The 115,343-nt window shown below is 66.9% G+C and carries 85 protein-coding genes and 3 rRNA genes (1 of these 88 running past the window's edge); 51 read left to right on the top strand and 37 right to left on the bottom strand.

The window, feature by feature from the left end; all coding sequences use genetic code 11:
- Window positions 1–918 carry the 3' portion of a heparinase II/III family protein gene (locus tag OG474_RS00440; RefSeq protein WP_405060132.1) on the top strand. 903 nt of this gene lie to the left of the window's left edge, so only the last 918 of its 1,821 coding nucleotides appear in the window; its start codon lies off the left edge, out of view; its stop codon occupies window positions 916–918.
- Window positions 918–2,810, top strand: a complete 1,893-nt coding sequence (locus tag OG474_RS00435; protein WP_405060131.1) for a DUF2264 domain-containing protein — start codon at window positions 918–920, stop codon at window positions 2,808–2,810. Before OG474_RS00440 ends, OG474_RS00435 begins: the two co-directional genes overlap by 1 nt.
- Here the strand turns inward: OG474_RS00435 and OG474_RS00430 are convergent.
- The gene (locus OG474_RS00430; RefSeq protein WP_405060130.1) at window positions 2,782–3,870 is read right to left on the bottom strand and encodes a substrate-binding domain-containing protein; all 1,089 of its coding nucleotides are present in this window, start codon (window positions 3,868–3,870) and stop codon (window positions 2,782–2,784) included. The two genes, OG474_RS00435 and OG474_RS00430, sit on opposite strands and share 29 nt — an antisense overlap.
- Window positions 3,871–3,961: 91 nt before the next feature.
- Here OG474_RS00430 and OG474_RS00425 point away from each other — a divergent pair, with 91 nt between their 5' ends.
- From OG474_RS00425 to OG474_RS00380, 10 genes are all read left to right on the top strand, one after another.
- Window positions 3,962–4,990 (top strand): hydroxyacid dehydrogenase, encoded by a 1,029-nt coding sequence (locus OG474_RS00425; protein WP_405060129.1) that lies wholly within the window; start codon window positions 3,962–3,964, stop codon window positions 4,988–4,990.
- Between the two features lie 62 nt (window positions 4,991–5,052).
- The gene (locus OG474_RS00420; protein WP_405060128.1) at window positions 5,053–6,318 is read left to right on the top strand and encodes an ABC transporter substrate-binding protein; all 1,266 of its coding nucleotides are present in this window, start codon (window positions 5,053–5,055) and stop codon (window positions 6,316–6,318) included.
- A 3-nt stretch (window positions 6,319–6,321) separates the two neighbouring features.
- Window positions 6,322–7,236 carry a carbohydrate ABC transporter permease gene (locus tag OG474_RS00415; RefSeq protein WP_405060127.1) on the top strand — a complete coding sequence of 305 codons (915 nt, stop codon included), beginning with the start codon at window positions 6,322–6,324 and terminating at the stop codon, window positions 7,234–7,236.
- On the top strand, window positions 7,233–8,051 hold the full coding sequence (locus tag OG474_RS00410; RefSeq protein ID WP_405060126.1) for a carbohydrate ABC transporter permease: 819 nt from the start codon (window positions 7,233–7,235) through the stop codon (window positions 8,049–8,051). Before OG474_RS00415 ends, OG474_RS00410 begins: the two co-directional genes overlap by 4 nt.
- Window positions 8,051–8,692: a hypothetical protein gene (locus OG474_RS00405; RefSeq protein ID WP_405060125.1), complete on the top strand. Its 642-nt coding sequence runs from the start codon at window positions 8,051–8,053 to the stop codon at window positions 8,690–8,692. The genes OG474_RS00410 and OG474_RS00405 overlap by 1 nt, the downstream gene beginning before the upstream one ends.
- Window positions 8,689–10,620 carry a glycoside hydrolase family 43 protein gene (locus tag OG474_RS00400; RefSeq protein WP_405060124.1) on the top strand — a complete coding sequence of 644 codons (1,932 nt, stop codon included), beginning with the start codon at window positions 8,689–8,691 and terminating at the stop codon, window positions 10,618–10,620. Before OG474_RS00405 ends, OG474_RS00400 begins: the two co-directional genes overlap by 4 nt.
- A 116-nt stretch (window positions 10,621–10,736) precedes the next feature.
- On the top strand, window positions 10,737–11,612 hold the full coding sequence (locus OG474_RS00395; RefSeq protein WP_405060123.1) for a carbohydrate ABC transporter permease: 876 nt from the start codon (window positions 10,737–10,739) through the stop codon (window positions 11,610–11,612).
- Window positions 11,602–12,438 carry a carbohydrate ABC transporter permease gene (locus OG474_RS00390; protein WP_405060122.1) on the top strand — a complete coding sequence of 279 codons (837 nt, stop codon included), beginning with the start codon at window positions 11,602–11,604 and terminating at the stop codon, window positions 12,436–12,438. Before OG474_RS00395 ends, OG474_RS00390 begins: the two co-directional genes overlap by 11 nt.
- Window positions 12,439–12,452: 14 nt before the next feature.
- Window positions 12,453–13,745, top strand: coding sequence for an ABC transporter substrate-binding protein (locus OG474_RS00385; protein ID WP_405060121.1), 1,293 nt, complete (start codon window positions 12,453–12,455; stop codon window positions 13,743–13,745).
- Window positions 13,746–13,756: 11 nt separating this feature from the next.
- A complete protein-coding gene (locus OG474_RS00380; RefSeq protein WP_405060120.1) occupies window positions 13,757–14,824 on the top strand; it encodes a Gfo/Idh/MocA family protein in 1,068 nt (355 codons plus the stop codon).
- Window positions 14,825–14,878: 54 nt separating this feature from the next.
- On the opposite strand, the gene OG474_RS00375 is transcribed toward OG474_RS00380, so the two are convergent.
- The 6 genes from OG474_RS00375 to OG474_RS00350 form a co-directional block, all read right to left on the bottom strand.
- A complete protein-coding gene (locus OG474_RS00375; RefSeq protein ID WP_405060119.1) occupies window positions 14,879–15,844 on the bottom strand; it encodes a polysaccharide lyase family 1 protein in 966 nt (321 codons plus the stop codon).
- 130 nt (window positions 15,845–15,974) lie between these two features.
- On the bottom strand, window positions 15,975–17,195 hold the full coding sequence (locus OG474_RS00370; protein WP_405060118.1) for an ROK family protein: 1,221 nt from the start codon (window positions 17,193–17,195) through the stop codon (window positions 15,975–15,977).
- A gap of 11 nt (window positions 17,196–17,206) precedes the next feature.
- Window positions 17,207–19,738: a beta-galactosidase gene (locus OG474_RS00365; RefSeq protein WP_405060117.1), complete on the bottom strand. Its 2,532-nt coding sequence runs from the start codon at window positions 19,736–19,738 to the stop codon at window positions 17,207–17,209.
- Window positions 19,735–20,601 carry a carbohydrate ABC transporter permease gene (locus OG474_RS00360; RefSeq protein ID WP_405060116.1) on the bottom strand — a complete coding sequence of 289 codons (867 nt, stop codon included), beginning with the start codon at window positions 20,599–20,601 and terminating at the stop codon, window positions 19,735–19,737. Before OG474_RS00360 ends, OG474_RS00365 begins: the two co-directional genes overlap by 4 nt.
- Window positions 20,602–21,489, bottom strand: coding sequence for a carbohydrate ABC transporter permease (locus tag OG474_RS00355; RefSeq protein ID WP_405060115.1), 888 nt, complete (start codon window positions 21,487–21,489; stop codon window positions 20,602–20,604).
- A gap of 7 nt (window positions 21,490–21,496) precedes the next feature.
- Window positions 21,497–22,807, bottom strand: coding sequence for an ABC transporter substrate-binding protein (locus tag OG474_RS00350; RefSeq protein WP_405060114.1), 1,311 nt, complete (start codon window positions 22,805–22,807; stop codon window positions 21,497–21,499).
- 145 nt (window positions 22,808–22,952) lie between these two features.
- On the opposite strand from OG474_RS00350, the gene OG474_RS00345 reads away from it, so the two are divergent.
- From OG474_RS00345 to OG474_RS00325, 5 genes are all read left to right on the top strand, one after another.
- A complete protein-coding gene (locus tag OG474_RS00345) occupies window positions 22,953–25,034 on the top strand; it encodes a glycoside hydrolase family 36 protein (protein ID WP_405060113.1) in 2,082 nt (693 codons plus the stop codon).
- Between the two features lie 85 nt (window positions 25,035–25,119).
- Window positions 25,120–26,259 (top strand): multiple monosaccharide ABC transporter substrate-binding protein, encoded by a 1,140-nt coding sequence (chvE, locus tag OG474_RS00340; protein WP_405060112.1) that lies wholly within the window; start codon window positions 25,120–25,122, stop codon window positions 26,257–26,259.
- Window positions 26,256–27,794, top strand: a complete 1,539-nt coding sequence (mmsA, locus tag OG474_RS00335; RefSeq protein WP_405060111.1) for a multiple monosaccharide ABC transporter ATP-binding protein — start codon at window positions 26,256–26,258, stop codon at window positions 27,792–27,794. Before chvE ends, mmsA begins: the two co-directional genes overlap by 4 nt.
- Window positions 27,787–28,935 carry a multiple monosaccharide ABC transporter permease gene (gene mmsB / locus OG474_RS00330; protein ID WP_405060110.1) on the top strand — a complete coding sequence of 383 codons (1,149 nt, stop codon included), beginning with the start codon at window positions 27,787–27,789 and terminating at the stop codon, window positions 28,933–28,935. Before mmsA ends, mmsB begins: the two co-directional genes overlap by 8 nt.
- Window positions 28,932–30,773 carry a glycoside hydrolase family 127 protein gene (locus tag OG474_RS00325; RefSeq protein WP_405060109.1) on the top strand — a complete coding sequence of 614 codons (1,842 nt, stop codon included), beginning with the start codon at window positions 28,932–28,934 and terminating at the stop codon, window positions 30,771–30,773. Before mmsB ends, OG474_RS00325 begins: the two co-directional genes overlap by 4 nt.
- A gap of 117 nt (window positions 30,774–30,890) precedes the next feature.
- On the opposite strand, the gene araA is transcribed toward OG474_RS00325, so the two are convergent.
- From araA to araB, 3 genes are read right to left on the bottom strand one after another with little or no spacing between them, the layout of a single operon-like run.
- Window positions 30,891–32,396 carry an L-arabinose isomerase gene (araA, locus tag OG474_RS00320; protein ID WP_405060107.1) on the bottom strand — a complete coding sequence of 502 codons (1,506 nt, stop codon included), beginning with the start codon at window positions 32,394–32,396 and terminating at the stop codon, window positions 30,891–30,893.
- A complete protein-coding gene (locus OG474_RS00315; RefSeq protein WP_405060106.1) occupies window positions 32,393–33,046 on the bottom strand; it encodes an L-ribulose-5-phosphate 4-epimerase in 654 nt (217 codons plus the stop codon). The genes araA and OG474_RS00315 overlap by 4 nt, the downstream gene beginning before the upstream one ends.
- On the bottom strand, window positions 33,043–34,722 hold the full coding sequence (araB, locus tag OG474_RS00310; protein ID WP_405060105.1) for a ribulokinase: 1,680 nt from the start codon (window positions 34,720–34,722) through the stop codon (window positions 33,043–33,045). The genes OG474_RS00315 and araB overlap by 4 nt, the downstream gene beginning before the upstream one ends.
- Before the next feature lie 174 nt (window positions 34,723–34,896).
- Here araB and OG474_RS00305 point away from each other — a divergent pair, with 174 nt between their 5' ends.
- The gene (locus OG474_RS00305) at window positions 34,897–35,502 is read left to right on the top strand and encodes a DUF3558 family protein (protein WP_405060104.1); all 606 of its coding nucleotides are present in this window, start codon (window positions 34,897–34,899) and stop codon (window positions 35,500–35,502) included.
- Window positions 35,503–35,510: 8 nt separating this feature from the next.
- Here the strand turns inward: OG474_RS00305 and OG474_RS00300 are convergent, their stop codons facing one another.
- A complete protein-coding gene (locus tag OG474_RS00300) occupies window positions 35,511–37,004 on the bottom strand; it encodes an alpha-N-arabinofuranosidase (RefSeq protein WP_405060103.1) in 1,494 nt (497 codons plus the stop codon).
- A gap of 169 nt (window positions 37,005–37,173) precedes the next feature.
- Here OG474_RS00300 and yicI point away from each other — a divergent pair, with 169 nt between their 5' ends.
- Entirely contained in the window at window positions 37,174–39,393 is a 2,220-nt protein-coding gene (gene yicI, locus OG474_RS00295; RefSeq protein ID WP_405060102.1) for an alpha-xylosidase, read from the top strand.
- On the opposite strand, the gene OG474_RS00290 is transcribed toward yicI, so the two are convergent.
- Together OG474_RS00290 and OG474_RS00285 are read right to left on the bottom strand one after the other, a co-directional pair.
- Window positions 39,386–42,193, bottom strand: coding sequence for a glycoside hydrolase family 3 C-terminal domain-containing protein (locus tag OG474_RS00290; RefSeq protein ID WP_405060100.1), 2,808 nt, complete (start codon window positions 42,191–42,193; stop codon window positions 39,386–39,388). The two genes, yicI and OG474_RS00290, sit on opposite strands and share 8 nt — an antisense overlap.
- Before the next feature lie 170 nt (window positions 42,194–42,363).
- A complete protein-coding gene (locus OG474_RS00285) occupies window positions 42,364–43,554 on the bottom strand; it encodes an ROK family protein (RefSeq protein ID WP_405060099.1) in 1,191 nt (396 codons plus the stop codon).
- A 152-nt stretch (window positions 43,555–43,706) separates the two neighbouring features.
- Here OG474_RS00285 and OG474_RS00280 point away from each other — a divergent pair, with 152 nt between their 5' ends.
- The 5 genes from OG474_RS00280 to OG474_RS00260 are packed head-to-tail and all read left to right on the top strand — an operon-like array spanning window position 43,707 to window position 51,417.
- Window positions 43,707–45,374 (top strand): extracellular solute-binding protein, encoded by a 1,668-nt coding sequence (locus tag OG474_RS00280; protein ID WP_405060098.1) that lies wholly within the window; start codon window positions 43,707–43,709, stop codon window positions 45,372–45,374.
- A complete protein-coding gene (locus OG474_RS00275) occupies window positions 45,358–46,308 on the top strand; it encodes an ABC transporter permease (protein ID WP_405060097.1) in 951 nt (316 codons plus the stop codon). The genes OG474_RS00280 and OG474_RS00275 overlap by 17 nt, the downstream gene beginning before the upstream one ends.
- Window positions 46,305–47,270, top strand: coding sequence for a carbohydrate ABC transporter permease (locus OG474_RS00270; protein WP_405060096.1), 966 nt, complete (start codon window positions 46,305–46,307; stop codon window positions 47,268–47,270). Before OG474_RS00275 ends, OG474_RS00270 begins: the two co-directional genes overlap by 4 nt.
- A gap of 5 nt (window positions 47,271–47,275) precedes the next feature.
- Complete coding sequence (locus tag OG474_RS00265; protein WP_405060095.1) at window positions 47,276–49,465, top strand: carbohydrate-binding protein; 2,190 nt, start codon at window positions 47,276–47,278, stop codon at window positions 49,463–49,465.
- Window positions 49,466–49,470: 5 nt separating this feature from the next.
- Window positions 49,471–51,417, top strand: a complete 1,947-nt coding sequence (locus OG474_RS00260) for a beta-galactosidase (protein WP_405064527.1) — start codon at window positions 49,471–49,473, stop codon at window positions 51,415–51,417.
- Here the strand turns inward: OG474_RS00260 and OG474_RS00255 are convergent.
- Window positions 51,390–52,418, bottom strand: a complete 1,029-nt coding sequence (locus OG474_RS00255; protein ID WP_405060094.1) for a LacI family DNA-binding transcriptional regulator — start codon at window positions 52,416–52,418, stop codon at window positions 51,390–51,392. The two genes, OG474_RS00260 and OG474_RS00255, sit on opposite strands and share 28 nt — an antisense overlap.
- A gap of 293 nt (window positions 52,419–52,711) precedes the next feature.
- On the opposite strand from OG474_RS00255, the gene OG474_RS00250 reads away from it, so the two are divergent.
- Together OG474_RS00250 and OG474_RS00245 are read left to right on the top strand one after the other, a co-directional pair.
- Window positions 52,712–53,428 carry a glycoside hydrolase family 12 protein gene (locus OG474_RS00250; RefSeq protein WP_405060093.1) on the top strand — a complete coding sequence of 239 codons (717 nt, stop codon included), beginning with the start codon at window positions 52,712–52,714 and terminating at the stop codon, window positions 53,426–53,428.
- A 165-nt stretch (window positions 53,429–53,593) separates the two neighbouring features.
- The gene (locus OG474_RS00245; RefSeq protein WP_405060092.1) at window positions 53,594–54,187 is read left to right on the top strand and encodes a hypothetical protein; all 594 of its coding nucleotides are present in this window, start codon (window positions 53,594–53,596) and stop codon (window positions 54,185–54,187) included.
- Between the two features lie 153 nt (window positions 54,188–54,340).
- Here OG474_RS00245 and OG474_RS00240 read toward each other — a convergent pair whose 3' ends face one another.
- Entirely contained in the window at window positions 54,341–54,694 is a 354-nt protein-coding gene (locus OG474_RS00240; RefSeq protein ID WP_405060091.1) for a GNAT family N-acetyltransferase, read from the bottom strand.
- Window positions 54,695–55,717: 1,023 nt separating this feature from the next.
- On the opposite strand from OG474_RS00240, the gene OG474_RS00235 reads away from it, so the two are divergent.
- Window positions 55,718–55,918 (top strand): hypothetical protein, encoded by a 201-nt coding sequence (locus tag OG474_RS00235; protein WP_405060090.1) that lies wholly within the window; start codon window positions 55,718–55,720, stop codon window positions 55,916–55,918.
- A gap of 469 nt (window positions 55,919–56,387) precedes the next feature.
- Here the strand turns inward: OG474_RS00235 and OG474_RS00230 are convergent, their stop codons facing one another.
- Window positions 56,388–58,232, bottom strand: coding sequence for a DUF222 domain-containing protein (locus OG474_RS00230; protein WP_405060089.1), 1,845 nt, complete (start codon window positions 58,230–58,232; stop codon window positions 56,388–56,390).
- 1,510 nt (window positions 58,233–59,742) lie between these two features.
- Between OG474_RS00230 and OG474_RS00225 the strand changes: the two genes are divergently transcribed.
- Both OG474_RS00225 and OG474_RS00220 read left to right on the top strand, forming a co-directional pair.
- Window positions 59,743–60,324, top strand: coding sequence for a hypothetical protein (locus tag OG474_RS00225; RefSeq protein WP_405060088.1), 582 nt, complete (start codon window positions 59,743–59,745; stop codon window positions 60,322–60,324).
- Window positions 60,317–60,901 carry a hypothetical protein gene (locus OG474_RS00220; protein ID WP_405060087.1) on the top strand — a complete coding sequence of 195 codons (585 nt, stop codon included), beginning with the start codon at window positions 60,317–60,319 and terminating at the stop codon, window positions 60,899–60,901. Before OG474_RS00225 ends, OG474_RS00220 begins: the two co-directional genes overlap by 8 nt.
- Here OG474_RS00220 and OG474_RS00215 read toward each other — a convergent pair.
- Both OG474_RS00215 and OG474_RS00210 read right to left on the bottom strand, forming a co-directional pair.
- A complete protein-coding gene (locus OG474_RS00215) occupies window positions 60,887–61,318 on the bottom strand; it encodes a YybH family protein (protein WP_405060086.1) in 432 nt (143 codons plus the stop codon). The genes OG474_RS00220 and OG474_RS00215 overlap by 15 nt on opposite strands.
- A gap of 54 nt (window positions 61,319–61,372) precedes the next feature.
- A complete protein-coding gene (locus OG474_RS00210; RefSeq protein ID WP_405060085.1) occupies window positions 61,373–63,934 on the bottom strand; it encodes an ATP-binding protein in 2,562 nt (853 codons plus the stop codon).
- Between the two features lie 141 nt (window positions 63,935–64,075).
- On the opposite strand from OG474_RS00210, the gene OG474_RS00205 reads away from it, so the two are divergent.
- Both OG474_RS00205 and OG474_RS00200 read left to right on the top strand, forming a co-directional pair.
- Window positions 64,076–65,131, top strand: coding sequence for a hypothetical protein (locus tag OG474_RS00205; RefSeq protein WP_405060084.1), 1,056 nt, complete (start codon window positions 64,076–64,078; stop codon window positions 65,129–65,131).
- 178 nt (window positions 65,132–65,309) lie between these two features.
- Window positions 65,310–65,879, top strand: coding sequence for a GNAT family N-acetyltransferase (locus OG474_RS00200; RefSeq protein WP_405060083.1), 570 nt, complete (start codon window positions 65,310–65,312; stop codon window positions 65,877–65,879).
- Window positions 65,880–65,883: 4 nt separating this feature from the next.
- Here OG474_RS00200 and OG474_RS00195 read toward each other — a convergent pair whose 3' ends face one another.
- Window positions 65,884–66,585, bottom strand: coding sequence for a hypothetical protein (locus tag OG474_RS00195; protein WP_405060082.1), 702 nt, complete (start codon window positions 66,583–66,585; stop codon window positions 65,884–65,886).
- 192 nt (window positions 66,586–66,777) lie between these two features.
- On the opposite strand from OG474_RS00195, the gene OG474_RS00190 reads away from it, so the two are divergent.
- The 5 genes from OG474_RS00190 (at window position 66,778) to OG474_RS00170 (ending at window position 73,769) form a co-directional block, all read left to right on the top strand.
- Window positions 66,778–67,038, top strand: coding sequence for a hypothetical protein (locus OG474_RS00190; RefSeq protein WP_405060081.1), 261 nt, complete (start codon window positions 66,778–66,780; stop codon window positions 67,036–67,038).
- Window positions 67,039–67,149: 111 nt separating this feature from the next.
- Window positions 67,150–67,740 carry an RNA polymerase sigma factor gene (locus OG474_RS00185; RefSeq protein ID WP_405060080.1) on the top strand — a complete coding sequence of 197 codons (591 nt, stop codon included), beginning with the start codon at window positions 67,150–67,152 and terminating at the stop codon, window positions 67,738–67,740.
- 73 nt (window positions 67,741–67,813) lie between these two features.
- Entirely contained in the window at window positions 67,814–70,363 is a 2,550-nt protein-coding gene (locus OG474_RS00180; RefSeq protein WP_405060079.1) for an ATP-binding protein, read from the top strand.
- A gap of 65 nt (window positions 70,364–70,428) precedes the next feature.
- Complete coding sequence (locus OG474_RS00175; RefSeq protein WP_405060078.1) at window positions 70,429–72,000, top strand: IS1182 family transposase; 1,572 nt, start codon at window positions 70,429–70,431, stop codon at window positions 71,998–72,000.
- Window positions 72,001–72,401: 401 nt separating this feature from the next.
- Window positions 72,402–73,769, top strand: coding sequence for an FAD-binding oxidoreductase (locus tag OG474_RS00170; RefSeq protein WP_405060077.1), 1,368 nt, complete (start codon window positions 72,402–72,404; stop codon window positions 73,767–73,769).
- 32 nt (window positions 73,770–73,801) lie between these two features.
- Here the strand turns inward: OG474_RS00170 and OG474_RS00165 are convergent, their stop codons facing one another.
- The 5 genes from OG474_RS00165 to OG474_RS00145 all read right to left on the bottom strand — a co-directional run bounded on the left by OG474_RS00165 (window position 73,802) and on the right by OG474_RS00145 (window position 78,773).
- On the bottom strand, window positions 73,802–74,503 hold the full coding sequence (locus tag OG474_RS00165) for a VOC family protein (RefSeq protein ID WP_405060076.1): 702 nt from the start codon (window positions 74,501–74,503) through the stop codon (window positions 73,802–73,804).
- Window positions 74,504–74,587: 84 nt separating this feature from the next.
- Complete coding sequence (locus OG474_RS00160; RefSeq protein ID WP_405060075.1) at window positions 74,588–75,391, bottom strand: ABC transporter permease; 804 nt, start codon at window positions 75,389–75,391, stop codon at window positions 74,588–74,590.
- A complete protein-coding gene (locus OG474_RS00155) occupies window positions 75,384–76,166 on the bottom strand; it encodes an ABC transporter permease (RefSeq protein WP_405060074.1) in 783 nt (260 codons plus the stop codon). Before OG474_RS00155 ends, OG474_RS00160 begins: the two co-directional genes overlap by 8 nt.
- A gap of 26 nt (window positions 76,167–76,192) precedes the next feature.
- The gene (locus OG474_RS00150; protein WP_405064526.1) at window positions 76,193–77,173 is read right to left on the bottom strand and encodes an ATP-binding cassette domain-containing protein; all 981 of its coding nucleotides are present in this window, start codon (window positions 77,171–77,173) and stop codon (window positions 76,193–76,195) included.
- 172 nt (window positions 77,174–77,345) lie between these two features.
- A complete protein-coding gene (locus OG474_RS00145) occupies window positions 77,346–78,773 on the bottom strand; it encodes a M4 family metallopeptidase (protein ID WP_405060073.1) in 1,428 nt (475 codons plus the stop codon).
- Between the two features lie 191 nt (window positions 78,774–78,964).
- Between OG474_RS00145 and OG474_RS00140 the strand changes: the two genes are divergently transcribed.
- Window positions 78,965–79,579 carry an HD domain-containing protein gene (locus OG474_RS00140; protein WP_405060072.1) on the top strand — a complete coding sequence of 205 codons (615 nt, stop codon included), beginning with the start codon at window positions 78,965–78,967 and terminating at the stop codon, window positions 79,577–79,579.
- Here OG474_RS00140 and OG474_RS00135 read toward each other — a convergent pair.
- Entirely contained in the window at window positions 79,570–80,229 is a 660-nt protein-coding gene (locus OG474_RS00135; protein ID WP_405060071.1) for a response regulator, read from the bottom strand. The two genes, OG474_RS00140 and OG474_RS00135, sit on opposite strands and share 10 nt — an antisense overlap.
- A complete protein-coding gene (locus tag OG474_RS00130; protein ID WP_405060070.1) occupies window positions 80,226–81,425 on the bottom strand; it encodes a sensor histidine kinase in 1,200 nt (399 codons plus the stop codon). Before OG474_RS00130 ends, OG474_RS00135 begins: the two co-directional genes overlap by 4 nt.
- Window positions 81,426–81,546: 121 nt before the next feature.
- On the opposite strand from OG474_RS00130, the gene OG474_RS00125 reads away from it, so the two are divergent.
- Entirely contained in the window at window positions 81,547–82,128 is a 582-nt protein-coding gene (locus OG474_RS00125) for a DUF308 domain-containing protein (RefSeq protein ID WP_405060069.1), read from the top strand.
- Here OG474_RS00125 and OG474_RS00120 read toward each other — a convergent pair.
- Together OG474_RS00120 and OG474_RS00115 are read right to left on the bottom strand one after the other, a co-directional pair.
- Window positions 82,125–83,192 carry a hypothetical protein gene (locus OG474_RS00120; protein ID WP_405060068.1) on the bottom strand — a complete coding sequence of 356 codons (1,068 nt, stop codon included), beginning with the start codon at window positions 83,190–83,192 and terminating at the stop codon, window positions 82,125–82,127. The genes OG474_RS00125 and OG474_RS00120 overlap by 4 nt on opposite strands.
- A complete protein-coding gene (locus tag OG474_RS00115; protein WP_405060067.1) occupies window positions 83,189–84,313 on the bottom strand; it encodes a hypothetical protein in 1,125 nt (374 codons plus the stop codon). Before OG474_RS00115 ends, OG474_RS00120 begins: the two co-directional genes overlap by 4 nt.
- Window positions 84,314–84,424: 111 nt before the next feature.
- Between OG474_RS00115 and OG474_RS00110 the strand changes: the two genes are divergently transcribed.
- Together OG474_RS00110 and OG474_RS00105 are read left to right on the top strand one after the other, a co-directional pair.
- Window positions 84,425–85,282, top strand: coding sequence for an oxidoreductase (locus OG474_RS00110; RefSeq protein WP_405060066.1), 858 nt, complete (start codon window positions 84,425–84,427; stop codon window positions 85,280–85,282).
- A 1-nt stretch (window position 85,283) separates the two neighbouring features.
- Entirely contained in the window at window positions 85,284–85,901 is a 618-nt protein-coding gene (locus tag OG474_RS00105) for a TetR/AcrR family transcriptional regulator (protein WP_405060065.1), read from the top strand.
- Here OG474_RS00105 and OG474_RS00100 read toward each other — a convergent pair.
- Entirely contained in the window at window positions 85,867–87,294 is a 1,428-nt protein-coding gene (locus tag OG474_RS00100) for an FAD-dependent oxidoreductase (RefSeq protein WP_405060064.1), read from the bottom strand. The two genes, OG474_RS00105 and OG474_RS00100, sit on opposite strands and share 35 nt — an antisense overlap.
- Window positions 87,295–87,406: 112 nt before the next feature.
- Here OG474_RS00100 and OG474_RS00095 point away from each other — a divergent pair, with 112 nt between their 5' ends.
- Window positions 87,407–88,324, top strand: a complete 918-nt coding sequence (locus tag OG474_RS00095) for a cupin domain-containing protein (RefSeq protein WP_405060063.1) — start codon at window positions 87,407–87,409, stop codon at window positions 88,322–88,324.
- Here the strand turns inward: OG474_RS00095 and OG474_RS00090 are convergent.
- Window positions 88,311–90,638 carry a chitobiase/beta-hexosaminidase C-terminal domain-containing protein gene (locus tag OG474_RS00090; RefSeq protein WP_405060062.1) on the bottom strand — a complete coding sequence of 776 codons (2,328 nt, stop codon included), beginning with the start codon at window positions 90,636–90,638 and terminating at the stop codon, window positions 88,311–88,313. The genes OG474_RS00095 and OG474_RS00090 overlap by 14 nt on opposite strands.
- 257 nt (window positions 90,639–90,895) lie before the next feature.
- On the opposite strand from OG474_RS00090, the gene OG474_RS00085 reads away from it, so the two are divergent.
- From OG474_RS00085 to OG474_RS00070, 4 genes are all read left to right on the top strand, one after another.
- Window positions 90,896–92,191 (top strand): glycoside hydrolase family 18 protein, encoded by a 1,296-nt coding sequence (locus OG474_RS00085; RefSeq protein ID WP_405060061.1) that lies wholly within the window; start codon window positions 90,896–90,898, stop codon window positions 92,189–92,191.
- A gap of 124 nt (window positions 92,192–92,315) precedes the next feature.
- On the top strand, window positions 92,316–93,431 hold the full coding sequence (locus tag OG474_RS00080; protein ID WP_405060060.1) for a VanZ family protein: 1,116 nt from the start codon (window positions 92,316–92,318) through the stop codon (window positions 93,429–93,431).
- A 45-nt stretch (window positions 93,432–93,476) separates the two neighbouring features.
- The gene (locus OG474_RS00075) at window positions 93,477–94,859 is read left to right on the top strand and encodes an FAD-dependent oxidoreductase (protein WP_405060059.1); all 1,383 of its coding nucleotides are present in this window, start codon (window positions 93,477–93,479) and stop codon (window positions 94,857–94,859) included.
- A gap of 240 nt (window positions 94,860–95,099) precedes the next feature.
- Window positions 95,100–95,819 (top strand): anti-sigma factor domain-containing protein, encoded by a 720-nt coding sequence (locus OG474_RS00070; RefSeq protein WP_405060058.1) that lies wholly within the window; start codon window positions 95,100–95,102, stop codon window positions 95,817–95,819.
- Window positions 95,820–95,979: 160 nt separating this feature from the next.
- On the opposite strand, the gene OG474_RS00065 is transcribed toward OG474_RS00070, so the two are convergent.
- From OG474_RS00065 to OG474_RS00045, 5 genes are all read right to left on the bottom strand, one after another.
- Window positions 95,980–96,357 carry an HNH endonuclease signature motif containing protein gene (locus OG474_RS00065; protein WP_405060057.1) on the bottom strand — a complete coding sequence of 126 codons (378 nt, stop codon included), beginning with the start codon at window positions 96,355–96,357 and terminating at the stop codon, window positions 95,980–95,982.
- On the bottom strand, window positions 96,354–97,775 hold the full coding sequence (locus tag OG474_RS00060) for a DUF222 domain-containing protein (protein ID WP_405060056.1): 1,422 nt from the start codon (window positions 97,773–97,775) through the stop codon (window positions 96,354–96,356). The genes OG474_RS00065 and OG474_RS00060 overlap by 4 nt, the downstream gene beginning before the upstream one ends.
- Window positions 97,776–97,824: 49 nt before the next feature.
- Complete coding sequence (locus OG474_RS00055; protein ID WP_405060055.1) at window positions 97,825–98,166, bottom strand: hypothetical protein; 342 nt, start codon at window positions 98,164–98,166, stop codon at window positions 97,825–97,827.
- Window positions 98,163–99,557: a DUF4331 domain-containing protein gene (locus tag OG474_RS00050; protein ID WP_405064525.1), complete on the bottom strand. Its 1,395-nt coding sequence runs from the start codon at window positions 99,555–99,557 to the stop codon at window positions 98,163–98,165. The genes OG474_RS00055 and OG474_RS00050 overlap by 4 nt, the downstream gene beginning before the upstream one ends.
- Before the next feature lie 290 nt (window positions 99,558–99,847).
- Window positions 99,848–100,336 (bottom strand): DUF6328 family protein, encoded by a 489-nt coding sequence (locus OG474_RS00045; protein ID WP_405060054.1) that lies wholly within the window; start codon window positions 100,334–100,336, stop codon window positions 99,848–99,850.
- Between the two features lie 149 nt (window positions 100,337–100,485).
- Between OG474_RS00045 and OG474_RS00040 the strand changes: the two genes are divergently transcribed.
- Both OG474_RS00040 and OG474_RS00035 read left to right on the top strand, forming a co-directional pair.
- On the top strand, window positions 100,486–100,629 hold the full coding sequence (locus tag OG474_RS00040) for a GPGG-motif small membrane protein (RefSeq protein WP_405060053.1): 144 nt from the start codon (window positions 100,486–100,488) through the stop codon (window positions 100,627–100,629).
- Between the two features lie 208 nt (window positions 100,630–100,837).
- Window positions 100,838–102,772 (top strand): glycosyl hydrolase family 8, encoded by a 1,935-nt coding sequence (locus OG474_RS00035; RefSeq protein WP_405060052.1) that lies wholly within the window; start codon window positions 100,838–100,840, stop codon window positions 102,770–102,772.
- Window positions 102,773–102,864: 92 nt separating this feature from the next.
- On the opposite strand, the gene OG474_RS00030 is transcribed toward OG474_RS00035, so the two are convergent.
- Window positions 102,865–103,671 carry a glycoside hydrolase family protein gene (locus OG474_RS00030; protein WP_405060051.1) on the bottom strand — a complete coding sequence of 269 codons (807 nt, stop codon included), beginning with the start codon at window positions 103,669–103,671 and terminating at the stop codon, window positions 102,865–102,867.
- A gap of 229 nt (window positions 103,672–103,900) precedes the next feature.
- Here OG474_RS00030 and OG474_RS00025 point away from each other — a divergent pair, with 229 nt between their 5' ends.
- Window positions 103,901–107,443, top strand: coding sequence for a glycoside hydrolase domain-containing protein (locus OG474_RS00025; protein ID WP_405060050.1), 3,543 nt, complete (start codon window positions 103,901–103,903; stop codon window positions 107,441–107,443).
- A 42-nt stretch (window positions 107,444–107,485) separates the two neighbouring features.
- On the opposite strand, the gene OG474_RS00020 is transcribed toward OG474_RS00025, so the two are convergent.
- Window positions 107,486–108,310 carry an endo alpha-1,4 polygalactosaminidase gene (locus OG474_RS00020; RefSeq protein ID WP_405060049.1) on the bottom strand — a complete coding sequence of 275 codons (825 nt, stop codon included), beginning with the start codon at window positions 108,308–108,310 and terminating at the stop codon, window positions 107,486–107,488.
- 1,577 nt (window positions 108,311–109,887) lie between these two features.
- Here OG474_RS00020 and OG474_RS00015 point away from each other — a divergent pair.
- The 3 genes from OG474_RS00015 (at window position 109,888) to rrf (ending at window position 115,307) form a co-directional block, all read left to right on the top strand.
- Window positions 109,888–111,405: ribosomal RNA gene (locus OG474_RS00015) — 16S ribosomal RNA — on the top strand.
- Window positions 111,406–111,899: 494 nt separating this feature from the next.
- Window positions 111,900–115,025 (top strand): 23S ribosomal RNA (locus OG474_RS00010).
- A 164-nt stretch (window positions 115,026–115,189) separates the two neighbouring features.
- Window positions 115,190–115,307, top strand: a 5S ribosomal RNA gene (gene rrf / locus OG474_RS00005).
- The 16S, 23S and 5S rRNA genes sit together here, the layout of an rRNA operon.
- The last annotated feature ends 36 nt before the right edge of the window (window positions 115,308–115,343 follow it).

The raw sequence follows: 115,343 nt of genomic DNA, 5'->3' as shown, positions 1-115,343 counted from the left end.
CTCGGCGACGGCTGGTTCGTGAACGTCGGGGATGGTTCGGCCCGGCCGAACCCCGATCAGCCCTGGGACGTGCTGCATCGGTGGGGCCGTCGGACTGGCGATCGGGACGTGATGGCTCAAGCGGCCGCGCACCGCGATCAGTCGGACGCCGTCGTCGGTCTCGGACGAGCGTTGGTCGCGTTGGTCGACGACGCCTGGTCGCAGGCGGCTGCCACACCCTCGCCGCTGCCTCGGTCGAGCTGGCTGCCTGACGTGCAGCTGCTGGTCGCTCGGCAGGAGGGTGGTTCCACCGCGGGGTGGACGCTGGCCGTCAAGGGTGGGCACAACGACGAGAACCACAACCACAACGATGTCGGCTCGTTCATCGCCGCGCTCGATGCGACACCGGTGCTGGTGGATCTGGGGCAGCCGACGTACACGGCGATCTCGTTCTCCGATCGACGGTACGAGCAGTGGGTGGTCCGGAGCGAGTGGCACAACGTGCCGGTGATCGACGGGCGGGACCAGGCGGCCGGTTCGCAGTGGCGGGCAGACTTCGCCGTACCCAGGGCTGATCGGGCCGAGCTCGATCTGTCGGATGCCTATCCCACGGGGAACCTTCGCCGGTCGGTGAGCTTGGATCGCCGCGATCAGGCCGTCCGCGTCGGCGACACGTGGGCCGCGGGGACCGAGGTTGTCGAACACTTCGTGATCGCCGGGCGACCTCTTGCCCATGAGCCCGGGCGGTTGGTCGTCGAGACGCTGGCCGGCAGTGTCGCCGAGTTGGGCTGGGACGCCGGCCTCGGCGCCGGCCGACTGGAGACGCGAGCGGTTGACGACGCATTGCTCGAACGTGTCTGGGGTCCGGTCGTCCATCGGCTGATCCTTGCGGCAGGCAACAATCGTTTCGAACTCACTCTGACTCGAGGAACTCGTTGATGACCGACGCCCGTTTCACCGGACTGACCCGCGACTCCTGGGCCGGCGTCGCCGACCAGTTGCTGTTGTCGTTACGCAACTGGGCCTCGCCCGAGCATGCGCGGATCGATCTGCCGGGGCAACAGAGCGCCTACGGCCCTGCCAGCGATTCGTTGGAAGCCTTCGCTCGGTCGTTCCTGCTCGCGGCGATCCGGCTGAAAGGGGAGGATGGCAAGGATCCGCACGATCTGGCCGGCTGGTACGCCGAGGGGCTGCGGGCCGGGACCGACCCGACGTCACCGCACGCCTGGCCACGCCCGGACCAGCTCGGCCAGGCCAAAGTCGAAGCCTGCTCGATCGCCCTCGGCCTGCATCTGAGCCGCGCCTGGTTGTGGGACCGGCTCGACGACCGGGACCGCTCGCAGATCGTGGCCTGGCTGTCGACCGTGGTTGGCGAGAAGTACCCGCCGATCAACTGGGTCTGGTTCCAGATCGTGGTGGAGACCTTCCTCAAATCGGTCGGCGGGCCGTGGTCCCGCGAGGACCTCGACAGCGGTCTGGCGGTGCACGAGTCGCTGTATCGCTCAGACGGCTGGTACGCCGATGGTCCGGAGCGCGCGTTCGACCATTACAACGGCTGGGCGCTGCACGTCTATCCGTTGCTCTGGGCATCGATGGATCCCGGGCTGTGTGATCCAGCGCTCGAGAGTGCGTGGCGCGAGCGGCTGACGGCCTTCCTGGACTCGGCTGTTCAGCTCGTCGGCGGCAACGGCGCGCCGCTGATTCAGGGCCGGAGCCTGACCTACCGGTTCGCTGCCGCCGCGCCGTTCTGGATCGGCGCGATCACGGGTGCCACCGATCTCGCCCCTGGCCTGCTGCGCCGGACGTCATCCGGAATGCTCAAGCACTTCCTCGACCACGGCGTGCCCGACGAGCGCGGTCTGCTCACCCTCGGCTGGTACGGCGAATGGCCCGGGATCGCTCAGTCGTACTCCGGCCCGGGATCGCCGTACTGGGCGGTGAAAGGCATGCTCGGACTGATGCTGCCGGCTGACCATCCGGTCTGGACGGCGGCCGAAGAACCCTTGCCTGTCGAGCAATCCGACTTCACGCGATCGCTCGCGGAACCAGGATGGCTGGTCAGCGGAACCCGGTCCGACGGGATCGTGCGAGTCGTCAACCACGGCACCGACCACTCGGCCCCCGATGATCAGCGCGCCGACTCGCCGCTGTACGCTCGCCTCGGCTACTCGACCCACACCATGCCGCCGCTGAGTACGCCGTACTGGGCGCAGCCGTTCGAGAACAGTGTCGGCATCGTGCACCCCGAGCTCGGTCTCTCGCACCGCAACGGCTTCACCGTGGTCGGTTCGGGCAGCTCGATCGCGACGACGCACTGGGTCCGCACGACAGACGACCAGGGACCCGAGCACGGATCGGGGCGCGGGGGAGCGGTCACCCCGGGACCCACGATCGCGATGACCTCCGCGGTGCGCGGAAGTCACGAGGTGCGTGCCGTCCGCATCGCCCCGGACGCCGTCATCGAACCCGGCTGGCTGCTCGAGCTGTCCGGCTGGCCGCTGACCTCCAGGACCCCGCCATCCGCCGAGCGGGCCGAGGTCCGGACCGCCGAACTCCAGTCCTCCGTCGAAGGCCGGATCGGCTTCGACACGTTCGACGTCCGGCGCACCGACAATTCCGGGGCCCTCGGCAACCACACCGCGATCCCCTTCGCCCGCGCGACCGCCGTACCGGGCGAGCTCTTCGTCGCCATCGTCTCCCTCTCCGGCGGCACCCCCGAGCCCGCACCCGAACTCCACCTGGACGGCTCGACCCTCCACATCACCTGGTCCGACACCACCCAAGAGTCGCTGCCCGGGGTGGCTAGTGGGCGAGGGTGGAGTCTCGGATGATGAGTTCGGGGACGATCAGGACTCGTTGGGGCGGGCGGCGGCGGCCTTCGGTGAGGCGGGCGACCATCTGCTCGACGGCGGTGCGGCCGACCATGGGTTTCGGTGGGCGGACGGCGGTCAGGGCGGGTTCGACGAGGTGGGCGATCTCGTCGTCGTAGGCGACGATCGCGAGCTGGTCGGGAATCGTGACGCCCTGCTCGGCGCAGTACTGGGCGATGGCCATCGCGTCGGGGTCGGAGTGCACGACGAGCGCGGTCGTGCCCGCGGCGCGGCAGCGGTTGAGGACCTGGGCGATGATGTCGCGGTGTCCGGGCTGGTCCATGTTGACGGACTCCCGGATCACCAGGCCGGCGGCGATGCTGAGGTCCGCGCAGACGAGGTCCCAGCCGACCGCCAGGTGGGCCGAGGTCGGACTGCCCTTCGAGAGCAGGAGCGCGAGGCTGCGGTGTCCCTGGGCGTGCAGATGCCGTACGGCGAGCTCGACCCCCAGCGCGTGATCGCTGCGAACCCACTCGACCTGATGCAGGGTCGGCGTCCAGCGCGGCGGTTGCCGCTCGACCAGGATCACCGGCACCGGGAGCCGGGCGATCCAGTCGATCATCTCGTCGACGTCGTTGCCCTCCAGGTTCGGCGCGAGCAGTAGTCCTTGGACCTGCTGGGCCTCGATCAGCCGGGTGATCTGCCGGCGGTCCTCGGCCCAGTCGTAGCTCGAACCGCGGAGCTGGATCGCCACGCCCAGCGCGGCGGCGGCCGAGCGGGCGCCGCCGACGATCGGCGGCCAGTAGTAGTCGAGTGACGGCACGACCATGCCGATGGTGAAGCGAGGCGATGCCGCGGTACGGCGACGTGCGGCCGGCGCGAGCTCGGTCGGCAGCGTGGCGCCGCCGTGCACCTTGGTCAGCAGGTTCTGCGCGGCGAGGGCGGAGATGTCGCGCCGGACGGTCAGCTCGCTGACGCCGAGGAGCTCGGCGAGCTCGCGCACCCGGACCGAGCCCTGCCGACGCAGTTCGTCCATCACGCGTTCGTGGCGTTGGACCCCGAACAGCCGGTCGTCCGGCACCCGCCTCACCTCGATGTTCGAGTCTGAATGTTTCGGACCAAGTCTGAACGAGCCATAGCTCATCTGAACACTGTGGACATCTCATGTTCACATGACAGCAACGGTAACCGCTTACCGCCGTGAGGCGCTGGTCGTCATGGAGCGGGAGGTGTTCGCCGCCCACTTCGATCGCGCCAGGCTCGACCGGCTGGCCGGCCTGGTGGCGCTGCCCGATCCGATCTGGACCGACGAGCTCGACTCGCCGCACGCCCGGGCGCGGCTGGCGACGGCCGAGCTGCTGATCACCTCGTGGGGCGCGCCCAAGCTGACCGCGGAGCGGCTGGCGGCGGCACCCCGGCTGAAGGCGGTCTTCCACGCGGCCGGAAGCATCCGGGCCGTTGCCGACGACAACCTCTGGAGCCGGGACCTCGTCGTGACCAGCGCGGCCGACGCGAACGCGGTCCCGGTGGCGGAGTACACGCTGGCCGCGATCATCTTCGCCGGCAAGAAGGCGCCTTTCCTGGCGGCCGATGCCAGTACGGCGTACCAGGGCTGGAGCCGCCCGCAAGGCTTCGGCGACCTGTCGAACTTCCGCCGCACGATCGGCGTGGTCGGCTTCTCCCGGATCGGCCGTCGGGTCGTGGACCTGCTCCAGACCCTGGAAGACGTGACCGTCCTGGTCGCCGACCCGCAGGCCGACCCCGCCGCCGTGGCCGCCGCCGGCGCGCAGCTCGTGGATCTCGAACAGCTGCTGCCGAGGGTCGATGTTCTCTCGCTGCACGCGCCCGAACTCCCGAGCACGCGACACATGATCGGCGCGGGCGAGCTGGCACAACTGCCCGACCACGCGACGGTGGTGAACACGGCGCGGGGGAGTCTGGTCGACTCGGCGGCCCTCGCGGCCGAGTGCCGCACCGGCCGGCTGTTCGCGATCCTCGACGTCACCGACCCCGAGCCGCTGCCGGCCGACTCACCACTGCGGTCGGTTCCGAACGTGATGGTCACCCCGCACATCGCCGGCTCGCTCGGCACCGAGATCCATCGCCTCACCGATCACATGCTCGCCGAACTCACCCGTTGGGTGGCCGGTGAACCCGTGCACGGCCGGATCACGGCCGACGCCTTCCCACTGACCGCCTAGCCCACTGACCGCCTGAGCACGCTGAACCCTGCAACCGCAGTACCGAAGTCAAGGAGAATGTTGTGAGGCGACACCTCGTCACCACCCTCGCCGGCGCCGCAGCGCTGGCGCTGCTCACCGCCTGTGGCGGTTCGGCGCAGCAGGCGACCGACGGACCGCAGACCATCAAGGTCGCGCTCTGGAACTACGCCACCACGCCCGAGTTCAAGGCGATCATCGACGGCTTCCAGCAGGCCAATCCGGAGATCAAGGTCGAGCCGGTCGACATCCTGGCCGACGACTACCCCGACAAGGTCACCACGATGCTCGCCGGCGGTGACACCACCGACGTACTGACGATGAAGAACGTCATCGACTACTCGCGGTTCGGCACTCGCGGTCAGCTGCTGCCGCTCACCGACGAGGCCAAGAAGCTCGACCCGGCGAAGTACTCGGGTCTGAAGTCCTACGAGCTCGACGGCAAGTACTTCGCGCTGCCGTACCGGCAGGACTTCTGGGTGCTGTACTACAACAAGACCCTGCTCCAGCAGGCCGGCGTGCCCGAGTCCAAGCTGCAGAACCTGACCTGGGCCGACTACGCCACCCTGGCCACCAGCCTGACCAAGGGCGACGGCGGATCCAAGGTGTACGGCGCCTACCAGCACACTTGGCGCTCGGTCGTGCAGGCGACGGCCGCGGCGCAGACCGGCGGCGACCTGCTGGGTGGCGACTACGGCTTCCTGAAGGACCAGTACGCGATGACGCTCGGGTTGCAGCAGCGCGGCGTACTGTTGCCGTGGGCAACTGCGTCCAGCCAGAAGATCTCCTACAACACGATGTTCTCCACCGGCAAGGCCGCCTTGCTGCCGATGGGGACCTGGTACGCCGCGACGCTGCTGGCCGACACCAAGTCGGGCAAGTCGAAGGTCGAGTGGGGAGTCGCGCCGCTGCCGCAGCGTGCGGCGGACGGAAAGGTGACCAGCTTCGGTTCGCCGACCGCGTTCGCGGTGAACAAGAACTCCAAGCACTCCGAGGCGGCCAAGAAGTTCGTCGAGTGGGCGTCGAGTGAGGCCGGTGCGACCGCGGTGGCCAAGGCGGGTGTGACGCCGTCACTGCAGAGCCAGCAGATCCTCGACACCTACTTCGCACTGCCGGGCGTGCCGAACGGCGACGTGGCCAAGAAGGCCTTCAAGCCCGACAACGTCGTACTGGAGATGCCGGTCAGCGACAAGTCCTCGGACGTCGACCAGATCCTGACCGAGGAGCACGAGCTGATCATGACCGGGCAGAAGTCCCTCGACGACGGCCTGGCCGAGATGTCCAAGCGGGTCAAGAACGAGGTCGGTTGAGCCGTGACCGCCACTCTGTCCGCTCCCGCGGAGGTCCGGACGACGCCACGGCGTGGCCGAAGCCGGACCTGGATCGGCTGGAGCTTCATCCTGCCGAACTTCATCGGCTTCGCCGCGCTCACCCTGATCCCGGTGATCGCCTCGCTCGCGCTGTCCTTCCTCGACTGGGATTCCTACAGCACCCCGCGCTGGGTCGGGCTGGACAACTTCGAGCGGATGATCCACAACGACAACTTCTGGACCGCGCTGCGCAACACGGCGTACTACGCGGTCGGGCATGTGCCGTTGACGCTGGGCGCCGCACTGGGCTTCGCCGTCCTGCTGAACCAGAAGCTGAAGGGCGTGCGGTTCTTCCGGACGGCGTTGTTCTTCCCCTACATCACCTCGCTGGTCGCGGTGGCAGTGGTCTGGAACATGCTGCTCAGCCCGGACCTTGGCCCGGTGAACCAGTTCCTGCGCGCGATCGGCGTCGATCAGCCGCCGGGCTGGACCACCTCGACGACCTGGGCGATGCCGGCCGTCATCGTGGCGAGTGTCTGGCGTGACCTCGGCTACTACATGATCCTGTACCTGGCCGGCCTGCAGACGATCCCGGCCGAGCTGTACGAGGCCGCCCAGGTCGACGGCGCGAGCGGCTGGCAGCGGTTCCGGCACATCACGGTGCCGGGGCTGCGACCGACGACGTTCTTCGTGCTGATCATGCTGACGATCTCCAGCTTCAAGGTCTTCGACCTGATCCAGGTGATGACCGAAGGCGGTCCGGGGCGCGCGACCTTGGTGCTGTCGCAGGTGATCTACCGCGAGGGCATCGTGCAGGGCCGGTTCGGCTACTCGTCCGCGGTGTCGATGGTGCTGTTCCTCATCGTGCTGACGATCACCGTCGTCCAGTTCCGCCTCCAGCGAAGGAGCCAGCCATGACCGCGTCGGTACGGCGGGGGCTCGCCTACATGCTGCTGGTCGCGTTGTCGGTGGCGGTGCTGGTGCCGTTCGCCTGGATGGTGTCGTCGTCGCTGAAGCTGGACGCGGAGGTCTTCACCGTGCCGGTGCGGTGGATCCCGGTCGAGTTCCACTGGAGCAACTTCGCGACGATCTGGGACCGGATCCCCTTGCTCACCTATCTGCGGAACTCGGTCTTCCTCAGCATCACGATCACCGCGTTGCAGGTGCTGACGGGCAGCTTCGCGGCGTACGGGTTCGCCAAGGTCCGGTTCCCCGGCCGGGATGTGCTGTTCCTCGCCTACATCGCGACGATCGCGGTGCCGTGGCAGGCATACATGGTTCCGCAGTACGTGATCATGCAGAAGGCCGGTCTGGTGAACACGCACCTGTCGCTGATCCTGCTGCAGGCGTTCAGCGCGTTCGGAGTGTTCCTGATGCGCCAGTACTACTTGACGATTCCCGACGAGCTGAGCGAAGCAGCTCGCCTGGACGGTCTGAGTGAGTACGGCATCTGGGCGCGCATCATCCTGCCGCTGTCGAAGCCGGCGCTGGCGAGTCTGGCGCTGCTGACCTTCGTCAACACCTGGAACGACTACATGGGCCCGTTCATCTACCTGACCGACAACAAGCTGTGGACGATCCAGCTGGGACTGCGCTCGTTCGTCGGCCTGTACGACGCCGAGTACGCGATGATCATGACCGGATCGGTGCTGTCCGTGCTGCCGATCCTGGTGATCTTCCTGCTCGGCCAGAAGTACTTCGTCCGGGGCATCGCGACGAGCGGACTGAAGTGATGGCGTCGCCGTTGGCCCGGGTGAACGTCCGGGCGGATCTGTGGGAGACGCTCTGGTCGTTCGCGCACCGGGTGCTCGCGATCAACCTGCTGCTGGCGCTGGCCGGCGTACCGCTGATGGTGGCGCTCAGCCTGGTGGCGAAGCCGTGGAACTATCCGATCTTCTTCGGCCTGCTTGCTCTCCCGCTGGCTCCGGCCGCGGCGGCTGCCTCCGGGTTTCTCGCTCTGGAGGATCACCGGCCGCCGCTGGCTGAGCTGTTCCGGCTGGTGCGGCCGCGCGCACGCCGTTCGCTGCTCATCGCAGTCGTCTCAGGCGGTCTGATCGGCGTACTGGCGGTGGACATCAAGGTGCTGGCTACGTCGTTCCCGGTGGCCGTGCCGCTGCTGGTCGTGGTGATGCTGCTCGTCGCTGTTGGCGCCCTCAATGCGTTGGTCCTGCCGGGATCGATCCGGCTGGCGGTTTACAGCGGGGTGCGTGGTTGGGGGCTGAGCTTGCTGTCGCTCGGTGTGCTCTCCGCCGCGGTGGTCATCGTCAGTCAGGCGCCGTTGGCCGGGCTCGTCACTGTGCCCGGTTGTGCGCTGTGGGTCGTGTTCACGAACACCCAGGCCCAGCTCGCTCGAATCATGAGGAGAATCGGATGAAACTGCTCAGATCCCTCCGTGCCCTGGCTGTGCTCGGCGCCGCACTCGCCGTGCTCAGCCCGGCCGCGGTCGCCGCCCCGGCGGCGCCTGCCTACGACTCGTTCCGCCCGGGCGCCGAATGGCGCGACACCAGCGGCCAGGTGATCCAGGCGCACGGCGGACAGGTCGTGCCGTCGACCGATCACCGCGGCCGGAAGATCTGGTACTGGTACGGCGAGGACCGCAGCAACGGGTACTACGACAGCCCGGGCGTGCACGTCTACTCGTCGTACGACCTCTACAACTGGAAGGACGAGGGGCTCGCGCTGCGGGCGATGAGTTCACTCGACCAGTTCGAGAACGACAAGTACTTCAGCAAGCTCTACAAGAAGTACAGCCCCGCGCAGAAGGACGTCGTCTGGCGGGATCTGTCGACCAACGCGGTCCGCACGGACGGCTGGGCGCGGCCGTCGATCCTCGAGCGGCCGAAGGTGATCTACAACCAGGCCACCCGCAAGTGGATCATGTGGGTGCACTCCGACGGACCGTCCGCACCGACCAGTACGTCGACGTACGCGCGAGCCGAGGCCGGAGTGGCGATCGCGGATTCGCCGAAGGGCCCGTTCCGCTGGATCGATTCGTACCGGCTGAACAATGTGCCGAGCGACTCGGTGCCCTGGTGCGGTACGTCGTCCGCGTTCGACCCGGCCGGTGGAATGGCCCGGGACATGAACCTGTTCGTGGACGACGACGGCAAGGCCTACATCATCTACTCGTCCGAGGAGAACCGGACGATGTACATCTCGAAGCTCAACCGGGACTACACCTACCTGTCCGCTCGGCCGGAGAACGCCGTACAGGGTAAGGACTTCGTGCGCACGCTGGCCTGCAACCAGCGCGAGGCGCCGGCGATGTTCAAGTCCGAGGGCCGGTACTACCTGCTCACCTCCGGCGCGACCGGCTGGGACCCGAACCCGGCCAGGTACGCGACCTCCAGCACCGTTCTCGGCCAGTACGCCGACCAGGGGAACCCGATCGCCGGAGCGGGCGCTGCGAACACCTACCGCTCCCAGAGCACCAACGTGATCCCGGTCGACAGCAAGCGCAACAAGTTCGTCTTCATGGGCGACCGGTGGACACCGAGCGATCTGAAGAACGCGCCGTACATCTGGATGCCGATGTCGTTCGGCGAAGGCGGCAGCCTGTCGATCGGTCCGGATCAGGAATGGACGCTCGGCGACCTCACGACGTACCGGCGGTGGACCGTGGAGACGAAGCTCCCGGATCACGTCCTGCTCGGCGACACGAGTTCGCTTCCGACCAAGGTGAAGGTGCGCACGGGGTCGCGGACGCAGACGATGGCCGTCACCTGGGACGCCTCGACCGTGGCGAAGCCGGGGACGGCGAGCCTGCGCGGCACGCTGGCCGACGGACGAACCTTCACCCGCACGATCGTGGTCGCACCACGCAACCTCCGGTACGCCGTCAACGCCGGCGGGATCGCCACCGCGGACTGGCAGGTGCTGACCCGAACCGGTTCGCTGCTGAACTCGACGCCCGATCAGCCCTTGGGAATCGACCCCGCCACAGGCAAGACCTGGGGTTTCACCGGGGAGAGCGCGCCCGCCGGTCCGGCGAACGGCGATCTCTACAGCACCCTGCGGTACGCCAAGAATCACGAGCCGCTCGTCTACACGTTCGGAGGTCTCGAGCCCGGGACCTACACCGTCCACGCGGGCTACTTCGATCCGTGGCCGTGGGCCAACCGCGCCGCGCAGGTGACGGTCAACGGTGCCGTCGTCGACCAGCAGCGACTGTTCACCGGCACGAACGAGGCCGCGGCGTACGGCGGGGTGGTGGTGGGCGCCGATGGGAAGATCGCGGTCACGATCGCGCCGACCCGGTCGCCGGACATCCAGGTCAGCTGGCTGACGGTCAGCGCGTCCTGATGTCGGAGAGCGTGTCCGGATCCAGCCAAATCGAAGCGCTTCGACCTCTTGTTCCGGAACCGCTTTCCCGTTAATTTGGCGCTCCTCAGGCAAACGCTTTCCCGAGGAGGGGGCCGGTGGCAAGACGCGACAACGTGACGGCGTACCTGTTCCTGTCGCCGTGGCTGGTCGGGCTGTTCGCGATCACCATCGGCCCGATGATCGCCTCGCTCTACCTGGCGTTCACCGACTACAACCTGATCGAGGCGCCGCAGTGGATCGGGCTCGAGAACTTCACCCGGATGCTGTCCGACGAGCGGCTGCACAACTCGTTGCGGGTGACGTTCACCTACGTGTTCGTCTCGGTCCCGCTGCAGCTCGCGATCGCGCTGCTGCTGGCCGTCGTACTGGACCGGGGCGTCCGCGGGATGGCGTTCTACCGCTCGGTCTTCTACCTGCCGTCGCTGCTCGGTTCGAGTGTCGCGATCGCGATCCTGTGGCGGCAGGTCTTCGGCACCGAAGGCCTGCTCAACCAGGTGCTCGCGCTGATCGGTGTCGAGGGCAAGGGCTGGATCTCCGACCCCAGTACGGCGCTGGGCACGCTCGTGGTGCTCAACGTGTGGACGTTCGGTTCGCCGATGGTGATCTTCCTGGCCGGCCTGCGGCAGGTGCCGACGATGTACTACGAAGCGGCGGCCGTCGACGGGGCCGGCCCGCTCCGAAGGTTCTTCGGGATCACGCTCCCGCTGCTGACCCCGATCATCTTCTTCAACCTGGTGCTGCAGATCATCCACGCGTTCCAGTCGTTCACGCAGGCGTTCGTCGTCTCCGGCGGCAGCGGCGGGCCGTCCGACTCGACCATGTTCTTCACGCTCTACCTGTACGACCGCGGCTTCGGCAACTTCGACATGGGCTACGCGTCGGCGATGGCCTGGTTCCTGCTGGTGGTCATCGCGGTCTTCACCGGGGTCAACTTCCTCGTCTCGAAGTACTGGGTGTTCTATGAGAATTGAGTTGCGCCCGCGGACGCTCCTGATCCACCTGGCGCTGATCGCCACCGCGCTCGTGATGCTGTACCCGCTGATCTGGATGGTCGTGAGTTCGCTGCGCCCGGGCAACGAGATCTTCCGCGATCCCGGCCTGCTGGTGAAAGACCTGCGGATCGAGAACTACCGGGCCGGCTGGAACGCGCTGACCGAGCCGTTCACCCGCTACCTGCTGAACTCCGCGGTCGTCGTCCTGGGCTCGATCGTCGGCAACCTGGTGTCGTGCTCGATGGCGGCCTACGCCTTCGCCCGGCTGGACTTCGCCGGCAAGAAGGTGTGGTTCGCGATCATGCTGCTCAGCATCATGCTGCCGATCCACGTGGTGATCGTGCCGCAGTACATCCTGTTCTCGCACGTGGGCTGGATCAACACGTTCCTGCCGCTGATCGTGCCGAAGCTGCTGGCCACCGACGCGTTCTTCGTCTTCTTGATGGTGCAGTTCATCCGCGGCATCCCGCGCGAGCTCGACGAGGCGGCCACGATCGACGGCTGCGGCCGGGCCGGCATCTTCCTGCGCGTGATCCTGCCGCTGATGGTCCCGGCGCTGGCCACCACCACGATCTTCACGTTCATCTGGACCTGGAACGACTTCTTCGGCCAGCTGATCTACCTGACCGACCCGCACATGTACACCGTGCCGGTCGCCCTGCGGTCGTTCGTCGACGCGACCTCGAGCTCGTCCTGGGGCTCGATGTTCGCGATGTCGGTCGTCTCGCTGGTCCCGGTCTTCCTCGCCTTCCTGCTCGGCCAGCGGTTCCTGGTCAAGGGCATCGCCACCACCGGTATCAAGTAAGTAAGGAGCCTGCCATGACACGCCTCAAGGCACTGGCCGCCGTCGCACTCGTCTCCACCCTGCTCGTCGTGAGCGCCTGCGGTGGCGACTCGGGCGGCCCGGCCGCGAACAAGGGTGAGGTGACGCTGCGCTTCACCTGGTGGGGCAGCGACGCCCGCACCAAACTCACCCAGGCCACGATCGACGCGTTCCAGAAGGAACACCCGAACATCAAGATCAAGGGCGAGTACGGCGAATGGGCCGGGTACTGGGACAAGCTCGCCACGACGGTCGCCGCGAACGACGCGCCGGACGTCATCCAGATGGACGAGAAGTACCTGCGGGAGTACGCCGATCGCGGCGCGCTGCTGGATCTGAAGAAGGCCGCTGACCTGAAGACCGACAAGTTCGCGCCGGACACCTTGAGCGCCGGGGAGTTCGACGGCGGGCTGTACGGACTGAACGCCGGCATCAACTCGTTCGCCGTGCTCGCGAACCCGGCCGTGTTCAAGGCGGCCGGAGTCGCGCTGCCGGACGACAAGACCTGGACGTGGGAGGACTACAACCGGATCGCCGCCGAGATCACGACCAAGCTCAACGGCAAGGGCTGGGGGACCGGCGTCATCGGGGCCAACGAGGCCGGTCTGAACCTGTGGGCCCGCCAGAACGGCGAGTCGTTGTGGACGCCCGACGGCAAGGTCGGTGTCTCGGCCGGGCAGACCACCAAGTTCTTCGAGTACGTGCTGAAACTGCGGGACAGCAAGGCGATCCCGCCGGCCGAAGCCGTCACCCAGGACATGACCGCGTCCCTCGACCAGACCGCCTTCGCCACCGGGAAGATCGCGATGGGCTTCAGCTGGAGCAACCAGCTGAACGCCTTCAGCAAGGCGTCCGGCCAGGAGCTGAAGCTGCTCCGGATCCCGAGCACCACCGGGCAGGCGGCGAAGAACGGTTCGTACTACAAGGGCTCGATGTTCTGGTCGGTCTCGTCGCGGTCCAAGCACCGGGCCGAGGCGGCGCAGTTCGTCGACTTCCTGGCCAACGACGCGGTGGCGGGCAACATCCTGCTGGCCGAGCGCGGCGTACCGCCGAACACCGAGATCCGTACTGCGGTGACCCCGAAGCTGCAGCCGGCCGACGCTGCCTCGGCGAAGTTCATCGAGGAGATCGGCAAGGACCTCGGCGATCCCTCCCCGGCGCCGCCGGTCGGCGGTGGGCAGGTCGAGAAGATCATCCAGCGCTATACGACCGAGGTGCTGTTCGGTCGGCTCACACCTGACAAGGCCGCCCAGCAGTTTCTCGATGAGGTGAACGGAGAGCTCAAATAGCCAGGATCGCCGTGGCCGGGGTGCACGGTCACGGCGCTACCCACGTGCGCGATGCCCGCCAGTACGGCGACCTCGTGGCGATCGCGGATCCGCGGCCGCCGGAGGATGTCGACGTACCGGTGTATCCGTCGCTGGGAGAGTTGCTGGCGGCAACCGAGGTCGACATCGTGGTGATCAGCACGCCGATCCAGACCCACGTTCCACTGGCCGAGCTGGCGCTGCGGGCTGGCGCCGACGTCCTGCTGGAGAAGCCGCCGACCGCTTCGATGGCGGAGTTCGACTACTTGTCGAAGGTGCTGGCGGAGACCGGTCGCGCGTGTCAGGTGGGCTTCCAGGCCCAGGCCTCGGCCGCGACTCTGCAGCTTGCACGACTGGTGGCCGACGGTGGGCTCGGCGAGATCAAGGGGATCAGTGCCACCGGCAAGTGGTTGCGCAAGGCCGGCTACTTCGACCGTGCGCCCTGGGCCGGCCGGCGGACGCTGAACGGGGTCGCCGTGGTCGACGGCGCGGTCACCAATCCGTTGGCCCACTCGACCGCTGCCGCGCTGCTGATCGACGGTTCGCTCGGCGTGGACGACATCCGATCAGTCGAGACGGAGCTGTTCCGGGCCAACGACATCGAGTCCGACGACACCTCGACGGTTCGCATCACCACCACCCGCGGTACATCGATCCTGATCGCGGTGACGTTGTGCGCGGCGGAGCAGGCCGAGCCTGCGGTGATCGTGCACGGTTCGCGGGGTCGCGCCGTACTGAACTACACGACGGACACCCTCGAACTACCTGACGGCAGCCAAACCCTCGGGCGGGCGAACCTGTTGCAGAACCTGGTCGAGCATCGCGCCGACCCCGCCGTACCGCTCTACTGCTCGTTCGCAGCGACCGGCGGCTTCACCCGCGTCGTCGAAGCCATCCGCCTGGCCGACGAGCCGACCCCCATCCCAGACACCTTCATCCGCTGGCAAGGCGAAGGCCCCGACCGCCATCCCCTCGTCCACGACGTCGAACACTGGATCGACCGAGCCGCCAACGAACTCTCCCTCTTCACCGAACTCCCCGCCCCCTGGGCAACGCACTGACGCCCGGAAACTCAGTCGCGAGTTTCCGGGCGTCAGCTAATTCATCGGGCGGAATCAGATCTTTCCGGTGCCTGCTCCGCCGGTCACGATCGATTTGACGTTCTCGGCGGCATCGACGGTGTAGGAATAGGGAATTGCCGCAACGCTCGCCGCATTCCGGGAGACCGGAGTCCCGGAACCCACCAGGTAATTGTTGAGCAGTTTGACATTCCCTTCCGGAGAATCTCCGGTCTGGGCCACGACGGTGTGCGAGACGCTCTCGAAGTAGTTGCGCTCGACGTAGACGCCGGCGTTGCAGGTGGACGCGACGCCGTACCCGCTGTTGCCCCGGTAGTAGTTGTTGAAGACGTGGACGGGGTTGCCGAAGCGGACGCGTGGGTGGCGTTGGGTGGTGCCGTCGAACCAGTTGGCGTAGTAGGTGACGCGCAGCTTGCCGCGGTCCTCGGCGCCGTTGTCGTCGCTGTGGCCGACCAGGCCGACCTTGTCGTGGTTGGAGAACTTGTTCCAGGACACGGTGACGTAGTCCGACGCGCGTTTGACGTCGACAGCTCCGTCGTAGCCGTGGCTGAAGTTGTTGTGATCGACCCAGACCCTGGTCGAGTACTGGACGTTGACCGCGTCGTCGTCCCAGTCGCGGAAGTTGACGTTGCGGATGATCACGTTGCTGACGTTCGCGACGTTCAGGCCGCCGCCGGTGATGGTGGCGCCGCTGCCGACACCGATGATCGTCTTGTTGGCGGCGACCTTGTTCATGCCGGACAGGGCGATCGTGCCGGAGACTCGAATCACGCGAGCTCCGCCGGCCTGCATGTTGCTGATCAATGCGGAAGCGGTGGTCACTGTGACGGCCGCTGCGCTGCCGCCGCCGGTCGTCCCACCTCCTTGAGTGGCCCAGCCCTGCAGGGCATAGGTCGATGCCGACGCTGTCGGCAGGAGTTGGGGGACAGCGACGGCGGTGAGGGTCGTGGCCGTCAGTGCGGTGGCCGCGACGAGGACGGGAAAACGGCGTAACAATGTCATCGGAAAACCTCCAGTGGGCGATGGAAAACGCTTTCCACTGAAGAATGTACAAACTGCCGTCAGGCTCGGTCAAGAGCTCGAACAATGGTAAATCGAAGCGATTCGAAAGAAAGAAATCGACGGAGTTTCTTCAGCGATTCAAGGATCGGGGGAGATCTACGCCGAGACGCCCCAGATACTGCTCGAGGGTGAAGGCGGCCATGCCGAGGGCGACCGGGTTGCCCGGGACGGCCGAGGCTTCGACGACGAGGCCGGCCATCGAGCCGGGCAGCACGTGGGTGGGCAGTTCGGCCCGTACGGCGGGGATCAGCCACTGGCCGATCGCGGTCGAGGTCCAGCCGGTCAGGGTCAGGTGCGGGACGTTGAGCAGGTTGACCAGGTCGGCGAGGGCGGCCGCCAGATAGTGCGCGGTACGGCGGGCGAGCTCGGTCAGCACGGGATCGTCGGCTGCGAGTCCCTCCGCTACGGCGTCGACGAAGCCGCGTTGCAAGGGTTGCCGCAGGGCGGGGTGATCGGGGTCGATCTCGGCGAGCGTCATCTCCAGCCCGTGCACGCCGAGGTACGCCTCGACGCAGCCGCGCCGACCGCACCGGCATGGCCGGCCGTCGAGTTGCAGCAGGGTGTGGCCCCACTCGCCGGCGTTGTTGGTCGCGCCGCGGATCAGCGTGCCCTCGATCGCGAGCCCGGCGCCGACACCGGTACCGAGGTTGACCACCGCCATGTTGTCGGTGATCTGGCCGACGCCGAACCACATCTCGGCCAGCGTGATCGCCTTGAGCGGGTTGTCGACGTACACGGAGATGCCGAGGCGGCTCTCCAGCAGCTCCTCGATCCGGACGTCGTGCCACTGCCAGTTCGGCGCGAACACCGAGACACCGGCATCCGGCTGGACCTGACCGGGCATGCTGACGCCGACCCCGATCAGCTCCGCGGGATCGGCCTCGACGGTCGCCAGCGCGTTCTCGGTGGCAGTGACGATGCCGTCCACGACGTATGCCGGGTCGTTCTTGTGCTCGTCGAGGCTGATCGCGCTGTGTCCGAGCGGGCCGAGCTCCAGGTCGAACACAGTGGCGTCGACGTAGGTCTCGGCGACGTCGACGCCGACGATCCGGCCTCGACCGGGGTCGATGCTGAGCCGTTCGTACGGGCGTCCGACGGTACGGCGTTCGACCGTGGCGATCCGCAGTACGCCGGCTGCCAGGAACTCGTTCACCAGCGTCGCGACTGTGGCCGGGCTCAACCCGGTGTGCCGGGTGAGCTCCTGCCGGGTCGACGGGCCGAGTGTGAACAGCGCGTGGAGTACCTCGAACCGGCTCTCGTTGCGCAGGTCATGGGAGGTCTGCCGTGGCACCAGGACTCCCTTCAGATCGTCGATTGCTCCAGCCGTAGCGTACGCAGTTCAGATGTGGCCTTGCCGTCAACGCCGCGCAACAGCAAGGTGAGACCGGACCACCCGGGCGGGATCCAGAGCCGGTCGGGATCGCCGCCGGAGAATGCCGGCCGGTCGCCGAGCCAGACCCGGCCGATGCATTCACCGCCGGACCACGCGGTCACGCGCAGCTGGCTGCCTTCAAAACCGAGCACGTAGCCAACCTCCGAGGCGGCCAGGTCCACGTCGAGCCACGCCTCCTCGCCTGCCTCGAGTGCGAGTGGCAGGTCGACCGTCATGCCTGGACTTGAGGACACGGCGAAGGCGGTCAGTAGCTCGTCATCTTGGACGGTGCACGACCATCCGGTCACCGGGTCCAAGGTGAGCAGTTCGGCACCGAGACCAGGGCGGCTCGCGTTGTGGGGCAGCGTGACGGCGACCTGGCTGCTCCCGGCCGGCAGGAGGACCCACGGGTTCTCCGCCGAGACGGTCACCGGGTCCGCGCTGTCGATCCGGACGAAGACAGGTTCGTCCAGACCGCGCAGCAGCATTGCCGCGGTGGTGGGGGAGTGGACCAGCCGCGTGTAGGTGACTCGTTCGCCACCTCGCGTGCTGCTCCAGCCACCAAGCTGACGGACTGGTTCCGGCCGCCCAGCCCAGTGGCCGCCGACCGTCCACAACGCTGACACGTCTTGTACGGCACGGATCTTCCAGACCGTACCTAGACCGCGCAGCGCGCCGAGCCGGAGCGCAGGCAGCCGGGTGTCGTCGAAGTTCGCGTGGCCCCAGATCTCCACGGCCGCCTCGATCGGCACCGGCCCGGTCAACTCCCGGACGTCGATCCGCCGATTCGCACCGAACGTCACGAATGGCGGTCGGGCAGCGCCGCCGATCGCGAGGTCGACGATGTCGGCGGCTCCGACCACCAGCAGTTCGTCGATGCCGGTGAGATCTGCCGTCGCGTTGTACGTGCCGCGGCCGCGAAAGACCCCGAGCGACTCGAGCGTCGGCGGCAACTCGTACGTACCGGCCGCGACACTCGGCACCTGCCCCGACCGTCGGCGTACCGAGGTGACTGCGTCCATGGCGACCACCTCCTCGACCGGCTCCGGAGCGAATTCGAGCACCCCATCAGGCCCGATCAAGGTGAGGCGGGCGGCTTCAGTCGGCCGCAGCGCGACCACTGAGAGGTCTGCGACGTCCGCCCGTCCGCCGACCGGCACGATGACCGTGGTGCCGTCGACGACAACGGTCACTTCGACGGTGGACGAGAAGACGAGCACGCCCTTCGCCGCACCGACCAGATCCGCGGAGGCGAAGGCGAGCGTGTGTGCGGACCAGCTGTTCAGCGGCAGCCCGACGGGCATCAGCGGGCAGGCGCCGGCTGCGACCTGCACCGACACTCCAGCGACGATCGCGGTCCCGTCAGCTGTGCTGAGATTCGGTACGGCGATCAGCTGGCCACCGCCCTGCAGCTCCAACGCACCGATCGACGAGCTGGTCGGGAAGTCGGCGGACACCTCGACCGCGGACGGCTTTGCCGCGGCCAGCCGCGGACCCAGTACGTCGATCACTCGCGCCAGAACCTGCGCCTCGGCGTACTCGGGGCGCTCCTGACCGGTCGGCGAGACGTATCCACCGAAGTCGTACCAATGACTCATGAAGTTGCCGGGGTCACCCCAGTTCCCCGTCGACGGCGTGTAGCCGAAGTTCCAGCCCGACGATTGCAGGTACGGCGCGATCAGTGTGGCACCGGAGATCAGCAGTCGGCGCAGTGTGCGGTGCCGACGGTTCGTCTCGGTCACCAGCAGCGGGAGGTCGCGCTCGGCCAGCAGATCGCGATAACGCCGTACCTCGGCCTCGATGTGCGGGGAGTCGTCGTCGGGGTAGAAGTTGCACGCCGGTACGACGCCTGTCACGTCACCGGTCGCGCCGAACAGATCGCCCTGTCCGGCGCAGGCGATGAGCGGCACCGTGATGCCGTGCCCGAGCGCGAGATCCCGCAAGGCGGTCAGGTACCCCGGGCGATCGACGCAGTCGAAGAAGTCCAGTTCGTTCTCCAGCTGAACCATGATCACCGGGCCGCCGGCCGAGTGCTGACGCGCGGCCAAGATCGGCAGCACCTGGTCGAACCAGGCCGCCACCTGCGCCAGGAAGCGCGGCTCGTTCTGCCGGACCTGGAGCTCGGGGTCGAGCCCCAGCCAGGCCGGCAGGGCACCGCCGTCCCACTCCGAACAGATGTAGGGACCTGGCCGTGCGATGACCGACAACCCGGCCTCCTGGGCCAGGTCGAGGAACGCCGCGACATCGCGACGTCCCTCGAAGTCCCAGCGACCGGGAGCGAGCTCGTGGAAGTTCCACGGCAGGTAGACATCCACGCAGGTGTAGCCGGATGCCCGGACCTGGTCGAGCCGGGCGCGCCACTGCTCCCGCGGCAGGCGGAAGTAGAACAGCGACGCGCACAGCACGACCTGCGACCGGCCGTCGATCTCGATGCCTTGGGCATCCAATCTGACGGTGCTCACTTGACCCCCGCGCTGCCGCCGCTGATGTCCATCTCGTACAGATATTTCTGGCCCAGGTAGTAGACCAGGATCATCGGTAGCGTGAGCAGGATCGATCCGACCATCACCAGGTTCCACGGTGGGGCCTGCAGGGCTTGCGACGTACTGGTGATGTACTGCACGCCGAGCGCGAGCGGCATCTTGGACTCGTCGTTGAGGTAGATCAACGGGCCCATGAAGTCGCCCCAGGTGGCGGTCAGCGTGAAGATGCCGATCGCGATCAGCACCGGCGCGAGCATCGGCAGCATGATCCGCCGGTAGATGCCGAAGAAGCCGAGACCGTCCACCATCGCCGCCTCGTCGATCTCACTCGGCAGCCGGGAGACGAACTGCCGGACCAGGAAGACGTTGAAGGCGTTCGAGAAGAAGTTCGGCACGATCAGCGGCAGGAACGTGTTCACCCAGCCGAGCTCCTTGAAGAGGATGAACTGCGGGATCATCGTGATCTGGCTCGGGATCATCATCGTCGCGATGACGATCAGGAACAGCGTGTTCTTGCCCGGCGCCCGCAGCCGGGCGAACGCGTAGCCGACCAGACCGCTGGACAGCACCTGACCGGCCACCGCGCCGACCGAGATGATCACCGAGTTCAGCAGGAACCGCTGCATCGGCAGCTCGGTGGAGAAGACCCGGGTGAAGTTCTCCCAGTGGAACTCGCGCGGGATGATCGTGAATCCGTTCGCGTTGACCGTCTGATCGCTGGACAGCGCGATCGAGACCACGAACACCAGCGGCACCGACAGTACGGCGGCGACGATGATCAGCGTCCCATAACTTAAAGGCGTGGCACTGAACGGTGTGGCGCGGAACGCTCGTACGGACATCTATCGCACCTCCGTCTCGTAGAAGACCCAGCGGCGTGCGCTCCGGAACGCGATCAGCGTGAACACCATGATCACCGCGAACAGCAGCCAGGACAGCGCGGACGCGTACCCCAGGTGGTAGAAGGAGAACGCCTGGTCGAACAGCAGCGGGACCATGGTCTGGCTGGCGTTGTTCGGTCCGCCCTTGGTCAGGATGTAGACCTGGGAGAAGACCTGGAACGCGCCGATCAGCCCCATGATCAGGTTGAAGAAGATGATCGGCGTGAGCTGCGGGACGGTGATGCTCCAGAACTGCCGGATCGAGCTCGCGCCGTCCACCTCGGCCGCCTCGTAGAGCTCACGCGGAATACCTTTCATTGCTGCCAGCAACAACACGGTCGCACTGCCGGCGCCCCAGACCGACAGCAGGATCAGCGCCGGTTTCACCCAGACCGCCTCCAGCAGCCAGGACGGGCCGGGGATACCGACCAGCCCGAGAGCGTCGTTCAGCGGTCCGGACGGTGCGAGCACCATCTTGAAGATCATCGCCGTCGCGACCAGCGGGACCAGCGTCGGCAGGTAGATGAGCGTCCGGAACAGCTTGCGCATCCGGACCCGCTTGTTCAGCAGGTTCGCCAGCCACAGGCCGAGCACGAGGCCGAGCGGGACCGAGATCGCCGCGTAGTAGAACGTGTTCCACAAGGCTTTCCAGAACACGGGATCGTCGGTGAGCAGGCGCCGGTAGTTGTCCAGACCCACCCACTTCGGTGGCGTGAAGGAGTCCCAGTCGGTCAGCGAGAAACAGATCGAGGCAACCATCGGGCCGAGCAGGAACACCACGAAACCGATGATCCAGGGCGAGGCGAACAGGTAGAACCAGAGCGCCTCCCGGCGCCGCAGTTTCGACATCGGGGGCCTACCCCGCCGGCTTCACGATCGACTCGAGCTTCGCCTGGACGCCGGTCAGCGCGCTCCGGGCGTCGGTCTTGCCGAGCCAGAAGTCGGCCAGCCCGTCGTCGAACGCCTTCTGCATCTCGTTCCAGGCCGGGATGAACGGCGCCCGGTAGATGAACTCGCTCGACTCGCCGAAGACCTTCATGTTCACCGGCTTGGTCATCCAGGACGGCTTCAGGAACGCGTCGCTCTTCTGCACCTCGACGGCGGCCGGCACGTCCTCGCCGGTGGCGATGATCTGCTGCTGGGCCGGCGGTGAGGTCAGGAACTCGATCGCCTTGAACGCGACGTCCGGGTTCTTGGTGGTCCGGGAGATGGCCAGGCCGCTGCCGAACGCCGTCACCGCCTGCTGCTTACCCCGCCACAGCGGCGCGATGTCCCAGTCGATGGTCGCCTTCGAGAGCCCGTTGATCGCCCAGAAGCCGGTCGTGTTCACGGCGACCTTGCCACTCGCGAACGCCGCGTCACCGCCGACGTCGGCGCCCAGATCGGCGTACTGCTTCTTGGTCGGTACGACGCCGTGCTTGGTGACCAGGTCACCGGCCCACTGCAGGGCCTCGATCACCTCGTCCGTGGCGACGGCGGGCTTACCCGCGTCGTCGATGATCTTGCCGCCGTTCTGATAGACGAAGCTCCACCACTGCGCCCACCAGCCGGCTCCGGAGTAACCCCACTGCTTACCAGGAACAGTGAGCTCCTTGAACGCAGCCAGGGCGTCGTCCCAGGTCCAGTCGGCGGTCGGCGCCTTGATGCCCTTCGCCTCGAACAGGGTCTTGTTGTAGTACAGGATCATCGCGCCGGAGCGGTCCGGAACCGCGTAGACCTTGTCCTGGTAGCTGTAGATCTTGCCGATCGAGCCGAACCGCTGGGTGAGGTCGAGGTTCGCCTTCTTCGCCAGGTCGTCCAGCGGCAGCAACTGGTTCTTGCTGGAGTAGACGTTGACGTTCTCGGCCACCTGCATGATGTCCGGGCCCTTGCCGCCCGCGATCATCGTCTGCACCTTCTGCGCGTAGCCGTCGCTGGGGATCAGTTGCAGCTTCACCTTCAGCTCCGGATACTTCGCGACCAGCAGATCGATCCGCTTCTGGTACGTCGCCTTGTCGTTCTCGCCGCCCCAGACGGTCATCACGAGCTCGGCCGACTGGCTGCCGCCGGACGGCTTGTCGCTGTCGGAGCCACAGGCCGTCAGCGTGATCACGCCCGCGGCGGCGCCCAGTCCGAGGAAGCCGCGGCGCGAGAGCGGTAGCCGACCCCCGTTCGACGTCGATGTCATCGCCGTACCTCCTTCTGCTCAGGGGTTGAAGTGGGGGTTAAGCTAACCCTCAGAAAAACCCCTGCCAAGGCCTCGTCAAGGAATCGGCCGAATCGTGACCCGATTGCTGTTAGCGTGAACACTTCATCCTCGCCAAGGAGTTCCGATGCCGGTCGACGAGTCAGTAGCGGGCAGGTTGCGGTGGACGAGCGGTGGGGTCGTGCTCGATCTCCTCGTCGACGAGGTGGCGCCGGTCCGGGTCAGCTCGTTGCGTCCGGCCGACGCGCAACCGCCGGCTGAGGATCTTGCGGTCAACCTGGTCGAGCTGGGTCTGACCGGTCAGGGGCGGGTGCACGCGGCGCCTGGGACGCGGCACCGCACCCATGCTGCCGCCGATCGGCTTCGGCTGGTCGAGGTCGCCGAGCAGACGGATGTCGCAGGCAATGAAGTGCTCGTGGTCCGGCAGGCCGCCGTCGACGGCTTCGAGGTAGTCAGCCGGCTCGAGAGCTGGACCGGTACGCCGGTGCTCCGCGCCACGACCGAGGTTGTCAATCGAGGTGACCGCGAGCTGACGTTGACCTACCTCTCGTCGCTCGCGCTGGCCGGATTCGGTGGCGGGTTGCGATCCGGGACCAGGATCCATCAGGCGCGGAACTCGTGGTGTGCGGAGTTGCGCTGGCAGGTGCTGAGCCCGGAGCAGGCCGGTCTGGTCAGCATCCTGGGCTCGGGTGAACCGAAGGACCGGTTCGCCGCCACCGGACTCGGTAGCTGGTCGAGCGCGGAACTGCTACCGATGGGTGCCGTCGAGAACGTTGCCGACGGCCTGACTTGGACCTGGCAGATCGAACACCAGGGAGCGTGGCACTGGGAGCTCGGCGGGCTGAAGGAGGACCTCTACCTGCAGGTCTCCGGCCCCACCGACAGTGAGCACCAATGGCAGCAGCGCCTCGCGCCGGGGGAGTCGTTCACCGCGGTCCCCGTCGCCGTGGCGGTGACCCATGGTGGTCTCGATGACGGGCTGCGCGCGCTGACGTCGTACCGGCGAGCGATGCGTCGGCGGCAGGTGGACCACAGCACGCTGCCGGTGATCTTCAACGACTACATGAACTGTCTGTGGGGCGATCCGACCGCCGCCAAACTCAGCCCGCTGATCAAGGCGGCCGCCGAGGCCGGCGCGGAGTACTTCGTCATCGACGCGGGCTGGTACGCCGACGATTCGGGCTGGTGGGACACGGTAGGGGCCTGGGAGCCATCGCGGGTCCGGTTCCCCGATGGCTTCGACGCGGTGATCCAGGAGATTCACGACGCCGGGCTCGTGCCTGGGCTGTGGCTGGAGCCCGAGGTGGTCGGGGTGCGGAGTGAGATCGCCGAGCAGTTGCCGCCGGACGCGTTCTTCCGGCAAGACGGGCGCCGGGTTCCAGAGACCGGCCGCTACCACCTGGATTTCCGGTCGAAAGCTGTCCGCGAGCGGATGGACGCGGTGGTGGACGGCCTGGTCGCTCAGTACGGGATCGGGTATTTCAAGCTCGACTACAACATCAACCTGGCTGGCACGGATGCGCTCGGTGAGGCTCCCGGGGCCGGACTGCTCGGCCACAACCGCGCCTATTTGTCGTGGCTCGACGGCGTGCTGGATCGTCATCCCGGCCTCGTCCTGGAGAGCTGCGCCTCCGGTGGGATGCGGCTCGACTACGCCATGCTCGAGCGGATGACGTTGCACTCGACCAGTGATCAGGTCGATCTGCTCGCGTATGCACCGATCGCCGCGGCCGCGCCCAGTGCTGTCACGCCGGAGCAGGGCGCGGTGTGGGCGTACCCGCGGCCCGTACACACTCCGGAGGAAGCGTCGTTCGCGCTCGTCAATGCGTTGCTGGGCAGGATCCATCTGTCTGGTCGCCCGGACGAGATGGACGCCGGCCAGCTCGCTCGGGTTGCCGCGGCAGTCTCGACGTACAAGGACTATCGCTCCCTCATCGCGCGGGCGGAGCCGCACTGGCCACTCGGTCTTCCTGGCTGGTACGACGACCAGCTCGCGCTGGCGCTGGTTGCCGATGACACTGCTCTGCTGGCGGTCTGGCATCGCGGCGACAGTGCCACCACCGTCGACCTCCCGCTGCCGGGTGCGTGGCGGTCCGCCGACGTACTCTTCCCGGCCGACCTGCCGACCACCCTCGAGCTGACTAGTGACCGGCTTCACGTCAGCCTGCCCGCGGGCCCGGCCGCACGGGTCGTCCGCCTGCAGCGCTGACGCCGCCCAGCACTTGACCTGCACCACTGTGAGCGCCAACATGTGAGCGCTAACAGTCTGCCGTGTCCCCGGAAGGGAAAAGTTTGTGAACAAGAGGTTTGTGGCCACGCTGAGTGGCGCCCTGCTCGTGCTCGGTCTCGCGGCGTGTGGCGGACAGGGAGCGGGCGGCGGGACCGACACGGCGAGTCAGCAGCCCAAGGACCTGACCATCGGGGTGGCGATGCCGACGCAGACGTCGGAGCGCTGGATCGCGGACGGCAAGGCGGTCAAGGAGAAGCTCGAGGCCAAGGGCTACAAGGTCGATCTGCAGTACGCGAACGACGACATCCCGACCCAGTCGCAGCAGGTCGACCAGATGATCACCCAGGGCGCCGACGTCCTGGTGATCGCCGCGGTCGACGGCACCGCGCTGAGCAGCCAGCTGCAGGCCGCGGCCGACAAGAAGATCCCGGTGATCTCCTACGACCGGTTGATCCGTGGCAGCCAGAACGTCGACTTCTACGTCAGCTTCGACAACTACAAGGTCGGTGTCGCCCAGGGCAAGGCGCTGCTGCGCGGCCTCGGGCTGGAGAACGCCGACGGTTCGAAGGGCACCAAGACCGGCCCGTTCAACGTCGAGCTGTTCGCCGGATCGCTGGACGACAACAACACCAGCTACTTCTTCCGGGGCGCCATGGAGGCCCTGAAGCCGTACCTCGACAGCGGCGCGCTGGTCGTCAAGTCCCAGCAGACCAAGGTCGAGCAGATCGCGACCCTGCGCTGGCAGCCGGAGACCGCGCAGAAGCGGATGGAGAACCTGCTCACCTCGGCGTACAACGACGGTAGCAAGGTCGCCGGCATCCTCTCGCCGTACGACGGCATCTCCCGCGGCATCATCACCGCGCTGCAGAACGTCGGCTACGGTACGGCGGCCAGCCCGCTGCCGGTGGTCACCGGGCAGGACGCGGAGATCGCGTCGGTCAAGCTGATCAACGACGGGGTGCAGAGCTCGACGATCTTCAAGGACACCCGCAAGCTGGCCGAGCAGGCCGTCAGCGCGGCGGAGGCGTTCCTGCAGAAGAAAACGCCCGAGGCCAACGACACCAAGTCCTACGACAACGGCGTCAAGGTGGTTCCGGCGTACCTGCTGCCGATCCACACCGTCTTCAAGGAGGACGTGACCAAGGAGCTGGTCGACTCCGGCTACTACACGGCCGCGCAGGTGGCCGCCGGTAAGACCAAGTGACCGACGTACTGCTCGAGATGCGGGGAATCACCAAGCGGTTCCCCGGGGTGACCGCGCTGCAGGACGTCTCGCTGGCCGTCCGGCAGGGTGAGATCCACGCGATCTGCGGCGAGAACGGGGCCGGCAAGTCGACCCTGATGAAGGTGCTGTCCGGTGTCTATCCGAGCGGTGGCTACGACGGTGAGATCAGGTTCGACGGCAAGCCGGTGCACTTCGCCGGTATCCGGGACAGCGAGTCCGCGGGGATCGGCATCATCCATCAGGAACTGGCGCTGGTGCCCTACCTGTCGATCGCGGAGAACATCTTTCTCGGCAACGAACGCCGGGGCCGCAACGGTCTGATCGACTGGAACCGGGCCAATGCCGAGGCCGGCGAGCTGCTGGCCTCGGTGGGGCTGGACGAGCGTCCGGTCACCCCCGTGATCCAGCTCGGTGTCGGTAAGCAGCAACTGGTCGAGATCGCCAAGGCGCTCTCGAAGGATGTCCGGCTGCTGATCCTCGACGAGCCGACCGCGGCCCTGAACGACGTGGACTCGGCGCACCTGCTCGACCTGCTCCGGCGGCTGCGCGACCGAGGCATCGCCTGCATCATGATCTCGCACAAGCTGAGCGAGATCACCGCGATCGCGGACTCCACCACGGTGATCCGGGACGGCCGCACGGTCGAGACCCTCGACATGGGCGCCGGCGAGGTGACCCAGGAGCGGATCATCCGCGGCATGGTCGGCCGCGACCTGGACAGCTTCTACCCCGAGCGCGACTCCGCGCCCGGGGAGGAGGTGCTCCGGATCGAGGACTGGACGGTGTGGCACCCGGCCCAGCAACGCAAGGTCGTGGACGGCGCCGCGCTGAACGTCCGGGCCGGCGAGGTGGTCGGGATCGCCGGACTGATGGGCGCGGGCCGGACCGAGCTGGCGATGAGCGTCTTCGGGCGCTCGTACGGACGCAACATCAGCGGCCGCCTGTTCATGCACGGGCAGCAGGTCCGGGCGCGCACGGTGGCCGAGGCGATCGGCAACGGCATCGCCTACGCCACCGAGGACCGCAAGCGGTACGGCCTGAACCTGATCGCCGACGTCCGCACGAACGTCTCGGCGGCGGGGCTGGACAAGCTCGCCCGGGGCGGCTGGGTCGACGGCAACGAGGAGATCAAGGTCGCCGAGGCGAGCCGGCGGGACCTGAACATCAAGACCCGCACGGTGCTCGATGTCGTCGGCACGTTGTCCGGCGGCAACCAGCAGAAGGTCGTGCTGTCGAAATGGCTCTTCACCGATCCCGACGTACTGATCCTGGACGAACCGACCCGCGGGATCGACGTCGGCGCCAAGTTCGAGATCTACACGATCATCAACCGGCTGGTGGCCCAGGGGAAGGCGGTCGTCGTCATCTCGTCGGAGCTGCCCGAGCTGCTCGGCACCTGTGACCGGATCTACACGCTGTCGGCCGGCCGCATCACCGGGGAACTGCCGGTGGGCGAGGCCACCCAGGAAGACCTGATGGCGCTCATGACGATTGACAAGGAAGACCATGCGTAATCTGCGGCAGAGCGGTATCTACATCGCCTTCGTCGTGATCGTGGCGCTGTTCGCGGTGATGACCGACGGGGTCCTGCTCAGCCCGGGCAACATCACCAACATCGTGCTGCAGTACTCCTACATCCTGGTGCTCGCGATCGGCATGGTGATCCTGATCATCGCCGGCCACATCGACCTGTCGGTCGGTTCGATCGTCGCGCTGACGGGCGCGGTGTCCGCCGTACTGGTCATCCAGCACGGGCAGCCGTGGGCGATCGGAGCGCTGGCCGCGGTAGCGGTGGGGGTCGCGGTCGGTGCCTGGCACGGCTTCTGGGTCGCGTACGTCGGCATGCCCGCGTTCATCGTGACGCTGGCCGGCATGCTGCTCTTCCGGGGCCTGACTCTGCAGGTGCTGGACAACGTCTCGCTGTCGCCGTTCCCGCCGGAGTACCAGAAGGTGGCCGGCGGCTTCCTCAACGGTCTGCTCGGCGGCCAGGGGTACGACGCGTTCACCTTGCTGATCGCGGCCGTCGCGATCGCCGGGTACACGGTCGGTGTGTTCCGCGCCCGGCTGGCCCGGATCAGGTACGAGCAGCCGGTGGAGTCGTTCCCGCTGTTCGTCGCCCGGGTGCTGGTGGTCGCTGCGGTCGTCATGTACTTCGCCTGGCAGCTCGCGCATGCCCGTGGCCTGCCGATCGTGCTGATCGTGCTGGCCGTCCTGGTGCTCGTCTACGGGCTGATCACCAAGAGCAGCGTCCTCGGGCGTCAGGTCTATGCGATCGGCGGCAACCTGTCGGCCGCGATGCTGTCCGGGGTGAAGGTCCGCAAGGTCAACTTCTGGATCTTCGTCAACATGGGCTTCCTGGCCGGCGTCGCCGGTGTCATCTACTCGTCCCGCTCCAACGGCGCCCAGCCCGCCGCCGGCAACATGTTCGAGCTCGACGCCATCGCAGCCGCCTTCATCGGCGGCGCGGCAGTAGCAGGCGGTGTCGGCACGGTCGTCGGCGCCGTGGTCGGTGGCCTGATCATGGCCGTGATGAGCAACGGCATGCAGCTGATGGGTGTCGAGCAATCAACCCAGTCAGTCGTCAAAGGCCTGGTCCTCCTCCTAGCCGTAGCCTTCGACATCTACAACAAACGCCGAGCCGGAGCGACTCGATGACCGTGCTGGGACCCACAGCACCACGACAACTCCCGTACGTCGCTCCGCTGCCACTGAGCGCCGTACGGTTCGATCCTGCATCGCTTCTGGGCAGCTGGCAGGAGCTCAACGCGGCGGCCACTATTCCGCATTGCCTGGACAACATCCGGCGTACTGGTGTGCTGGCGAACTTCAGTCGGCTGATCGAGGATGATCTGCCGGGCAAGTTCGTCGGTTTCTGGTTCGCGGATTCGGATCTCTACAAGACGCTTGAGGCGATCGGCTGGGAGATGGGCCGCAGCGGCACCGACCAGTGGGGAGGCGTGCTGGCCGAGGTGGCGGATCTTCTCGAGCAGGTGCAGGAGCCTGATGGCTACCTCAACAGCTACGTGCAGGGGTCGCCGGACCAGGAACGGTTCGCGCGGCTCGAACACAGTCACGAGCTGTACTGCGCCGGGCATCTCCTGCAGGCTGCCGTGGCTTTGCATCGTGGTGGTGGCGATGCGCGCATCCTGGCGATCGCGCGGAGAGTCGCGGACCTGGTCGTCGAGCTGCCGCACATTGACGGGCACCCCGAAGTGGAGACCGCGCTCGTCGAGCTCTACCGCGAAACGGGCGAGGACTCATACCTGCGCGCGGCCGAGTTCCAGGTCGAGAGCCGTGGCCAACGGACCTTGACCGGTGGCTTCGGCCCGCAGTACTTCCAGGATCACCTGCCGGTGCGCGAGGCGACCGAGGCTACTGGCCACTCCGTGCGGCAGCTGTATCTGGCCGCGGGCGTCACCGACCTCCACCTCGAGAACGGCGACGCATCGTTGCTGAAGGCAATGGAACAGCTGTGGGACAGCGCCTTCGGCAGCAAGATGTATCTCACCGGAGGTCATGGGTCCCGGCACCGCGACGAGGCGTACGGCGATCCCTACGAGCTGCCGCCCGACCGTGCCTATGCCGAGACCTGCGCGTCGATCGCCGCACTGCAATGGTGCTGGCGGATGCTGCTGGCGACCGGTCAGGCCCGGTACGCCGAGGAGATGGAGCGCGCTCTCTTCAACGGCATCGCCGCGTCCATGGCGACGAGCGGCACTGCCTTCTTCTACTCCAACCCGCTGCAGCTCCGCACCGGCCACGACGGTTCGAGTGAGGACGCGCCCAGCGAGCGCCTGCCGTGGTACGACTGCGCTTGCTGTCCGCCGAATCTGGCCCGCCTGCTCGCCTCGCTGCACGGCTACGCGGCGACCGCGGATGCGTCCGGACTTCAGCTGCACCTGCTCAGTGCGGGGACGTTCACCGCGGACTCACTGACCGCCGTCGTCGAGACGGGCTATCCCTGGGACGGCGACGTTCTGGTGACAGTCAGCGGTCAGGGCGAGCTGGCGATCCGCGTCCCTTCGTGGGCAACTGGTGCCGGCCTCACGGTGACCGGCGCGAAGGTCCTGGTCGAGCCGGTCCCGGGTGAGTACTTGCGGGTGTCGTGTGACGACGGTGCGACCGTCCGGCTCACCCTGCCGATGGAACCGCGGCTGGTGCGCGCGGACGAACGCGTCGATGCTGTCCGCGGTTGCGTGGCGATCGTTCGCGGTCCGCTCGTGTACTGCGTCGAGCAGGCTGACCTGCCGGACGGCGTGCTGGTCGAGCAGCTGCGGCTCGATGCTTCGGTGCCGGTCACCTCGGAGCAGGGTGACGCGTTTGTACGCCTCCGCTTCGGCGCGATCGTTCGACCGCTCGAAACGGAGCTGTACAAGGCGTATGAGCCTGATTCGCAGTCGGGCGATCCGATCACCGTCACCGCGATCCCGTACCACGCCTGGGCCAATCGCGGCCCGGGCGCGATGCGGGTCTGGTTGCCTACTAGCCGTTAGAGCGGCCGACGTACACGTTGCGGGCGCGGTAGTAGGTGTCACCGGACGGGCCTGGTGAACCCGATGCGCCTTCCATCTGCAGGTTGATGAGGGTCATGGGGGCGGTCTCCTCGCGGGTCAGAATCCTTGGGCGAGACGGTGGTAGGCCTGGGACCAGCGGAGTTCCTGGGTGAAGCGGCGGGTGGTGGTGTCGGCGTCGATGACTGCCAGCTCGGTGCGGGTCATCTCGGCGAGGTCGGCGAGTTCTTCGACGCCGATCGCCGTACTGAGGACCGTGTGGTGCGGGCCGCCGGCGGTCAGCCAGGACTCGGCCGAGGTGCGGAGGTTGGGCCGGGGTTTCCAGACGGCCCGGGCGACCGGGAGGTTGGGGAGGGCGTGGTCAGGGGTGACTACGTCGATCTCGTTGGCGACCAGGCGGAAGCGGTCGCCCAGGTCGGCCATGCCGATGACGACACCTGGGCCGGGCGCGGCGTCGAAGACGAGGCGGACCGGGTCTTCGCGGCCGCCGATGCCGAGCGGGTGGATCTCGCAGGTCGGGGTGGCGGCGGCGATGGACGGGCAGACCTCGAGCATGTGGGCGCCGAGGATCCGCTCCGCGCCCGGTGCCAGGTTGTAGGTGTAGTCCTCCATGAACGACGTACCGCCGGGAAGGTTGCCGGCTGCAACCTTCAGCGTGCGGAGCAGGACCGCGGTCTTCCAGTCGCCCTCGCCGCCGAAGCCGTAGCCGTCGCCCATCAGCCGCTGTACGGCGAGGCCGGGGAGCTGGCGCAGCCCGCCGAGATCCTCGAAGTTCGTCGTGAAGGCGGTGAAGCCACCGTCGAGGAGGAAGGCCCGAAGACCGGCCTCGACCCGCGCGGCGTAGCGCAGGGAGTCATGCCGCTCGCCACCAGGACGCAGTTCCGGTACGACGTCGAAGTCGTACTCCTTGAGCAGAGTATCGACAGCGCTGTCGGAGATCTCGTCGACTACCGCGACCAGGTCGTTCACCCCGTAGGTGTTCACCGAAACCCCGAAGTGCAGCTGGGCCTCGACCTTGTCGCCTTCGGTCACGGCAACATCGCGCATGTTGTCGCCGAACCGGGCGACCCGCATCGTCCGCATCGCCGCGTATCCCGCGGCAGCGCGGGCCCAGACCGCGATCCGGGCCCGGACCGCGGGGTCGGCGACGTGACCGGCCACGGTGGTCCGGGCGACGCCGAGCCGGGTCTGGATGTAGCCGAACTCGCGGTCGCCGTGCGCGGCCTGGTTCAGGTTCATGAAGTCCATGTCGATCGTTGCCCACGGCAATTCGACGTTCGCCTGCGTGTGCAGGTGTAGCAGCGGGGTGCGCAGGGCGTCGAGGCCGGCGATCCACATCTTCGCGGGGGAGAAGGTGTGCATCCACGCGATCACGCCGACACAGGCGTCGTTCGCGTTCGCCTCCAGGCAGACCCGGCGGATCGCGTCCGCGTCGGTCAGCACGTCCTTCCAGACGATGCGCGGCGCCAGGTCGCCGGAGGCTTCCAGGTGCTCGGCCAGACCGCGCGACTGCTCAGCCACCTGGCGCAGGGTCTCCGCGCCGTACAGGCTCTGACTGCCGGTCAGGAACCACACTTCGGTCGAGGTCACAGGTGTCTCCGTCATCGTTGGCCGTACACGTTCTGATAGCGGTCGTAAAGCCGGTCGACGTCGTCCTCCGCGATGGTCACGAGGTCACCGGCCGACCGGGCGAGGTGCACGGTGCGGGCGACGTCCTCGCACATCACAGCGGCCTTCACGGCTGCCTTGGCGTCCTTGCCGATCGTGAAGACGCCGTGGTTGCGCATCAGGACCGCGGGGGAGCGGTGCCCGGCCAGCGTCGCCACGATGCCGCGGCCGATGTCGTCGTTGCCGATCAGGGCGAACGGCCCGACCGGGATCTCGCCGCCGAACTCGTCGGCCATGGCTGTCAGCACGCACGGGATCGGTTCGCCGCGCGCGGCCCAAGCGGTCGCGTACGTCGAGTGGGTGTGCACGACCCCGCCGACCTCAGGCAGTTCGCGGTACACATAGGCGTGAGCCGCGGTGTCGCTCGACGGATCGAGATCGCCCTCCACCACCTTGCCGTCCAGATCGCACACGACGATCGCGTCGGGATGCAGGTCGTCGTACGAGATCCCGCTGGGCTTGATGACGAACAGATCCTCGCCGGGCACCCGGCCGGACACGTTGCCGGCCGTCCAGGCGACGAGGCCGTAGCGAACCAGCTCGGCGTGCAGGGCACGGACCTCTTCGCGGATCTGGCTGAGCGTCATTTGGCCACCTCGTTCCGGAGAGCGCGCAGCCGATGCAGTACGCCGCTGCCGCCGTGCCGCTCGCCCGCGAAGTAGTCGTGCAGGGCGCGATACTCGGCGTACAGGCGGTCGTACACGTCGGCGCGGTCGGGGTCGGGGACGAAGGCGGACTCGGTGCGCCCGCCCATCGCGGCCGCCGCCTCCTTGACGTCCGAATAGGCGCCGGCGGCAACGGCCGCGTGGATCGCCGAGCCGAGGGCGGGTCCCTGCGCGGACCGGATCACCGACAGCGGGCGGCGCAGGACGTCGGCGTAGATCTGCATCACCAGCCGGTTCTTCAGCAGGCCACCGGCGACGATGAACTCGTTGACGGGTACGCCGGATTTGTCGAAGGCGTCGAGGATCGTGCGGGTACCGAACGCGGTGGCCTCGATCAGCGCGCGGTAGGTGTCCTCCGGCTGGGTGTCGAGCGTCTGGCCGATCACCACGGCGGACAGGTCGTGGTCGACCAGGACCGACCGGTTCCCGTTGTGCCAGTCGAGGGCGATCAGGCCGTGCCCGCCGACCGGCTGCTGCTCGGCGAGTGCGGCCAGGTGGTCGTGCACGGTCTCGCCGCGAAGCTGCGCCTCGGTGTGATACTCACGCGGCACGCAGGTGTCCACGAACCAGCCGAAGATGTCGCCGACCGCTGACTGCCCGGCCTCGTACCCCCACAGGCCGTCGACGATGCCGTCCCGGACGACGCCGCACATGCCAGGGACCTCGGCGAGCTGTTCGGACGACATCACGTGGCAGGTCGACGTACCCATGATCGCGACGAGTTGACCTGGCCGGACCGCATCGGCCGCGGCCGCGGTGACGTGGGCGTCGACGTTGCCGACCGCGACGGCGATGCCTGCCGGGAGGCCGGTCAGGGCGGCCGCCTCGGTGGTGAGGCGGCCGGCCAGTCCGCCGAGCGGAGACAACAGGTGCTCCAGCTTCTCGGTGAAGTCACCGAACGCCGGATTGAGCGCCTCCAAGTACTCCCGGGACGGGTAGCCGTCCTCGGTGTGGATGCCCTTGTAGCCGGCGGTGCACACGTTGCGGGTCTCGACGCCGGTCAGCTGCCAGACGATCCAGTCGGCCGCCTCGATCCAGCGATCCGCGCGCCGGTAGATCTCCGGGTCCTCCTCGAGCACCTGAAGCGCCTTGGCGAACTCCCATTCCGAGGAGATCCGCCCGCCGTACCGCGACAACCAGGGCTCACCGCGTTCCTCGGCGACCGCGTTGATCCGGTCGGCCTGCGGCTGTGCTGCGTGGTGCTTCCACAGCTTCGGCCACGCATGCGGCCGGAACCACAGCCCGTGCACCTCACACAACGGCGTACCGTCGGCCAGTGTCGGCAGGACCGTGCACGCGGTGAAGTCGGTGCCGATCCCGACCACGTCGGTCGCCGAGATACCGGCCGCCGCGACCGCGTCCGGAACCGCATGCCGCAGTACGTCGCGCCAGTTGCTCGGCGCCTGCAAAGCCCAAGCCGGCCCGAGCATGACGTCGGACCCGGGAAGCCGGTTGTCGATCACCCCGTGCCGGTACTCGTACACCGAGGTCCCCACCTCGGCCCCGTCCGCGACCCGGACCACCACGGCCCGGCCCGACAACGTCCCGAAGTCGACTCCGACGACGTACTGAGTGTGAGCGTTAACACCTGTGGTCATGCAATGCCCTCTGTGATGATGCCCGGGCCAACTGGTCGGACGATGAGCGGGGAACTGACAACAGTTAACGCTAACAGTCAGCATGCCGCATAGTCACGCGTGGCGCTGGATCCGGTGGCCGCGCTGGAAGCGTTGGGCGGTGGGGGATCCCCACTGGCGATCCCTTGGCGGACTATGGTGCGAGGCGACCGGCTGTCGACAGAAGAAGGACATCAAGTGATTTCCAGGGCTCTTCGTTCCACTCTCCCGCTTGCGGTGGTTGCGCTGCTGCTGGCGAGTTGTGGGGCGGGCAACGCCGGAACGCCCACTTCGGGTAGCTCGCCGGTGACCACCGCGTCTGTTCCTTCGGCGACGGCGAGTGCGTCCGCCGGCCCCTCTACGGAGAACCTGGACCCCTGCACGCTGGTCGCCGTCAACGGGTTCGGCTCGATTGCCAAGTTCGGCAAGCCGGAAGCCGCAGAGGTGAGCGCCGGTGTCCGGACCTGCCGGTTCATCAGGGTCCGGGCCAGTGCGAGCGACGACGCGCTCACTGTGAGCGTGATCGCCAGGGACCTCCAGGCGATCGACACGGTCAGTGACCAGGGCGGTGGCCTTGCGCCCGGTGATGTCAACGGACGCAAGGCGGTCAAGGCGCCCATCCCGCCCACCGGTTGCACGATTGCGATGGCGGTCGGCAAGTCCCGGGTGGACATCGCTTCGGTATCCACCGACTCCGACGCCGCCTGCGTGGTCGCCGAGAAGGCCGCCAAGATCGTGGAGCCCAAGCTCCCCAAAGGCTGACGCGGGTGTCAGGCGAGGGTGAGGGTGATCGTCAGGTAGGAGTGTGGTGGGATCGTCAGGGCCAGGCCGCGGGGGTGGTTGCTGAGGTCGGTGAAGGGTTGCGGGGCCACGGTCTCGGGACCGGTCGGTGTGTTGTGGGCCTGGGGTGATGGAGCGGTGAGGATGCGGGCTGTGTAGTTGGCGATGTCGCGGCCGCGAAGGTCGAGGATGATCGACTGGGCGGACTCGGCGTCGAGGTTCGACAGGGAGATCAGGGCGGTGTCGTCCTTGGTGGAGGCCGAGGCGGAGATCAGGGGGATCTCGTTCCGGCTGGGGGCGTCCAGGAGGTGGACGGCCAGGCTGTCGGCGTCGTGGTGGCCGGTGTTCATCTCGAAGACGTGGTACGTCGGGGTGCGGACCAGGGCGCCGGTGTCCGGGTCGGTGAGGATCATCGCCTGCAGGACGTTGACGGTCTGCGCGATGTTGGCCATCGTCAGCCGGGCCGCGTGCCGGTGGAAGGTGTCGAAGTGCAGGCTCGCGACCAGCGCGTCACGGATCGTGTTCTGCTGGTACAGGAATCCTGGGTTGGTGCCTTCGGCAACATTCCACCAGGTGCCCCACTCGTCGAGCACGAGGCCGACCTTGCCGCAGGGGTCGAAGACGTCCATCACGGTCGAGTGCCGGCGCAGCAGTTCGTCGATCTTGCCCGCCTTCGCCAGCGTCGCGTAGTACTCGTCGAGGCTGAAGTCGGTGGCGTGGCCCTTGTCCTCCCAGTCGCCGGCGATCGTGTAGTAGTGCAGCGAGATCGCCTGCAGCGGGCCCTTGCCGCAACCGCCGATCGTGCGCATCAGCGTCTCGGTCCAGTTGTAGTCGTCGGCGTTCGCTCCGGTGGCGACCCGGTAGAGCTTGTTGTCGCCGTGGTCGCGGCAGTAGGTCGCGTACTGCCGCGCCAGGTCGGCGTACGCCTCGGCGCGCATGTTGCCGCCGCAGCCCCACGACTCGTTGCCGATCCCCCAGAACGGGACCCGCCACGGCTCTTCCCGGCCGTTCGCGCGCCGTAGGTTGGTCATCGGCGACTCGCCGACCCCGGTCAGGTAGTCGACCCACTCGCGCATCTCGCGGACCGAGCCCGAGCCGACGTTGCCGCTGATGTACGGGTCGGCGCCGAGTAGTTCGCAGAGGTCGAGGAACTCGTGGGTGCCGAAGCTGTTGTCCTCGACGACGTTGCCCCAGTGGGTGTTGACCATCGTCGGCCGCTCGTCGCGCGGGCCGACCCCGTCGCGCCAGTGGTACTCGTCGGCGAAGCAGCCGCCCGGCCAGCGCAGGTTCGGGATCTGCAGCGCGCGCAGCGCCTCGACCACGTCGGTGCGGATACCGCGGACGTTCGGGATCGGGGAGTCCTCGCCGACCCAGAACCCACCGTAGATGCAGCGCCCGAGATGTTCGGCGAAGTGGCCGTAGAGATGGCGGCTGATCCGGGCTCCGGGCAGGTCCAGATCGACAACCGCACGCGTGCTGGTCACAAGTAGGTCCTCTGGTCGGTCAAGCGGGTCGGGGAAGTATATCGATAAACCCACTGGCGGGATCAGTCGTGGTCCGGCTCGCTCTTGACCCTTGAACAAGCGCACACCTACATTCGTCGAAGCGCTTCGACGATTGACGAAAGCGACACTGCCGACCGGAAGGCCGCTCATGAAGTTCACCGATGGTTACTGGCAGTTGCGGCCCGGGGTGAGCCGGTTGTCGCCCGCCGGCGTTGAGAGTGTCGAGGCGGGGGAGCGCTCTCTGACCGCTTTCGCGCCCGCGCGGCGCATCGACGGCCGCGGCGACACGCTGAACCAGCCGCTGTTCACGGTGACGCTCGACGCGCCCGCGGAGGGCGTGATCGGGGTCCGGATCGTGCACCACGCCGGCGGCGTACCGGCCCGACCGGGCTTCGAGCTGCAGAACGACGACCAGCACCCGGTCAAGGTCGAGGTGGACGACACGACCGCGCGGCTCACCAGCGGTGACCTGACCGCCGTACTGCGGCTCGACGGGCCGTGGGATCTGCGCTTCGAGGACAGCCGGGGTGAGCTGACCGGCTCCGGTGCCAGGAGCGTCGGGCTGATCACCGACTCGGAGGGGCGGCAGTTCCTGCACGAGCAGTTGGCGCTGGGTGTCGGGGAGAGCATCTACGGCCTCGGTGAGCGGTTCGGCCCGTTGGTGAAGAACGGCCAGGTCGTCGACATCTGGAACGCCGACGGCGGTACGTCGAGTGAGCAGGCGTACAAGAACGTCCCGTTCTTCTCGAGCAGCCGAGGGTACGGCGTACTGGTCGATTCGCCGGCGCATGTGTCGTTCGAGGTCGGGTCGGAGGTCGTCTCGCGCAACCAGTTCAGCGTCGAGGGCCAGGAGCTGCGGTACCTCGTCTTCGCGGGCCCGACGCCGAAGGAGGTCCTGCGCCGCTACACCGGCCTGAGCGGACGTCCGGCGCGAGTGCCGGCCTGGTCGATGGGGTTGTGGCTGTCCACGTCGTTCACCACGGACTACAACGAGCCGACGGTCGCGTCGTTCGTCGACGGGATGGCCGAACGGGACCTGCCGCTGAGCGTCTTCCACTTCGACTGCTTCTGGATGCGGCAGTTCCACTGGTGCGACTTCGTCTGGGATCCGATCGCCTTCCCGGATCCGGCCGGCATGGTCCGGCGGCTGAAAGAGCGCGGCCTGCGGGTGAGCCTGTGGATCAATCCGTACATTGCGCAGCGCTCGGTGCTGTTCGAGGAAGGCCGCGAGCACGGCTATCTGCTAGCGCGACCCGACGGCTCGGTCTGGCAGTGGGACAAGTGGCAGGCCGGGATGGCGATCGTCGACTTCACCAATCCGGCCGCGACGGCCTGGTACCGGTCGAAGCTGCAGGCGCTCATCGATCTCGGGGTGGACTGCTTCAAGACCGACTTCGGCGAGCGGATCCCGACCGACGTCAGCTGGTACGACGGTTCCGACCCGGAGCGCATGCACAACTACTACCCGCACCTGTACAACGAGGCGGTGTTCGACCTGCTCCGGGAGAACCGTGGTGATGGCGACGCAGTCCTGTTCGCCCGTTCCGCCACGGCCGGTGGGCAGCAGTTCCCGGTCCACTGGGGCGGCGACTGCGAGTCGACGTTCGAGGCCATGGCCGAATCACTCCGCGGTGGCCTGTCGCTGGCGTCGTCCGGCTTCGGCTACTGGAGTCACGACATCGGTGGCTTCGAAGGAACGCCGGACGCCGCAGTCTTCAAGCGCTGGGTCCCGTTCGGGTTGCTGTCGTCGCACTCGAGGCTGCACGGCTCCGGTTCCTATCGGGTGCCGTGGGCCTTCGACGACGAAGCCGTGACGGTGCTGCGCCGGTTCACCAAGCTCAAGCTGTCGCTGATGCCCTACCTCGCCGAGGTCGCGGAACAAGCGCATCAGACCGGTACGCCGATGATGCGGCCGATGGGGCTGGAGTTCCCGGACGATCCCGCGGTCAGCCATCTCGACCGCCAGTACATGCTCGGCCCGGACATCCTCGTCGCGCCGGTACTGAGTGCCGATGGCGCAGTGACGTTCTATCTGCCGGAGGGCCGATGGACGAGCCTGCTGGACGGTGAGCAGCTCACTGGCTCGCGGTGGATCACCCAGCAGCATGGCTTCGACACCTTGCCGGTCTACGTCCGCGAGGGAGCCGTCCTGCCCATCGGTGCGGTCGACGACCGGCCGGAGTACGAGTGGGCCGACGGAGTCGAGCTGCGCTGGTACCAGCCCACGGAAGGCGACGTACGACGGATCCGGCTGCCGCGGCCCGGTGGCGGTACCGCGGCGGTCGTGGAGCTGACCCTGACCGACGGTCGTCCGGTGGCCACAGTGGCTGAAGGCAACTGTGACCACTTCGACGTCACCGTCAGCTGAAGGTCAGCTCCCGCAGGAACAGCCCGGCTTCGGCGAACACGACGTACAGCGTGTGGACGCCGGAGCCGGGGGCAAGCACGGCGCTCACCTGCGTCCAGCTGTGCCGATGACCGGTCGGCCGAATCTCGACCGTCGCCAGCACCGAACCGTGGTACGGATCGTCGAGCCGGAGCTCAAGGGTGGCCGGCTTCGAGAGTTCGCTGGCCACCGTCAGCACACAGTCCGCCGGACCAGCCCCGAAGTCGGTGTCCGCGAAGGCAAGCCAGGCACCCGGATGCTCCGACCGTACGGCGTCGCCGTGGTCGGGCTCGGCGTCCGACAGTGTGACACCGCAGTACTCGTCGAACGCGGCCGCCGGCAGGGGAGCGGCGGTCGGGACACGGTCGGGAATCGGATCGCCGAGTACGTCGACAGCCGCGCTGAGCCGGATGTCGGTGCACGACCGTCCGATCAGGATGCTGTGCCGGGCCGGCTCGATCCAGTACTGATCGCGGGTCACGTCCCAGATCGCGAGGTCCGCGACCGGAACGGTCAGCTCGACCTGGGCCGACTCGCCAGGGTCCAGGTCGAGGTGCTGGACGGCGCGGAGCCGGCGCAACGGTTGTTTGACGCGCGAGTTCTGCTGATGGGTGTAGAGCTGGACGACCTCGTGCCCTGGCCGGAGCCCGGTGTTGGTCACCGTGCAGGTCACCTGCACCACGCCGTCCTTGGCGACCGCGGGCGAGCTGATCTCCAGATCGCCGTACGCGAAGGTGGTGTAGCTCAGGCCGTGGCCGAAGGGATAGAGCGGGTTGCCACGGAAGTACTGATAGGTGGCGTCGCTGGTGATGATGTCGTAGTCGAGTAGGTCGGGCAGGTCCGCCGCGGACCGGTACCACGTCTGCGGCAGTCGGCCGGCGGCGTCGACGACACCGAACAGGACATCGGCGAGAGCATGGCCGTACTCCTGGCCGCCATGCGCAGACCAGACGACCGCGGGCAGGCCGCGATCGGCCCAGCCGACCGAGAACGGGTAGCTGCTCGACATCACCAGGACCGTCCGGGCGTTCCCAGCCTGTACGGCGCGGACCAGCCGCTCCTGGCCGGCCGGCAGATCCAGGCTGATCCGGTCCTCGGTCTCGCGCCCGTTCACCAGCGGATGGTTGCCGACGACAACCACTGCGACCTCGGCGCGGGCGGCCGCGGCGGCAGCCAGTACGGCGCCGTCGACGACTCTGGTGAACTCGAACACGGTGGCTGCCGACTGGCCGTCCGCGCTGACGTCGATCCGGCCGTCATCCTGCCTGGTGACATAGCGGCCGGAGGTGTGGTGCCGCAGCAGGCACTTGCCGTCCTCGATCCGGACCAGTGTGAAGGTCTCGTTGACCACCCAGCTGTTCGGGCCGGGGTGATCGGCGCGCAGGATGCCGTCGTCGGCAACGGTCAGATAGCGGCCGGTTCGGACCGAACGCAAGGTGCAGACGTCGCCGCCCCAATCGAAGAGGTCGAATCCGGCGCTCGACCTGGTCAGCCCGACCACGCCGTCCTCTGCCGCCTCGAGAGCCATCCCCGCGGCACCGAACTGCACCCGATCCGCGCCTTCGCAGTACTCGACGGCATCCGGGCCGAGCCGCTCGGTCAGCGCCTTCACGGCAGTCACCTGGTAGGGCAAGGTGCCCGAGTACCAATCCTCTTGCAGGGTGTCTGCCAACGGCCCGAGCACCGCGACTCGCCGTACGTCGGTGGGCAGTGGTAGGAGGTCGTCGTTCTTGAGCAGCACGAAAGACTGCCGGGCAGCCTCTCGGGACAGGTCGCGATGTGCCTGGCAACCCACGATGTCCGGAGCCGTAGGTTCTCCGGCCGGATCGAATTCGCCGAGCCGGAAACGCAAGGTGAGGGCGCGTGCGGCGGCACGGTCGATGTCCTGCTGAGTGATCAGCTCGCGTGTCAAGGCCTCCTCGAGGAACCGCGTGCTCGGGCCCGCATCGTTGTCGTCCTGGGTGAAGCTGTCCACTCCCGCGCGAAGCGCCGCGGCATAGGCGGTCGCACCATCCGGGCAGTAGTCCTGCAGGCCGAACAGGTTCGCCGGTGCGCCCGCGTCGCTGACCACCAGCACTTCCTGATCGGACCATCCCCGCAGTACGTCGTTGATCAGCGGAGTGAGGTGTGCCGGGCGGCCGTTGACGAGGTTGTACGACGGCATCACGGCGACTGCTGCTCCGGCCCGCAGGGGCGCTTCGAAGGCAGGCAGCTCGTATTCCCGGAGGACCCGGGCGGGCATGCTGCTCGACGTCGTACAGCGGTCGGTCTCGTTGTTGTAGGCAAGGAAATGCTTGAGGGTCGGTGCCGTCTGCAACGGTCCGGAACCGTCTCCGGCCAGTCCGGAGCCGAACGCGATCGCGAGCTCTCCGGTCAGCCAGGGGTCCTCGCTGTACCCCTCCTCGTTGCGGCCCCAGCGGGGATCGCGCAGCGGGTTCACGACCGGCGCCCAGACGTTCAGTCCGACGGCAGCCGGATCCTTGTCGTGAAACGCGCGTACTTCGGAGCCGACCGCGATGCCCACGGCGTGCAGCAGGTCGGTGTTCCAACTGGTCGCGAGGCCGACGGCCTGCGGGAAGACGGTCGCAGGACCGAGCCAGGCGACCCCGTGCAAGGCCTCTGTGCCGGTCCGGAAGGGGCCTACGCCCAGCCGCGGAACGGCAGCCTGGTGCTGATGGAGAAGCCCGAGCTTCTCGGCGGGGTCGAGCCGTTCCAACAGGTCGGCGACCCGGTCGGCCACAGGGCGCTGCGGATCGCGGAACACGTCGTCTGACTGGGTCATCGGTTGTCGTCTCCGGGCGTTCGGTGGCTGTCGACGGCGGTCGAAACGGCGCGTTCCGAGGGGCGTCGAAGCGCTTCGACAGTTCTGGAAGGGTCGCACTCCACGGCGGCGCGGTCAAGATCCGGACGGCGGTGGAGACGTAACTTTTCGGCTGGGTAGGCCGGGGTGGATCAGCCGGGGATGCGCCCGGCGTCGAGCTGGTCGAGGGAGCGGGCCACGGCACCGATGGCGGTGATGTCGTGGCCGAGGGTCGACAGCGCGACGGCGCAACCGCCCGCGCCTGGCGCCAGCGCCTGCTCGTGCAGTTCCTTCTCGACCGCGGGCAGCAGCCATTCGCCGAGGGTGGCGTAGTAGCCGCCGAGCACGATCAGCGCGGGATTGAGGACGTTCGCCAGCATCGCCACGCCCTGGCCGAGCCAGCTGCCGGCCTCGAGAAGCGCCTTCACCGTCTCGCCGTCACCGGCAGCGGCCCGGGCGACGACCTGCTCGACGGCGAGCTGGAGATCATCGAGATCGGAGTCGTCGTTCAACCGGCGAACCAGTGCGGGGATGCCGGCCACGGCCTCCAGGCAGCCCCGGCGACCACAGCCGCAGAGCGGACCGTCCGGTGCGACCCGCAGATGGCCGACCTCACCGACGTACCCGAGGTTGCCTTGCAGTGGACGGCCGTCTGCGATGACTCCAGCCCCAAGACCGGTGTCGCCCGAGATCTGGATCAGGTTGCTCGTGCCCGCGAACGGACCGTAGCGATATTCGGCGAGCGCGCTGAGGTTGGCGTCGTTGTCGACGGTCACGGGGAAGCTGGGGTTGCTCAGCGCGTCCAGTAGTCGCGGCTTCAGGGCGAAGTCGCGCCAGCCGAGGCCGGCCGCCAGTACGACGGTGCCGTCGCGGTCGACGAGCCCGGGCACTCCGACGGTCAGCCCGAGGATCTGCCGGCCGGTGGCCTCGACGGCGGCCATCGCGCGCCGGGCCAGCGCACTCGTCGCGGTCAGTGTCTTGTCGGGACCGGCGCCGCGGCCAGGACCGGAGCGATGCCAGCGCAGGATCTGCCCACCGGCGGCGTCGTACGCGATCGCGGTCAGGCCGCGCGCGCTGATCTCCATCCCGATCGCCGCGTACGTCGAGCCGTCCAGCTCGAGCAGGGTGGCCGGCCGGCCGATCTTGTTCTGGGTCTGCTCGGTCTCCCGGATCAGCCGGCGGTCGATCAGGCCGCCGACGATGTTGGTGATGGTGGCCTTGTTCAGGCCGGTGCCGCCGGCGATCGCGGCCCGCGAGCACGGGGCGTTGGCCCGCAGGAATCCCAGCACGGCGGACAGATTGGTGGCCCGGACATCGCTGTAGTCGGCGGTCGGTGTGCTCAACGTGTGTCCGTTCGGAGTCGATGGGATCTTCGGGCTGGGCGGTCTTCAGTCTGGCATCTTGTCGCGGCGCGGTGCATCAACTACTTTGTTTGGCGTCAAGCCAAACTAACTCTAGCTCGGAACGTCCGTCGTTCCCAGTGGAAGGACCTACTGTGACCGGAACTGGAAGTAGCGGACCGAACCGCCGGAGTTTTCTCGCCCTCGTCGGAGCCGGTACGGCGGCCGTCGCCGGCGCCGCGTCGCTGACCGCCTGCTCGGACGGCGGTGGCGGTTCGACCACGGCCGGGAACGCCCAGGCCACCGACAAGCTGACCGGCCTGCTGCCGAAGTACACCCCGTTCGACGGCGTCAAGCCCGACCTGATCGGCGAGAACGGTGCGGCACCGGGATTCACGAAGTACCCGACCCAGCTGACCCGCGCCGTCGCGGAGCCGCCGGTGAAGAGCGGCAAGGAGGTCACGGCGATGACCCCGCTGTGGGCCCCGGCCCCGCCCGGTCTGGGCAGCAACTCCTACTACGCCGCCAACAACGAGCGGATCGGCGCAGGAGTCCGGTTCAACATCGTCAACGGGATCGACTACGGCGACAAGCTCGGTCCGCTGCTTGCTGCCGGCAACGTCCCGGAGCTGCTCTGCGTCCCGGGCTGGAACATCGGCGGCCTGACCAGGTTCGGCCAGGCCGTGGACAAGCTGTTCGAGGACCTGACGCCGCACCTTGCCGGTGACAAGGTGTCGCCGTACCCGATGCTCGCGAACCTGCCGACCGCGGCCTGGGCCTACTCGGTCTGGAACAACCAGCTCAAGGCGGTCCCGTTCCCCTCCGACGGAATCCCTTGGCTGCTGTACTACCGCAAGGACCTGATGGACAAGGTCGGTGCCCAGCCGCCGAAGTCGATCGCGGACCTGGAGGCCCTGGGCAAGCAACTGACCGATGCCAAGCGCAAGCAGTGGGCGTTCGGCTCGATCGCCGACGAGGTCATGCGCGCGTACGGCGTGCCCGGTGGCTGGCGCAAGGACTCCAGCGGCAAGCTGATCCGCGGGCTCGAGACGCCGGAGTTCGAGGAGGCGGTCGCCTTCGTCCGCAAGACCTTCCAGAACGGCTGGGTGCACCCCGAGGTGGTCGCGAACGCGAGCGCCGACCAGAAGCCGCTGTTCGAGGGCGGTCAGGTCGTCATCCGCCAGGACGGTACCGGCACCTGGGGCGAGACCCTGCAGCGCCAGCAGGCGGTCAACCCGTCGTTCCGGATGGACGCGGTGCTGCCGTTCGCCCACGACGGCGGGACGCCGATCGTCTGGTCCGGTGATCCGGCCGGCATCTTCACCTTCGTCAAGAAGGGCCTGCCGGCCGACCGGATCGCGGAGCTGCTGGGCGTGCTCAACTACACCGCGGCGCCGTTCGGCACCGAGGAGAACCAGCTGTACAACTACGGTCTCGAGGGCAAGCACTACACCCGCCAGCCCTCCGGTGCGCCGAAGCTGACCCCGCTGGGCCAGAAGGAGATCGCGCCCACCTACATCTTCCTCGGTGGCCGCCCGTTGGCGATCACGACGAGCGAGTACCCCGGCTATGTGGAGTCGATGAGCGCCTTGCAGAACGCGATCGCGAAGGTCCGCGAGAAGAACCTGTTCGAGGGGATCCGGGTCGAGCAGCCGGCCAAGTTCGCGGCGTTGGCCCAGCCGTTCAACGACAAGGTGCAGGACATCTACCGCGGCCGCCGGCCGATGAGCGACCTGAAGGTCGCGATCACGGAGTGGCAGACCAAGGGCGGCGACGCCGGCCGTGACTTCTTCGCCAAGGTTCTCAGTGACAACGGTCGCTGAGTCCCGCCGCCGCGCCCGGGGCGGCGCCACCTGGCGGCAGCGGTTCCGCAAGGACTGGCCGCTGCTGCTGATGGTGTCGCCGGTGATCGTGCTGCTCGGGGTGTTCCACTACTTCCCGACCCTGGGCAACGTGATCGCCTTCCAGGACTACTCGCCGTACGCCGGGATCCGGGGCAGCGAGTGGATCGGGTTCGCCAACTTCGCCCGGTTGTTCAGCGAGCCGGAGTTCTGGTCGGCGCTGCTGAACACGTTGACGATCACCGGGTTCCAGCTGGTGTTCTTCTTCCCGATCCCGATCTTCCTGGCCCTGTTGCTGAACAGCGTGCTGTCGGTGCGGGTGCGGACGATGATCCAGGGCGTGGCGTACCTGCCGCACTTCTTCTCCTGGGTCCTCGTCGTCTCGCTGTTCCAGCAGATGCTGGGCGGCTCGGGCCTGCTCGCCCAGACCCTGCGTACGCACGGGCACGGTGCGTTCGACCTGATGACGAACCCGGACACCTTCCTGCTGCTGGTCACCTCGCAGGCGGTCTGGAAGGACGCGGGGTGGGGGATGATCGTCTTCCTCGCCGCGCTCAGCACCATCAACCCGGCCCTGTACGAGGCAGCGGCCGCCGACGGCGCCAACCGGTGGCGGCGGCTGTGGCACATCACGCTGCCCGGCCTGCGTCCGGTGATCATCCTGTTGCTGATCCTCCGGCTGGGTGACGCGCTGTCCGTCGGTTTCGAACAGTTCATCCTGCAGCGGGCCGCCGTCGGCTCCGAGGTGTCGGAGGTACTGGACACCTACGTGTACTACCAGGGCCTGCTGGTCGGTGACTTCGGGTACGGCGCCGCCGCCGGACTGTTCAAGGGAGTCGTGGGGCTCGTGCTGATCCTGGTCGCCAATCGATTCGCTCACATGATGGGTGAGCAGGGGGTGTATTCGACGTCATGACCTCTCCGAATCTGACGATCGCCGGCCGGCTGGCCCGGCGCCGGGCCGTGGCCCCCGAGAACGAGCGGCCCGCCTGGGAGGAGCCGCCCTCGGTTCCCGGCCGGATCGGCAAGGGCGTGATCCTCGCGCTGGTCGTGCTGGCCGTCACCTTCCCGCTGTACGTCGTGGTGGTGACCAGCCTGTCGAGTACCGAGGCGGTCACCCGGGCCGGCGGTCTGGTGGTGGTCCCGCGCGAGCTGACACTGTCGGCGTACGTCCAGTTGCTGTCCGGGGGAGTGGTCACCAAAGCCCTGGTGGTCAGCATGGGCGTCACGGTGATCGGGACGCTGTTCAGCCTGGTCATCACCGTGCTGGCGGCGTACGGGCTGTCGCGACCGGGGTCACTGCTGCATCGCCCGCTGTTGTTCGTGGTGCTGCTGACCTTCCTGTTCGGGCCGGGCATCATCCCCAGCTACCTGCTCGTCAGCTCGTTCGGGCTGATCGACAGCTACGCCTCGCTGATCCTTCCGACGGCGATCTCGGCGTTCAACCTGATCGTGATGCGGTCGTTCTTCATGGGCATCCCGGGGGAGCTGATCGACAGTGCCCGGGTGGACGGCGCCAGTGAGTTCGGGATCCTGACCCGGATCGTGATGCCGCTGTCCAAGGCGGTGGTGGCGGTGGTCGGGCTGTTCTACGCGGTCAGCTACTGGAACGCGTTCTTCAACGCCTTGCTCTACCTCAACGACAACAACAAGTGGCCGCTGCAGCTCGTGCTGCGGACCTACATCGTGCAGGCCCAGCAGTTGCCGTCGGGCGCCGGTGGAATCGTGGCGTCGCCGGGGATGAACCTCGCCCCGGCACCGACGCTGGCGATCAAGATGGCGATCGTCGTGATCGCCGTCGTACCGGTCCTGCTGGCCTACCCGTTCATCCAGCGGCACTTCACCAAGGGCGTCATCATCGGCGCGGTCAAGGGGTGATCTTTATGGACTTGAAGCGAAGGAACTTCTTGGCGCTGAGCGCCGGAGCCGCTGCTGTCGCCGCGACCTCTACTCAGCCCGCCGCTGCCACGAGCCAACGGGAGCGGTATCGCTGGCGCAACGTCGAGATCGTCGGCGGTGGCTTCGTCACCGGGATCATCCACCATCCGGCCCAGCGCGGGCTGGTGTATCTGCGCACCGATATCGGCGGCGCGGCGCGGCTGGACCAGCGCACGCAGCGCTGGGTCCAGTTGCTGAACTGGGTCGGCCTGGAGGAATGGAACCTGACCGGTGTCGAGAGCCTGGCTCTCGATCCGGCGGATCCGCGCCGGCTGTATCTCGCGGTCGGGACCTATACCAACGAATGGTCCCCGATCAACGGGGCGATCCTGCGTTCGAGCGATCAGGGCCGGACGTTCGAACGTACGGATCTGCCCTTCAAACTGGGCGGCAACGAACCGGGCCGCTCGATGGGCGAACGGCTCGCGGTCGACCCGAAGGACGGCCGGGTGCTCTACTTCGGCACCCGCCACCAGGGCCTGTGGCGCAGCACCGATCGCGGCGTGACCTGGGCTCGGGTCGACAGCTTCCCGACCACCGGTACGGCGGGGATCGGGCTCGGGTTCGTCTTCTTCGATCCCCGGGGTGCTCGCCGTGGGCGCCCGACGCCGACGATCTACGTCGGCGCGACCGATCCCGCATCGCCGTTGTACCGCAGTGATGACGCAGGTCTGACCTGGCAGCCGGTCGCCGCTCAGCCGACCGGTCTGATGCCGCATCACGGGGAGCTCGGCCCGGACGGCTGTCTCTACGTGACGTATGGAGATCTGCCGGGGCCGTACGAGATGTACAACGGCGGCGTGCACAAGCTGGACACTCGCACCGGGGCGTGGACCGACATCACGCCATTGCGGCCGAACACCGGTGGCGAAAATGGATTCGGGTACGCCGGTCTCGCGACCGACCCGCGCCGGCCGGGTGTGGTGATGGTGTCGACGATGGGCCGGTGGGGGCCGGTCGACGACGTCTTCCGTTCGATCGACGGCGGCGCGACGTGGCACTCGATCGCCGAGCGCATCGAGCTGGATGTGTCCGGGGCGCCGTACCTGACCTTTCATGGGGAGAAGGCGAAGCTCGGCTGGATGATCGGTGACATCTCGATCGATCCGTTCGACTCGGACAAGGTCATGTACGTGACCGGCGCGACGGTCTTCGGGACCGACGACGTGCGGAACGCCGAGCGTGGCCGGAGTACGCACTGGTCGGTGCGGGCGCAAGGGCTCGAAGAGACCGCGGTGCTGGACCTCATCAGCCCGCCGTGGGGTCCGCCGTTGATCAGCGCGCTCGGCGACATCGGCGTCTACCGGCACGACCGGCTGGACGTCGTACCGGCTGATGGTCAAGCTGCCAACCCGGTCAGCGGTACGTCGCCGAGCCTTGACTACGCCGCCCGGACGCCGGGCTTCGTTGTCCGGCTGGCCAATGACTCGGCGGGGAAGCGCGGCGCGATCTCGGTCGACGCCGGCAAGACGTGGGCGCCGTTCCCGGGGGAGCCCGCCGGGCTGACCCAGACCGGAAAGGTTGCCGTCAGCACCGATGCGCGGACCTTGATCTGGGTTTCGGGCAACATCGCGCCGCATTTCTCGCGTGACCGCGGTGCTACCTGGTCCCCGGTCGAGGGCCTGCCGAACGACGTCACCGTGGTGGGCGACCGGGTCGACCCGACGCTGTTCATCGCAGTCGCGGCCGGAACCGGCACGGCGTACCGCAGTGTCGACAGTGGTCGGACTTTCGTGCCGACGGCAACGGGTCTGGTGCTGTCGCAGGCCAAGCTGGAGACCGTGCTGGACCGGGCCGGTCATTGCTGGCTCGCGGGTGGCACGGGCGGTCTGTACCGCTCGACCGACGGCGGCCTGACCTTCGGTCGGCTGAGCGGCGTCGACGAGGCGCTGACGATCGGATTCGGCAAGGCGCGGCCGGGTCGTCCACACATGGCGGTGTACATGTCGGCGAAGGTCGCCGGGCGCGCGGGGATCTACCGGTCCGACGACATCGGTGTCTCTTGGATCCGGGTCAATGACGACCAGCACCAGTACGCCTCGACCAACGACGCGATCACGGGTGATCCGCGCGTCTACGGCCGGGTGTTCGTGTCCACGAACGGACTCGGGATTCCTTACGGAGAACTGTGTTGAGCAATGTGTTGTCCTTCGGCGGCGACTACAACCCTGAGCAGTGGTCGCCGGAGACCTGGAAGGAGGACGCCGAGCTGATGCAGCTGGCCGGGGTCAACCTGGTCACGGTCGGCGTCTTCTCCTGGTCGAATCTGGAGCCGCGGCCCGGGCAGTACGAATTCGGCTGGCTGGACACGGTGCTCGACACGCTCGCGGATCACGGCATCGGTGTGGACCTGGCGACGCCGACCGCATCGCCACCGCCGTGGTTCAGCTTGCAGCATCCGGAGGCCCTCACAGTCACGGCGGCCGGAACGCGGTTGACCCATGGAAGCCGGGACACGTACTGCGTCTGTTCGCCGGCGTACCGTGAGGCGGCCGCGCGGATCTGTGGGGTGCTGGCCGACCGGTACGCCGAGCACCCGGCGCTGACGATGTGGCATGTCCACAACGAGTACGGCACGATGTGCTACTGCGATCAAGCCGCGGTTTCCTTCCGCACCTGGCTGCGGTTTCGGTACGGCGATCTGGACGCGCTCAACGCGGCCTGGACCACGTCGTTCTGGAGCCAGCGGTACTCCGACTGGGCAGAGGTGATGCCGCCGCGGGCGACGCAGTACCTGGTCAATCCCGCGCAGTTCGTCGACTACCGGCGGTTCTGGTCGGACGAGCTGCTCGCGGCCTTCAAGGAACAGCAGACGATCATCCGGGCGGCGACACCAGATATCCCGGTGACGACGAACTTCGTCTTCGGCGGGTGGGTGCCGGTCGATCACAGCCAGTGGGCCGACGCGGTCGATCTCGTTGCCATCGACAACTACCCGTCCGGGACCGGCCTGGAGCCTGAGGAGCAGACTGCCTTCGCCGCGGATCAGGCCAGGGGATGGGCGGGGCGTGGCGAGTGGTTGTTGATGGAGCAGGCCCCCGGCGCCATCAGTGACGGCAAGCGCCTGCACACCAAAGAGCAGGGGCGGATGACGCGGATGAGTCTGTCGCACGTCGCCCGCGGATCGCGTGGTGCTCTGTTCTTCCAATGGCGGGCCTCCGCTGGTGGGGCCGAGCAGTTCCATCCCGGGATGCTGCCGCACGCCGGCCAGGAGTCCCGGCGCTTCCTGGAGACCTGTGAGCTGGGTGGCCTCCTGGGGCGGCTAGGTGACGTGACCGGTAGTCAGGTCGAGACAGAGGTCGCCGTGCTCTGGGACGCCGCTGCCTGGTGGGCGATGCAGGGAACCCATCTGCCATCGTCCGACCTCGATTACCTGGAGGCGGTTCGCTCCGCGCATCGGCAGTTCTGGCGAGCCGGGGTCGGGGTCGACGTGATTCATCCGGGGGCGGAGCTGACGCCGTACCGGCTTGTCGTCGTTCCATCGCTGTATTTGGTCGACCCTGCTCATGCGGCCGCGCTACGCGAATATGTCGCGGCCGGTGGGCATGTGCTGGTGACCTATTTCAGCGGCATTGTGGATCCGAACTGCCGGGTGTTTCTCGGCGGCTACCCGGGCGCATTCCGTGAGCTGCTCGGAATCCGGGTCGAGGAGTTCTATCCGGTCGCCGAGACCGAGCTGGCGGACGCCGGGAAAGCGCGCTGGTGGAGTGAGCAGGTTGATCCGGAGGGCGCCGAGGTGGTGGACGTCTACGCCAGTGGGCCGCTGGCCGGTTCGCCGGCGATCACCCGGAACTCCTTCGGTGGCGGCGAGGCCTGGTACGTCTCGACCCAGCTTGAGGACCCCGGCTACCGCCGGCTTGTCGAGACGGTCTGCCGACGGGCCGGCGTACCGATGCCGCTACTGCCGGACGGCGTCGAGATGGTCCGCCGCCGGAAGGACGCAGACACGTGGACCTTCCTGCTGAACCACGGTGCGGCAGAGGTGGCGATCGAGATCGAGGGACACGATCTGGTGAGCGGGCGGCCCGTCGAGGGTGCGTTGACGCTGCAGCCGGGAGCTCAGGCGGTGGTGGAGCGGTCCGGCTGAGGCGCGGGGCCGCTGCTGGCCCGAGCGGTCAGCACCGCGGGGACGAGTGTCCCCGCGGGCGGGGCGAGCCCGTCCAGCTTGCCGATCAGGAGCTCCACCGCCTGCTGCCCGATCTCCTCGGCCGGAATCGCGACCGATGACAGCCGCGGGCGCTGCCCCTCCGCGACGTCGTCCGCGCAGATCGCCAGCACGGACATGTCCTCGGGAACGCGCCGGCCGAGACTGCGCAGTACGTCGAGCAGCGGGCCGATGATCGGCTCGTTCTGAACGACCAGGCCGGTGAGATCCGGCTCCTCGCGGAGGAGCTGTTCGACTGTCGCCAGCACGGCCTCGTGCGTTGCCTCGCAGGGCGTCTCGACGCCGTGGATACCGTGCCGGTCGACGGCCGAACGGAACCCCTCCCGGGTGCGCTGTGCGAATCCGGTCTGCCGTTCGTACACGGCTGACGGCGTACCGAGCAGGGCGATGCGCTGGTGACCGAGGTCGGCCAGGTGGTCCACGCAGAGCTCGGCGGCGCGGACGAAGTCCAGGTCGATGCAGGTCAGGCCCTCGGCATCCAGCGGGAAGCCGATCAGGATCGACGGCAGATCGAGCGCGCGCAGCAGTGGCACGCGTTCGTCGTACAGCTCGATGTCCATCACCACGACCGCGTCGACCAGGGCGCTCTGCTGGACCCGCTCGAGGCCGGTCGCGCCTTCGTCGGCGGTGAGGAGCAGCACGTCATGGTCGTACCGGCGGGCTGTGGTCACCACCGCGGTCGCGAACTGCATCATCACCGGCACGTGCATCCCGGCGCGGAGGGGGATGACCAGGGCCAGCACGTTGGACCGGTTCGAGGCCAGGGCCCGGGCGCTCGCATTCGGCCGGTAGCCGAGGGCATCGACGCTCGCCTGCACCCGTTGGCGTGTCTCGGGCGAGATGGAACGCTTGCCGCTGAGAACATAGGAGACAGTGCTGGCCGCGACGCCCGCATGCCGAGCAACGTCGGCGATCGTCGCCATGGGCCCCACCTCTGGGTCGGAGTTGACAGTCGAAGCGCTTCGACAATACCACTCTGGACATTCTCGTGACCGGCGTCAAGGTCTCGGCCGCCCAGACATTGACCGTACTGCGTTCGCATTGCATAGTGATGGCGTTCCGGAGGGAATGATCTCCGGCGCATCTGTCGAATTCGAATCGAATTCGACATTGTTGATCCCTGGAGTCGGCGGCGGGTTCTCCCGCCTTTTTTCTCACGCAATATCGAAGCGCTTCGATGATTCGCCGCCGACGCCCACTCCGAGAAGGGAAATCGATGATGAAAACCTCCCCAAGATCCTTCGCGACCCCGCAGAAGGCGGTCGTGGCGCTGGTGACGCTGCTGGCCGCTCTGTTCGCCTCCGCACTGCCGGCCCACGCGGCCACCTGGGAGTCGAGCGACAAATGGGGCACGTGGTCGAACGGCGGCTACACGGTCCGCAACAACGTCTGGGGCAGCGGTGCCGGCGCCCAGACGATCTGGGCGAACTCCTACAGCAACTTCGGCGTGTGGGCCAACCACCCGAACACCGGCGGCGTGAAGTCCTACCCGCACTCCGCCCGCGACATCAACCGCCGGATCAGCTCGCTCGGCAGTCTGACCAGCAACTTCAACGTGTCCCGCCCCGGCAGCGGTGCCTACTGCACCTGCTACGACATCTGGGCCGACGGCCACAACTACGAAATCATGATCTGGATGAACAAGCAGGGTGCCGTCGGCCCCCTCGGCAGCCGCCAGACCACGACCTCGGTCGGCGGGCACACGTTCGACGTCTACCGCGGTACGAACGGCTCCAACGCGGTCTTCTCGTTCGTCCGCACCGGCAACACCAACTCCGGTTCGGTCGACATCAAGGCCATCCTCAACTGGATCCGCGGCCAGAACTGGATGGGTGACGTGAACGTCACCGATGTCCAGTTCGGCTACGAGATCACCTCCTCCAGCGGTGGTCTCAACTTCAACGTCAACAGCTACTCGGTCAGCTACTCCTGACCATCCCCTGGACCACGCGCAACGAGACACTGCCCCGACCACCGTCTCGTTGCGCGTGCCAGGTGCGGCCCGCAGCCGCCCGATCCACCCCGAACGGATCCGATCGCCCCGCGTACGTCGTACCGGTGGTCGAACAACGACTTGACGGGATCGGGGTAAGTAGAGATGGACGTACGCCGGATGAAGATCGCGGGCCTGATCGGGTTCGCGGCTGTTGCGTGCTGGCTGGTGGACTCGGCGCTCGAACTGCCTGGCGAACCGGCAGTCGGCAGCGGGCTGTGGTACTTCGAGACGGTGGTCGCCACTCTCGCGCTGGCCGGCTCCGGTCTGTTCTTCGCGACGGTAGGTGCGCTCATCAGGGACATCTCGCAGCCGACAAGGATCGCGATGCAGGTAACCGCCGTCGGCTGGTGGCTGCTTGCCATCGGAGGGGCGGCGATGCTCGTTGTCGGCTCGGACCAGATCGGAGCCGTCGGCCTGGTGTTCCCGATCGGTGGGAATCTGAGCATGCTGGCCGGGCTGATGGCCGCAGTCCTGTTCGCCCGCAACGGCGGATACACAGGTTGGCGGCGCTGGGCCGCGCTGCCGTTCGCCGTCGCGGAAGTTGTCGGTGGGCAGCTGCTGTCCAGCGACGAGTCGTCGATCCCGAGTCAGGCTGTCGAGATTCCGCAGCATCTGCTGCAACTGTTCTTCGTGGTCGCGATCGCAACCGGTGCCGCGGCCAAGACGGCGGTCTCCCGCGTCGAAGCCCCGAACTAATGCTTTGGGTGTGAGCGCCGCAGTCGACCCGCGGCGAATCAGTACGAGGTCGGCTGGGAGCAGGGCGCTTTTGCGTGCGGCGTTGCGCTATCGACGGGGGGAAGGGGCCGCCGGTCGACGTCCGAGCTGTTCCGCGACTGGCCTCGTGAACGATCAGGGACGATCCGTGGCCAGCAGGTCGAAGATCAGCAGGGCCTCGAAGGTGCCGTCGCGAAGGGGGCTGGCGGCGCGGCAGGTGCCGGCCAGGATGAACCCGTTCGCCTGAGCGAGGTGAGCCGAGGCTTTGTTGCCCTCGCCAACGGTGAGCTCCAGTCTCCTGAGGCCCAGACCGTCGGGGCTGAACGCCCGCTCGATGACCTGGCCGAGGGCTGCCGTCATGATGCCGCGACCACGAGCATCAGGGTGAGCGCAGTAGCCGACTGTCCCGCTGGTCGGATCGATCGCATCCGGAGGGGTCGCGATGCTGATGTCACCCAGCAACTGGCCAGTCTCGGAGTCGGCAACCACCCAGCTGACCTCTCCGCAGCCACCCGTCTCCGCATAGCGAGGAACTGCTCAGCCTCCGCTCGGCCGAACGGCTGCGGAATCTTCACCAGCCACCGCAGAGTCCGCGGATCGTTGCACGCCTCGATGATGCGCGGAACATCCCCATCCACAAACTGCCGCAAGACAAACCCCGGCCCACTCGCCACACAGCCACTACGCCCCACCAACAACCCCCGGTTCCCAACGCCCCCATCGCCGGCCTGCCAACTCCCGGGCCTGCCATCCCCGGGCCTGCCATCCCCGGGGCGTGCCAACCTCCGGGCGTGCCGACGACTGGGCTTGGCGACCACTGGGCGTGCCGACGACTGGGCTTGGCGACCACTGGGCTTGCTGACGACCGGGCTTGGCGACCACTGGGCTTGCCGACGACCGGGCTTGGCGACCACTGGGCTTGCCGACGACTGGGCTTGGCGACCACTGGGCTTGCCGACGACTGGGCTTGGCGACCACTGGGCTTGCCGACGACCGGGCTTGCCGACCACTGGGCTTGCCAACCCCCGGGCCTACCAGCCCCCGGGCCCGCCAACCACCCGCACCTGCCGACCCCGGGTCGTTGAACGGCCGCAGCGACGAACACCCCCACGTACGTTGCCCGGCCGCAGGTGATCGGTGTTGGTGGGAGATTTGCGGGGATCTACTGCCACGGAGCGGCGGTAGATCCCCGTGAACCTCGCAATCGGCACCATCCAGCCAACCGCAAACACCAGCAGCTCCCGTCGCCCGATCTACAGCCAGGCACGAACGCGCCCAGCCACGTACGAGGTGGCCGGTCGCCGGCCGACCATGGCCTGTTGCTTAGCGATCCGGTAACAGAGGTGACTAGGTGCCGCCCGCAACAACCTCCCGCGCGACCAACTCCGCCGCCGCCTGGATACTGGCTGTTGCTGTTGCGACTCAGGGGTGCCCGGTGCGCGGCTGAGCGATCCGACGGATTGGTGCTCACATGCTGCGGCACCAGATTCCTCTTCGCCTGGGACTGAATAGGTGGTGGTTGCCGGCCTCGATCGTCCAGCGCAGCTGCTCCGGCCGAGCGGTTTGTCAGCCGGCATCGTCTACCGCGCGGCTGCTCCGGCCCAGCGGTTGCCGGCGAGCAACGTGTACCGCGCGGCCGATCCGGCGCCGTGGTCGTGGGCGATCCGCAGACCGCGTGGCTGCTCCGGCGCCGTGATCTTGGTGATGCGCTGACGGCGTGGCTGATCCGAGACCGTGGTTTTGGTGAGGCGCAGACCGCGTGGCTGATCCGAGACCGTGGTTTGGTGAGGCGCAGACCGCGTGGCTGATTGGGCGCCGTGGCTTTGGTGATCGCACCCCACCGTGCCGTGAGCACGCACCAACCATTGCCGGGGGCACCGGTGAGTTGGGGCGTGCCGGTCGAGCACGGTACGCCGCCAGTGCCCACGTCCGCAGACCGTGCGGCGCGCGGACAACTCGGGGGATGTGGGAGCCGACCCGAGGATGTCGGAGTCGACCCGGAATCCGCTGCAGCGCGCGGCGAGTCGACCCGGAACCCACTACAGCGTCCGGCCAGCCGACGCTGTAGCCGGCCCCGGATCGTGCGGCACGCGGCTGAGCCTGGCGCCGTGGTCGTTGCTGATCCACGGACGCCTGCTGTGCTTCGTACCCGGTGACCGCGAGCCCCCGGCACAGCAGGGTTCTACGGTCCTGCTGCTGGGGTCTCGTCGGTTGCCCAGGGGTCGGTGTAGCCGGGTGCCTGCGAGAGGAGGTGGGCGCGGAAGGCTTCGCGCGCCGCGACCAGTGCGGGGTTGGGCAGGGAGCTGGCCGTGGGGAGCCGGGTTGACTGTGCCTGCAGCGCGTTGGTTCCAGGCCAGTCCACGCTGGAACCGCCCGTGCTGGCACTACCCGTGCTGGCAGCGCCCGTGCTGGCATGAGCCACACCGACACGGGTCGTGCGGGCATCGCCCGCACTGGCGCCGGCCGCGCCGACGTCGTCCGGGCTCGGACCAGCCCTGTCGCCACTGGTCCCGCGGCCGTTGGTCGCACTGCCACTGCCATTGGCCGTGCTGGCACTAGCCGCGTCGGCGTGAACCTCACCGGCACCGCCCGTGCTCGGACCAGCCCTGCTGGCGTCGGACCCGCCGGGACCACCTCGGTCGGCGTTGGCCGTTTCGGTGTTGTGGGCAGGGGTGACCCACGCGGCCATGGCAGCAAGGTCCGCAGGGGTGGGTGGTGGTGGGTCGGCCCAGGATGGGCGACCGACGTGGACGACGCCTGCGGTGATGGTGATGGTCCATTGGTTCTTGTGAACCGCGCGGTGGTGGGCGGAACACACCAGGGCGAGGTTGTGCAGGCTGGTGGGGCCGCCGTCGACCCAGTGGATGACGTGGTGGGCATGGCACATCCACGGTGGTGCTTTACACACCACGCAGCCCTTGTCGCGTTTGTTCAATGCCCGCCGGATGTAGCGGTTGACGAAGCGTTGTTCGGTGCCGACATCCAGGGGCTGCGAATCGCCGCCGAGCACGATCGGGAGGATCGCGGCATCACAGGCGAGCAGCCGGACGGCGCCGGCGGACAGGTTGCCGCCGAACACCAACTCACCCATCCCACCCGATCCACCCGTGGCACCGGTCGCATCGGTCGCACCGTTCGCACCGTTCGCGCCGGTCGCACCGGCCGCACCGTTCGCGCCGGCCGCGCTGTTGAAGGCGTCGGGGACGTTGGCGAGGGCGTTTTTGAGGTCGTTGAAGTCGATGGTGACGGTGAGGTGCGGTACGCCGGGGTGGTCGGGGTTGCCTGCCGCAGCATCCGAGATCCCGATCAGCGCATCGGCTTGGCGCTGTTCCAGGGTGCGCGGGTCACGTTCACCGTCGATGGTTTTGTGGGGTTTGGCGAGGGTGTGGATCTGGGTCTTGACTTGTTCCCCGGCGGCGCCGGGCAGGAACCCGGTGATCTTCACCCCGCCGTCGACATCACGCAGCCGCAGTGAGCGTTGCTTGTGGGTTTCGTCTTCGGCGGGTTCGGGTCCGTCGGTGTCGAGGCGGGCGAGGACGTCGCGGCCGAACTTGGTGAGCTCGCGGGTGTTGGTGTGCTCGGCGGCCCGGATCATTTCCCGTTCGGCGACGTCCAGGACTTCGACCGGCACGGTGGAGGGTGCTTTCTCCAAGGTCGACACGATGACCTTGGCCGAGTCCGGCGCCAGGACCGCCAGGACCGCCGACCCCGCCGACTCAGAGGCCGCCGACTTCGATGGGTCGGCGGGGTCTGGCAGTGCGTCGGCGACGGCGGAGTATTTGGGGAGGTTCTTGGCGAAGGTGAGGTCTTTGCGGACGTCGGCGGGGACGAGCCGGTAGCGCTGCGAGACGAGTTCGGTGGTGTCGCGGGCGCCGAGTTCTTGGGCGGTGCCGATTTCGTCGAGGCGGGCCATGGTTTGCAGTTTCAGGGTTTCGACCAGGGCGGCGGTGGCCATCAGGGTGTCGAGAGTCGACAGCAGTTCGCTGCCGCTCTGCGTGTACACCGGTGGCATCGCCAAGATCTCCATACCCCAAAGCATAGCCATGGCCACCGACAGTTTTCGAGCCCAGAACCCCTTATATACAAAGGAAGTGTGGGCTGTTGGTGTGGGCTGGTTGCCCGTTCAACTTGCCCACACCTGGCCACAGCTAAGTCAGGTGTCGGTGGTCGTGGTGGTCGGACCTTTTCGTCACCTGTCGCCGAAGAGTTTCCGGCCAGCCGACCACGTCACGTACCTAAGCCGCAGCCCATCAGCCTCAGGCAACGGGGAGCGCGGTCGCCGGGCTCCCCGTTCGGCTCAGCCATCCGTTCTGCTCGCTGTGCGTTTCAGTTGGCTGGTCTTGGTGGTTGGGCGGGGTGCAGACCGAAAGGACTCGGCCGGTGTCGTGGGTTGGTGGTTGCTCGCCGCGTCCGGCCGATCTGAAAGACAGCATGGTGGGTCGCCGCGGTGGCTGAGGTGGAGGGCGAGGCCGCGACGGAGGTTCCGGTTGCTTGCGGCTGACGGGCTTGGGTTGCGGTCCGGCAAGGCAGGCCGGTGACCATCTTCGCGTCGCCTGGGCTGCTGGGCTGCTGGGCTTTGGTTGCGGTTCGGGAGGGAGGGTCGGTGACCGCGTTCTCCGGGTTGACGGGCTCTGGGTACGGTTCGGGAAGGGAGCCGAGCGGCAGTGGACTCAGCTTCACCACCGGTCTGGGCTGGCGTGGTCACCACGGGACTTGGCTGGCGAGGTGCGTTGGTCGGTAGGTGCCTCTTAAATGGCGATCACTAGTTGCCGACTAGCGACACTTGAGGCACCCAAGCCAAAGCCCGTCAGCCGTAGGCAACGCGAAGCGCGGTCAGGGGCAGCGCCATCCCCCTCAGCCATCCGCTCAGCTCGCCGTGCGCTTCAGTCGGCCGCCCTTGGCGGACGGGCGGGGTGCAGACCGAAAGGACTCGGCCGGGGACGTCGCGCTGTGGTTTCTCGCCGCGACCGGCCGATCTGAAAGACAGCACGGCTGGCCGCCACGATGGCTGAGGTGGATGGCGAGGCCGGCGGCCAGAGCTTCCCGTTGCCTAGGGCTGATGGGCTTTGGTGGCGGTCCGGTGGGGAGGGCGGGTGACCGCGTTCTCCGTTGCCTGGGGCTGATGGGCTCTGGTTGCGGGTTGGTGGGGAGCCTGGTGACCGCGTTTCCGTTGCGTGGGCTTGACGGGCCTGGTTGCTGCTCGGGAAGGAGCGCCGAGTGGCAGCTGGGCGGCGGGGCCGGCGGCCACGGGTGAACGCTGCCTAGGGCTGACGGGACTTGGTTGCGGCCTTCGAAGAGGACGGCGGTCGTGTTTGCGCTGGCTGGGCTGATGGGTTTGTTGCTGTCTGGGGCGGGGGTGTCGCAGGGAGCTCTCAGTTGGCGTTGGGTGCTTCAGGTATGCGGCGGGTCCGGTGTCGGGGCTGAGGGCCACGAGGGTTCAGAGGAGGGGCCCAGGTTGTGCGCCGGACATCACGCTGCTCGGCGAACCGGGTGGGAGCGGCTCGCCGTACTGGGGGGTGAACCGGAGGAGGTGGGTGATGGGGTGGAGCAGGGTTGGGTTTGTTGTTGGGCAGTTGGGGGTTTGGGCCGGGGTGGTGGGGGTTGTGGTGGGGGGATTGATCCTGGTTTATCCGGCTGCGGTGGCTGAGGGGGTGTACAGCTATCCGTTTGGGGCGGGGGCGTTTGCGGGGGTGCAGGTGGTGCTCATGGTGCGGGATTTTGTGTTGGCGTTGGTGTTGTTGGGTGTGGGGCTTTCGGGGGCCGTTGGGAGGTCGCGGGCGGGTTGGGTCGGCGTGGTGGGGAGTGGGCTGGCGATGGTGGGGCTGGCTGTGCTGGAGGTTGCTTCGGTGGTTGCTCGGACCCGGTTCGGTGGGGTGTACGGCGTGCTGTCGTTGATGGTGGGGGTGTCTGCGATCGTCGGCGGGGTTGCTGTGGTGCGGGCGCGAGTGTGGGGTGGGTGGCAGCGGTTCTTGTTGCTGGGCGTCGGCGTTTACGTGTTTGTTCCGATGACGCCGGGCATTCTGGCCGGGCCGGTAGGCGAGCAGTTGGCGATCGCGGGGTGGATGGTTGTCTTCGCCGTCCTGGGCGGGGTTGTCGCCGCGCGGAGTCGACATGCCTGAGGACGCTAGGAGGGCCCGCACGTTGGTTGCTGTCGGCGCGCTTCTGGGCGTGGCCTGGACGGCGGCGTTGCGGGCGTTCATGATCCAGCTGGTCGGGGCTGCGGAGTCGCGGTTTACCTGGTACGGCACCTTTGTCGGCATTCTGCTTCCGGGGGCGATCGTCGGCGGCCTGCTCGCGTGGTCGGAGTACCGGCGCCGGATCGGGTTGGAGCGGCGGCGGCTCTTGGTGTGCGCGCCACTGATCTTCGGTGTGACTCCTTTGACGATTCCAGGTGCCGTCGGGCATCTGTTGAAGACGGGGGAGGGGAGCGCCTCGTTCATGATGACCGCGCTGGCAATGCTGGCCGGCTATTCGCTGACCAACCGATCTCCGCTCGGCGTCAGGATTCCCTGTGCGGTCGTCGGATTCGCTCTCGTGCCGGGAATGCTGATCGGGTACGCCGTCGTACCGGCTCTGGAGCCCGGCGCGGTTCTCGACCCACAGCGGAGCTGGACGGCGGTGCTGTTCTGCAGCCTCTTCGTCCTGCTCGCCATCGCGTGCGCAGTCCCGCACAGGAGAGCATCAGCCGCGAGCTAGTTGGGCTGCTTGCTCGTGGCTGATGGGGCGGACGAGGGGGTCGGCGTGGCGGTGGACGAGTTGCCAGTCGTCGCCGACGCGGCGGAAGACGACGGTGACGCGCAATGACCAGTCTTGGTCTGGGAGGCCGCCTACCTCGCCGTGTTGCCGTTCGATCAGCGCCAGTACGACGAGGTCGCCGGAGGCGTAGGAGCCGGTCAGCTCGACCTGAGCCTCGCCGGCAGTGAAGTACTCCTCAAGGGCCTTCACCGTTGCGTCGGAGGCGTCGAAACCGTGCCGGGTCCCGCCACCCGAGGGCGCCATCAACGTGTAGTCGTCCGAGTGCTTGATGAGCTCGAGATAGCCTCGGACGTCGCCGCTGATCAAGCGGCCAGCGGCATCGTTCGAGCGGTTTACCAGTCCGGCGATGTGAGACATTGCTCCTCCAGTGTGCGAGTCGCCTTCCGGTACGTGTCCTCGTGGCCGATCGGTTCAGGGGTTGGGGCCTCGGGTGTGCAGCATGGTGGCGGCTTCGCGGCGGTTGGTTGCGCCTAGTTTGGTCAGGATTGCTGCGACGTGGTGGTCGACGGTGCGGACGGAGAGCACCAGGCGGTCCGCGATCTCGGCGTTGGTGATGCCTTCGGCGAGCAGGGCGAGTACTTCGGTCTGGCGGCGGGTGAGCCCTGATCCGGATTCGGTTTGCAGCGTCGCCCGACTCGGAATTCCCCGTACGCCGGTCGCCCGGAGCTCACGCCGTACCAGATCGGCTGCCGGTGTCGCGCCGAGCTGTTCCAGCAGGCTGAGGCCGTGGAGCATCGACTCCTTGTCGCCTGAGCCGGCGAGCTCCAGCGCCTCCTCGTAGGTGTCGCCGGCTTCGTGCCAGTACGCCGCGGCCGCCCGCCAATCGCCGTTGAGGGCGAGCTCGAAGCCGTTGCCGTCGGCATGGTTGCTCACGGCATCGATGCCGTTGCGCGCCAGGTAGCGGCGAAGCTCGCTGAACAGTGGGCCGGCGGCGACGGGGAAGGTGGTGGTCAGCTTCTGATGGATCATGTCCGCGATGTCGGGGCGCTGGTTGAGCCAGGACCACTCCAGGTAGGCGGTGGCGGCGTGGACGAAGCCGCCCGGTGTCGGTGCGGCGGCGACCCGGTTCCAGGCCGCGCTCAGGATGGGCTCGGCCTCCTTGGAACCTTGGCGGGCGAGGAGGCGGCCGAGCACCGGGTAGCAGTACGGGAGCAGCAGGACTGGGTCGTGGTAGGTCTCCATCAGGCGCCGGAGGCGCTGTTCGGCCTGTTCCCATTTGTTCTGGCGAAGGTGAAGCAATGACTGCACCACTTCGAAGCCGAAGAGGTGCGACCAGTAGCCGTGTTCGTCGGCGGTCTCGGTTGCGCTGCTCAGGCATTCGGTTAGCGCGGGCCAGTAGTGGTGGAAGTACAGCATCTCGGCGAGTACTTGGTGCGAGCGGCTGGCGGCCTCTGGCTCGTTGTGGGCCAGGGCATTCACGCGGCTCTCCGCGAGGTCGTCCAGGCCGGTGTGGTCCCCGAGGAGGCAGCGTGCGACGCCGAGGTAGCCAAGCCCCATGCTGACCGCCCGGGGGAGGCCTGCGGCTTGCGATAGGTCGCGGGCTCGCTCGATCGCCGGGATTCCCTCGGCGAGCTGTCCGGACATGACCAGCAGGACCGCTTGGTGCGTCGCGATTGTTGCGTCGGCGACATTTGATCCCAGTGTCTGCGCGATGTCGGCCGCTCGGTTGAGTGCGTCCCGGGCCGGTGGGAATTCGCCTGCGTCGGTCAGCCAGCGGCTTTGCCGGAGCAGGGACTGGACCAGACGGAGTGGTTCACCGGCCTTCGCCCGGAGGTTGACAGCCTCCTGCCCGACCTCGACAGCTTCTGAGTGCCGACCCGCCGTCAGGAACTCCCAGGCGCAGTCCTCGTACAGCGCGGCTCGCTCCTCGAACCCGAGTCGCCCTGCGTGCCGCAGTACGGTCCGGTAAGTACGCAAGGCCTCTCGGTGTGAGCCCGCACTCGTCGCCGACCGCGCGAGGCGGGGGCCGTAGACCAGCAGTGTGTCGACGTCGCCGGCGTGTACGGCGTGATGGACGAGCGAGGAGATGGCCGGCGTGGGAGTTTCTTGCAGGCAACTGAGGACAGCTCGGTGCAGGGCGCGGCGGCGGGTGTGCGGGATCGCGTCCTCGATCGCTCGTCGGGCGATCTCGTGGCGGAATCCGATCTGGTTGCCAGCAGCAATCAGTACGCCGCACTGGTCCGCTTCGACCAGTGCTTCGTGGTCGGGGACCAGGCGCTCGGCGAAGGCGAAGTCGACCTTCTCCGGTACGACGGCGAGGCGTTCGACCGCGTCGACGGCCGCTGCGCTGAGAGGCGTCAGCCGGGCGAGGACGGCGTCGACCACTGTGGCCGAGATGGTGCCAGGGTCGGAGATCAGTTCGGTGATGAAGAAGGGGTTGCCGGTTGTCAGTTCGAGCAGCTCGGTGGCATTCCAGTCTGATCCAGCGACCAGCTGCTCGATCGACCGCAACGACAGGGGTTCCAGTGCGATCCGGTGCACCGTGGCCGCCGTCAGGGCGGCGAGCAGGCGGCGGAGCGGGTGCAGCGCATCGACGGTGTCGTCGCGGTAGGACAGTACGACCAGCGCCCGGAGCTGTTGCATCCGGCGGGCGAAGTACCGGAGTGCGTCGAAGGTCGCGTCGTCGCCCCAGTGGATGTCCTCGATGATCAGTACAGTCGGAGTCGCCTGATCGAACTCGGTCAGCAGTGCGGTCAGTACTTCGTCGATCGTGCCGCTGGTCAGCGCCTGCTCGGCCGTCGTTCCCCGGAAGGCGTCGCGCAGCGGGCCGAGCGCCGAGGGCGCGAAGAGGTCGTCGCAGGCGCCGGTCAGTACGCGGGCCGTCGTACCGATCCGATCAGTGAAGTCTTTGAGCAGACTGGACTTGCCGATCCCGGCCTCACCGGTCACCAGTGCCACCGAACCGGCGCCATCGGCGGCAGCCGTCAGGGCAGCCTCGAGCCGTGCAGCGTGGCTCGCGCGCTCAAGCAACACCGGCCGACCCCCTCTCCGATAGGCATCAGCGAGTCTAATCAGATCGCGATGGCTTCGGCGGACAATTCTGCGGCCCGAGAATCAGGAGAACCGATGCGGTCCCGGGCTTCGTAGTGATGAGTTCGAGACGAGGAGTCGGGGATGATTGACCTGCAGGTGTTCGCGAAGCTCCGGCACATGTTTGGGCATGGGCATCTGAGCGACGTCGGGTACGACGCCAACTCGCCGACGACGGCGCATCTCTATCGGTACCGGACCTCGGCGGAGTCGCACTTCGTGAAGGTCATCAACTCCTACCGGCAGTGGCCGATGATCGAGTTCATCGCGGCGGGTTTCCGCCGGCTGGCGTTGGAGACCGACCTGTGGCGCTATGAGGCCGACGTCTATCTCGGCGACCTGCGGGGTTCGCTGCCGCCCGGCTTGCGGCTGCCGGAGCTGCACGGCATCGAGGTGCTCGACGACGACCATCTTCTGCTCGTGGTCGAGGATGTGCAGACCGTCGACCTTCCTTGGGATGCCGATCGCTACGGGCACGCCGCTGAGCTCCTGGGCAGGTTGGCGGCCCGGATCACTCGCGACGACGTTCTCCCGGCGGTCGCGCTCCGTTCGCCGGGGAAATTCACCCCGATGATGTACGAGGGCTTGGTCCAGCAGTTCTTTGTGCCGGCCATCCTCGACGAGACCGTGTGGACGCACCCGTTGATCATCGGCAATGCCGAGCTCAACGACGATCTGCGGAAACTCGTCGACAGGATCCCTGCTCTGCTTGACGATCTTGCCCGGCGCCCGCAGCTGATGGGGCACGGTGACGCCTGCCCGCAGAATCTCCTGATCGATGCTCCGGACAGTTTCGTCGGGATCGACTGGACCCCGGGAGGTCTGGTCGCGGCCGGCGATGATCTCGGTCAGCTACTGATCGGCCGGGCGCAGGCGGGGGAACTCGATGTGGCCGGGATCGCCAACCTGCGCGAGCTGGTGATCGGCCGGTACCACGCGGGCCTGGTCGCCGAAGGACGCTCCGATATCACCGCGGACGACGTACGGGCCGGGATGGACGGAGCACTGGTGATCCGGAGCGCGTTCCTGTCGCTCCCAGTCGGTCGGCTCGCCGAGCCGGTGACGCCTGAGCTGGCGCAGTTCGTGACCGACCGGATCGCATTGACCCGCTACTTGGTCGGGCTGGGAACGTCCGCCTAACCGCCAAGAGCGTGCCCTTCACCGACCGGTCGAGTGACGCCGGAGACTTGGTAAGCATCTAGCAGCTACGGGCGGACGGGCCCGATCGGATGCAAGATAGGTAGTCGGTACCGATGCGAGCCGGGGTTCGGCCGGCTGATCATGAGGTGTTCCTCACGAGTCGATTGCTGGAGTTTCGATGAACGGCGACACCAACGAGCGGCGGCACCTCGAGCTGGCGGCTCCGCTGACTATCCGGCCGGCCACGATGGTCGATGTCGAGGCCTTGCGGCGGCTGGCAGAGCGTTCTGTCTATGCCCTGCTCGCCGCGCACTACAGCCCCGAACAGCTCGCTGCCGGACAGGACGCGAAGTTCTACTGGGTCGAGCCGGAGTTGATCGAAGACGGCACCTACTACGTCCTGGAGATCGACCAACAGCTCGTGGCCTGCAGCGGCTGGAGCCACCGCGGGACCTTCCACCCGCCGGGGACCTCCGACAACCACGAGCACACGGTCGACAGCGAGACCGCCACGATGCGGGCGACCTACGTCGATCCGCGCTACGGGCGGCGAGGGTTCGCGACCCTGCTGGCCCGCGTCACCGAACTCGCCGCGACAAACGCCGGCTACCGCACGTTCGAAGCGATGTGTACGCCGCCCAGCGAGGCCATGCGCCGGTCCCTCGGCTACGAGGTCGTCAACCGCATCCAGACTCCCGTCCTGGATGACGTCACGTGGGCAGCAGCCCTGATGCGGAAGACGATCTGACGGCTCAGCGACCGCGGAGAAGCCGCACGCCGATCACTCCGAAGGCGACCACGAGGAACGCTCCGCCGACGACCTCGGGGTATTCGTTGCCGAGGACAAACAACCCGAGGATGTGCAACGGCGGCCAGGACATCACTCCGGCCGCGGCGAGCACGGGCACCGTCCGGCTGCGCAGGAGAGCCAGTCCGAGCAGGAAGATGCCGACCAGGTTGCCCAGGATGAACAGCGGAAACACCCAAGCGAAGGCTGGGTCACCACCCTGGCTGTCGTCGATGACCGCCGCGAAGTCCGCCGTCGGCCCGCCGTACTTCGCCATACTGAGCGCGATCAGGCCCGCCAGGTTCACGCCGAAGTAGCAGATGTAGCCGCCTGCTGCCAGAGTCCCCCCGATGAACCCCAGCTTCGCCGACCGCCCGGACCCGATCACCCGGATCGCTGCCAAGACCGCTGGCACCATCAGCAGGGAGCCCAGCGCCGCCGCGAGTGTGGCGAAGCGGGTGGCGGTCGGATGCGCGACAATCAGCGCGAGTGTCTCCGCACCGGTCGCATCGCTGCCGCCATCCTTCGTGGCGTACGCATAGAGCGCATTGGCGATCAGGAGGCCGACCGGGCCGGTGAATGCGCCGGCCGCGAGTCCTCTGCGCCTGAGGCGGTCCGCGCGTTCCGCCGATGAAGTCAGTCGGTTGGTGTCGACCGAGGTTGCCATGGGACGTCCCGTTCTGTGTCCGCCGGGCGGAAGTGCCCGAACAGAAGCGGTACGGCGAGGGTCGGTCCGTCGGTTCCTTGCGCTACCTGAGGCCGAGGGGTGAGCGAACCGTTCCCGTCCGCAACGTCGTACTGACGGGGTATGCACCACGTAGCGGGCACGGGCGAGACCGAGAAGGCAGGGCGAACACCGATGGCTGAAGGCCTGGAACTGGCAGTCGTCGACAGCCTGCTGCGGAGGAGCGAGGTCTGGGCCGAGCCTCCCGAGGGGCTGGAGCAGCGCATCCGCGCCGGCCTGTCTACGCGCCCGGAATGCACGTGTCCCGACTGCGGCGGGCCCGCGCGGATCGCCGACCGCTTCATCCTGTACCGCGAAAGCGGTCCCGAGCTCCATCTGCGCAGTGTGTGCCGCGCCAGCCAGCACTTCGACCTGCCGGACCGCGCGGACGAGTAGGTAGTTGCCGCCGTCCACCGAATAGGCAACCGCCACCGATGTAGGTCCCGCCGGCTGCTGCGAAGTTGGTTGTACGCAAGAAGTTTCGGGGGAGCCGAAGGGGGCCTGAGCATGACAGAGGCTGAGGGGCAGGAGTTGGCGGCGGGATTCCACCGCGGCGAAGAGGTTGTCTTCGCGGAGGTCTACAAACTGTATTCGCGGGCGATGTTCGCCACCGCGATGAGCATTCTGAACAACCGTGAGCTCGCCGCGGACGCGGTCCAGCACGCGTTCACGCGAGCGTGGCAGGGCGCGGAGTCGTTCGACCCGAGCCGCGAGATCAAAGCTTGGCTGTACGCGATCACGAGGCGATCGGCAGTCGATGTCTACCGGCGTGAACGGAAGTCGCTGCAGTCGTTGACGCTGGACGGCGACCTGTACTTCGGTCGGGCGATCGCCGTCGAAGGTCCGTCGTTGGAGGCAGCCTGGGAGGCCTGGCGGGTGCGTGAAGCGCTGGACGAGCTGAGCCCCGACGAGCGGCAGGTCCTGGAGCTCGCCCACTTCCACGGCTACTCGCAGAGCGCGATCGCCGAACACCTGGGCGTCGCGCTCGGAACGGTCAAGAGCCGCACCTGGCGAGCCCACCGGAAGCTGACTCTCCTCCTCCGCGACGTCCGTGATCCCGCTCCAGCCGAAGACAGCGCGTTGAGCAAGTCTGCCTGACAAAGCTCCCCGCCGTCGGCGACGGTTACCCATATCGTGTCTCCTGGGACCGTACCGACGGGGGAGCACGAAGATGGTCGATGGCCGGGTCGATGGGCTGGTTGAGCGCGCGGCGGCGCTCGACACGCTCGCTGAGGCCGTGGCGGCAGTCCGTGATGGCGGCGGTGCGGGCGTCGTACTGTCCGGTGAGGCGGGGATCGGCAAGAGCAGCCTGGTCCGGTCCTTTCTGTCGCGGCTGGGCGAGGACACGACCGCGTTCGTGGGGTTGTGCGACGACCTGTCCACGGCGAAACCGCTGGGGCCTTTCCGCGATGCGTTTCGTGGCACCGGGATCGCGGAGGTGCTGACCTCGGCCGGGCCGCACGAGGTGTTCACGGCTGTCGTCGACGAGCTGTCCCGGGCCGAGAAGTCAGTTCTGGTTCTCGAGGATGTCCATTGGGCCGACGACGGCAGCATCGACCTGCTCCACTACCTGGTACGTCGCCTCGACCGGTTGCCGCTGTTGATCGTGATGACCTTCCGCACCGAGGCGCTCGAGACCAGAAGCACTCTGCGACGTGTCCTCGCATCGGTCAGCTCGCCAAGGTGGCAACGCCTCGAGCTGGGGCCACTGTCCGAGACCGGCATCGCCGATCTGGCCGGACCGCAGTGGTCTGCCCACGAGCTGCTGGCACTGACCGGTGGGAACCCGTTCTACCTGACCGAGGTCCTCGCCGGCCCGCGTCACGGCGTACCGGCTTCTGTGCAGGACGCCATCTTCGCTCGGGTCAACGAACTGGGGGAGCAGGCGGTCGCGACGCTGGAGCAGTTGTCGGTGATCCCGACCGCGATCCCGATCAGCCTGGCGGAGACCTTGGCGGCGGGGGACGGGGATGCGGTCGTCGCTGCTGAGGCTGCGGGCATTCTGGAGGTTCACGGTGCTGAGCCTGCGACGATCACGTTCCGGCACGAGTTGGCCCGAAGGGCGGTAGCGAGCGGCGTACCTCCGATCCGGCGGCGGCAGCTGAACCGGAATGTCCTGGAGGCGATGGTGGCGGAGGGCGACACCGTGGACCTCGGCTCGCTCGCCCATCACGCTGTCGAATCGGGCGACATCGAGAGCATCGTGCGCTTCGTGCCGGCGGCCGGGCACGAGGCTGCTCGGACCGGGGCGAATCGCGAGGCTCTCAAGCACTTCGAGACCGCCATTCGCTACGAGGCCGAGACGCCGGATGCCGAACTCACCGACCTCCTCGCTGCCTACAGCTGGCAGTTGCATCTGGCCGGGCGACACGATGAGGCCATCCCGCAAGGCATCGCCGCGGTGGAACGCCGGGCGGTGGCGGACGATCGGGGTGCGCTCACCGACGCGCTGTTGGGGCTGTCGCGGACCTACTACGTCGCAGGCGACATCGATGCGGCCAGTGCGATGGCGGATCGGGCCGTGAGCGCCGCCGCGGGAACCGGGGCGGAGGCCGCCGCGGCCACCTCGCAAGGCGTGATGACCGCGCTCCGGGTCGAGTCGGCCCAGGCGATCAGCCAACTGGAGGCCGCGCTCGAGCTGTCCCGGCAGGCCGGGCGGCCCGACCTCGTCGCCCTGTGCTTGAACTATCTGGGGATGGCGCACTGCGATCTGGGGGACGAGCAGGGGCTCGATCTGATGCGGACGAGCCTGGAGACCGCCCGCCGCGGGAACGATCGCGAGGTGGTTGCCCGCTCGTACTTCAACCTCAGCCACATGCTGCTCAGGTTCCATCGGTGGAACGAGATGGAGACGATCGCGAAGGCGGGCCTGGCCTTCAGCGAAGAGTGGAACCTGCTGACAGCCGCCCAGAATCTCGCGATGCACATGGGGGTGCTCGCGACTCATCGCGGTGATTGGGCGGAGGCGGAAAGACGGTTCGTCGCCTTGGCGCCGGAGGTGCCGGACACCAGCCGCCGCGCCACGCATCTGGCGACCTTCTACGGCCAGTTGCTCGCACGACAGGGGCATCCAGATGCCGAGGAGCTGTTGAATCGAGCGTGGGCCGCGGCTTCGGGGGAGGCGGCCGAACCGACCGCCGTACTGGCTGGGCTGGCGCTGCTCGACTGGTGCTGGCTGCATGGCCGGGCCGACCCGGGTGAGGTGATTCGGACCACGCTGCTTGGTAGCGAGCGAAGCGTCGCCCGCAGCGGTCCGTTGCGGGAGCAGTTGGACCGCGCGCTGCAACGGACGAGCCAGGGGACGTTCGAGGACTGGCGGGCGGCGGCTGCGCGATGGGAGGAGCTTGGCGCGCCTTACGAACAGGCGGTCGAGCTGGCTGGATCCGGCGAGGTGGAGCCGACCGTCGAGGCCCTCCGGATCTTCCGGGCGTTGGGTGCGCGACCTGCGGTCGACCTGGTGAAGAAGCGCCTTCGGGCCCTCGGAGTTTCCCCCGAACGAGCCGGCCACCGGCCGAACCAGGCTGGTCTGACCGCACGCCAACTGAAGGTGATGCGGATGATCGCCGACGGGATGACCAACGCCGAGATCGCCGACGAGTTGGCGCTCTCCGTCCGGACCGTCGAGCACCACACCGCGGCGATCCTCAGAAAGCTCGACCTGGAAACCCGGCGCGGAGTGCGCGCCCGCGCTCGTGAACTAGGCCTCCTCGAAGGCGCCTAGGAGGCCGCTGAATAATCGGTGTGTCCCTGCCGGGTGTGTGGGTTGGTCGCGGGGACGATTGTGGGGTGCAGGGTGTTGAGCGGGTTGATCGGGAGTTGTTGGATGCGCGGGCGCTGGTCGGTCATCTGGTGCCTGAGGGGAGCATGTTCGCGTTCTTGGCTGAGCATCGGCGAGAGCTGTTCGCTGACAGTGATTTCGATGATCTGTTCGGGTCGGGTAAGGGACGGCCGTCGATCCCGGCGTCGGTGATGGCGTCGGTGATGGTGCTGCAGACGTTGCACGACTATTCGGATCGGGAGACCGCGGAGGCGGCGCGGTGTGATCTGCGGTGGAAGGTCGCGACCGGGATGGCGTTGGACGCGAAGGGTTTCGACGCTTCGACGTTGGTGTATTGGCGGCGGCGGTTGGCGAAGTCGGATCGGCCGTATCGGATCAATGACGCGGTCCGCAAGCTGGTTGCGGTGACCGGAGTGTTGCGGGGCCGGTCGAAGCGGGCGGTGGATTCCACGATCCTTGACGACGCGGTGGCCACTCAGGACACGATCACTCAGCTGGTCTCGGTGATTCGCCGGGTCGGTCGGCAGGTGCCTGGCGCTATGGAGCAGATCGCGGCGGTGTGCACCGGCCACGACTATTCCCAGCCGGGCAAGCCGGTGATCGACTGGGACGACCGTGACGCGCGGCAGGCGCTGGTATCGGCGCTGGTCAACGACGCGAACGCGCTGATCGATGCCCTGGCCGGCACGAAGCTGGACGACGACGCCGAGGACGTGGTGGCGTTGCTGGCATTGATCGCCGGCCAAGACGTGGAACCGGCCGACGGCAGCGACGGCACCGACGGGCGGTGGCGGATCGCGCGGCGGACCGCGCCCGAGCGGGTGATCTCCACGGTCGATCCCGAGGCCCGCCATACCCGCAAGTCGCCACGTAACACCCGCGATGGGTATCGCGCGCACGTGGCCGCCGAGCCGGAGACCGCGATCATCACCGACGAGGCCCTCACCCAGGCAGCCGGGCCCGACAACAGCGACGCTGCCGTGGCCGCCGACTTCCTGGCCGCCGAGACCGAACCCCGCCAGTGGTACGGCGATTCCGCTTATGGCGCAGGGGATCTGCGGGCCGCCATCGCCGAGTCCGGACATGGCGCGGTAATCAAACCCGGCCCGGTGAAGGCCCCGGTCGAAGGCGGTTTCACCATCGATGATTTCACCGTGGACGAAGCGGCCGGCCAGGCCCAGTGCCCGGCCGGGCACACCCGGACGATCACCAAGACACGCGCCGTGGTCTTCGGCGTGCTGTGTCGCGACTGCCCGCTGCGGACCCACTGCACCACGGCCAAGAACGGCCGTATCCTCCAACTCCACAACCACGACGCGCTGCTACGCCAAGCCCGCCGCGACTGGTCCAACGACCCGGACCTGCGCCAGAACTACCGCACCAACCGGCCCAACGTGGAACGAGCCATCTCCCAGATCGCCAGCCACGGCGGACGCCGCGTCAAACTCCGCTACCGCGGCACCACCAAGAACAACGCCTGGCTCAAACACCGCACCGCCGCCCTCAACCTACGCAACCTCATCGGCCGAGGACTCACCCGCACGACAGGACTCTGGGTCCTGACCGCCCAGACCACCTGACAAAGGCCACCAGCGAGGCTTCCGATCGGCGTCAGCGCCCACCACGAGCCACCCCACCGGCCCCAGACACCTTCTCACCGACCGGACCGCTCTGCCACGCCTCGCCCCAGACTTCGAACTGCGCCTGCCCACCAATCTCCGCGCTCAGACCCACACAGCAACCAATCCCAAAACCGCCCTAATTCAGCAGCCTCCTAGAAACAGGCGAACCATCCCGGGCGGGATCGCCGTACTGCCTCCATGACTGGAGATGCAGGCAGCGATCCGCCAAGCCCTGAGACAGGACACCAGCATCGGTGGATGGCTGCGTCCTGGCATCGGGTCAGTGAAGGTTTCGTCATCTATCTGCGGTGTGACTGCGGTGCGCGACGAATCAGCGAACTACCAACGGAGCAACACGTATGAAGCATGTCGAGGATGGAAGCCTGGTCGCCGGGCTGCGCGAGTTGGTCAGGGGCCGCGTGATCGGTCCGGAGGACGAGAGCTGGGACGCCGAACGGGCGGCCTGGCATCTGCTGGCGGATCAGCGCCCGGTTGCGGTGGTCCACGTGGCCGATGCGGATGACATCGGGGTGGCGGTCCGGTTTGCCGGGCAGCATGGGGTCGGCGTCAGCGCGCAGCCGACCGGGCATGGGGCCACTCCGGCCACGGACGGGGCGATCCTGCTTCGGATGGGAGCCTTGACCGGGCTTTCGGTTGATCTCGCTGCGGGGACTGCACGCGTCGAAGCCGGAGCCCGGTGGCGAGATCTGAATCAGGCGCTGAACGGTTCCGGGATGAGCAGCCTCCCCGGCAGCAACGGGGATACCACCGTGGTCGGCTACACGCTGGGTGGCGGACTCGGTTGGTTCGGACGCAAGTACGGGCAGGCCGCGAATCTGGTGCGGTCTTTCGAGATCGTCGACGCCGACGGTGAGCCGCGACGGGTGACGGCGGAGTCCGATGCCGACCTGTTCTGGGCGCTGCGCGGTGGTGGCGGCGACTTCGCGATCGTGGTCGCGATGGAGCTGGCCTTGGTACCGGCGCCCGAGATCTTCGGCGGGCGGACGATGTGGCCGATTCAGCACGCGAAGGAACTGCTGCGGACGTTCGCGGAGGTCACCACGACAGTTCCGGACGAGCTGACGCTGTGGATCTGGCTCCTGAACTTCCCGGACGTCCCGTTCGTTCCGGAGGCGATGCGCGGTCAGTGGGCGGTCGCGCTGGACGCCGTCTTCCTCGGCCCCGAGGACGAGGCCCGCAAGCTGCTGGCCCCCTTCGAGGCGGTCGCGGCTCCGCTGATGAGCGGTACGGCGATGATCCCGTTGCGCGAGATCGGGCTGATCGCGCAGGAGCCGGAGGAGCCGGTACCCGGTCTGCTGAAGACGGTGCTGCTCTCCGACTTCGATGCGGCCGCGATCGACGCGCTGCTGGACGCCGCCGTACCGGGTGAGCCGTCGCCGCTGTTCGCTTTCGAGGTACGGCACCTCGGTGGTGCGTTCGCTCGCGCGGACGTATCGCAGGGGGCAGCCGGCACGATCGACCCGCCGTACCTGTTGCTCGCCGGCGGCTTCGTGGCGGCGCCGGAGATGGGTGCGGCGGTTGAAACCGCGCTCGCTGGTCTGCACGACAAGATGAAGCCGTGGATCCGCGAGCGGATGGTCCTCAACTTCGCCACCGACGAAGAGCTCGCGTCGCTGTTCCCGTCGGGGGCGGTGGAGCGGTTGGCCGCGATCAAGCACCGGGTCGACCCCCACAACACCATCAGAAGCAACCATCCAGTTGGTTGATCGCCCGCGCATAATCCCGCTTATGTGCGGGTTCAGTCCTGCTTCACGGCGGAGGTGTCGACGCAGACGATCCCGGTGTTGCCGTCCTGGTCGGCGATCACGGTGAGCGAGGGGGCGTCGCTGTCGTCGGCGATGGTTCCGCCTGCGGCGAGGGCGGCGGCGATCCGTTGGTCGGCCGCCTCGGGTGCCACGTAGACCTCGACATGGAACCGCTGACGCGAGGTCTCGTCGGCCTCCCCGAACCACAGGTTCGGTACGCGTCCGGTGGCGTCCCGGATCTCGTCGCCGGGGGTACCGCGGCCCTGGGCGGCGGCGTCCCCGGTGAGCAGGGCGGCCCAAACTGGAGCGATGGTCGCGGAGCGCGCGGTGTCGAGGCCGAGTTCGAGGTCGCTGACCGAGGCGGGATCGGCCTTGAGCTGGTGGACGGTGGCGAGCTCGGTGATCTGTCGCGCCAGGTCGATGTCCTGCTGGGTCACCCACTCGACGACGTACTCGGTGCCTTCGTCGTCGCGGTAGATCGCATCGTCGCTGACCAGCTTGAGGTCGACGTACCCCTGGCCGATGGACACCCGCGGATGGTGGCCGAGCGCGTCGCCCGCTTCCCCGATCGCGGCAACGAAGCGGGCGCCGGCGCCGAAGCTGTCGATCAGGTAGCGAGAGTGCAGTCCCTGGGCCAGCTTGCGCCAGTCGGTCAGGTTGGCCGCTGCGATCTGGGCGCCCTTCAGCATGTCCATGGCTGGGGACCATACCCCTGGTTCAGCGTGGAGCCGAGGGTTGGCCGCTAGCTGCCATCGGCCTCCGTAGCCGCTAGATGTTGGCTAGGAGCCTGGGCTGGAGTAGTGGCGAGACTGCCGGGTGAAGAAGGCGATGCTGGCCACCAGGCAGACGACCCCTGCGGCTGGGCTCAGCCAGCCCAGCCATGCGGGAAACCACAGCGAGTCCACCCGGCCGGTGATCATGGCGGCGGGGATCCACGCGACGAACGCCAACGGGAGGGCGACCGTGAACAGGATGGATCCGAGCGTGCCGAAGATCTGCAGTGGGAAGTTGCCGTAGGTTCCGAAGACGGCGTCGATCAGGCCGGTCAGCGACTGCGTGTTCTGCAGGCGAAAGGCCAGCGCACCGCGAGCCAGCTGGAGCCCGCCCTCCAACATGCCACCGGCAGCGATCGCGATGACAAGCCACACCACGAGCAGCGGATGCCAGTCGATCGGGGCTCTGGGCAAAGCCAGCGCCAGGATCGCCGCCGCGATGATCACGTCGCCGAACTGCTGCAGATTGAAGCGTCGCGTCAGCAGTTGCAGGAACGGACTGGTCGGTCGCAACAGGTACCGGTCGAACTCGCCGGTGTGTACGACGAGGTCGACATCGATCACCCGCCGGAAGAAGAAGGCGTAGACGCTGTGGCTCGCGATCCGGATGCCGAACAGCACCATGATCTCGGCCGGACTCCAGCCGGCGATCGAGCCGAAGGCGTCCAGCAGCACTCCGATGAAGAGCAACTGCCCAGCGTTGAAGGCCAAGGCGCCGATGACGGAGATGAAGAGATTGGCCTTGTGCTCAAGCTCGGTCAGCCAGGCCACGCGCAGCAGGATGCGGAAGTCGCGGAGCAGATCAACCACCGTTGATCACCACCTTGCGCAGGGCTCGCCAAGTGACCAAGGCAACGATCGCGGCAGCGGCCGCCAACCAGCCGAGCTGGGCCGCAAGCACACCCCAGAGTCCGCCGAGCGGTGCCTCGCCCTGCCAGAGTTGGAGCGGTGCGAATACCTGCAGCCCGAAGGGCAGTGCATCAAGGATCGGGCGCAGCCACGAGGGGATGAACCAGAGTGGGACCAGGGCACCGGAGGCAAAGCTGGCGATGGCTCGGTAGACGTAGAACGAGCCGCGAGTATCTGTTGTCCAGAACGCCACCATCGAGACGGCGAGATTCAGCAACGCGGCGATCAACCAGCCGAGCGCGGCCGTGAGGACGAAACCAAGAAACGCGACGCCGCCGGCCGGCGGCGTCAGACCTCCCATGGCGAGCGCGATGGCCAGGCCGACCACAACTCCGGGAATCGCGCCGACAGTTCCGCCGACGGACTGCAGGAGGCTCTGTCCCACGACGCCGACCGGACGGATGAGGTCCGTCGCGATGGTTCCCTCGCGGACCCGGTCGGGGATCGACGACAGCTGCCACGGCAGTGCGACATGCCAAACCAGCATGGCGATCACCGCATAGCTGACCGCATCGGCCTCGCTGATACCGGCGACGGCGCCGCGCCCGGCATAGACAGCACGCCACACCGTGACGAGCAGGACGGTCTGTAAGGCGACCGACAGCATGGACAGTACGACGTTCGCCCGGAAGTACAGCGCGTTCTTGGTACCGAGCCGAATCATTGACCACGGCACGACCCAAGGAGGTCGCGGGGGCTCGGTCACCGCTCGGCCTCGGCATAGATCAGGCGAACCACGTCCTCCAGCTTGGGCTCGTTGACATGAATGTCCGCGATGGCGGTCGCCGAGGCCGCTTGCGCGATCACGGCCGCGGCGCTGGTCCGCTCCGGGTCGAAGCGAAGTGAGACCGTGCCGTCGGAGTTCTCCAGCCGGTCGGCGTGCTCCGCGCGAATCGAAGTCGTGGCCGCGCCCTCGGCCGGAGTGACCACCACCTCGCGGAAAGGCAGGTAACGGCGCTTCAGCGTGCTGAGGTCGCCGTCGTAGACGACCCGCCCACGGTCGATCAGCACGATGCGCCGGCACAGCTGCTCGATGTCGTCCATGTCGTGCGTGGTGATCATCACCGTGGTGGAGTGCACCCGGTTCTGCTCCGCGATGAAGTCCCGCAGGGCCTGTTTCGCGACCACGTCCAGACCGACCGTGGGTTCGTCCAGATAAAGCACCTGCGGGCGATGGAGCATCGCGCCCGCGAGATCACCACGCATCCGTTGTCCCAGCGACAGGGAGCGGATCGGCGTTTCCAGGAAGTCCTTGATCTGCAGGACCTCGTCGAACTCGTCGATCCGGGCGGCATAGTCCGCCGCGGAGATCCGATAGAGGTCCCGGATGGTTTCCAGCGAGACGCGCAGCGGCAGGTCGAACCAGAGCTGGGTCTTCTGCCCGAAGACGACGCCGATGTTGTGGGCGTGCTTCTTGCGATTCTCCCAAGGCACCAAACCGTCGACCCGCACGGTGCCCGAGGTCGGTACGACGATCCCGGTGAGCATCTTGATGGTCGTGGACTTGCCGGCGCCATTGGCGCCCAGGTAGCCGACCATCTCGCCGCGCTCGACGGTGAATCCCACCTGATCGACCGCACGCACAGAGCGCTTCGGAGCCCACAGCCGCCGGATACCGGCGAGTCGGCCGGTCGTCGGTTGCGGCTTGCGGAACTCCTTGATCAGTCCATCGACCTCGATCATCGGCACCTGACGAGGGTAGAGCCTGCTCTACCTCGACGCGCCAGCTGGCGGGATGTCGGCGGTGCCGGAACCTTTCTGGCGTTGAAGCCCACCGATCCCCGCCCGCTCAGTCGTCGAAACCATCCTCCGGCGGCTTGAGGCGTTGACTCCGCCGTCCCGCTGATCGGGGTGGTCAGCAGGTTTGGGTGCCGGGTGGGGTGTTGATGCCGGCGAAGGCTCGTTGGATTCCTAGGCATTGGGGGGAGCCGGCGCCGTAGAGTTCTTTGGCGCTGAGGATGGCGCCGTTGCGGGCGGCGAGGTAGTTGCTGGATGAGGTCAGCTTGGTGGCGAGGGTGCGGTACCAGACCTTTGCCACGATGTTGCGGCCGATGCCGGCGAACGTCGTACCGTTGCAGGAGGTGCTGTTGTAGGCGACGCCGTTGATGGTTTTGGGGCCGGTGCCTTCGGCGGCCAGGTAGAACCAGTGGTTCAGCGGGCCGGAGGAGTAGTGCGGGTCCAGGCCGCCGACGCCTGCGCTCCAGCAGTCGGGGCTCGAACCGTCGGAGGACGGCTTGTCCATGCGGCGGAGTGGGGCGCCGGTGCCGAAGATGTCGACCTTCTCACCGATGAGGTAGTCGCCGAGGTCGGTGGCGTTGTTCGCGTACCACTCGACCATCGTGCCGAAGATGTCCGAGGTCGATTCGTTGAGGCCGCCGGCCTCGCCGGAGTAGTTGAGGTTGGCGGTGGCTTGGGTGACGCCGTGGCTCATCTCGTGACCGGCCACGTCGAGGGAGGTGATCGGATGGACGTTGCCGGAGCCGTCGCCGTACGTCATCTGGGTGCCGTCCCAGAACGCGTTCGCGTAGTTGCTGCCGTAGTGCACGCGGGACTTGGTGCCGACGCCGTTGTTGAAGATGCCGAGCCGGCCGTGCACGAACTTGTAGTAGTCCCAGGTGACCTGCGCGCCGAAGTGCGCGTCGACCGCGGCCGTCTGCACGTTGGTGGGCAGGCCGTCGCCCCAGATGTCGTCGGCGTCGGTGAAGATCGCATTGGTACCTGCGTGCACGGTGTAGCTGTTGCCCCGGGTCGGGTCCTTCAGCAGATAGTTGGGAGCCGTGTACGACGTCCCGATCGACACCGTGCCGGCGTACATCGAATTGCCCTCGCCTGCTTTGATCTCGTCATCACTGCCCAGTACGGCGCCAGTGTTCGCGTCGGTGTAGGTGTGCAGCACGGACGGGGTCTGGTCGGGCTTCACACTGCGGGTGACCACGTCGTACGCGAGCACGGGCTTGGTCGCGGTCACGTAGACGATCAGCTCACCGGTCGCCGACTTGAGCTTCGGCTTCGTCGACGGGACCGCGACGGAACCAGCTCCCTGGTTGAAGGTGGTCTGCTCAGTTTTCCCCTTGCCACGTTGGACAATCAGGTCACCACCGACAACGCGCAACCCGTCGTACGTGCGCTCGTACCGGATGAACTCGGTGCCGTCGGGATCCCGCGCCACGTCGCGGACCTGACGGGCCTCACCTCCCGCGGGCACTCCAGCGGCCGGCATGACAGCCAGCCCCGACACCAAGAGTCCTCCCGCCGCACCCACGGCCACCAGACGTCTTCTCACAGCAGTGCTCCTCACGATTGGGACGGAATCGTGAGGAGCACTGTGACGTCTGGAGGTGGCACCTGACAAGAGCTCAGTCACACACTGCCAACATCCGACTACCGTTTGAAGTCACCGTTTGCCAGGGGGTGCACCGGGTGCTCGGTTAGGGTGACGAAGTCCGGCTGGAGTCGATCGGGAGGAGCTGGCGAATGAAGGTGTTCGACGCGTGGCGGACGTGGGCCGACGCAGAGCCCGCACTGCGTGACCGGCTGCCGGGGGAGGTCGTCGACCAGCTCGCCGTCGTGTACGACGCCGCCGCGGAATGGCACGGTGACCAGGTGCACCCGGCCGGCGAACCGTATGTGGAGCACCTGATGCAGGCTCTCCAGGTCGCGATCGAGGCCGGCGGTGTCACGTCGTTCGACATCTTGGCTGCCGTGGTGCTGCATGACGTCGCGGAGGACACCGACGGCACGCTCGAGGAGATCCGCGAGCGGTTCGGGGCCACGACGACCGAGTTGGTGGCCGCGGTGACGAAACCGGACGCGGCTCCCGGTGAGGATCCGGCGGCGGTGCGTGCGGGATATTTGCGGTCCTTCGAGGATGCGCCGGCCGACGTACTGATGGTGAAGTTGTCGGACCGGTACAGCAACGTGCAGGCCCTCGACACCCATCCGCGGCCGGCCAAGCAGGCCCAGTACTACGCGGAGACCGTGCGCTGGTTCATCCCCCTGGCCGACCGGATGCCGCAGTTCACGGCGTTGTTCGCCGAGTGGCAGCAGCACTTCAGCCACCTGGCCGACAAAGCAGACGGTCAGGGGTAGAGCCCGGCCCGGAAGGTGAAGGAGACCAGCTGGGCGCGGTCGCGGGCGCCGACCTTGGTCATGGCTCGCACGGCGTGGGTTTTCGCGGTGAGCGGGGACATGTAGAGCTGGGCGGCGATCTCGTCGTTGGTCAGGCCGGCGGCGATCAGGAGGACCACCTCTCGTTCGCGTGGGGTCAGTGGGCGGAAGCGCTGGAGGAGTTCCTGGTCTGCGACGGGAGGCGGGCTGTCGGTCATGTGACCGATGAGCGCGGCGGTTGCTGCCGCGGAGAGGGTGCCGCCGCCGGTGACCACCTCGGTGATTCCGGCGACGAGCTCGGCGGGGCTGACGGTCTTGCTGAGGAAGCCGTTGGCGCCGGCTCGGAGGGCAGCCAGCACGATCTCGTCCTGGTCGAAGGTGGTCAGCACGATCACCCGGACCTTCTCGGCCGGGTGCTCGGCGCGGATCCGGCGGGTCGCCTCGACACCGTCGATCCCGGGCATCCTGATGTCCATCAGGACCAGGTCGACCGGATGCTCGCGCAGGAACGGGATGACCTGGAGTCCGTCCGACAGGTCGGCCACCACGTCCAGGCTGGGGTCGAGCAGCAGCATCGCCCGGATACCAGCGCGCATGTCGTCCTGGTCGTCGACGATCAGCACTCGGGTCATCGGACCGCAACTCCCGAGGGGCTCAAGTCCGCCCGGACACGGAACCGGTCGCCGGTGTTGTCGATCGTCAACCGTCCGCCCGAGGACTCGACCCGCTCACGCATCCCGACCAGACCGAGCCGACCGCCGGAGCCGGAGCCGCGCCTCCCAGGATCGATGCCGCCGGGATGGATGCGGTTCTCCACGGTGACGCAGATCCGGCCGTCCCGTTCCCGGACCTCCACCGTCGCCGGCCCGGTGCCATGGCGATGGGCGTTGGTGAGTGCTTCCTGGACGACTCGGTAGACCGTCACGCCGACGCTGGGTTCGACGAAGTCGTCGGGTACGTCGATTGCCGGCTCCACGTCGAGGCCGATACTTCGGAATGAAGCGATCAGCCCTTCCAAACCGCTGAGCGCCGGAGCCGGCCGGAGCGCCTCCTCGTCGGAACTGTCGTCACCGCGGCGAAGCAGCGCAAGGATCCGCTGCGTCTCCACGACGACCGAGCGCGCACTGGACCTGGCCGCCACCAAGGCCTGCCGGGCCGGCTCGGCATCTTGGGGCAGCCCGATCTCCGCCACCCCGAGGTGCACGCTGAGCATCGCGACCTGGTGGCCCATGACGTCGTGGAGGTCGCGGGCGATCCGGAGCCGCTCCTCGGTCACCCGCCTGATCGCCTCGATCTCGCGGGTGGCGATGGCGTTCTCGGCGCGTTCCTCCAGCGTCCACCAGTGGTCCCGGTAGATGCGGAGCCCGGCGCCCGTCGCCCCTCCGGCTACGGCCGAGAAGAGGGCCGCGGTCCCCACGACCGCTCCGCCGCGAAACCCGCCGACCGTCATGTACGCGCCCAGGAAGGCGGCCGCCACGATGGCGGTTGCGATCAGCGGCCGCTTGCCCCGGAAGGTCACCGAGAACAGCACGAGGACGGCGATCATCCAGAGCGACAGCGGGTCGTCGCCGACCGCCGTCACGGCGAAGGAGGTCGCGCTGGTCACGATCAGCCCGGCCCACGGACTCCACCACGACAGGGCGATGCCGCCGCCCGCGAGCGCGACGGACAACGCCGACGGCCAGTCGGGGCCGCGCAGCAGGAGCGCCACGAGCTGACCGGCGAAGACGAGTCCGGCGATCGAGTAGGCGGCCAGGTTCACGAGGTCGGGACGGCGGATCCACCCGGGTGCGGCGGGCCTGTCGTCCTCGTGCTGCGCCTTGACCATGCATTGATTCTCGTTCATACCTGGTCCGGAGAAGTACTTCATTCGAAGTACACGGCGGTGCCCGGGAGCGTCGAGACTCAGCAACGAGAACCCCACCACGATCCAACGCAAGGACATCCCGATGACTCAGACCGCCGTACCGTCGACCACCACCCCGTCGCACGGACTCCGAACCGTCTACCTGGTTCGGACCGTCTTTTCGTTGATCTGGGCAACCATCGTCTTCACCACCTCGACCACGCTCGTGTCGGCGGACGAGCCCACGGTGCTCGCGGCCGTGCTGCTCACCATCTACCCGCTGTGGGACGCCGTCGCCACGCTGCTCGAGCGGCGGATCGCCGGTGGAGCCACGGATCGCGTCGGCACGGTCAACCTGGTCCTCGACCTGGCCGCGACCGTCGGAATTCTCGTGGCCAGCTTCGGCACCGTCGGCAAGATCCTGCTCGTCTTCGGCGTCTGGGCGCTGCTCTCCGGAGCAATCCAGCTCACGGTCGCGGTACGGCGGCGGCGCGTGGTCGGCGCGCAGTGGCCGATGATCGTCAGCGGGGGCTTGTCAGTCCTCGCCGGCGCGTCGTTCGCCGCGATGTCCGCCTCAGCCACGAGCGGTCTGTCCACCATCGCGGGCTACTCGCTCTTCGGCGCCTTCTGGTTCGTCGTCTCCGCGATCGCACTGACCGTCCGGGCCCGGTCCGCTCGCTCTTAAGAGCCGAGGAGGAGGCGGTCGGCGGTGATAGCTGTGGCCAGCTCGCAGGCGCCGGTGCTGACGGTGCAGCGGACGATCGCCGACGTCTGATGGTTGCTGTCAGCACCGGAGACGGTTGCCACCATCAACAAGTGGTCGTCGTCCTCCGGCGCCGCACCCTGCAGGCAACCCTTCCACTCCCGCAGCAGCTGGCCGGTCTTCGCGTCGAGCGCAGCCTCCGCGGTGGCGCAGGAACTCTGGTCGCGAGCCGGCGTTCCGAACACCGTGGCGCCAGCGGGGCTGAACGACCGAAGCGAGTAGTCGCAGGTCTTCCAAGCACGCTGACCGGTGTCAACGGTGCTGATCGCGGAACACGATCCGGCATCGTTGGCCACGAGCGTCGAGGCCGCGGTCTTGCCGTCGGCTGTCAGGGTGGTCAGCGATGGAATCGTCTTCATCAGCGTGGCCCGCGGCTCACCCGGGACCCAGGCGTAGGTGCTCCAGGTCGCGCCGCGGCCGAGCACGTCGGACGACTGGTAGTAGACCTTGCCGTTCGCGTAGGCGAGCACCTGGAAGTTCCAGCCGGTGGTCAGTTTGAGCGACTGCAACGCCGTACCGGAGTCGGCGAAGATGATGCCACCCTCGGTCGGCGAGGTACCGCCCTGGTAGGCAGCGTACGCGGCGCTGGTGTGGTCTTCGTTGACCTGCAGGTGACTGGCACCCAGTACGTCGTCGCCGCCGGACCGCTGCACCCGCCAGCCATCGCCGTTCGTGGTGATGGCGAGCACGGAGTCGTTCACCCGGGCGATCTCGAGGATGTCGTCGGCCCCCGGAACCGTGAACGGATCGCCGGCCGCGCCTCGAACCTCGCGGCCGACCAGATACGGGAGCCGAGGCGGCTGCCCTTTCCCGAGCTTGTCCACGGCCAAGGTGAGCTTGGTGGGTTGCGGAGTGGCCGGTGCGGCGAGGGGAGCGGCGCTGTGTGCGTTCGGACTCTGCCGGGACGCGAGGGCGGCGCCCAGCGCGACGGCCGCGACCGTGATCGCGGCGATCACCACCGCCAGTACGCCGTTCTGACGCTTCATGACCAGCTCCCCATCAGCCACAGGGCGTCTCGCCGCGCCACCTTCGTGGGACTGACCGCCAGCTCGCAGTCACCCGAGCCGATGCTGCACCGAATGATCGCGACCGGAGTGCTCTCGCCGGTGTCGACGGCCATCAGCAGGTGGTCGTCGTCCTCCGCGGCCGTGCTGAGGAACTGCAATCCGGTCCACTGCCGTCGTACGTTGCCGGTCCGGCTGTCGAGCGCGGTGACGGAGGGATCGGCTCCTTCGGCGCGGAAGTCCGGGGTCGCGTACACGGTCTCGCCGTCCGGAGTGAACCCGTTCAGCGAGTACTCGCAGGTCCGCCACAGTTGCTTGCCGTTGGCAAGCTGTCGCAGTGCCGAGCAGAACGTCTGGGCGGCACCGGAGATCTGGTCGACGCCGTTGGTTCCCTGGAGGTCGACTCCCGCCGGGGTCTTGAAGGACGTCAGTACGTCGACCTTGCCGGTCTGCGTGTGCCAGACGTTCAGTGTCGCGACCGGGTTGTCGGGGTCGGTCGTGGCGGCGAAGTAGACGGTGGAGCCGACCACGGCCAGCACGGTCGACGCCCAGTCGTCGGGGCGATCCAGCTTCTGGTCGTCGAACGAGTTGCGCCAGTAGACCGCGTTGCCTTGCCGCCGGGTGTGATCGGCATTGGTGCGGGCCGTCCCATAGGCGACCGCGTCCTCGTCGATCGACGTCACCAGACTCGCGACCGCCGGAACCCTGCTGCCGGAGTCGATGCCTGACCCCGAACTGACCTGAACGAGCTCGGTGTCGCCGGTGCCGACGTCGAGGATCACCAGCGCGTCGCCCTCGAACCGGGCCGCCCGAAGGATGTCCTCCTTGCCAGGCACGGTGATGTCGTCGCCGAGCCCGCCCTTGACCACGCGGCCACTGAGGTAGGCCACCTGGGGTGCCCGGCCCGTGGGCAGTTCGGCGAGCCTGACTGTGACCGCCGACACGGCGGCAGGTGTCTCGGCAAGCGGCTCCGCGGCGGTCGACGGCGAGACGACCGGGCCGCGACCGGCCATGAAAGCCCCGCCTGCCACGGCCAGCACCGCGACGACAACTAGTCCGATCGCCAGGCGCCCATTACGGGCTACTGCGTTCGGCCGGTCCACAGACCAAACCTTAACCGGTGGCCTTCGGCCCTTTGGCGGTGGCCATCTGGGCGCGTACCGTGGAAATCCACGGGGTGTTGATTTTAATGAACGCTGTGTAGAGTCGAGGTCATGACTACACGGACGTTTCTCATTACTGGGGTCAGCAGCGGTCTCGGCCGCGCCTTCGCGGAGGGCGCACTGGCGGCCGGGCATGTTGTCGTCGGCACAGTTCGCAAGCCCGATGACCTGGCGGCCTTCGAGGCGATCGCGCCCGGCCGAGCTCACGCTCGCCAGCTGGACGTCACCGACGACGAGGCGGTGTTCGCGGTGGTGGCCGAGGTCGAGCAGACGGTCGGCCCCATCGACGTACTGATCGCCAATGCCGGCTACGGCTACGAAGGTGTCTTCGAGGAGTCGCCTCTGGCTGAGCTGCGCGCGCAGTTCGACGCCAACGTCTTCGGTACGGCGGCCACCGCGCAGGCCGTGTTGCCCGGCATGCGGAAGCGCCGGTCGGGGCACATCTTCGCGGTCGGCTCGATGGGCGGGCTGATGACGGTTCCGGGGCTGTCGTACTACCACGGCAGCAAGTACGCCCTCGAGGGCATCTTCGAGACGCTGGCCAAGGAGGTCGCCTCCTTCGGTGTCCGGGTGACCATCATCGAGCCGGGGTCGTTCCGGACGAACTGGTCGGGCAGCTCGATGCGTCGCAGTTCCAGGTCCATCCCGGAGTACGACGAACTGTTCGATCCGATCCGCGCTGCGCGCCAAGCGGCCAGTGGCAATCAGCTGGGCAACCCGGCCAAGGCGGCCGACGCCGTACTGGCGGTGATCGATGCGGAGAACCCGCCGGTGCACCTCGTGCTCGGATCCGACGCGCTGCGACTCGTGGACGCCGGTCGCGCAGCAGTCAATGCCGACATCGAAACCTGGGAGCAGTTGTCCCGCTCAACGGACTTCCCGGACGGCCACCAGATCGTGTCCACCTGAGATGCGGCGGTCCGGCACGCCCACAAAGGGCGACCTGCGCGAGCAGAAGATTCTCGAGACCCTCGAAGAACTCCTGGCCGGCAAGACCTTCGAGGCCCTCACGATCAACGACTTGGCTGAGGGAGCGGGTCTCTCGCGGGCTTCGCTGTACTTCTACTTCGGTTCCAAACAGGACGCACTGGTTGCCCTCTTCGCCAAGACCGTTGAGGTCCTGCGCGAGAAGTCCCGCGCCGCGGCCGAAGAGCCCACGGCCTCCCGCGAGGCGATCGCCAAGGTGATGGCGCGCACGCGCGACCAATGGCTCGACCACGGCCTGATCATGCGCGTCGCCATCGACCAGTCCGCGGCGGTGCCCGAGCTGGACGCGCTCTGGACCGAGACCGCGGACATCTTCATCGACGCCATCACCGCGGTCCTGATCAATGCCGGCGTACCGGACAACGATCAGCCCGACGGTGCCCGAGCCATGGCACAAGCGCTTTGCTGGATGATCGAGCGGACCTTCTACCGTGCCTCCGCCGTCTCACCCGACGAGCTCCGGCGGGCATCCGAGACCTGCCTGGAGATCTGGCTCCGAGCAGCTGCTAGTGGTGGAGGGACTTCCGGATCCGGGGGATGAGGGTCTCGGTGAAGCGCCACAGCATGGCCGAGTCCTGGGTGTGGAAGGCGCCGCCGGTGTAGAAGGTGTTGCGGTGTCCTTGGAGTGCGCTCAGGCGACGGTAGAAACCCTTCTTGATATCGGCGACGCTGACAGTGAGCTCGAAGGGGCTGTGGCTGCTGTAGGCCTCGAACTTCGCTGCGGTGACCGGGTAGGCGCCCGCGGTGCGGAGGCGGTTCAGGTCGGCGAGGACGTTGGCTTGGACCTGAGCGTCGGTGAGGGCTCGGTCGCTGCCGTACTTGACCTGGTACAGGTCGGCCGGGCCCTGCTGGGTAAGGCCGTAGATCCCGGGGAGCGGCGGCAGGTTGAAGACGGTGTCGCTGCCGACGTTCTGCAGTGAGGTCTTCGCCGGCAGGCCGGCGATCCGGACGACTCCGGTGTAGTAGAAGCCGGGGCGGAAACGCTTGAAGAGGGACAGTTCCGTCCCGTCCAGGTCGACCGCGGACAGGCTGCTCGGCAGCGGGGGCGCAGTGATGACCAGCTTCTTGGCGCGGATGACCCGAGGACCGTCCGGGGTGTCGACCCGGAGCAGGACTCCGTGTCCGCGGTGGGTGTGGGTGACCTCCGAGCTGAGCAGGACGTCGTCGCCGAGGACGAGAGCCGCCTTCTCGTAGATCTCGTGGGTGTTCGTGCTGACGGGGTTCAGGAACGTGTTGTTCAGCAGGTCGCTGATCAGGCTGGAACCGAAGTTCTTCATCACGTACAAGGTCGGTTGGTTCATGATGTCGCCGAGCCCCTGGCCGAAGTTGGCCACCAGCCCGGGCAGGGTGTCCAGACTGTGCTTGGCCAGGAAGTCGCCCCACGGCATCAAGAGTTCGGCCGGTACGGGGTTCGGCAGCTCGAAGCCGTGTTCGAGGTAGGGGTAGCGATCGATCAGGTCGCGCAGAACGGGGAGCTGAGTCGGAGCCGGCGGCCGGTAGTCCGGGACCAGCTTGCCGGTCCGGAAGTCGACGTACCCGGTGGATCCGCCGCTGCCACCGCCGATCGATCCGACCGCGAAAGGCACACCGAGGCGGTTCAGGTAGCTGTGCGCGACCGGCAGGTTGTGCCAGACCACGACGCCCATGTTGAAGGAGGCACCGGACGCCGGGTCGACGTACTTCTCGGTGTGCCCGCCGAGCCGGTCCTTCCGCTCGATGACCACCACGCTCTTGCCGAGATCGCGAAGCCGGATCGCGGCGTACGTGCCGGTGGAGCCGCCGCCGATGATGGCGACGTCGCGTTCGATGACTGGATGGTGACCTGTGCTGGTAGTCCGTTCAGTGGCGTTCGCAGTGCCCGTTTGGAGCGGTAGGCCGGCAGCGACGCCGGCGGCAGCCGCCAGCTTCAGCAGGTCTTTACGGGTCAGGTCCACTGTGCGCTCCCAGAGTTTGTACGGCGTTCCTGGCGTCCAGTCAACGCGCGTCCGGTGAGTGGGTGAATGGTCTGGCGTCCCGATCGGATACGCGAGCGTCTAATCTGGCGCTGTGGATCTGCTCGCGGAACTACTGACGGAGGTCCGGTCGGACGGCGCTCTCCTGGGGCAGGTCGCCTTCGGCCCGCCCTGGCGGATCAGCGTCGAGGCGAGGCTTCCGCTCACGGTGATCGCTGTCCTGCGGGGCGAGGCCTGGATCATTCCGGGCGAATCGGCCCCGCGACTCGTCAAGGCCGGTGAGGTCGCGGTCGTATCGAACCGTTCGTCGTACTGGATCAGCGACTCGCTCGACTCCGAGATCGAGCCGGTGCTGACCGCTCTGCCGGACGGCCGGATCCTGCAGGACGCCGACCTCTGGCCGGCCGACCGGGAGCTGGACAGCCCCGGCCGCACTGCACTGTTGCTGGGGAGGTATCAGGTACGAGGCCGCATCTCGGAGCGGTTGCTGAGCGCCGTACCCGAGCTGCTGGTGGTGTCCGGAGCGGAACGGATCGGTCCGGTGCTGGCCCTGACGTCCAGCGAGGCCGAGCGAGCCGAGCCGGGGTATCAGCCCATGGTGGATCGACTGCTCGATGTGCTGCTGCTGGTCTGCCTGCGCGAGTGGTTCGCCCAGGCGGAGCCGGATCAGCCGGGCTGGATCAGCGCGGTCGGGGATCCGGTCATCGGCCCGGCGATGCGGCTCCTGCACAGCGATCCGGCGCGGCCGTGGACAGTCGCCGGGCTCGCAGCGGTGGCGGCGGTGTCCCGGGCGACCTTCGCGCGGCGGTTCACCGAACTCGTCGGTGAACCGCCGATGACCTACCTCATGAACTGGCGACTCGCACTGGCCGAAGACTTGCTGACCCGCGGCGACGCGACGGTGGAATCCATCGCGCGCCAGGTGGGCTACGGCACGGCCTACAGCTTGAGTGCGGCCTTCCAGCGCGAGCGCGGTCTGCGCCCGAGCAGTCTCCGGCTCAGGGGTAGCTGACCACGTTGACCGGGACGGTGCCTGGTGGCGTCACGGCTCCGGTGTCGTTGATGACGTGCGTGATAGTGCCCTGGTAGTTCAGCGAGACCGTGCACAGGCTGTGGAAGCGCACATTCGCGTTGTTGGGTGCTTCGAATGCGTTGTAGGCACTGACGGACGGGTTGACGTTGAAGAAGTTGTAGCTGCCGAGGCCCCAGGCCTCATGCGAGGTGACGTTGTCGCCGACCTTGTACGCCGCATAGCCGTTGCGGCCGCTCGGGCGGTTCCAGCTGGCCTGGTTCGGGACGTCGTACGGCATCTCGTTCTGGAAGAAGATCGTCTTGCCGCCTTGGCCGTTCCAGATCACCTGGGTCTTCTGGTAGTGCTCGACGAACAGCCCGGTCGCGAGCACGTTGTTGCCGTTGACAATCAATCCGGTATCGGCGGTCGCCTGGGTCCAGCCCCAGGTGCCGGCGTTGCCGTGGTCGGCGCGCCAGGCCCAGATGTGGTCGATGATCGTGTTGTGGCTGTTGACGATCAGGCTCGTCGTCGCATGCCCGGCGATCGAGCCGCCGATCCGGAAGAACACGTCCTGGAGGGTGGTCGGGTTCGCCGCGTGGTTCGCGGACGAGCCCGCGGGGCCGACCGTCAGCAGTGCCGCGGAGTTCGTCGTACCGGCGTCGAACAACAGACCCTTGACGCGTACGCCGTCGACGTCAGCGACCTGCATCGCGTTCACGCCGTTGTCCGGGATCAGGGTCGGGTAGCCGATGCCGAGGACGACGGTGTTTGCCCTGGTCACGTTGAGGGTCTGGTTGAGGTGGTAGACGCCGGGAGTGAAGAACAGGTTGCAGCCCGAGGCCAGTGCCGAGTTGATCGTCGACGCGGTGTCGCCGGCCTTCACGACGTAGAACTGGCTCATCGGGATCGACGTACCGGGGGTGGATCCGTTCGCCCAGCTCGCGCCGGAAGCGTTGGTGCGCAGGGACGGGGTGAATACGCGGTACTTGCCCGCGCCGTCGATGTACAGGTACGGCACGTCCCGCGAGACCGGCGTGGTCGCGAGGGTCGTTTCCGGCGGGTTCGGGAAGGTGGTCGGCGGAGCGCCCGGCGTACCGGAGAAGACCATGTTCCAGACACCACCGGCCCAGCTGCCGAGGTTGCTGTCCCGGGTGTACCACTGCTGCTGAGAGATCGACGCGGTCTCGCCGGAGACCTTGGAGTCGGCGATGTAGCCGCCGCTCGCGAAGCCGTAGCTGGCCGGGTAGAGCTGCAGGTTGCCGCGGATGTCCATCCGGCGGAACGGCGCCGCCTGCGCGACTGCCCAGCGGTTCGAGCCGCCGATCGGGTTGACCGCCATGTTCTCCGCGGACCGCCAGAAGTTCTGCAGCGCCACGCCTTGGTCGGACTCGTTGAACGCGTCGACCGTGATCGCGCCGTTGATGACCACGTCACCGGGGTTCTGGCCGAGGCCCGCGACCGAGGTGTAGTAGCCGACATCGTCATGCACGCTGTAGGAACCGGGCTTGAACAGGTGCGCCACCCGCCGGTTCGCCATCTGCGCGGTCAGGGTGTCCTTCTGCGCGTTGAAGTCCGCGTCGAGCTGCGTCTGGATCGCCGTCGACGACATGCTCGGGTCGAAGATGCGCGTGTTCGGGCCGAAGTTCGGTACGTCGGGTTGCGTCGTACAGCTGACCGGAGAGCTACCGATCGTGTAGGTGGCACTGGCCACGGGGGAGTTCGTGAGACCGGACTTGAGACCGATCGCGTTGATCGTGCGACTCGTCGGCACGCTGATCGGACCGCCGTACAACGTCGACGACGCGGTCGGCGTGGAACCGTCCACCGTGTAGCGAATCGTGGAGCCCGCTGTCGCTGTCGAGATCGTCACCGTCTGCGCGGTCGAGTAGCTGCCGCCCGCCGGGGAGAACGTGGGCGTGGCGACGGCCGGCGTGGTCGAGCCGCCATGGGTGTAGCTGAAGTGCGGGGTGTCGTACTGCGGCCCGCTCTTCTCGTAGGTGAACCAGTAGTCGATGACCGTCCCGGACGACAGTCCGCTCACGGTCTTGCGCCAGGTGCCGCCGCTGAGGTCCATCCGGAAGTTCTGCTGGCCCTGGCCGGCGACTGTGTAGTGCACGTCGACATAGACGGCCGTGGTCGTTGGAGTGAAGGCGATCTGGGCCTGGGTCGCGTTGAGCGAGCTGACCGATTGGGTGTAGTCGTCGGCCGCTCGTGCTACGCCACCCACCAGGAGGGTCGAGCAGAGGGCCAGGACGAGGGCGACGATCGTCGCGCGCCAGCGTGCATGGGTCTTTCGGGACACTTTTCGGGACACGAGGTACCACCTCCGGGCAGAACAGGGCGGGAACTGCAGGGGAGTGAGAGCGCTCTCACCTACGGCCGGTACGGCGGACGGTAGACGCCTCCGGTCCATGGCGGAAGGGTTCGGCGTACTGAACGGAGCGTGAAAATCAGTCACCGGAGAGTGAAGACCAGGGAAACTGAATTACTTTAGTAACCTCCGTTTCTTAATCGGGGAAAGTCGTGCAGAATGTGCGGACTTGCACCTCTGTCAGCTCTGGAGGAACCCCCATGAGATTCCGCCCCGTCTCATCCGTTCTGACCGCGGTCGCGCTGCTCGGCGCCGGTTTGATGCCGGCCGTCAGCGCGTCCGCCGTACCGAAGGCCGCGCCGGGCGAGCAGTCCGGCCTGGCCGTCCACGAGGTAGCTCCGGCTCCGGCTGCGGTTCCGGCGGCGGCAGCAGCGCCCGCGGCCGGCAAGCGTGTCGTCGGCTACTTCACCGAGTGGGGGGTCTACGACCGCAACTACCACGTCAAGAACATCAAGACGAGTGGTTCGGCCGCCAAGCTCACCAACATCGTCTATGCCTTCGGCAACACCACCGGCGGCCGCTGCACGATGGGTGACTCGTACGCCGCCTACGACAAGGCGTACGACGCCGCCGGCTCGGTCGACGGGGTCGCCGACACCTGGGACGCCGGTGCGCTGCGCGGCAACTTCAACCAGCTGCGCAAGCTGAAGCGCGAGTTCCCGAACATCAAGGTGGTCTGGTCGTTCGGTGGCTGGACCTGGTCCGGCGGCTTCACCGAGGCGGCCAAGAACCCGACCGCCTTCGCCAACTCCTGCTACAGCCTGGTCGAGGACCCGCGCTGGGCCGACGTCTTCGACGGTATCGACATCGACTGGGAGTACCCGAACGCCTGTGGCCTGAGCTGTGACACCAGCGGCCCGAACGCCTTCAACAACGTGGTCACCGCACTGCGGAACCGCTTCGGCTCCTCGGCGCTGATCACCGCGGCCATCACCGCCGACGGCACCAACGGCGGCAAGATCGACGCCACCAACTACGCGGCGGCGGCCGGCAAGCTGGACTGGATCATGCCGATGACGTACGACTACTTCGGCGCGTTCAGCGCGCAGGGCCCGACCGCCCCGCACTCGCCGCTGACGTCGTACAGCGGGATCCCGACCGCCGGCTTCTACAGCGACGCCGCGATCCAGAAGCTGAAGAGCAAGGGCATCCCGAGCTCGAAGCTGCTGCTGGGCATCGGCTTCTACGGCCGCGGCTGGACCGGCGTCACCCAGGCCGCTCCCGGCGGCCGCGCGACCGGAGCAGCACCCGGCAAGTACGAGGCGGGCATCGAGGACTACAAGCTGATCTCGACCCGCTGCCCGTCCAACGGCACGGTCGGCGGTACGGCGTACGCGTTCTGCAACGGTCAATGGTGGGGTTATGACACCCCCGCCACCATCCGCAGCAAGATGACCTACGCCAACGGCCAGGGCCTCGGCGGCGCGTTCTTCTGGGAGCTCTCCGGCGACACCACCAACGGAGCCCTGATCACCGCGGTCAAGACCATCGGCTGATCTCTACCTCGACAGCGCCCGGGGTGATCCCCGGGCGCTGTCCTGTTTCTGGCTGGCCTGGTAGCTGGCTTGCTGTTGCGCGCGGCAACTGGATTTGCGGCGGCCGGATCGTCAGGATCGGGTGATGTCCACTGTGCTGCCGGCGTTGCTGGCGATCCTGCTCGGGGGAGCGCTGGCGTTCTTTCTGCTGACGCCGTTCGTCTATCGCAGCTATCGGCGGCGGGGTGAACTCGGCTTCTGGTCGACCCTGCTCGCGTTCGGCTCGCTGTTGTACGGACTGGCTCTCGTCGCCTATGTCTTGTTCCCGATCCCAACGATCGACGCGGCCTGGTGCTCGGCGCATACGGCGCTCAGTCATCCACAGCTGAACCCGATGCAGTTCCTGGACGACATCTCGCAGAACAGCGGACCGGGCGGCCTACTGGCCAACCGCGCGATCCAGCAGCTCGTCTTCAACGTGTTCCTGTTCATCCCGCTGGGTGCGTACCTGCGGCACTACACGCGGCGCGGTCCGATGACGATCGTGGCGATCGGCCTCGGGGTGTCGTTGCTGATCGAGCTGACTCAGCTGACCGGCAACTGGTTCCTGTTCGAGTGCCCGTACCGGTTGTTCGACGTCGACGACCTGCTGACGAACACCACCGGTACGGCGATCGGTCTGCTCTTCGCGCCGTTGCTGGGGCTGCTCGACCATCGGCGGAAGGGCGTGACGTCCGAGACGCCGCGCCCGGTGACCGTCGGGCGCCGCCTGCTGGGCATGCTGGTCGACTTCGTGTCGGTGACCGCTTTCGGTGGAACCCTCGCGATTCTCACCAACCTGATCATCAGCGCCTTCTCCGGAAGCTGGCCGGGCGACAGCGCCGGCGGCCGGCTGCTCAATCTCACGCTGACGACGTTCTTGCCTGTGGTGTTGCTGCTCGCGCTCCCGGCGCTTGGGCCGAGGCATGCCACGATCGGTCAGCTTGCGGTGCGGCTGCGCCGAGTCCGGCCGGATGGTGGTCCGATGCGTGGGCGGATGGTGGTGGCGCTGCTGAGCGGCACCTTCGGTTACTACGTCCTGTACGGCTTGTCCCACTATGTGCCGGCGTTCCAAGGACTGGCTCAGCTGCTGCCGTTCGCCGCGTTCGTCTTCGTTGTGTTCCGCAAGGACCGGGCGGGTTTCTCGGGACTCCTGAGCGGCCTCCGGGTCGAGGACGACCGATTGCCCGTCCACCGGGTCGAAAGGGCACGACAGAGCTGACGGTTGCGCGGAAGAATCGCGGGAGACAGCTACAGGGGGTTTCTGGTGATCGATCCGTCCGTCGAGACCTTCAACCGGTTGATCCGGACCGAGTTGCCGGCCCGTACGCCGCCGTTGTTCGACACTGCCTGTGTCTTCGGCGGCAGCATCGCCGGTCTGCTGGCGGCCCGGGTTCTGGCCGACCACGCGCGCGAGGTCGTGATCATCGAACGTGATCAGCTCGACTTCGCCGGTACGCCGCGGACCGGCGTACCGCAGGATCGGCACGGGCACGTGCTGCTGCCCGCCGGTCTCAAGCAGCTCGAACGGTGGCTGCCCGGTGTGGTCAAGGAGGCCGAGGCGCTGGGCGGATTTCTTGCCGGCCCCGATCATCAGCTCGTCCTCATGGACGGCCGGCGCCGGATCCAGTCAGGTGACGCCCAGATGCTGCTGGGCACCCGTCCCTTCCTCGAAACCCGGATCCGCAGCCGGGTGCTCGCGCTGCCCAACGTGTCAACGCGTGCCGGCCTGGCGACCGGACTGACCTACACCGAGGACGGCCGCGTCTCGGGAGTGCAGGTCGGCGGCGCTTCGGTGGCGGCCGACTTCGTCGTCGATGCGACGGGCCGCGCCTCCAAGCTGTCGACCTGGCTCGAACAGGACGGCTATCAGCGCCCGCCACTCGAACGGATGCCGACCGGCATCCACTACGCGACCGCCCATTTCGCACGGACCTCGAGCGCGCGAAGCATCGAGCACTCGTGCGTCCTCGCGCTGTTCTCGGCGCAGACGATGCCGGCCGACCTCACCGTCTCGCACACCAGCGTGATCGAGGACGACCAGTGGCTGGTGATGCTGATGTCGTACGACGAGCATCCTGCTGCGCGTTCGCTCGACGCTTTCCGGGCCACCTGCAGTGAACTCGCGCCGGTCTTCCGGCAGGCAACGACCGGCGAACTCACTCGCGAGATCCAGACCTACCACCAGGCCGACAGTCGGCGCCGCGACTTCACCAGCCTGACCCACTTCCCCGCCGGCCTGATCGCGGTCGGTGATGCTGTCGCTTCCTTCAATCCGATCTACGGCCAGGGCATCAGCTCAGCCGCGTTGCACGCGTCCTGCCTGTCGGAGTACCTGACCACCGACCCCGATCTCAGCACGCAGGCGACCGGATTCTTCGCCCTGCAACAAGTCATCACCGACGCAGCCTGGAGCATCTCGGCGGGTGGCGACGAGGCCCGTCGCGATGCCATCGCCGGTACCAAGGTCTCCGAGGAGATCGAACGCCGCCGCGCCGCCATGGGCCAGATCATCCGTGCGACCCTCGTCGATCCCGCCGTCTCGCAGGCCTTCTCCGCGGTCACCTACATGGAGGCCCATCCCGCCACCCTCGCCGACCCGGCACTGCTCGAACGAGCAACCGCGGTCAACAAAGGTATTGAGTCCTGAGCGCTGAGCCCTGAGTTCAGGCGAGCTCGCTCGGGCGCAGGCAGTCGCGAAGGCGGCGAAGGCCATCGCGGATCCGAGCTTTGACGGCGCGCAGGTTCACCCCGAGCACCGCGGCCACCTCGGGGTAGGTATAGCGCAGGCGGCCGCATGGGCCGCGCTGCGAGTGCCACGGTACTCGCGCCGACCCATCCGGCAGACCGCGGGTCTCGAAGTACCGGTGCCTAGGAGGTGAAGAACTTCATGCCCGTACTCGATGCTCATGCCTTGGCGGGGCCCTACGTGCTCAACGCGTTGCCGGACAAGGAACGGATCGAGTTCGAACTGCATCTCCAGTCGTGCCCGTACTGCACCACCGAGGTCGGCGAGCTTCGCGACGCGGCCGCCCGGCTGGCCGCCGGCTTCACCACCAAGCCGCCGCGCCGCCTCAAGCCGGCGGTCCTGACGCTGACCGCGCAGACGCGTCAGCTGCGGAACGGCGACCATGCCCGAACCGCCCGCGGGCGCCTACGCTCGCTACTCGCGCTGGCCGCAGCCGTTGTCGCGATCGCTGCCAGCGGTGCGGTGGTGGTGAGCAGCCAGCGCGCTCGGGTCAGCGCTGATGCAACGAATGACCAGGTCTCCGCGGTGCTGTCCGAGCCCGACGCTCGCACACTGAGTAGCTCCGTCACAGGCGGCGGCCGAGCCACCATCGTGGCATCCGCGCACCGGGACGCAGCCGTCGTGATCCTGCGTGAGCTCCGGGCGCTGCCAACCGGCAGCACCTACGAACTGTGGATGCTCGACGCCAGCGGCAAGGCACGCCCAGTCGGTACGGCGGCTGCGGATCAGCTCAAGATCATCACCGGCGGGATCGCGGACGCCGCAGCATTCAGCCTCAGCGTCGAACCGACGGGTGGTTCACCCGAGCCCACCCTCCCGGTCGTCTCAACCGTCGCGATAGTGCCCCCGGCAACCGGATGAATCCACACGATGTGCCGCCGAGGAACTGAGCTGATCCTTCGGCGCATCGCCTGCTGCCGAACTGCACCGGCCGCGCGATGCCGTCGTACAAGCTCAGCCGCCGTACAAGCCTGGTCGGCGTGCAACCTCAGCCGTCGTACGAGCTCGGCCGTTGTACGAGCTAGTAGGGCGGCGGGTCGGCGCTGGTGGGTGGTAGTGATCCGGATCGGATGATGGGGCCGCGGGCGGGTGGGACGGTGGTGTAGCGGTGTCCCGTGGGGGTGGTGAGGGTGAGGGATCCGTCGGGGTGGTTGGTGGTGGTCCAGCCCCATTCGGGCGTGTCCTTGATGACGTGGTGGTATTCGCAGAGGGGTGCGAGTCCGGCGAGGCTGGTTTGGCCGCTGACCGCGAAGGGGGTGCCGTGGTCGCGGTCGCATTCGCGGGACGACCGGTTGCAGCCTGGCCAGGCGCAGACGGGGTGGCGGGCGAGCAGGGTTTCGCTGATCAGTACGCCGGGGTCGTGTCTGGCGGTGGAGGCTTCGAGAACGGTTCCGTTCATGGGGTCGGTGAGGAGCCGGCGCCACGTACCGTCGGCTGAGATCCGACGGCCGACCTCTGCGGGGATGGGGCCGTAGCCGGTGAGTTCGCAGGGGTCGTCGTCCAGTCCGAGCAGGGTGCTGGCTGGGATGACGACCTCGATGTGTGGTCTGCGTCGGTGTTGGTCAGGATGTGGCTGAAGAGGTCGACTACGACGTCCGCGCGGCGCTGGTCTGCCGTGCGCTTCTCTGGTTGATCCGCATCGGTTGGCGACTGCTTGGGCGATGCCGAGCCGTCGGTGTTGGCACCCTGCGTCGAGCCCGAGCCTTTCGCGGCATCGGCGCGTTCGTTGGTGTCGATGTCGGTGTTGGTGTGTGGCGTGGCGGGGGTGTCTCGCTTGGCGAGGTCGGCCATGCCTTGGACGGCTACCCAGACCTGCTGGATCTTGTCGGCGGTGTGGACGATCCAGAGGCCGGCCATGCCGTCGGGCAGGGGCACGATCTTGCAGGTGCGTTCCTGGACTGCTGCGCGGTGGCGGTCGGCTTCGGTCGCGGCGGAGTACTTGGCGACCTGGGTGCGTAGGGATTTACGGAGGTTGGTGTGGGTCTGAGAGGGCGCCCGGCGTAGCACGTGGGCTTCCACGGCTTGTGCGTCTCGGTCGGACAGGTCGCGGGTGGCCTCGGAGATCGCCAGAGCTTTCGCCCAGGGCAGTGATCCGGTGCGTACGGCGGCGAGTGTCGCGGCGAGTGGGCCGGTGAGGCGCAGGGCGGTTTCCAGGTGCCGGACGGTGGTGTTGGTCGAGAGGTGGAGGGCGGCGCCGATTTCTGCGGCCCAGGAACGTTCGGGGTCGACGGGGCGGCCGGAGGAGTCGAGCACGGTGGGACGGGGCAGGTCGGCGGCTTCGGCTTTGCGTTGGCGGTAGAACGAGGCCATGGCGGTGGCCTTCATCGCCGCGGTCCAGGCGGCCAATCGCTCGGTGGCTTTGATGAACTCGATCAGGGCCATGGGGGACAGGCTTTGCGGGCGTACGTTCTCGAGCGCCGCTGCCAGCTCGCCGCCCGGAGGCAGGAACACCCAGGCTGGTGCTTCGCGGCGCAGCATCTCGCGCTCGGCCTCGTCCTGGTCGTGGCCGGACCACAGCTCCCACTCCAGCGCGTCGACCTTGGACATCGGCGGCAGGTCGTCGTACAGATCCTCTTCGGTGATCTCGAACTCGTCCGGGATCTCGATGAGGTCGTCGGGCAGGTCGGGCTCGGTCGATGGCGGGAAGACCGTGGGCCAGGGTGGCTCGGCGAGCCAGGCGGGATCGATGGACCAGTTGGCGCTGGTGAGTGGGCTCGCGGCCGGTCGACGGTCGTGGGTCCCGGGCGCGCTGGCCTGCGTGACGACGTACCCGGTGGGCGGGTGCTCGTCGGGTACGCAGGCTGGGATCGGGACCATGCGACTAGATTAGAACATCTGTTCGAGTATGCAAAATCGAGCTGGAGCCTCAAGAAAATGAGCTTGGCGGCCAGCTTCCCTCTGGTGCGTCGAAGAACACGGCCGAGTGGATCGTCTCGCCATCGGGCGCCGACCGTGGCACGACCGCCACATGCGGAAGCCGATGGCTGTGCTCCCCGTGACCATGGCCGTGACCGTGACCATCAATAGCGCCGTGGTCGTGATCAGGAGCTCGATCGTCACCCATCGGCCGTCGTTCGATCTCGGCGTCCTCGAGCGCCGCGGGTACGGTCAGCACGATCGCGCCGACACCGTCACCGATGTCGAGGAGGACCGACGAGCCCTTGCCCGCGTGCGGGTTCTCCTCGGCGTTCGTCAGTGGACGGTTCATGAGGCGGCCGGCATCCCCGGCTTGGACTGGTATCCGCCCGCCGGCGTTCCGAGGTACGGGAACACCTTCAGGTAGTCGGAGTTGGTGTTCGACGTACCGTCCTTGATCGCGCTCGCCGCGCCGCCCTGGGTGAACGACGGGTCGACCAGCGGGATTGTGAGGCCGGCCACCGCGCGCAGCTCGACGGTCACGACGTCGTCGAAAACCCGGCGGCCGTTGGGGAATCCGGCCGCGTCACCCGCCACCAGGCCGAGTGGGTTCGGTGTCTTGGCCGGCGGTACGGCGACGTTCAGCCGCAGCATGTCGGCCTGGACCGGGCCGGTGTAGTTCTGGAAGCCCGGTACGACGCCCTTCGGGATGCCGGTCAGCAGGATTGCTGCCAGGTCGGCGCGGGGCTTCCTGTACGCCGCCAGCTTCGGGAACACGCCTGGATAGTGAACTGGCAGTAGTCCGGCGAGCTCGGGCTTGGTGACGTATTCGGCGAACCGCTTGTCCTCGTGCGGCGGCCGGCTGTTCCATTTGTCCTTCTCGGCCATCGGCACGATGACCTCGTTGAACAGCGGGTTGCCGAGCCGCGACACCTGCCGGTGCGGTCCGTGCCAGACGGGGATGCCCAGGATGTCGTCGAAGATCTTGGATGACTGCCGGCTCGCCGAGGCGTAGACGCCGATGACGGACTTGGGATCCATCACGTCGGTCGGGGTCTTGCCGTCGCGCGTGAGGTCGCTGATCGGCACCTGCAGCGCGATGGTGTGCACGTTCGAGCCCTGCAGGCCGTTGATGCCCATCGCCGCGGCCGACGGGATCAGGTGCGCCATCTGGAACGGGCGCAGGGTGCCGAGGTCGAAGATCGAGCCGAGGTCGGCGAAGAACCCGTCCGCGCGCTGTCCGGCGAACACCTTGCGGTTCGTACCGAAGGTGTGGATCGCTTCGCCCGCGAGCTTGGCGTAGTTCGGCGTACTGCGGACACCGACGTTGACCGGGGGAGCCGGCAGGTTGCGGGCCAGTGTGCGGGACCGGCCGTTCTCGACCCGGGTGACCGAGTAGTACTGCGGGCGGTTCCAGTTCAGGTCCTTGATCGACGCGATCGGGCCGGTGTTGTAGAGGAAGGTCTTCTTGTTCCGGATCTCGGCGTGGAAGCGGAACTGGTAGCTGATGTCGGCCTTGCCGGCGCCGCCGTTGGAGATGTGGATCTGGTAGAGCACGTCGTCGCCGAACTCGTAGAAGTTCGGGCCACCGTACGGGTTCTGGAACGGGATGAAGTTGGCGATCAGCGTGACCGTGTCCGGTTCGTCCGGGCTCACGAACGCGTACACGTCGGTGTTGTCGGCGACCGGATCCTTGGAGATCTCCGGGGCTTCGTGGGGTGAAGACGTGGAGCGTCCTTCGATCGAGAGGGTCAGATGGGGATCAGGCGGGGATCAGGCGGGGATCAGACGGGGATCAGATGGTCTTCAGGCCGGCCAGCCGGGCGGCGAGCTCGCGATCGGTGAATCTTCGGGGCTGTCCCCAGATGCGAATGGGTCGCATATACTGTGACCCGGGTCACAACAGCAGCTGCCGACCATTCGGGGCGACCCCCGGAACGGATAGGTGTTGGACGCGGAAAACTGAGCGGTCCGGCCTCCCCTGGGGGAAGACCGGGCCGCTCAGTGCGTTCTTGTACGCCGTGGCTCGGCGGCTAGCTCTCCGCTGATCTGGCGCGGACGACCAGTGGAACCACCAGCCAGAAGATCGCGAACCAGACCAGGATGCCCGTCACGAGCCCGAGCGCGACCGGGCGGGACAGGACGACGTCGAGTGCGAGCAGCACCCCGCCCGCCATGGCGACGACCAGGAATGCGAGGCCGATCTGGGTCAGCCGGTCGGTGACGGTGACGAGCCGGTCGCGGAGGCCTTGGCGGTGGACGATGCGATGGAACGAGATGGGGGCGAGGAAGAGCGCGACCGCTAGAGCGGAGGCGATCAGGGTGGCGGCGTACACGTGGTGGGTGAACTGGTCGGCGGCCTGGAACTGGCTCTGGAAACCGATGCCGAGCAGGAACGCGAACAGGATCTGGGTTCCGGTCTGCGCGAGCCGTAGTTCCTGCAGCAGTTCGTTCCAGTGCCGGTCCAGCCGTTCACCGGAGTCTTCCTCTTCGCGGCGGTAGCTGGCATTCGAGCGGGTCATGGCGGTGGCCCTTCATGCGTCGACGGTCCCGCACCAAGTACCCGCTCGCGGTGGCGACAAGCTTTGGGTGGCGTGCATGCGGTGGGGTACTGGATCGGTACTTCGGGGGCCCGGCGGAACGTCTGCCGGTGTAAGGGAAGGGACACCAAATGCTGTTCGTACTGTGGTTGCTCGCGGCAATCCTCGTGATCTCCGGGATCGTCTCGATCGTGCGCGGCGCCCTGATGTGGGGAATCATCCTGATCGTGGTCGGCCTACTGGTCGGACCCGGCGGCGTCAGCATCTTCACCTGAGCCGGCCTCTTCACCTGATCAGCGTCTTCGCCTGATCGGACCGCGCCCCGGCCAAGCCAACGCTTGATTTTCGGCCGCTCGGCGCGGGAACCGTGGTGAGCTCTTGCGCTCCTCGGGGTGGGGATTTACCTTTCGGTCAACTGTTAGGAAAGTTTCCTAATGGTTGAGGTCGAACGGTTCTTTCCCCACCGCCCGGAGGACACCGCTGATGTCGTATCTACTTCGAGGGCTGACCGCTACGGCGGTCGTTGCCTCTGCCCTGTTTGTTCCACCTGCGCTGGCCGCCCAGGCCGCCGATCCGTTGCTCTCCCAAGGGAAGCCCGCCACAGCTTCCTCCGTCGAAGGCTCCGGCTTCGATGCCGCCAAGGCCCTGGACGGCAACTCTGGCACTCGGTGGGCCAGCGTCGAGGGTCATGATCCCGAATGGATCAGAGTCGACCTCGGCACGACCGCGAGCATTTCGCGGGTCAAGCTGAACTGGGAAGCGGCGTACGGGAAGTCGTACAAGATCCAGACCTCGGCCGACGGTTCGACGGGCTGGACCGATGTCTTCTCGACCACCAGCGGCAACGGCGCGGTCGACGACCTGACGCTGACCGGCAGCGGCCGGTACATCCGCGTCTACGGCACCGGGCGCGGGACGGCGTACGGGTATTCGCTGTTCGACCTCGAGGTCTACGGCACGACGGGCGGCGACCCGAGCGACACCACCCCGCCGAGTACGCCGACGGGGCTCGCGGCGACGGGGACTACGTCGAGCAGCGTTTCGCTGGCATGGAACGCATCCACTGACAACATCGGCGTGACCGGGTACGTCGTCTATCGCAACGGCACCGAGGTCACCACGACTGGTACCGGGACCACCTACACCGACACTGGCCGTACGGCGTCGACCAGCTACACGTACACGGTCAAGGCGCGGGATGCCGCAGGCAACCTGTCCGCGGTGAGCAACTCCGTCACGGCGACCACGCAAGCCGGTGGTGGCGGCGGAGTGGCTGTGCCGTTCGGCAGTCACCAGTTCCCGTACGCGGCCGGCATCCTGAAGCCGTCGGGGAGCCAAGCGACGCTCGACCAGAAGGTCGTGGACTACTACCAGAAGTGGAAGTCGGCGTTCGTCAAGCAGAACTGTGGCAACGGCTGGTACCAGATCATCTCGCCGGATGCCGATCACCCGTACGTCGCTGAGGCTCAGGGGTACGGAATGGTCATCACGGCCACCATGGCCGGCGCCGACCCGGCCGCGAAGACGATCTTCGACGGACTGGTCAAGTACATGCTGGCGCACCCCTCGGTGAACAACTCCGACCTGCTGGCCGCCGAACAGAACACGTCCTGCCAGAGTGTCAACGGTTCGGACAGTGCGACCGACGGCGACATGGATGTTGCCTACGGGCTCCTGCTGGCCGACAAGCAGTGGGGGAGCACGGGCACTTACAACTACAAGAACCTCGCGATCAAGCACATCAACGCGATCAAGGCGAGCGAGATCAACCCGAACACCAATCTGCTGACCTTCGGCGACTGGGCCACCTCCGATGACCCCACCTACAACATGTCGCGCACGTCGGACTGGATGGTCGACCACTTCCGCGCCTTCAAGACGGCGACCGGCAATGCGGTCTGGGACACCATCCGCGCCAAGCACCAGACCGTCACCACCAACCTGCAGAAGAACTACGCGGCTAGCACCGGTCTCCTGCCCGACTTCGTCGTCAACACCAACTCCACCCCGAAGCCGGCCGCCGGTGAGGTTCTCGAAGACCCGAACGACGGTCAGTTCTGGTGGAACGCCTGCCGCGACCCGTGGCGGATCGGAGCCGACGCCGTCACCAGCGGCGACGCTGCCTCGCTCGCTTCGGCCCGCAAGCTCAACACCTGGATCAAGACCAAGACCGGCGGCAACGCCAACAACATCGGTACCGGCTACAAGCTGAACGGAACCGCGATCCAGTCCGACAGCGACGCCGCCTTCTTCGCGCCGTTCACGATCCCGGCGATGACGGACTCCGGCAGCCAGGCCTGGCTCGACGCCCTGTGGAACAAGATGCTGGCCACCCCGGTCGACACCAGCAGCTACTACGCGGCCAGCATCCAGCTCCAGGTCATGATCACCGCCACCCACAACCACTGGGTCCCGTAAGCAGTAGTGGTCTGACTAGCACGTCTCAACCAGCAGAGCCCGCGCGGCAGGCCAACCACCTCAGCCGCGCGGGCTCTCGCCGTACCGGACTGTCAGCCGGCGGCGGAGCGGTAGGCGTTGCCGGAGGCGTTCGGGGTGGCGCCGTTGCAGAGGCCGGTGGGGAAGACCTGGGTGTTGAGGGTGAACCAGGCGAAGCGCTCGACGAAGCTCTTGCCGGCGAGCATGGTGGTGGACCGCTTGATGAAGTCGACCTGCTGGGACTCGCTCGGGAAGCGGGCACTGCCGGTGGACCAGTCGACCAGCGCGTACTCGGTCACCCAGACCGGCTTGTTGTAGCGAGCGCGGACCGCGTTCACGTAGTTCTCCAGGTGGCCGGTGGCGGCCGAGGAGAAGTCCGATCCGTACCAGTGGATCGGGATGAAGTCGACGCGGTACCCGCGCTGGGCCGCGCCGGCCATGAAGCGGTCCAACCAGCCGCCCGGCGTATCACCGCCGTACGCGACCGCGGGCGCACCGAGCCGCATGCCGGTTGCCTGGAGTTGCGGCCACAGGTTGAGGGCCTCGTCGACCGACATGTTCGCCTGGCCGCCCATGTCCGGCTCGTTGAAGCCGAGCAGGGTGCCGCCGTTGGCCTTCGCATCGTTGAGGGCGCCGGAGTTGACCGAGCCGCGGCCCCAGATCATCGGGACGAATTCGACCCCGGCCGGCTTCGCGACACCCTGGGGGTTCGTGGCCCAGGAGTAGAACCAGCTCGCGCCGACAGCGCTCAAGGCCTGCGAGGCGCCGGAGACGTTGTTCGTGCTGACGCCTTTCTTGGTCGCCAGGACCTGGGCGTTCGACGGTACGGCGAGGACGAAGGACAGTAGAAGGGTCAGGGCAAGCAGCAGCGTTTTTCGCATGAGTGAACTCCCTGGGGGCGGTTGCCGCCAGCCTGGCAGATTCCATCGGCGACTGACACTGTGGCGAGCACCAGGATCCGAAGACGAGGAGTTCTGTCTGCCCGGTCCGGACGAGCGGCACCGAGGCCGAATGGTCTAGCGGAGATTCGGTGCCGGTTTCACGGGTTGCTGTCCGTCGTGCCTGATTCGATCCTCACTGCATCGCCTGACTGACTATGCGGAGGACATCGTGCGGTGGATACGTGGGGCACTGGCAGTTGGCCTGATAGCCGGACTGGGACTGATCGCGGGACCGCCACCGGAGGCGGTCGCCGCGGCTCCCCCCGGCTATTGGGTGGAGTCGGCGTACACGTCGGTCTTCAAGGACAGCGGACCGTCGCCGGAGGCCGCTGACGACCTGCGGATCGACCTGGCGCGCAACGACTACGAAGCCGGGCAGGTGGTGCTGCGCTCGTCGTCGGCGTTCACCGTCAACGCGGTCGACTTCACCGATCTCACCGGGCCGTCCGGCGTGGTCGCGGCGGCGAACCTGTCGTCCAACTACGTGGGCTATCAGAGCCTGAACCACAACTCGACGTTCGACGGCGTGCAAGCGATCACCCAGACGATCCGGAACGCGCCGGGTCTGTTCCCGGACCGGCTGATCAACGATCCGTCGATCTCGGTCCCGGCCAACACCACCCAGTCGGTGTGGGTCCGGGCCTACGTGCCCGCCGAGGCCGCCGGTGGCGTCTACCGCGGCCGGGTGACGCTGCGGACGAGCGCCGGCGACATCGTCGTACCGCTGACTGTGAACGCGCGAGCGGTCACCGTCCCGCCCGCCAAGGACGGTGGGTTCACCAACGTCATGTGGCAGAGCACGTTGCCGGTGCTCCACGCGGACCCGAAGCTCCCGGATCCGATCAAGGAGTTCTACGGGATCGAGCGGTACTCCGACAAGTGGTGGCAACTGGTCGACAACCAGGCCGAGATCACCAAGCGGTACCGCGGGAACTCCCTGCAGCTGCCGATCCTGCCGTTGCTGCGGGACGCGGGCAGCAGGCTCGACACCGCGACCGGGAAATACATCTTCAACTGGACCCTGCTCGACAAGGTGGTCGAGCGTTTCGAGGCCAAGGGCGCCGTCAAGCGGCTGGAGGGCTTCGACCCGTTCGGTGGTTCGCCGAAGTTCCGTCCGGGGACGTTGTCCAGTACGCCGGGTGCCTTCCAGGTGTTCGTCGACTGGGACTCGGCGACCGGCAAGAACTGGATGAACCAGTACCTGCCGGCGCTGCGTGACCACGTCGCCGAGAAGGGCTGGACGAGCCGGTGGTTCCAGCACATCGCGGACGAGGCCCAGGACGTTCCGCAGTACACCGCCGTGGCGAACCGCTACCGCGAGCTGTGGCCGGGGATCCAGATCGGCGACGCGATCGTGAACGCCGGTGCCTTCGGGGTCGCCAAGGTCGACGACATCGTGATCCCGAATCTGCACACCTATACCGGCAACCCGGGGCCCTTCGACGCGGAACGGGCCAAGGGCAAGGAACTGTGGTTCTACCAGTGCAACATCCCAGTGGGTGGACACCTGAACAGGTTCATCGACCAGGGCGAGTGGAACCAGCGGCTGACGATGTGGCTGGCCTACGGCCGCAACGCCACCGGGTACCTGCACTGGGCCTACAACAACTGGATGTACAAGCTCGACGACCAGGAGCCCAAGGGCGACGGCTGGATCACCCAGCCCGACGTCGCCCGGAACACGATCGAGGCCACGACGCGGTACGAGTCGTTGCGGGACGGCATCGAGGACTGGGAGGTGCTGAACATCCTCGGCAAGACCAAGCCGGCCCTGGCCAAGGAGCTGTCGCGCAGCCTGGTGACCGCGAGCGACAAGTACACCCTCGACACGGCCTACATGCAGCGGATCCGGGCGATGATGCTGGATGCCGCAGCCGGGCTGCCGGTGGTGGCCAAGGATCTGGCTGCCGCCAGGACCGCGACCGGCTCGAGCCAGTCGGCGGATGCGGCGAAGGCGGTCGACGGCGACAGTACGACGGCGTGGTCGCCGACCGCCGGTAGCACCGAGCAGTGGTTGCAGGTCGACCTCGGCCGGCAGACCCTGCTCAGCGGGGTGAACCTCGCGTGGACGACCGCCCCCTCGACGTACAAGGTGCAGTTGTCGTACGACGGCTCCTACTGGTCGGAGGCGCATGCGGTGACAACGGCCGACCTCGCGTACTTCGCGGGGATCAACGGCAAGGCCCGCTACGTGCGCGTCGTCGTACCGGCCGGCGCTTCGGTCGGACTCGCATCGGTCGAGGTGGCCGGGCAGGGCCTGTTCCAGCAGAACCTTGCCGGTGGCAAGGGGTACAGCAAGACGGCCGGCACCTCGGCGGGACACGAGGACGCCGGAAAGGAGGCGACCGACGGCGTACTGTCGCACAACTGGGGCGACCGGCGCGGTTTCGGGTACGACGTACCGGACGACGGTGCACCCCACTCGTACGACGTGACCGTTGACCTCGGCAACCAGCAGACCATCGGGCGGGCCGGCGTGCACGCCTACGAGGACTACCCGGGGTACCAGCCGGACGCCGTCAAGGTGTCGACCAGCAACGACGGGGCGAACTTCACGCAGCGCGCGCAGACCGGCCCGGTCAGCGGAATGTACAAGCCCTGGTACCAGGCCGACTTCGAGCCTGTCCGGGCCCGCTGGGTGCGCTTCACCTACGTCAAGACGCGCTCCGGATCGCGGTCGTCAGTGTTCTTCGACGATGTCGAGGTGTACGGCGCCGGTTCGGTGCGCGCCGTCGACGAGGTGCCCGGCTCAGCGGCGTACCGGTACGGGAACGACGAGGTCGTGTTCGCACCGACGGCCGGCGGGTCGTTGATGCGCTGGAACTGGTCCGCCGGTGTCGGCACCAGGACGAGCGACTGGGGCGGCGGCCCGATCGCGGGCCGGCCGTCCGGGTACGTCTGGAACGACCAGCAGCACGCGATCGCACGCAGTACCGACGGCAAGCTCCTGCACTGGTGGTTGCCGGGCGGACAGACCCAGCCGTCGTACGCGAACTGGGGTGGGGACGCGGCTTCCGATCCGGTCGCGACGGTGTGGGGCGGGCAGCAGCACATCTTCGCGCGGTCGACCGACGGTGCGGTGTCGCACTGGTGGTGGGACCCGGTGGATCAGCAGTTGCGGCTGGACAAGTGGGCGGGCGCGCCGGGTCCGATCGTGGGGCGGCCGTCGACATACACCTACCGCGACCAGTTGCATGTCGTTGCCCGGGGCGCCGACAACCACCTCTATCACTGGTGGTGGGTTGCGGATGAGGCCGAGCCGCACTTCGCCGACTGGGGTGGCGAGGCGTACTCCGAGCCGACGACGATGACCTGGCAGGGCCAGCAGCACGTGTTCGCGCAGGCCGCGGACGGGCAGTTGCAGCACTGGTGGTGGGATGCGGGGAGCGGGTTGGGGCGCGACAAGTGGACGGGCGCGCCCGGCCGGTTCGTCGGTGCGCCGGCGGCGTTCACGTTCGGGGACGAGCAGCAGGTCGTTGCCCGGGGCCCCAACAACACGCTCTACAAGTGGTTCTGGAAGCAGGCGACCAACAAGATCACCTTCGACGACCGGGGTGGGCAGGCGTACTCCGATCCGGTCGCGTTCCAGTACGGCGACCAGCAGCAGATCTTCGCGCAGTCGGCGTCGAACACGCTGTACCACTGGTGGTGGACACCGTCCGAGGGCTGGCTGCAGAACGACTGGGGCGGCAGTGTGAAGCACCAGTCCTGAATGGTGGTCCCGGCCGGGAGCGCTCCGGCCGGGATCGTCTTCTCAGCAGGTCTTGCGGACGTACGCCGGGTCGCCCGGGCTGGTGACATCACGGTCGCGGCGGACGATGCTCAGTCGGTCGCCGAACGCCGTACAGGCTTTGCGGAGACCGTCGTCGGTGTACTCGATCACCAGGACGTTGTTGTCGTAGGCGGTCGCGTAGGCCGCGCACTCGTCGTACTGGCCGCACTCTTCGGCCACGGCGAAGTCGAGCCCGACAGCCTTCCGGTCGCCGGCCAACTCGACGGTGTTCTTCTGACCGATCGCCAGGTTGCGACTGTGCGCGTGCTGAGCCAGCAGAGTGAGGAGAGCCTTCGCCTGATCCGGGGTCAGCAGGTCCTTCGAGCGGGTGTAGCTGTCGTAGTTGTCCGCCTCGATGGCTCGGTAACCGCTCGTCGCGCATCCGTCGATCCAGGTGTTGAGCTTGGCGGCAATCCGGCTCCGCTTGTCGGGAGTCCGTAGATCGAGCAGCGGCTCGTCCCAGTCCTCGTCGATCACCAGCTTGCCGGCGCCGTCCCGAAGGAGCAGGTCCTGCTCCCAGCTGCCCTCTTCACCGGGCTGCGTCTGGAAGGCGTTCACGTAACAGACGTTGTACAGCCCGGCCGCTATCGGCGCGGACCGATCCCGCACCACAACCTTGACGCCCGCGGCGGGTGCGTAGGGCCCACCAAGTTGGTAGTCGAGCCCGGAATGCAGAGGCGGAACCGTGACGGTTGGTCCGGCCGCAGGCGACTGGGATGCTTCGGGTAACCGGTCCATCACGATGAGGCCGCCGGCAACAACCGCCACCACCACGACGCCGATCAGCAACAACCGGTTACGGACCACGCCCGCACCCTAACCGATCGCGGATGCGTCCAGTGCCTGATGTCCTGTCAGGCGGTAGCGGGAGAGCGCGGCGAAGCTGATCCGGATGATGGCTGGCACGACGCGTACGCCGCGGAGCCGGAATGGGCGCCGCGGGGTGGGGCTGCACGTCGACTGGATGCGGCCGGTGGGGCCTGCTTGTGGTTCATCACTGCCTCGGCCAGCTGACAGAGGATGGGTGGTCGGGGTGGTCTTGGGCTGAGGTGGATGGTGCGGTCGGCGACCTCGTGTACGTCGCCTACGGCTGACGGGTTGTGGTTGCGGCCGGTGGCGAGGAGGTTGTCGGCGTCCCGTCGTTGTGGTTCATCACTGCCTCGGATACCGGTTTGCGGGGTGGTGCTGTCACCCAGCGGCAGTAGATCCCCGCAAACAATCTATCGACAAGCGATTCGGCCACGGGGTCGCGGCGGCGGCCGTACCGGGGACACGGACCAGGCACCGTGGACATCTGAGCAGGTGTCCTAACCCTCCACTTGGTGTCCGCGGGCGCAGCGAGCGCCACCCCGCTCATCCCTGGTTGCTGGGTGCACCTCATGGCCGGTTGGTTGGCCGGCGGGCCGGGCGCTCGGCGGGCTGGCGGTACTGGGGAAACCAACCGGCCGGAATCGACAGGCAGAGTTCCCCGCTACTTGCTGTCTCGCGCCACCACTAGCGGCTTGAGACCGAAAACCGTGGCCGGAGACCCCGGGCAACAGGTCTCCAGCCACCACAAGGTGTCTCCAGTCACCACAAGGTGTCTCGCGCCACCACTGCTGGCGCGAGAATCACCAGATTCGGCCCGCCCGAAGGGTTCAACCGGCCGCCTCGGTGGCCGAGTCGGCCGCCGCTGGACCCTTTGCGGGGCTGTACTGCCACGGAGCGGCAGCAAATCCCCGCGAACCGGGCAAATCCCCAGCCCGTGTGGCAACCTCCACCGTGGTGGGTGCACCCACCAAACGCGGGCCGGCCGGACGGGGCCTGTCTCGGGCGGCACCGGAGCTCGCATCCCCGGAGAAGGGGAGTTCGTCGCGGGCCTCTTGGCGGAGCGCAGGACCCCGATTTGCATGGTCGCGGTGAATGACAGTAATGTTCTTCTTGTTGGGAGCGAGTGCAGGACGCGGAAGCGGCCGGACCTCCTGACCATCCTCTAAGTAAGTGTTGCTGAAGCGTGTCTTCGGATACGGTTCGGCCGCTGAAACACGGGTGACTGGGACGAAAGTGGCCGATTTGACCGGCTGGGTTCGAAACAGTAATGTTTGGCGGGTTGCCCCGGGAGCTTGAATCGAAAGGTTCGGCTGCGGTGTGCGTCCGATTCTTGAGAACTCAACAGCGTGCCGAAAGTCAATGCCGAAATTTAGCATTAACCCCGTGCATGGGCATCGGCGATTCTTTCACCCGGTCTATTCGGATGCGGGTGGGGGTTTTGTTTTGTCTGTGTTCGGATTCCTTTGAATGTAATTCATGGATTCAGTCAGTTTGATTGTCTCTGATGTTCAAAGGGTCAGTTCGAAGTTGTTGACTGTCCGGGAGCCTTCGGGTTTGCGGTTTGTCTATATTTTTCAACGGAGAGTTTGATCCTGGCTCAGGACGAACGCTGGCGGCGTGCTTAACACATGCAAGTCGAGCGGTAAGGCCCCTTCGGGGGTACACGAGCGGCGAACGGGTGAGTAACACGTGAGCAACCTACCCTCAACTTCGGGATAAGCCTCGGAAACGGGGTCTAATACCGGATATCATCTTCTGCTTCATGGCGGAGGGTTGAAAGTTCTGGCGGTTGGGGATGGGCTCGCGGCCTATCAGCTTGTTGGTGGGGTAATGGCCTACCAAGGCGTCGACGGGTAGCCGGCCTGAGAGGGCGACCGGCCACACTGGGACTGAGACACGGCCCAGACTCCTACGGGAGGCAGCAGTGGGGAATATTGCGCAATGGACGAAAGTCTGACGCAGCAACGCCGCGTGAGGGATGACGGCCTTCGGGTTGTAAACCTCTTTCAGCAGGGACGAAGCGAAAGTGACGGTACCTGCAGAAGAAGGACCGGCCAACTACGTGCCAGCAGCCGCGGTAATACGTAGGGTCCGAGCGTTGTCCGGAATTATTGGGCGTAAAGGGCTCGTAGGCGGTTCGTCACGTCGGGAGTGAAAACTCGGAGCTTAACTCCGAGCCTGCTTCCGATACGGGCAGACTAGAGGTAGGCAGGGGAGAGCGGAACTCCTGGTGTAGCGGTGGAATGCGCAGATATCAGGAAGAACACCGGTGGCGAAGGCGGCTCTCTGGGCCTTACCTGACGCTGAGGAGCGAAAGCGTGGGTAGCGAACAGGATTAGATACCCTGGTAGTCCACGCCGTAAACGTTGGGCGCTAGGTGTGGGGGACATTCCACGTCCTCCGTGCCGCAGCTAACGCATTAAGCGCCCCGCCTGGGGAGTACGGCCGCAAGGCTAAAACTCAAAGGAATTGACGGGGGCCCGCACAAGCGGCGGAGCATGCGGATTAATTCGATGCAACGCGAAGAACCTTACCTGGGTTTGACATATAGGGAAATCCTCCAGAGATGGGGGGTCCGTAAGGGTCCTATACAGGTGGTGCATGGCTGTCGTCAGCTCGTGTCGTGAGATGTTGGGTTAAGTCCCGCAACGAGCGCAACCCTCGTCCTATGTTGCCAGCACGTTATGGTGGGGACTCATAGGAGACTGCCGGGGTCAACTCGGAGGAAGGTGGGGATGACGTCAAGTCATCATGCCCCTTATGTCCAGGGCTTCACGCATGCTACAATGGCCGGTACAAAGGGCTGCGATACCGCAAGGTGGAGCGAATCCCAAAAAGCCGGTCTCAGTTCGGATTGGGGTCTGCAACTCGACCCCATGAAGTCGGAGTCGCTAGTAATCGCAGATCAGCAACGCTGCGGTGAATACGTTCCCGGGCCTTGTACACACCGCCCGTCACGTCATGAAAGTCGGCAACACCCGAAGCCGGTGGCCTAACCCTTGTGGAGGGAGCCGTCGAAGGTGGGGCTGGCGATTAGGACGAAGTCGTAACAAGGTAGCCGTACCGGAAGGTGCGGCTGGATCACCTCCTTTCTAAGGAGCATTCGGCGATCGACCCCTCGGGGCGGTCGTCAAAACGTCGTTTCTTGAGCGAATGTCTCAAGGCGACGGTGCTTCGGAATGTGGAACATTGACCATTAGGCCCAGAACTTGAGCAACGAAGTTAGTACTGCATCTCTCCTCGGAGAGTGCGTGGAACACGGGGTTGTGGAGAGGGACGGGCCGAGGCGCGCTGTTGGGTCCTGAGGAATCGGGCCTGACTGTCAGGGGAGTGATTCTCTGGTGGTTGGGATCTTTTCTTCTGGGTCACTTTCACACTGATCTTTGCGGATCGTGTGTGTCTGGTGGCTGGGGCCGGCTCTCATCAAACCGTTGGTGTGGGTGTTCTGGACTGGGTGTGTTGTTTCCCTGGGCTGAATGTCTGAGACCAGTAGGTGATGATAAGGGGCTGGTGTGCCTGGTCGTATTTTGAGAACTGTATAGTGGACGCGAGCATCTTTGTAGCGAATGTATTTTTTGTTGTTTTTTGACAAGCTACTAAGGGCAATCGGTGGATGTCTTGGCACCAAGAGCCGATGAAGGACGTTGGAGCCTGCGATAAGCCCCGGGGAGTTGGCAACCGAGCTGTGATCCGGGGGTGTCCGAATGGGGAAACCCAGCTGGCATTCTAAAGCCAGTTACCAGTGCCTGAACACATAGGGTTCTGGAGGGAACGCGGGGAAGTGAAACATCTCAGTACCCGCAGGAAGAGAAAACAATAGTGATTCCGTGAGTAGTGGCGAGCGAAAGCGGATGAGGCTAAACCATGTGCGTGTGATAACTGGCGTGTGTTGCGCATGTGGGGTTGTGGGAGCATTCAGGTCTTAACGCCATTGGACCGGGGAGTTATAAATCACTGTTGAAGTCGAATCTTCTGGAATGTTGAGCCGTAGTGGGTTATAGCCCTGTAGGCGTAAGACAGTGACTTCCGAGTGTTTTCCCAAGTAGCACGGGACTCTTGAAATCCCGTGTGAATCTGGCGGGACCACCCGCTAAGCCTAAATACTTCTTGGTGACCGATAGCGGACTAGTACCGTGAGGGAAAGATGAAAAGTACCCCGGGAGGGGAGTGAAATAGTACCTGAAACCGATTGCCTACAATCCGTCGGAGCATGTTCTTTGGAATGTGTGACGGCGTGCCTTTTGAAGAATGAGCCTGCGAGTTAGTGGTGTGTGGCGAGGTTAACCCGTGTGGGGTAGCCGTAGCGAAAGCGAGTCTGAATAGGGCGCTTTAGTCGCATGCTCTAGACCCGAAGCGGAGTGATCTATCCATGGGCAGGTTGAAGCGCGGGTAAGACCGCGTGGAGGACCGAACCCACCAGGGTTGAAAACCTGGGGGATGACCTGTGGATAGGGGTGAAAGGCCAATCAAACTCCGTGATAGCTGGTTCTCCCCGAAATGCATATAGGTGCAGCGTCGCGTGTTTCTTACCGGAGGTAGAGCACTGGATGGTCTAGGGGGCTTACCGGCTTACCGAAATCAGCCAAACTCCGAATGCCGGTAAGTGAGAGCGCGGCAGTGAGACTGCGGGGGATAAGCTCCGTAGTCGAGAGGGAAACAGCCCAGATCACCAGCTAAGGCCCCTAAGCGATTGCTAAGTGGAAAAGGATGTGGAGTTGCCCAGACAACCAGGAGGTTGGCTTAGAAGCAGCCACCCTTGAAAGAGTGCGTAATAGCTCACTGGTCAAGTGATTCCGCGCCGACAATGTAGCGGGGCTCAAGCAATCCGCCGAAGCTGTGGCATTTACACTATTACTCGGCCCAGACTTGATTTGTGTCCAGGTGTGTGGATGGGTAGGGGAGCGTCGTGCAGCGTGTGAAGCAGCCTAGTGATGGAGTTGTGGATGCTGCACGAGTGAGAATGCAGGCATGAGTAGCGAATGACGGGTGAGAAACCCGTCCGCCGGATGATCAAGGGTTCCAGGGTCAAGCTAATCTGCCCTGGGTAAGTCGGGACCTAAGGCGAGGCCGACAGGCGTAGTCGATGGACAACGGGTTGATATTCCCGTACCGGCATTAACACGACAAGACCGAACCCAGAAATGCTAAGAGCTCTGAGCTAGGCGGCCTTCGGGCCAAGTGGTGAGGATCTCGACCCGATTTGGTATTAGGTGCACTGAGGAGTGACGCAGGAGGGTAGTCCAACCGCGGCGATGGTAGGCGTAAGCTGATCCGCGGGCAAGGTGGTAGGGCGAGGCATAGGCAAATCCGTGTCTCATGTAGCCTGAGAGCCGAGGCGGACCCGTTAAGGGGAAGTGGATGATCCCATGCTGCCGAGAAAAACTTCGTAGTGAGTGTTAGAGCCGCCCGTACCCCAAACCGACACAGGTGATCAGGTAGAGAATACCAAGGCGATCGAGTGAACCATGGTTAAGGAACTCGGCAAAATGCCCCCGTAACTTCGGGAGAAGGGGGGCCGGATGCGTTACATCCTTCTCGGGTGGAAGCGTTGATGGCCGCAGAGACCAGGCCCAAGCGACTGTTTACTAAAAACACAGGTCCGTGCGAAGAAGTAATTCGATGTATACGGACTGACGCCTGCCCGGTGCTGGAACGTTAAGGGGACAGGTTAGCTGGTTTAGGCCGGCGAAGCTTTGAACTTAAGCGCCAGTAAACGGCGGTGGTAACTATAACCATCCTAAGGTAGCGAAATTCCTTGTCGGGTAAGTTCCGACCTGCACGAATGGCGTAACGACTTGGGCGCTGTCTCAACCGTGGACTCGGCGAAATTGCATTACGAGTAAAGATGCTCGTTACGCGCAGCAGGACGGAAAGACCCCGGGACCTTTACTACAACTTGGTATTGGTGGTCGGTACAACTTGTGTAGGATAGGTGGGAGACTGTGAAGCTCGGACGCCAGTTCGGGTGGAGTCATCGTTGAAATACCACTCTGGTTGTTCTGGCTGTCTAACTTAGGTCCATTATCTGGATCAGGGACAGTGCCTGGTGGGTAGTTTGACTGGGGCGGTCGCCTCCTAAAAGGTAACGGAGGCGCTCAAAGGTTCCCTCAGCCTGGTTGGCAATCAGGTGTCGAGTGTAAGTGCACAAGGGAGCTTGACTGTGAGACAGACATGTCGAGCAGGGACGAAAGTCGGAACTAGTGATCCGGCGGTGGCATGTGGGAGCACCGTCGCTCAACGGATAAAAGGTACCCCGGGGATAACAGGCTGATCTTCCCCAAGAGTCCATATCGACGGGATGGTTTGGCACCTCGATGTCGGCTCGTCGCATCCTGGGGCTGGAGTAGGTCCCAAGGGTTGGGCTGTTCGCCCATTAAAGCGGCACGCGAGCTGGGTTTAGAACGTCGTGAGACAGTTCGGTCCCTATCCGCTGCGCGCGCAGGAGACTTGAGAAGGGCTGCCCCTAGTACGAGAGGACCGGGGTGGACGAACCTCTGGTGTGCCAGTTGTTCCGCCAGGAGCACGGCTGGTTGGCTACGTTCGGGAGTGATAACCGCTGAAAGCATCTAAGCGGGAAGCACGCTTCAAGATGAGGTCTCCCACCGGGTTAACCGGGTAAGGCCCCCAGTAGACCACTGGGTTGATAGGCCAGAAGTGGAAGCACCGTAAGGTGTGGAGCTGACTGGTACTAATAGGCCGAGGGCTTGTCACACACTCATCATTGATGAGGCAACATGACTTGCTGTGCTACAGGTAACGATGTTCGCGTCCGCTGTACGGTTCCCAGAATATGAACAGGACCCCCAGCACCAACCCCCAGGCATCACGCTACGGGGTTGTGATTTGCAGGGTTGGTTGTTGATATTTTGATAGAGTTTCGGTGGTCATAGCGTAGGGGAAACACCCAGTCTCCATTCCGAACCTGGAAGTTAAGCCCTTCAGCGCCGATGGTACTGCGACCGGTAGGTCGTGGGAGAGTAGGACACCGCCGGACATTCACACTGTTAAGGGCCACCCCACTCGGGGTGGC

This window comes from Kribbella sp. NBC_01505, assembly GCF_045040285.1.
GTDB lineage: Bacteria > Actinomycetota > Actinomycetes > Propionibacteriales > Kribbellaceae > Kribbella.
Note: the sequence above shows the minus strand (reverse complement) of the source record. Positions and strands in the feature narration are given on the sequence as shown.

Bases quoted from the DNA above. Each gene is read 5' to 3' on its own strand.
- OG474_RS00435 (WP_405060131.1), top strand. From the start codon at position 918: ATGACCGACGCCCGTTTCACCGGACTGACCCGCGACTCCTGGGCCGGC.
- OG474_RS00425 (WP_405060129.1), top strand. From the start codon at position 3,962: ATGACAGCAACGGTAACCGCTTACCGCCGTGAGGCGCTGGTCGTCATG.
- OG474_RS00410 (WP_405060126.1), top strand. From the start codon at position 7,233: ATGACCGCGTCGGTACGGCGGGGGCTCGCCTACATGCTGCTGGTCGCG.
- OG474_RS00405 (WP_405060125.1), top strand. From the start codon at position 8,051: ATGGCGTCGCCGTTGGCCCGGGTGAACGTCCGGGCGGATCTGTGGGAG.
- OG474_RS00400 (WP_405060124.1), top strand. From the start codon at position 8,689: ATGAAACTGCTCAGATCCCTCCGTGCCCTGGCTGTGCTCGGCGCCGCA.
- OG474_RS00390 (WP_405060122.1), top strand. From the start codon at position 11,602: ATGAGAATTGAGTTGCGCCCGCGGACGCTCCTGATCCACCTGGCGCTG.
- OG474_RS00385 (WP_405060121.1), top strand. From the start codon at position 12,453: ATGACACGCCTCAAGGCACTGGCCGCCGTCGCACTCGTCTCCACCCTG.
- OG474_RS00375 (WP_405060119.1), bottom strand. From the start codon at position 15,844: ATGACATTGTTACGCCGTTTTCCCGTCCTCGTCGCGGCCACCGCACTG.
- OG474_RS00360 (WP_405060116.1), bottom strand. From the start codon at position 20,601: ATGTCCGTACGAGCGTTCCGCGCCACACCGTTCAGTGCCACGCCTTTA.
- OG474_RS00355 (WP_405060115.1), bottom strand. From the start codon at position 21,489: ATGTCGAAACTGCGGCGCCGGGAGGCGCTCTGGTTCTACCTGTTCGCC.
- OG474_RS00350 (WP_405060114.1), bottom strand. From the start codon at position 22,807: ATGACATCGACGTCGAACGGGGGTCGGCTACCGCTCTCGCGCCGCGGC.
- OG474_RS00345 (WP_405060113.1), top strand. From the start codon at position 22,953: ATGCCGGTCGACGAGTCAGTAGCGGGCAGGTTGCGGTGGACGAGCGGT.
- mmsB (WP_405060110.1), top strand. From the start codon at position 27,787: ATGCGTAATCTGCGGCAGAGCGGTATCTACATCGCCTTCGTCGTGATC.
- OG474_RS00325 (WP_405060109.1), top strand. From the start codon at position 28,932: ATGACCGTGCTGGGACCCACAGCACCACGACAACTCCCGTACGTCGCT.
- araA (WP_405060107.1), bottom strand. From the start codon at position 32,396: ATGACGGAGACACCTGTGACCTCGACCGAAGTGTGGTTCCTGACCGGC.
- OG474_RS00315 (WP_405060106.1), bottom strand. From the start codon at position 33,046: ATGACGCTCAGCCAGATCCGCGAAGAGGTCCGTGCCCTGCACGCCGAG.
- araB (WP_405060105.1), bottom strand. From the start codon at position 34,722: ATGACCACAGGTGTTAACGCTCACACTCAGTACGTCGTCGGAGTCGAC.
- OG474_RS00305 (WP_405060104.1), top strand. From the start codon at position 34,897: ATGGTGCGAGGCGACCGGCTGTCGACAGAAGAAGGACATCAAGTGATT.
- yicI (WP_405060102.1), top strand. From the start codon at position 37,174: ATGAAGTTCACCGATGGTTACTGGCAGTTGCGGCCCGGGGTGAGCCGG.
- OG474_RS00290 (WP_405060100.1), bottom strand. From the start codon at position 42,193: ATGACCCAGTCAGACGACGTGTTCCGCGATCCGCAGCGCCCTGTGGCC.
- OG474_RS00270 (WP_405060096.1), top strand. From the start codon at position 46,305: ATGACCTCTCCGAATCTGACGATCGCCGGCCGGCTGGCCCGGCGCCGG.
- OG474_RS00265 (WP_405060095.1), top strand. From the start codon at position 47,276: ATGGACTTGAAGCGAAGGAACTTCTTGGCGCTGAGCGCCGGAGCCGCT.
- OG474_RS00255 (WP_405060094.1), bottom strand. From the start codon at position 52,418: ATGGCGACGATCGCCGACGTTGCTCGGCATGCGGGCGTCGCGGCCAGC.
- OG474_RS00250 (WP_405060093.1), top strand. From the start codon at position 52,712: ATGATGAAAACCTCCCCAAGATCCTTCGCGACCCCGCAGAAGGCGGTC.
- OG474_RS00245 (WP_405060092.1), top strand. From the start codon at position 53,594: ATGGACGTACGCCGGATGAAGATCGCGGGCCTGATCGGGTTCGCGGCT.
- OG474_RS00230 (WP_405060089.1), bottom strand. From the start codon at position 58,232: ATGGAGATCTTGGCGATGCCACCGGTGTACACGCAGAGCGGCAGCGAA.
- OG474_RS00225 (WP_405060088.1), top strand. From the start codon at position 59,743: ATGGGGTGGAGCAGGGTTGGGTTTGTTGTTGGGCAGTTGGGGGTTTGG.
- OG474_RS00220 (WP_405060087.1), top strand. From the start codon at position 60,317: ATGCCTGAGGACGCTAGGAGGGCCCGCACGTTGGTTGCTGTCGGCGCG.
- OG474_RS00215 (WP_405060086.1), bottom strand. From the start codon at position 61,318: ATGTCTCACATCGCCGGACTGGTAAACCGCTCGAACGATGCCGCTGGC.
- OG474_RS00205 (WP_405060084.1), top strand. From the start codon at position 64,076: ATGATTGACCTGCAGGTGTTCGCGAAGCTCCGGCACATGTTTGGGCAT.
- OG474_RS00200 (WP_405060083.1), top strand. From the start codon at position 65,310: ATGAACGGCGACACCAACGAGCGGCGGCACCTCGAGCTGGCGGCTCCG.
- OG474_RS00195 (WP_405060082.1), bottom strand. From the start codon at position 66,585: ATGGCAACCTCGGTCGACACCAACCGACTGACTTCATCGGCGGAACGC.
- OG474_RS00190 (WP_405060081.1), top strand. From the start codon at position 66,778: ATGGCTGAAGGCCTGGAACTGGCAGTCGTCGACAGCCTGCTGCGGAGG.
- OG474_RS00185 (WP_405060080.1), top strand. From the start codon at position 67,150: ATGACAGAGGCTGAGGGGCAGGAGTTGGCGGCGGGATTCCACCGCGGC.
- OG474_RS00180 (WP_405060079.1), top strand. From the start codon at position 67,814: ATGGTCGATGGCCGGGTCGATGGGCTGGTTGAGCGCGCGGCGGCGCTC.
- OG474_RS00170 (WP_405060077.1), top strand. From the start codon at position 72,402: ATGAAGCATGTCGAGGATGGAAGCCTGGTCGCCGGGCTGCGCGAGTTG.
- OG474_RS00165 (WP_405060076.1), bottom strand. From the start codon at position 74,503: ATGGACATGCTGAAGGGCGCCCAGATCGCAGCGGCCAACCTGACCGAC.
- OG474_RS00150 (WP_405064526.1), bottom strand. From the start codon at position 77,173: ATGATCGAGGTCGATGGACTGATCAAGGAGTTCCGCAAGCCGCAACCG.
- OG474_RS00140 (WP_405060072.1), top strand. From the start codon at position 78,965: ATGAAGGTGTTCGACGCGTGGCGGACGTGGGCCGACGCAGAGCCCGCA.
- OG474_RS00135 (WP_405060071.1), bottom strand. From the start codon at position 80,229: ATGACCCGAGTGCTGATCGTCGACGACCAGGACGACATGCGCGCTGGT.
- OG474_RS00130 (WP_405060070.1), bottom strand. From the start codon at position 81,425: ATGGTCAAGGCGCAGCACGAGGACGACAGGCCCGCCGCACCCGGGTGG.
- OG474_RS00125 (WP_405060069.1), top strand. From the start codon at position 81,547: ATGACTCAGACCGCCGTACCGTCGACCACCACCCCGTCGCACGGACTC.
- OG474_RS00120 (WP_405060068.1), bottom strand. From the start codon at position 83,192: ATGAAGCGTCAGAACGGCGTACTGGCGGTGGTGATCGCCGCGATCACG.
- OG474_RS00110 (WP_405060066.1), top strand. From the start codon at position 84,425: ATGACTACACGGACGTTTCTCATTACTGGGGTCAGCAGCGGTCTCGGC.
- OG474_RS00105 (WP_405060065.1), top strand. From the start codon at position 85,284: ATGCGGCGGTCCGGCACGCCCACAAAGGGCGACCTGCGCGAGCAGAAG.
- OG474_RS00085 (WP_405060061.1), top strand. From the start codon at position 90,896: ATGAGATTCCGCCCCGTCTCATCCGTTCTGACCGCGGTCGCGCTGCTC.
- OG474_RS00080 (WP_405060060.1), top strand. From the start codon at position 92,316: ATGTCCACTGTGCTGCCGGCGTTGCTGGCGATCCTGCTCGGGGGAGCG.
- OG474_RS00070 (WP_405060058.1), top strand. From the start codon at position 95,100: ATGCCCGTACTCGATGCTCATGCCTTGGCGGGGCCCTACGTGCTCAAC.
- OG474_RS00065 (WP_405060057.1), bottom strand. From the start codon at position 96,357: ATGAACGGAACCGTTCTCGAAGCCTCCACCGCCAGACACGACCCCGGC.
- OG474_RS00060 (WP_405060056.1), bottom strand. From the start codon at position 97,775: ATGGTCCCGATCCCAGCCTGCGTACCCGACGAGCACCCGCCCACCGGG.
- OG474_RS00055 (WP_405060055.1), bottom strand. From the start codon at position 98,166: ATGAACCGTCCACTGACGAACGCCGAGGAGAACCCGCACGCGGGCAAG.
- OG474_RS00045 (WP_405060054.1), bottom strand. From the start codon at position 100,336: ATGACCCGCTCGAATGCCAGCTACCGCCGCGAAGAGGAAGACTCCGGT.
- OG474_RS00040 (WP_405060053.1), top strand. From the start codon at position 100,486: ATGCTGTTCGTACTGTGGTTGCTCGCGGCAATCCTCGTGATCTCCGGG.
- OG474_RS00035 (WP_405060052.1), top strand. From the start codon at position 100,838: ATGTCGTATCTACTTCGAGGGCTGACCGCTACGGCGGTCGTTGCCTCT.
- OG474_RS00030 (WP_405060051.1), bottom strand. From the start codon at position 103,671: ATGCGAAAAACGCTGCTGCTTGCCCTGACCCTTCTACTGTCCTTCGTC.